Annotated in this window: 101 protein-coding genes, 4 tRNA genes and 1 other RNA gene (1 of these 106 cut by a window edge); 57 read left to right on the top strand and 49 right to left on the bottom strand. The window is 41.5% G+C overall.

Annotated features, from left to right (window positions below; translation table 11 throughout):
* Positions 1-357 precede the first annotated feature (357 nt).
* From DV872_RS10760 to DV872_RS10750, 4 genes are read left to right on the top strand one after another with little or no spacing between them, the layout of a single operon-like run.
* On the top strand, positions 358-1,497 hold the full coding sequence (locus tag DV872_RS10760; RefSeq protein ID WP_114629930.1) for an HD-GYP domain-containing protein: 1,140 nt from the start codon (positions 358-360) through the stop codon (positions 1,495-1,497).
* Positions 1,484-1,831 (top strand): YraN family protein, encoded by a 348-nt coding sequence (locus DV872_RS10755; RefSeq protein WP_114629929.1) that lies wholly within the window; start codon positions 1,484-1,486, stop codon positions 1,829-1,831. The genes DV872_RS10760 and DV872_RS10755 overlap by 14 nt, the downstream gene beginning before the upstream one ends.
* Before the next feature lie 16 nt (positions 1,832-1,847).
* On the top strand, positions 1,848-2,012 hold the full coding sequence (locus tag DV872_RS26555; protein ID WP_158546919.1) for a hypothetical protein: 165 nt from the start codon (positions 1,848-1,850) through the stop codon (positions 2,010-2,012).
* Positions 1,993-2,388, top strand: coding sequence for a hypothetical protein (locus DV872_RS10750; RefSeq protein ID WP_114629928.1), 396 nt, complete (start codon positions 1,993-1,995; stop codon positions 2,386-2,388). The genes DV872_RS26555 and DV872_RS10750 overlap by 20 nt, the downstream gene beginning before the upstream one ends.
* Before the next feature lie 99 nt (positions 2,389-2,487).
* On the opposite strand, the gene DV872_RS10745 is transcribed toward DV872_RS10750, so the two are convergent.
* The gene (locus DV872_RS10745) at positions 2,488-3,189 is read right to left on the bottom strand and encodes a HEAT repeat domain-containing protein (RefSeq protein ID WP_114629927.1); all 702 of its coding nucleotides are present in this window, start codon (positions 3,187-3,189) and stop codon (positions 2,488-2,490) included.
* Positions 3,190-3,230: 41 nt separating this feature from the next.
* On the bottom strand, positions 3,231-3,809 hold the full coding sequence (locus DV872_RS26820; RefSeq protein WP_196167397.1) for a hypothetical protein: 579 nt from the start codon (positions 3,807-3,809) through the stop codon (positions 3,231-3,233).
* Positions 3,810-3,925: 116 nt separating this feature from the next.
* On the opposite strand from DV872_RS26820, the gene coaD reads away from it, so the two are divergent.
* The 4 genes from coaD to rnc all read left to right on the top strand — a co-directional run bounded on the left by coaD (position 3,926) and on the right by rnc (position 5,719).
* A complete protein-coding gene (gene coaD / locus DV872_RS10735) occupies positions 3,926-4,414 on the top strand; it encodes a pantetheine-phosphate adenylyltransferase (protein ID WP_114629926.1) in 489 nt (162 codons plus the stop codon).
* A gap of 101 nt (positions 4,415-4,515) precedes the next feature.
* Positions 4,516-4,704: a 50S ribosomal protein L32 gene (gene rpmF / locus DV872_RS10730; RefSeq protein ID WP_114629925.1), complete on the top strand. Its 189-nt coding sequence runs from the start codon at positions 4,516-4,518 to the stop codon at positions 4,702-4,704.
* Positions 4,705-4,719: 15 nt separating this feature from the next.
* Positions 4,720-4,959 (top strand): acyl carrier protein, encoded by a 240-nt coding sequence (gene acpP, locus DV872_RS10725; RefSeq protein ID WP_114629924.1) that lies wholly within the window; start codon positions 4,720-4,722, stop codon positions 4,957-4,959.
* 46 nt (positions 4,960-5,005) lie between these two features.
* Positions 5,006-5,719, top strand: a complete 714-nt coding sequence (gene rnc / locus DV872_RS10720; RefSeq protein ID WP_114629923.1) for a ribonuclease III — start codon at positions 5,006-5,008, stop codon at positions 5,717-5,719.
* Here the strand turns inward: rnc and DV872_RS10715 are convergent.
* Together DV872_RS10715 and DV872_RS10710 are read right to left on the bottom strand one after the other, a co-directional pair.
* The gene (locus DV872_RS10715) at positions 5,716-7,071 is read right to left on the bottom strand and encodes a CCA tRNA nucleotidyltransferase (protein WP_114629922.1); all 1,356 of its coding nucleotides are present in this window, start codon (positions 7,069-7,071) and stop codon (positions 5,716-5,718) included. The genes rnc and DV872_RS10715 overlap by 4 nt on opposite strands.
* A 110-nt stretch (positions 7,072-7,181) precedes the next feature.
* The gene (locus DV872_RS10710; RefSeq protein ID WP_114629921.1) at positions 7,182-8,042 is read right to left on the bottom strand and encodes a flagellin; all 861 of its coding nucleotides are present in this window, start codon (positions 8,040-8,042) and stop codon (positions 7,182-7,184) included.
* Between the two features lie 127 nt (positions 8,043-8,169).
* Here DV872_RS10710 and DV872_RS10705 point away from each other — a divergent pair, with 127 nt between their 5' ends.
* Positions 8,170-8,820: a thiamine diphosphokinase gene (locus DV872_RS10705; protein WP_114629920.1), complete on the top strand. Its 651-nt coding sequence runs from the start codon at positions 8,170-8,172 to the stop codon at positions 8,818-8,820.
* Here DV872_RS10705 and DV872_RS10700 read toward each other — a convergent pair.
* Positions 8,795-9,679 carry a hypothetical protein gene (locus tag DV872_RS10700; protein WP_114629919.1) on the bottom strand — a complete coding sequence of 295 codons (885 nt, stop codon included), beginning with the start codon at positions 9,677-9,679 and terminating at the stop codon, positions 8,795-8,797. The two genes, DV872_RS10705 and DV872_RS10700, sit on opposite strands and share 26 nt — an antisense overlap.
* On the bottom strand, positions 9,672-10,598 hold the full coding sequence (locus tag DV872_RS10695; protein ID WP_158546918.1) for an HAD family hydrolase: 927 nt from the start codon (positions 10,596-10,598) through the stop codon (positions 9,672-9,674). The genes DV872_RS10700 and DV872_RS10695 overlap by 8 nt, the downstream gene beginning before the upstream one ends.
* Positions 10,599-10,693: 95 nt before the next feature.
* Between DV872_RS10695 and DV872_RS10690 the strand changes: the two genes are divergently transcribed.
* The 21 genes from DV872_RS10690 (at position 10,694) to DV872_RS10590 (ending at position 29,197) form a co-directional block, all read left to right on the top strand.
* On the top strand, positions 10,694-11,038 hold the full coding sequence (locus DV872_RS10690) for a hypothetical protein (protein ID WP_114629917.1): 345 nt from the start codon (positions 10,694-10,696) through the stop codon (positions 11,036-11,038).
* A gap of 20 nt (positions 11,039-11,058) precedes the next feature.
* Complete coding sequence (locus DV872_RS10685; RefSeq protein ID WP_114629916.1) at positions 11,059-11,427, top strand: chorismate mutase; 369 nt, start codon at positions 11,059-11,061, stop codon at positions 11,425-11,427.
* Entirely contained in the window at positions 11,424-12,179 is a 756-nt protein-coding gene (locus tag DV872_RS10680) for a M24 family metallopeptidase (protein WP_114629915.1), read from the top strand. Before DV872_RS10685 ends, DV872_RS10680 begins: the two co-directional genes overlap by 4 nt.
* 58 nt (positions 12,180-12,237) lie before the next feature.
* A tRNA-Tyr gene (locus DV872_RS10675) sits at positions 12,238-12,318 on the top strand.
* 8 nt (positions 12,319-12,326) lie between these two features.
* Positions 12,327-12,400 (top strand) — tRNA-Thr (locus DV872_RS10670).
* 22 nt (positions 12,401-12,422) lie between these two features.
* A tRNA-Tyr gene (locus DV872_RS10665) sits at positions 12,423-12,503 on the top strand.
* Between the two features lie 59 nt (positions 12,504-12,562).
* Positions 12,563-13,009, top strand: a complete 447-nt coding sequence (locus tag DV872_RS10660; RefSeq protein ID WP_114629914.1) for a YkgJ family cysteine cluster protein — start codon at positions 12,563-12,565, stop codon at positions 13,007-13,009.
* Between the two features lie 25 nt (positions 13,010-13,034).
* A complete protein-coding gene (locus tag DV872_RS10655; RefSeq protein WP_114629913.1) occupies positions 13,035-13,979 on the top strand; it encodes an MBL fold metallo-hydrolase in 945 nt (314 codons plus the stop codon).
* Between the two features lie 31 nt (positions 13,980-14,010).
* Positions 14,011-14,178 carry a hypothetical protein gene (locus DV872_RS26550; RefSeq protein ID WP_158546917.1) on the top strand — a complete coding sequence of 56 codons (168 nt, stop codon included), beginning with the start codon at positions 14,011-14,013 and terminating at the stop codon, positions 14,176-14,178.
* A complete protein-coding gene (mltG, locus tag DV872_RS10645) occupies positions 14,179-15,207 on the top strand; it encodes an endolytic transglycosylase MltG (protein ID WP_114629911.1) in 1,029 nt (342 codons plus the stop codon). It abuts the gene before it with no gap.
* Positions 15,208-15,210: 3 nt separating this feature from the next.
* Complete coding sequence (gene dnaG, locus DV872_RS10640) at positions 15,211-16,992, top strand: DNA primase (RefSeq protein WP_114629910.1); 1,782 nt, start codon at positions 15,211-15,213, stop codon at positions 16,990-16,992.
* Positions 16,992-18,920, top strand: coding sequence for an RNA polymerase sigma factor RpoD (gene rpoD / locus DV872_RS10635; RefSeq protein ID WP_114629909.1), 1,929 nt, complete (start codon positions 16,992-16,994; stop codon positions 18,918-18,920). The genes dnaG and rpoD overlap by 1 nt, the downstream gene beginning before the upstream one ends.
* Before the next feature lie 29 nt (positions 18,921-18,949).
* A complete protein-coding gene (locus tag DV872_RS10630) occupies positions 18,950-19,741 on the top strand; it encodes a zinc ribbon domain-containing protein (RefSeq protein ID WP_114629908.1) in 792 nt (263 codons plus the stop codon).
* A 10-nt stretch (positions 19,742-19,751) separates the two neighbouring features.
* Positions 19,752-20,102, top strand: an RNA gene (gene rnpB, locus DV872_RS10625) — RNase P RNA component class A.
* A 14-nt stretch (positions 20,103-20,116) separates the two neighbouring features.
* A complete protein-coding gene (locus DV872_RS26390; protein ID WP_147283151.1) occupies positions 20,117-21,037 on the top strand; it encodes a lipopolysaccharide assembly protein LapB in 921 nt (306 codons plus the stop codon).
* 51 nt (positions 21,038-21,088) lie between these two features.
* Positions 21,089-22,135, top strand: coding sequence for a rod shape-determining protein (locus DV872_RS10615; protein ID WP_114629907.1), 1,047 nt, complete (start codon positions 21,089-21,091; stop codon positions 22,133-22,135).
* A 10-nt stretch (positions 22,136-22,145) separates the two neighbouring features.
* Positions 22,146-23,000: a rod shape-determining protein MreC gene (gene mreC / locus DV872_RS10610; RefSeq protein WP_114629906.1), complete on the top strand. Its 855-nt coding sequence runs from the start codon at positions 22,146-22,148 to the stop codon at positions 22,998-23,000.
* A complete protein-coding gene (gene mreD, locus DV872_RS10605; RefSeq protein ID WP_114629905.1) occupies positions 22,997-23,500 on the top strand; it encodes a rod shape-determining protein MreD in 504 nt (167 codons plus the stop codon). Before mreC ends, mreD begins: the two co-directional genes overlap by 4 nt.
* Positions 23,501-23,503: 3 nt before the next feature.
* Positions 23,504-25,375, top strand: coding sequence for a penicillin-binding protein 2 (gene mrdA / locus DV872_RS10600; protein WP_114629904.1), 1,872 nt, complete (start codon positions 23,504-23,506; stop codon positions 25,373-25,375).
* Positions 25,365-26,693 (top strand): rod shape-determining protein RodA, encoded by a 1,329-nt coding sequence (gene rodA, locus DV872_RS10595; RefSeq protein WP_230391523.1) that lies wholly within the window; start codon positions 25,365-25,367, stop codon positions 26,691-26,693. The genes mrdA and rodA overlap by 11 nt, the downstream gene beginning before the upstream one ends.
* On the top strand, positions 26,693-29,197 hold the full coding sequence (locus DV872_RS10590; RefSeq protein ID WP_114629903.1) for a TIGR03960 family B12-binding radical SAM protein: 2,505 nt from the start codon (positions 26,693-26,695) through the stop codon (positions 29,195-29,197). Before rodA ends, DV872_RS10590 begins: the two co-directional genes overlap by 1 nt.
* Here DV872_RS10590 and mazG read toward each other — a convergent pair.
* The 17 genes from mazG to rpe form a co-directional block, all read right to left on the bottom strand.
* Entirely contained in the window at positions 29,167-29,952 is a 786-nt protein-coding gene (gene mazG, locus DV872_RS10585; RefSeq protein WP_114629902.1) for a nucleoside triphosphate pyrophosphohydrolase, read from the bottom strand. The two genes, DV872_RS10590 and mazG, sit on opposite strands and share 31 nt — an antisense overlap.
* An 86-nt stretch (positions 29,953-30,038) precedes the next feature.
* Positions 30,039-30,311: a hypothetical protein gene (locus DV872_RS10580; protein ID WP_114629901.1), complete on the bottom strand. Its 273-nt coding sequence runs from the start codon at positions 30,309-30,311 to the stop codon at positions 30,039-30,041.
* 19 nt (positions 30,312-30,330) lie between these two features.
* Positions 30,331-31,119 carry a hypothetical protein gene (locus tag DV872_RS10575; RefSeq protein WP_114629900.1) on the bottom strand — a complete coding sequence of 263 codons (789 nt, stop codon included), beginning with the start codon at positions 31,117-31,119 and terminating at the stop codon, positions 30,331-30,333.
* A complete protein-coding gene (locus DV872_RS10570; protein WP_114629899.1) occupies positions 31,106-33,508 on the bottom strand; it encodes an adenylate/guanylate cyclase domain-containing protein in 2,403 nt (800 codons plus the stop codon). The genes DV872_RS10575 and DV872_RS10570 overlap by 14 nt, the downstream gene beginning before the upstream one ends.
* 72 nt (positions 33,509-33,580) lie before the next feature.
* The gene (locus tag DV872_RS10565) at positions 33,581-34,261 is read right to left on the bottom strand and encodes a tol-pal system YbgF family protein (protein WP_114629898.1); all 681 of its coding nucleotides are present in this window, start codon (positions 34,259-34,261) and stop codon (positions 33,581-33,583) included.
* Positions 34,262-34,305: 44 nt separating this feature from the next.
* Positions 34,306-35,814, bottom strand: coding sequence for a sigma 54-interacting transcriptional regulator (locus tag DV872_RS10560; protein ID WP_114629897.1), 1,509 nt, complete (start codon positions 35,812-35,814; stop codon positions 34,306-34,308).
* A 12-nt stretch (positions 35,815-35,826) separates the two neighbouring features.
* Positions 35,827-37,527: a 30S ribosomal protein S1 gene (rpsA, locus tag DV872_RS10555; RefSeq protein WP_114629896.1), complete on the bottom strand. Its 1,701-nt coding sequence runs from the start codon at positions 37,525-37,527 to the stop codon at positions 35,827-35,829.
* 20 nt (positions 37,528-37,547) lie between these two features.
* The gene (gene cmk / locus DV872_RS10550) at positions 37,548-38,186 is read right to left on the bottom strand and encodes a (d)CMP kinase (protein WP_114629895.1); all 639 of its coding nucleotides are present in this window, start codon (positions 38,184-38,186) and stop codon (positions 37,548-37,550) included.
* Entirely contained in the window at positions 38,183-38,944 is a 762-nt protein-coding gene (locus DV872_RS10545) for a pseudouridine synthase (protein ID WP_114629894.1), read from the bottom strand. The genes cmk and DV872_RS10545 overlap by 4 nt, the downstream gene beginning before the upstream one ends.
* Complete coding sequence (gene scpB, locus DV872_RS10540; RefSeq protein WP_114629893.1) at positions 38,937-39,476, bottom strand: SMC-Scp complex subunit ScpB; 540 nt, start codon at positions 39,474-39,476, stop codon at positions 38,937-38,939. The genes DV872_RS10545 and scpB overlap by 8 nt, the downstream gene beginning before the upstream one ends.
* Entirely contained in the window at positions 39,445-40,209 is a 765-nt protein-coding gene (locus tag DV872_RS10535; RefSeq protein ID WP_114629892.1) for a ScpA family protein, read from the bottom strand. The genes scpB and DV872_RS10535 overlap by 32 nt, the downstream gene beginning before the upstream one ends.
* Positions 40,202-40,711 (bottom strand): 2-amino-4-hydroxy-6-hydroxymethyldihydropteridine diphosphokinase, encoded by a 510-nt coding sequence (gene folK, locus DV872_RS10530; protein WP_255566863.1) that lies wholly within the window; start codon positions 40,709-40,711, stop codon positions 40,202-40,204. Before folK ends, DV872_RS10535 begins: the two co-directional genes overlap by 8 nt.
* Before the next feature lie 35 nt (positions 40,712-40,746).
* The gene (recA, locus tag DV872_RS10525; RefSeq protein WP_114629890.1) at positions 40,747-41,838 is read right to left on the bottom strand and encodes a recombinase RecA; all 1,092 of its coding nucleotides are present in this window, start codon (positions 41,836-41,838) and stop codon (positions 40,747-40,749) included.
* Positions 41,839-41,996: 158 nt separating this feature from the next.
* On the bottom strand, positions 41,997-43,091 hold the full coding sequence (locus DV872_RS10520) for a lipopolysaccharide assembly protein LapB (protein ID WP_114629889.1): 1,095 nt from the start codon (positions 43,089-43,091) through the stop codon (positions 41,997-41,999).
* Positions 43,075-44,097 carry a hypothetical protein gene (locus tag DV872_RS10515; protein WP_114629888.1) on the bottom strand — a complete coding sequence of 341 codons (1,023 nt, stop codon included), beginning with the start codon at positions 44,095-44,097 and terminating at the stop codon, positions 43,075-43,077. Before DV872_RS10515 ends, DV872_RS10520 begins: the two co-directional genes overlap by 17 nt.
* Positions 44,090-44,905, bottom strand: a complete 816-nt coding sequence (locus DV872_RS10510) for a tetratricopeptide repeat protein (protein ID WP_114629887.1) — start codon at positions 44,903-44,905, stop codon at positions 44,090-44,092. Before DV872_RS10510 ends, DV872_RS10515 begins: the two co-directional genes overlap by 8 nt.
* Positions 44,906-44,971: 66 nt before the next feature.
* A complete protein-coding gene (rpe, locus tag DV872_RS10505) occupies positions 44,972-45,628 on the bottom strand; it encodes a ribulose-phosphate 3-epimerase (protein ID WP_114629886.1) in 657 nt (218 codons plus the stop codon).
* Positions 45,629-45,804: 176 nt separating this feature from the next.
* Between rpe and DV872_RS10500 the strand changes: the two genes are divergently transcribed.
* Together DV872_RS10500 and greA are read left to right on the top strand one after the other, a co-directional pair.
* Positions 45,805-46,746 carry a hypothetical protein gene (locus tag DV872_RS10500; RefSeq protein ID WP_114629885.1) on the top strand — a complete coding sequence of 314 codons (942 nt, stop codon included), beginning with the start codon at positions 45,805-45,807 and terminating at the stop codon, positions 46,744-46,746.
* Between the two features lie 21 nt (positions 46,747-46,767).
* A complete protein-coding gene (gene greA / locus DV872_RS10495) occupies positions 46,768-49,458 on the top strand; it encodes a transcription elongation factor GreA (RefSeq protein WP_114629884.1) in 2,691 nt (896 codons plus the stop codon).
* A 147-nt stretch (positions 49,459-49,605) separates the two neighbouring features.
* On the opposite strand, the gene DV872_RS10490 is transcribed toward greA, so the two are convergent.
* From DV872_RS10490 to DV872_RS10480, 3 genes are all read right to left on the bottom strand, one after another.
* Positions 49,606-50,379: a hypothetical protein gene (locus DV872_RS10490; RefSeq protein ID WP_114629883.1), complete on the bottom strand. Its 774-nt coding sequence runs from the start codon at positions 50,377-50,379 to the stop codon at positions 49,606-49,608.
* Between the two features lie 124 nt (positions 50,380-50,503).
* A complete protein-coding gene (locus DV872_RS10485; protein ID WP_114629882.1) occupies positions 50,504-52,636 on the bottom strand; it encodes a Tex family protein in 2,133 nt (710 codons plus the stop codon).
* A 55-nt stretch (positions 52,637-52,691) separates the two neighbouring features.
* Positions 52,692-53,120 (bottom strand): hypothetical protein, encoded by a 429-nt coding sequence (locus DV872_RS10480; RefSeq protein WP_114629881.1) that lies wholly within the window; start codon positions 53,118-53,120, stop codon positions 52,692-52,694.
* A 200-nt stretch (positions 53,121-53,320) separates the two neighbouring features.
* On the opposite strand from DV872_RS10480, the gene DV872_RS10475 reads away from it, so the two are divergent.
* From DV872_RS10475 to DV872_RS10460, 4 genes are all read left to right on the top strand, one after another.
* Entirely contained in the window at positions 53,321-54,370 is a 1,050-nt protein-coding gene (locus tag DV872_RS10475; protein ID WP_114629880.1) for a BMP family protein, read from the top strand.
* A 111-nt stretch (positions 54,371-54,481) separates the two neighbouring features.
* Positions 54,482-55,975 carry an ABC transporter ATP-binding protein gene (locus DV872_RS10470; protein ID WP_114629935.1) on the top strand — a complete coding sequence of 498 codons (1,494 nt, stop codon included), beginning with the start codon at positions 54,482-54,484 and terminating at the stop codon, positions 55,973-55,975.
* Complete coding sequence (locus DV872_RS10465) at positions 55,972-57,075, top strand: ABC transporter permease (RefSeq protein WP_114629879.1); 1,104 nt, start codon at positions 55,972-55,974, stop codon at positions 57,073-57,075. The genes DV872_RS10470 and DV872_RS10465 overlap by 4 nt, the downstream gene beginning before the upstream one ends.
* The gene (locus DV872_RS10460; RefSeq protein ID WP_114629878.1) at positions 57,075-58,004 is read left to right on the top strand and encodes an ABC transporter permease; all 930 of its coding nucleotides are present in this window, start codon (positions 57,075-57,077) and stop codon (positions 58,002-58,004) included. Before DV872_RS10465 ends, DV872_RS10460 begins: the two co-directional genes overlap by 1 nt.
* Positions 58,005-58,100: 96 nt before the next feature.
* Here DV872_RS10460 and DV872_RS10455 read toward each other — a convergent pair whose 3' ends face one another.
* The 6 genes from DV872_RS10455 to DV872_RS10430 all read right to left on the bottom strand — a co-directional run bounded on the left by DV872_RS10455 (position 58,101) and on the right by DV872_RS10430 (position 63,969).
* A complete protein-coding gene (locus tag DV872_RS10455; protein ID WP_114629877.1) occupies positions 58,101-58,487 on the bottom strand; it encodes a pyridoxamine 5'-phosphate oxidase family protein in 387 nt (128 codons plus the stop codon).
* Between the two features lie 94 nt (positions 58,488-58,581).
* Complete coding sequence (locus DV872_RS10450) at positions 58,582-59,733, bottom strand: uroporphyrinogen decarboxylase family protein (protein WP_114629876.1); 1,152 nt, start codon at positions 59,731-59,733, stop codon at positions 58,582-58,584.
* Positions 59,730-60,911, bottom strand: coding sequence for a phosphopentomutase (locus DV872_RS10445; RefSeq protein WP_114629875.1), 1,182 nt, complete (start codon positions 60,909-60,911; stop codon positions 59,730-59,732). The genes DV872_RS10450 and DV872_RS10445 overlap by 4 nt, the downstream gene beginning before the upstream one ends.
* A complete protein-coding gene (deoC, locus tag DV872_RS10440; protein WP_114629874.1) occupies positions 60,886-61,560 on the bottom strand; it encodes a deoxyribose-phosphate aldolase in 675 nt (224 codons plus the stop codon). Before deoC ends, DV872_RS10445 begins: the two co-directional genes overlap by 26 nt.
* Positions 61,561-61,631: 71 nt before the next feature.
* Complete coding sequence (locus DV872_RS10435; protein ID WP_114629873.1) at positions 61,632-62,843, bottom strand: L-serine ammonia-lyase, iron-sulfur-dependent, subunit alpha; 1,212 nt, start codon at positions 62,841-62,843, stop codon at positions 61,632-61,634.
* A 1-nt stretch (position 62,844) separates the two neighbouring features.
* A complete protein-coding gene (locus DV872_RS10430) occupies positions 62,845-63,969 on the bottom strand; it encodes a thymidine kinase (protein ID WP_114629872.1) in 1,125 nt (374 codons plus the stop codon).
* Positions 63,970-64,209: 240 nt separating this feature from the next.
* Between DV872_RS10430 and DV872_RS10425 the strand changes: the two genes are divergently transcribed.
* On the top strand, positions 64,210-66,720 hold the full coding sequence (locus DV872_RS10425) for an ankyrin repeat domain-containing protein (RefSeq protein WP_114629871.1): 2,511 nt from the start codon (positions 64,210-64,212) through the stop codon (positions 66,718-66,720).
* Positions 66,721-66,810: 90 nt separating this feature from the next.
* Here DV872_RS10425 and udk read toward each other — a convergent pair whose 3' ends face one another.
* Both udk and DV872_RS10415 read right to left on the bottom strand, forming a co-directional pair.
* Positions 66,811-67,428, bottom strand: coding sequence for a uridine kinase (gene udk, locus DV872_RS10420; RefSeq protein ID WP_114629870.1), 618 nt, complete (start codon positions 67,426-67,428; stop codon positions 66,811-66,813).
* A gap of 25 nt (positions 67,429-67,453) precedes the next feature.
* A complete protein-coding gene (locus DV872_RS10415) occupies positions 67,454-68,257 on the bottom strand; it encodes a hypothetical protein (protein WP_114629869.1) in 804 nt (267 codons plus the stop codon).
* A 112-nt stretch (positions 68,258-68,369) separates the two neighbouring features.
* Here DV872_RS10415 and DV872_RS10410 point away from each other — a divergent pair, with 112 nt between their 5' ends.
* The gene (locus DV872_RS10410) at positions 68,370-70,253 is read left to right on the top strand and encodes an ABC-F family ATP-binding cassette domain-containing protein (RefSeq protein WP_114629868.1); all 1,884 of its coding nucleotides are present in this window, start codon (positions 68,370-68,372) and stop codon (positions 70,251-70,253) included.
* Positions 70,254-70,298: 45 nt separating this feature from the next.
* Here the strand turns inward: DV872_RS10410 and DV872_RS10405 are convergent, their stop codons facing one another.
* From DV872_RS10405 to DV872_RS10395, 3 genes are read right to left on the bottom strand one after another with little or no spacing between them, the layout of a single operon-like run.
* Complete coding sequence (locus DV872_RS10405; RefSeq protein ID WP_114629867.1) at positions 70,299-71,522, bottom strand: D-alanyl-D-alanine carboxypeptidase family protein; 1,224 nt, start codon at positions 71,520-71,522, stop codon at positions 70,299-70,301.
* A 9-nt stretch (positions 71,523-71,531) separates the two neighbouring features.
* Positions 71,532-72,851 carry a M18 family aminopeptidase gene (locus DV872_RS10400; protein ID WP_158546915.1) on the bottom strand — a complete coding sequence of 440 codons (1,320 nt, stop codon included), beginning with the start codon at positions 72,849-72,851 and terminating at the stop codon, positions 71,532-71,534.
* Positions 72,852-72,853: 2 nt separating this feature from the next.
* The gene (locus DV872_RS10395) at positions 72,854-73,555 is read right to left on the bottom strand and encodes a Bax inhibitor-1/YccA family protein (protein ID WP_114629865.1); all 702 of its coding nucleotides are present in this window, start codon (positions 73,553-73,555) and stop codon (positions 72,854-72,856) included.
* A 188-nt stretch (positions 73,556-73,743) separates the two neighbouring features.
* Here DV872_RS10395 and DV872_RS10390 point away from each other — a divergent pair, with 188 nt between their 5' ends.
* The 3 genes from DV872_RS10390 to DV872_RS10380 all read left to right on the top strand — a co-directional run bounded on the left by DV872_RS10390 (position 73,744) and on the right by DV872_RS10380 (position 76,574).
* Complete coding sequence (locus DV872_RS10390) at positions 73,744-74,763, top strand: ABC transporter substrate-binding protein (protein WP_114629864.1); 1,020 nt, start codon at positions 73,744-73,746, stop codon at positions 74,761-74,763.
* Between the two features lie 120 nt (positions 74,764-74,883).
* Complete coding sequence (locus DV872_RS10385) at positions 74,884-75,786, top strand: ABC transporter permease (protein WP_114629863.1); 903 nt, start codon at positions 74,884-74,886, stop codon at positions 75,784-75,786.
* A complete protein-coding gene (locus DV872_RS10380; protein WP_114629862.1) occupies positions 75,783-76,574 on the top strand; it encodes an ABC transporter ATP-binding protein in 792 nt (263 codons plus the stop codon). Before DV872_RS10385 ends, DV872_RS10380 begins: the two co-directional genes overlap by 4 nt.
* Positions 76,575-76,731: 157 nt before the next feature.
* Here the strand turns inward: DV872_RS10380 and DV872_RS10375 are convergent, their stop codons facing one another.
* Positions 76,732-77,484 (bottom strand): hypothetical protein, encoded by a 753-nt coding sequence (locus tag DV872_RS10375; RefSeq protein ID WP_114629861.1) that lies wholly within the window; start codon positions 77,482-77,484, stop codon positions 76,732-76,734.
* Positions 77,485-77,582: 98 nt separating this feature from the next.
* On the opposite strand from DV872_RS10375, the gene rpiB reads away from it, so the two are divergent.
* Both rpiB and DV872_RS10365 read left to right on the top strand, forming a co-directional pair.
* A complete protein-coding gene (gene rpiB, locus DV872_RS10370; protein ID WP_114629860.1) occupies positions 77,583-78,023 on the top strand; it encodes a ribose 5-phosphate isomerase B in 441 nt (146 codons plus the stop codon).
* 524 nt (positions 78,024-78,547) lie between these two features.
* On the top strand, positions 78,548-78,880 hold the full coding sequence (locus DV872_RS10365; protein WP_114629859.1) for a hypothetical protein: 333 nt from the start codon (positions 78,548-78,550) through the stop codon (positions 78,878-78,880).
* Positions 78,881-79,036: 156 nt separating this feature from the next.
* Here DV872_RS10365 and DV872_RS10360 read toward each other — a convergent pair.
* Positions 79,037-79,110, bottom strand: a tRNA-Arg gene (locus tag DV872_RS10360).
* A 173-nt stretch (positions 79,111-79,283) separates the two neighbouring features.
* On the opposite strand from DV872_RS10360, the gene deoD reads away from it, so the two are divergent.
* Both deoD and DV872_RS10350 read left to right on the top strand, forming a co-directional pair.
* Positions 79,284-79,988, top strand: a complete 705-nt coding sequence (gene deoD, locus DV872_RS10355) for a purine-nucleoside phosphorylase (RefSeq protein ID WP_114629858.1) — start codon at positions 79,284-79,286, stop codon at positions 79,986-79,988.
* A gap of 81 nt (positions 79,989-80,069) precedes the next feature.
* On the top strand, positions 80,070-80,651 hold the full coding sequence (locus DV872_RS10350) for an ACP phosphodiesterase (protein ID WP_114629857.1): 582 nt from the start codon (positions 80,070-80,072) through the stop codon (positions 80,649-80,651).
* A 6-nt stretch (positions 80,652-80,657) separates the two neighbouring features.
* On the opposite strand, the gene DV872_RS10345 is transcribed toward DV872_RS10350, so the two are convergent.
* Together DV872_RS10345 and DV872_RS10340 are read right to left on the bottom strand one after the other, a co-directional pair.
* Positions 80,658-81,695, bottom strand: coding sequence for a hypothetical protein (locus DV872_RS10345; protein ID WP_147283150.1), 1,038 nt, complete (start codon positions 81,693-81,695; stop codon positions 80,658-80,660).
* A 36-nt stretch (positions 81,696-81,731) separates the two neighbouring features.
* A complete protein-coding gene (locus DV872_RS10340) occupies positions 81,732-82,667 on the bottom strand; it encodes a class I SAM-dependent methyltransferase (RefSeq protein WP_114629855.1) in 936 nt (311 codons plus the stop codon).
* 118 nt (positions 82,668-82,785) lie between these two features.
* Between DV872_RS10340 and DV872_RS10335 the strand changes: the two genes are divergently transcribed.
* The gene (locus tag DV872_RS10335) at positions 82,786-83,370 is read left to right on the top strand and encodes a class I SAM-dependent methyltransferase (RefSeq protein ID WP_114629854.1); all 585 of its coding nucleotides are present in this window, start codon (positions 82,786-82,788) and stop codon (positions 83,368-83,370) included.
* Positions 83,371-83,404: 34 nt separating this feature from the next.
* On the opposite strand, the gene DV872_RS10330 is transcribed toward DV872_RS10335, so the two are convergent.
* The gene (locus tag DV872_RS10330; RefSeq protein ID WP_114629853.1) at positions 83,405-83,860 is read right to left on the bottom strand and encodes a MarR family winged helix-turn-helix transcriptional regulator; all 456 of its coding nucleotides are present in this window, start codon (positions 83,858-83,860) and stop codon (positions 83,405-83,407) included.
* A 259-nt stretch (positions 83,861-84,119) separates the two neighbouring features.
* On the opposite strand from DV872_RS10330, the gene DV872_RS10325 reads away from it, so the two are divergent.
* The 3 genes from DV872_RS10325 (at position 84,120) to DV872_RS10315 (ending at position 88,905) form a co-directional block, all read left to right on the top strand.
* Positions 84,120-85,571, top strand: a complete 1,452-nt coding sequence (locus DV872_RS10325; RefSeq protein ID WP_199563461.1) for an ATP-dependent DNA helicase RecQ — start codon at positions 84,120-84,122, stop codon at positions 85,569-85,571.
* Positions 85,572-85,842: 271 nt separating this feature from the next.
* A complete protein-coding gene (locus DV872_RS10320) occupies positions 85,843-87,675 on the top strand; it encodes an adenine deaminase (RefSeq protein ID WP_114629852.1) in 1,833 nt (610 codons plus the stop codon).
* Positions 87,676-87,723: 48 nt separating this feature from the next.
* The gene (locus tag DV872_RS10315; RefSeq protein WP_158546914.1) at positions 87,724-88,905 is read left to right on the top strand and encodes an OmpA family protein; all 1,182 of its coding nucleotides are present in this window, start codon (positions 87,724-87,726) and stop codon (positions 88,903-88,905) included.
* A 32-nt stretch (positions 88,906-88,937) separates the two neighbouring features.
* Here DV872_RS10315 and DV872_RS10310 read toward each other — a convergent pair whose 3' ends face one another.
* Complete coding sequence (locus tag DV872_RS10310; protein ID WP_114629850.1) at positions 88,938-89,402, bottom strand: hypothetical protein; 465 nt, start codon at positions 89,400-89,402, stop codon at positions 88,938-88,940.
* Between the two features lie 27 nt (positions 89,403-89,429).
* Positions 89,430-89,732, bottom strand: coding sequence for a hypothetical protein (locus tag DV872_RS10305; protein WP_114629849.1), 303 nt, complete (start codon positions 89,730-89,732; stop codon positions 89,430-89,432).
* A gap of 119 nt (positions 89,733-89,851) precedes the next feature.
* Here DV872_RS10305 and DV872_RS10300 point away from each other — a divergent pair, with 119 nt between their 5' ends.
* The 7 genes from DV872_RS10300 to DV872_RS10270 all read left to right on the top strand — a co-directional run bounded on the left by DV872_RS10300 (position 89,852) and on the right by DV872_RS10270 (position 97,800).
* Positions 89,852-90,832, top strand: a complete 981-nt coding sequence (locus DV872_RS10300; protein WP_114629848.1) for a helix-turn-helix domain-containing protein — start codon at positions 89,852-89,854, stop codon at positions 90,830-90,832.
* Between the two features lie 4 nt (positions 90,833-90,836).
* On the top strand, positions 90,837-92,048 hold the full coding sequence (locus DV872_RS10295; protein ID WP_114629847.1) for an FAD-dependent oxidoreductase: 1,212 nt from the start codon (positions 90,837-90,839) through the stop codon (positions 92,046-92,048).
* A gap of 290 nt (positions 92,049-92,338) precedes the next feature.
* Entirely contained in the window at positions 92,339-93,016 is a 678-nt protein-coding gene (locus DV872_RS10290) for a sulfite exporter TauE/SafE family protein (RefSeq protein ID WP_114629846.1), read from the top strand.
* A gap of 25 nt (positions 93,017-93,041) precedes the next feature.
* Positions 93,042-93,713, top strand: a complete 672-nt coding sequence (gene hypB / locus DV872_RS10285) for a hydrogenase nickel incorporation protein HypB (RefSeq protein WP_114629845.1) — start codon at positions 93,042-93,044, stop codon at positions 93,711-93,713.
* Between the two features lie 41 nt (positions 93,714-93,754).
* Positions 93,755-96,445, top strand: coding sequence for an FAD-dependent oxidoreductase (locus DV872_RS10280; RefSeq protein WP_114629844.1), 2,691 nt, complete (start codon positions 93,755-93,757; stop codon positions 96,443-96,445).
* An 11-nt stretch (positions 96,446-96,456) separates the two neighbouring features.
* Positions 96,457-96,798 (top strand): hydrogenase maturation nickel metallochaperone HypA, encoded by a 342-nt coding sequence (locus DV872_RS10275; RefSeq protein WP_114629843.1) that lies wholly within the window; start codon positions 96,457-96,459, stop codon positions 96,796-96,798.
* Positions 96,799-96,867: 69 nt separating this feature from the next.
* Complete coding sequence (locus DV872_RS10270) at positions 96,868-97,800, top strand: DUF5692 family protein (protein WP_114629842.1); 933 nt, start codon at positions 96,868-96,870, stop codon at positions 97,798-97,800.
* A 199-nt stretch (positions 97,801-97,999) separates the two neighbouring features.
* On the opposite strand, the gene DV872_RS10265 is transcribed toward DV872_RS10270, so the two are convergent.
* Positions 98,000-100,684, bottom strand: coding sequence for a DEAD/DEAH box helicase family protein (locus tag DV872_RS10265; RefSeq protein WP_114629841.1), 2,685 nt, complete (start codon positions 100,682-100,684; stop codon positions 98,000-98,002).
* A 63-nt stretch (positions 100,685-100,747) separates the two neighbouring features.
* Positions 100,748-101,509 carry an N-acetyltransferase gene (locus tag DV872_RS10260; RefSeq protein WP_114629840.1) on the bottom strand — a complete coding sequence of 254 codons (762 nt, stop codon included), beginning with the start codon at positions 101,507-101,509 and terminating at the stop codon, positions 100,748-100,750.
* A gap of 228 nt (positions 101,510-101,737) precedes the next feature.
* Here DV872_RS10260 and DV872_RS10255 point away from each other — a divergent pair, with 228 nt between their 5' ends.
* Entirely contained in the window at positions 101,738-102,397 is a 660-nt protein-coding gene (locus tag DV872_RS10255) for a hypothetical protein (protein ID WP_114629839.1), read from the top strand.
* 14 nt (positions 102,398-102,411) lie between these two features.
* Here the strand turns inward: DV872_RS10255 and dbpA are convergent, their stop codons facing one another.
* From dbpA to DV872_RS10240, 3 genes are all read right to left on the bottom strand, one after another.
* The gene (gene dbpA / locus DV872_RS10250; protein WP_114629838.1) at positions 102,412-103,791 is read right to left on the bottom strand and encodes an ATP-dependent RNA helicase DbpA; all 1,380 of its coding nucleotides are present in this window, start codon (positions 103,789-103,791) and stop codon (positions 102,412-102,414) included.
* 63 nt (positions 103,792-103,854) lie between these two features.
* A complete protein-coding gene (mnmH, locus tag DV872_RS10245; RefSeq protein ID WP_114629837.1) occupies positions 103,855-104,880 on the bottom strand; it encodes a tRNA 2-selenouridine(34) synthase MnmH in 1,026 nt (341 codons plus the stop codon).
* Positions 104,881-104,884: 4 nt separating this feature from the next.
* Positions 104,885-106,023, bottom strand: the 3' portion of a protein-coding gene (locus DV872_RS10240) for a sensor domain-containing diguanylate cyclase (protein WP_114629836.1). 913 nt of this gene lie beyond the right edge of the window; only the last 1,139 of its 2,052 coding nucleotides appear in the window; its start codon lies off the right edge, out of view; it ends in the stop codon at positions 104,885-104,887.

Genomic DNA, 106,023 nt, shown 5'->3' with positions numbered 1-106,023 from the left:
GTATTAGTAGAGCTGCTTCGTGATCAGTGACTTCGAATGGAATTGAAATGTTTAGATCCAGGGATAATTGCTGATATTGTGAAAATGAGGTAAGATTCAATTCGTGCTCCTTTTAATTGTTTGTAGTAAAACAAATTGTAGCACGATGGGGTCGCTTTGCGGCCCCTTTTTACATTTAAAGACTTTCGAATAATTGTTTTGAAAAAGAAAAGGGCTGTCGCTTTAGTCTAATTAGACTTTTGCAACAGCCCCTTTTTTTTTGAAAATAGTACTACCTTGATTTGAATTGTGTTATAATATAGTCATAAAATGGTTCAGCCATAGCTAAGCTTCTCTTAAGACAAGTAGGTTTGATTAATGAATAATTATAAAGTCAGCGACTTAAAGCCCGGTTTATCCTGTAATAAACCGGTATATATTGATGAAGATACACTTTTCATACCCGCAGGTGTTCCCATTAGAGAGAAAGATCTGACCCGCCTTGATAAGTGGGGGGTGGTGGAAGTCCAGTCTGAAGGCATGTTTGCCGAATCAGAAAACGAGGATTTACTGAATAGCCGTCAGTTATGGGGTATCCCTTCTGATAAAGAGCTTTCAGCATTCTACAACAAGACTCTGGAAGATCTGGATAATCTGTTCAGCAGAATTAACCTGATGGAAGATATCGACGTTGCAGAACTTGATAAGATATCCGACAAACTCATTGATACAGTTGAAAACAAGAAAATGCAGACCATAAGAATGGTTCTTACTCATAACAGCAGTAGCCGTGCCATGGCCAAGAGCGCTCTTAATACAGCTATTCTGACACTTACTATTGGGTTTGCCATGAACAGGCCTCGTCCCAAGCTCCTGCAGCTTGTAAACGGTGCCATACTCCATGATATTGGAATGATGCGTATCCCGGAAGAGATCAAGATAAAAAAATCAGGCCTCAGCAGTACAGAAATGAACAAGCTGAAAAGCCACACCGTATATTCATACCAGATTATCTCCAAGGAGCTCGGCTACGATGACACAATTGCCCAGATAGCCCTGGAGCATCATGAACGCTGGGACGGCGACGGATACCCTCAGGGAAAGAAAGAGGATGATATCGTCATGGAAGCCCGTATAGTGTCCATTGCAGACTCTTTTGAGGCAATGGTCAGTGAAAGACCCTACAGGAACTCAATGATCGGCTACGAGGCCATGAAGCACATCATCAGTGACAATTCAAGGAAGTTTGATCCTGAGATTCTTAGATACTTCATCCACAGCATGGGGATCTATCCTCTAGGCAGTATTGTCATGCTAAATGACTCAACTGTGGCCAGAGTAATCAAGGGTAATCCCGAGGCGCCTTTAAGGCCGGAAGTAATAACCCTTATTGACAGTACGGGTAAGGAATATCCCGGAGATATGGGACCTGTTTTAAATCTTCTTGATATAAAGAATCTGTTCATTGTAAAAGCAGTAGATCTGAATTCTCTGTTATTAAAGAATGATACAACATGAAAAAGGTAAAACAGGCGAAAACAGGGCAGTAGATCATTTAATTTCATCCGGATATAAAATTCTAAAAAGAAACTTCAGGAAAGCTTTCGGAGAAGTCGATATTATAGCAGTAAAGGGTTATAAAATTATTTTTTGTGAAGTGAAAAATTGGGATTATATTGGATGGGAGGATTTACACTACAGTATAAATAAAAGTAAAATCCAGAAGATTCAGAAGCTTGCGTCTCTGTTTCTTCTTCAGAATCCATTGTATAATAATTATACAATAGGTTTTGATTTAATTCTTTTGTCAAGGAGGATGAAAGAGTTGGATCATATAGAGGATTTTATTTAGGGAGAAGGAGCTCCGTATGGTAAGAATCGCTAAAAACACGGATCCGAAAAAACTTAAAGAACTGAAATCCAAGATAAACGAAAACGATTATCTGGATATCGCCATTAAGCGGATTGCGTTAACACTAACTAATGAAATTGTTCATATGAACGAGGATAAAAGTGGCATCAAATTCCAATGACAGTCGACCCCCCCGAAAAAATAACCGTAACAGGAATAATCGGGGCCGGAAGAATTCCAGACAGACAATCACTTACACAGGCCCGGCAATAAGCTGTTCAATCTGCGGTAAGAACATCAGAGACCTGAGTTCTGCGATCAAAGAAAAGTCCAGTGGACAGCCGGCACACTTTGACTGCATCATTAAAAAGATAGCTGAAAATGAGCCTGTACAGGAACATGAAAAGATTGTATATCTTGGAAGTGGAAAATTTGCAGTCATTCAGTCTGATAATAATCAGAATAAGGATTTCAAGGTCCTCAGAGAAATTGAATATGAAGAAAGGGAAGAGGACGCACCCGAGTGGAGAGGAACTCTCCGGAAGGAAATTCTATAACCCGTCTTTTCTTTTCTTAACCTGAAGAGTTATCAGCAACAAAAAAACCACCGTAATTTTACGGTGGTTTTTTTTATCTAAAAGTTTGATAAGCTTTAATTAAAAATCCTGAAGATTCTTCAGCAGTTCAAAAGCTTTCTTTCTAACAACTGTAATATATCCGCTGCGGGGATCAGCAATCTTGGTAAGCTCTTCAAACACACGGATGTCATCTATACCGTCATTTGCTTCCGCAAGATTTGCAACAGCCAGAATAAAGGCATTAGCAAAGTTATTATCTTTCTTAAGAGCTGTCTGTGATCTCATGGAATCAGCCAGTACAGCCATTGCTACACCCTGCTCATCAGGACCGACCTTGGAAAGGGCCACAACTGCTTCTGCAAGTACCATTGGTTCATCATCCGTAAGAAGAACGTTTACCAGAGCATCTCTTGCCATATCTCCGCCGACTTCACCGAGAAGACGTACAGCTTCTTTTCTTACCATGGGGTAGTTATTGATAACAGCACCCTGTTCAATGACCTGGTTACTTATACCCTCTGTTCCAAGGGAGCTGAGTATACCGACCATCTCGCGGTCATCTTCGGCTATTTCACCGTCACCAACCATTTTTTCGATATCCTGAATTGCAATCATTTTCATATCGCGATCCACTGATTCGGCTTCCGCTCTTATTATTTTAACCTTGACCTGACTCTGCAGATAGAGTTCTTCAATTGTCTGCTCATCTTCCTGGGCAAACAAAGAGACAGTCATCAGCATCGATATAAAAAGTACAATAGCCAGTTTAAGTTTTTTCATTTTAGTTACTCCCGCTTATATTATATTCTCAAAATCATATTTTACCAAACACTTATTAACCAATTATCGTCGATCCTCTCCAATTGGTAAAGAATTGTTCTTTTTTCCTTTATCAGCATGTATACAGTCAAATGAGAATCATCTTTAAAGACAATATCATCTACAGAAGCCTTTGAACGGCTTGGAACAACAACCCATTCAAAATAATCTTTCAAACTGAGAAGTTCAATTTTATTTTCAGAAAGTATTTTCGATCCTTCAGTAATACCTTTGAGTGTGGTCTTGTCATTATAAGTCTGTATATATTCTTCTGAAAGATATTGTTTCCATTTTTCATAATTTCTATCTGAAATTATTCCATTCAGCTTCTTAATCAGCTCACGCATTTCATCAAGAGTCTGTTTATAGACTTCAACGCTTACTTCAAAACCGCTCTCATCACTGACCACAACTTCTTCAGCAGGCGCTTCTTCAACCACAGGCTCAGGTTCAACAATCAATTCGGGCTCAGCAACCGCCACCTCTTCAACTACAGGTTCCTTTTCAACTACAGGAGCTGTGCTGCATGAAAAGAATAAAGACAGTATTATCATTAATAGTAGGAATGTTCTATTTTTCATGAAATCAGTCTATCCATTTACGTGATAAATGTCAAAATAAATAATAATTTAATCTGCCTCAAAGCTTCTTTATAAAGCTTATTGAAAGTGCTGTTTAAAGCAGTTAATATAGAAGCATGGTAAAAGCAGTATTTCCCGGATCATTTGATCCTCCGACAAACGGTCATTTAAACCTTATTAAAAGGGGCGCCAAGCTCTTTGATTCTGTTGATGTCGTTATATCAGTTAATTATCAGAAAAAATATATCTTAACTCCCGAAGAGAGATTGTCCCTGATGAAAGAGATGGTTGAGGGTATTCCTAATGTGAAAGTAACTCTATGGGATAAACTGATTGTGAATTATGCACGTGATAATGATATAAGAGTCATTATGCGTGGTGTAAGGGCTGTTGATGATTTCGGTTATGAGTTTGAACTTTCAATGCTTAATAAACAGCTGAATCCACAGGTCGAGACAATATTTCTTCCCACAGAACAGAAATACTTTGTTCTCAGGTCTTCATCAATAAAAGAACTCGTCGTTCTGGGGGCGGATGTAACGGAAATGATCCCTGAAAATGTAGAAAATATGCTTCGGGAGAAAATAAAAACAAACAGTCTGTGAGAACTATAGTCTAATTTATTATTACATAAGTGAGTACCTTGACAAAAAAAAGAGGACGTACTATATTCTTCCAGTCAATAACAGCCAGGAGAGGATTATAAATGGCAGTACCAAAATATAAAACATCAAAGGCAAGAAGCCGGAGAAGAAGAACCATCAATATGAAGATGGGAACTCCCACAATGGTTTCCTGCAGTAACTGCGGAAATAAAGTTCTTAGACACAGAGTTTGTCCTAAGTGTGGTTTCTACAAGGGTAATCAGATTATTGAGCCCGAAGATATGGCTTAATACAAGGAGTCTTACATGGATGAATTATTCGAAAAACTGAAAAATCTTATTGCAGAAAAACTGGAAGTCGAAGAAGATAAAATCACTCTCGACGCCCGCTTCAGAGAAGATCTTGGAGCAGACAGTCTGGATACTTACGAACTTCTTTACGCAATTGATTCAGAAATGGGTGTATCTGTTCCTGATGAAAAAGCAACGGAATTTGAAAAAGTTTCTGACGCTCTTGATTTCATCAAAACAGAACTCGGTAAATAATCGAATCTAAGTGAAACTTTTTTCAAATTCACAGGGCATAGTCACTATGCCCTGTAATAATTTACGCAAAAAAGAACTTCAGAGCTTCGAACGTGAAGCTGGAATAAGGTTCAGAAGGCATGATCTTCTGAACCTTGCTTTTTGTCACAGGTCTTATACCAACGAACATCAGGAACAGAATGATAATAATGAGAAACTTGAGTTTCTCGGTGATTCCATTCTAGGACTGGTCGTATCAGATTATCTTTTCAACAGTCTGCCTGATAAGGTAGAAGGTGATCTTGCACGTATCAAATCATTTGTAGTCAGCGAAGAAAGTTTAGCCGAACTGGCAATCCCACTCAATATTGATAAATATCTTCTTATCGGGAAGGGTGAAGAAAATTCAGGTGGACGCCTGAAGAAAGCCATACTTGCTGATGCAATGGAAGCCATATTCGGAGCCTATTTTCTGGATGTCGGATTCAAGGAAGCAGGCCGATTTATCCTGACACTTCTGATTCCCCAGATTGATAAAGTACTCGAGAATAGACATAAGAGGGATTTTAAGACTCTTTTACAGGAGTACTGTCAGAAGAACTTCAAGACTTATCCAAAATATTCAGTCATTAAAAACTCAGGTCCCGACCATAATAAGACTTTCTGGATTGAAGTGTCTGTCAACACCGCCACTTACGGCCCGGGAATGGGTAAAAACAAGAAAGAAGCCGAGCAGAAAGCTGCCGAAGAGGCTTATCTAAGACTTAACCCCGAAGATTAGTCTATTTTTTCTGCCAGACTCACTGCAATATTAAGCAGATCCTCCCTGTTGTTCTGAGAAGGGTCATCCAGAACAGTTTCAAGCAACTCATTCAGTATAATACCAATTTTAGGTCCGCCTTTTACGGATGTGGACTCCATTATATCTCTTCCATTCACTGCCAGGTCCCTGATAGTAAATGCATTCGCCTCTCCCAGAATCTTTTCAACCCGCAATTTGAGATCCCGCAAGCCGTAATAGTCCTCGGGAACAGTCCCTTTTGTCATACCTTCTATATCAGCTTCCCTGAGGAAATACTGATCCTCAAGATATTCCAGACCTACACGCTGAATAAAACGTCTTACAGCGGCATCAGTCCAATCTTCTGTATAATGAAACATATGCTGTCTTATGAGATGCAGTATTCTGTTTGCCTTATTCTTGGGAAATCTATAACGATCCATGACTTCTGCTGCAATTTTCTCAGATTCAATTTCATGATTATAAAAAGTTGCAATTCCGTCGCTGTCTATACTTTTTACAGCAGGTTTTCCCAGATCATGAAATAAAGCTGTAAATCTTACAATTGGATTCTCCGGAGAGGCGGCATCACAGCTCATCAGAAGGTGTTCAAATACATCATAATCGTGATTTCCCTTCTGGGAGACACCCGCACAGAGACTCAGCTCAGGCAGGATGAGAGACAATATTCCGGTATCCTGAAAAAGATGAAACGACCTGGAAGGACTATCTGTCTTCATGATCTTTACAAGCTCTTCATAGATTCTCTCCCTGGAGAGATCTTTTATATTAAAAAGACATGTCCTGATACCCTTAACAGTCTCTTCTTCAATTGTAAAATTAAGCTGAGAAGCAAAGCGGCAGGCACGTATCGAACGCAGCCCGTCTTCCCTGAATCTCTCCTCCGGTACACCAATAGCACGAATAATCCCCTTTTTGAGATCGGATGCTCCGTTATTAGGATCATGCATAGAATGATCGAGAACATCGTAGGCTATGGAGTTTATGGTAAAATCCCTGCGTTTGAGATCTTCAGTCAGATCATCGGTAAATGAGATCTGATCCGGACGTCTGCCGTCACTGTATTTACCGTCAATTCTAAATGTAGTTATTTCATATGGATTCTTATTCATCAGCACAGTAACCGTACCGTGCTTAATACCAGTGGGAATCACCTTCCGGAACATTTTTATAATGTCCTCAGGCAATGCATCAGTACAGAGATCATAATCCTTGGCAGGAAGACCAAGAAGTTGATCACGCACAGCTCCTCCCACAAGATAACTTCTGAATCCTGCTTCTTTAATGGTTGAGGCAATTGTTATAACATCTCGGGGTACTTTTATTCTCATTAAAATGAACTTAACTTTCCTGACAGCTGTTGTCAATACAGACTCAAAAAAACCCGGCCTGTGAAGGACCGGGTTTTTGTAAGGGTTTAATTTTTTGTGAAAGCAGGGGATTACTGCAGAAGCTGAAGAACCTGCTGTGTTCTCTGGTTGGCCTGAGCAAGCATTGCGTTACTTGCCTGACCGAGAATCTGGTTCTTTGTAAATTCAACAGTTTCTTTAGCCATGTCGAGGTCTCTGATTCTTGATTCAGAAGCCTGCAGATTTTCAGCACCGATGTCGATACCCTGAACTGCCATTTCCAGTCTGTTCTGGTATGCACCAAGGTCTGCACGCTGTTTATTTACTTTCTTCAATGCCATGTCAATAACTCCGATATTACGGTTGGCCTGTTCAGGAGTAGAGATAGACATGATGTTTCCAGTTGCAACCTGACGTACACCTAATGCAGAGGAATTCATGGTTCCTATAAAAACCTGTTCTCTCTGATCCATGTTAGCACCGATATGCAGCCACATTGACGCGGTTACATTATTTTCACCGGTTTCCTGAGCAAAACGGCCTGTAAGCATGTTAAGTCCGTTGAACTGAGCGTGTGATGCAACTCTGTCGAGCTCATCAACAAGCTGAGAAACTTCAACCTGAATCTGCATTCTGTCTTCAGAAGTATAGATACCGTTTGAAGACTGTACAGCCAGCTCTCTCAGTCTCTGGAGCACGTCGCTGGTTTCCTGAAGAAAACCTTCTGCGGTCTGGATAAAAGAGATTCCGTCAGCTGCGTTCCTGGAAGCCTGATTCAGGCCTCTGATCTGGGAACGCATCTTTTCTGATACGGCTAGACCTGAAGCATCATCACCCGCTTTGTTGATTCTTAAACCGGACGACAGCTTAGAGATGCTTTTTGCTGCATTTGAGTTGTTGATTCCATTTGTACGTGAAGCATTGAGCGCACTTAGATTGTGATTAATTATCATCGTATATCCTCCATGATATAACTTGCATATAGCGAACATCCTTATTCGCTTCTTAAATTTTCGGAACTTGAAAAGTTTCCTTTAGAGAAATATACTAATTTTTTAAAAAAAGAATCTGGAGTAATCTATGAAGGGAATCCTCGTTACCGGAGGAGAGCAGCCTGATTTTGATCTGGTTAGCCAATATTTTCTCAATAAGACTGGTAAAGAAATCTATATTTGCGCAGCGGATTCCGGACTGGATTACTGCCTCAGACATTCAATCCGGCCTGATTATATTCTTGGGGACATGGATTCGCTCTCCGACAAAAAGCAGCTGAAGGATTTTCCTGCTGAAATGATAGAAGAACACTCTTCTGAAAAAGATTTCACAGACAGTGAACTGAGTCTTAACCATCTCAGAGAACAGGGCTGTGCCGAAATTATCATGATTGGAGGTGGGGGAGGAAGACTTGATCATCTTCTTGCGCTTCTGTCGATCTTTGAACGGCCAAATCCGCCTGATCTCTGGCTGACCGCCCGTGAGGAGATTCATCACATAGCCGATGAGTTCCACGGGAGGGGCTCTGTGAATGAAATGGTATCACTATTCCCGGTGGGCCTGAAAGACTGCACCATGAGCAGCAGCGGACTCAAATGGCCCCTGAATACCCTATGCTGGAGTAAGGGAGATGTGGGTATCAGTAATCGTCTTGAAACCGGGGACTATTCCATAAAGATGAAAACAGGCCGCCTGATTCTGATCAGGGGACTTAAGAATCCGCTTCAGTCTCTTTAAGCAGTGAAGGATCAAGCTTGTCTCTATCCAGATCAAAATATTGAAGCAGTACGGGATATTCACTGAACACCTCACCATATTGTCTGAGGAGGTCCATCTTTCTTATTGTCGAATTTTCTATCTGTGACGAGACCTGCTCGGCCTTGAATTCAAGTTCTCTCAGGGTATCAAGCTCCTCAAGAAAAAGTGTGCGGCTTTTTTCATAAAGAGCTGTATCAGGATATGAATACGATTTTATTCTTAAATCCGAAACTGTAAAGCTGCTGTCACTGTCGGTGAGTAAAGCCAGCAGATCTTTTTCCATATTTTCCAGCCGTTTCAGATCACCTTCACCCCCAAGGTATGTATCAATCAGAGAATTGGATGATGTCCTGTATTCACTGTATATTTTCTCGAGGCTGTCAGATTTAAAGCCCCCTGATTCAACAAGGCGGCTGAAGGCTGTCTCCTTCAGGGTAAAACGGTATTCCAATGCAATACTGTACTCAAAGGTCTCGGGATGTTTTATATATTCACCATACATCCGTCCCGAAGGAAGATAGCTTTTAAGGCTGTATTCTTCCTTCTGTGTATTTAATTCAAGAAAATGAAGAGTCATATTGGTGGGGAAAAGATTCTCCCAGCGCCATACAAACTGACCCGGAGCAATCAGAGCGTCATCATATCCCCTGGTTTTTGTGTAGATAAGTGCGTGTGAACCTTCAGGGATGCGGATCTGTATCCAGCCTGTGTAAAAAACAAATCCTGCAAAAACCAGAATAATTAAAAAGCTAAGGCTGTTTTTAAATCTTTTAAAGGATTTTTTAAAGGAATACTTATTCTCTTTGGGAGCTTTGGGAGTCTTTATTTTCTTAGTCATTTCCGCCGTCCTGAAGTATCTGTTTTAACTGCATCAGATCAGTTATTATATAATCCGCTGAGCCTTTGACCCGGGAATCATCTTCCCTGAGGCGCAATGATCTTTTATCCCCTGCAAAAAGAACAGTTTTAAGTCCAAGGGATGCTGCACAGCTGATATCATTAAGCATATCATTTCCAATATACAGTATTTCATGATTCTGTATACCTTCTTTATTTAATGCCTCCACGGGTGTCCTGAAAATCAGGGGATCCGGCTTTCCGCAGCCCATTTTGTAGGACCAGGAAGTAAATGTCTCTGTGATTCCCAATTTTTCCAGGGACATGGAACATAGATATTCCATAAGTAGAGGGGTATAGAACTGAGCATTTGAAACAATCCCCAGGATCAATCCGCTCTCTCTAAGATATTCAAAAAGTTCAGAAACTCCGGGCATAAGATCTACCTTATTGCTGAGTATCTCAAAATAAAGGGCCGCTCTGCTGATATGTCCGATGTCAAAATCCTGAAGATTTTTCTCCTGAAACAACTCCGACCAGACCGAGATGATATCCACTTCGGGATAAGTGATTTCATTACTGGCATTGAGAATATACTGCTGATGCCGTCTGATAATATCAGTGAGACAGCTCCTGATTTCATCAAAAGAAAGATCCATTGATTCAGTTTTCGACTCAAGAGAAAAATTGCGTTTTTCATTTTTCTGATCCAGGGCAGTCAGCCCAATATCACCTGCTTCGGAAATAAGAAGAGTACCATAGATATCAAAAAGAACAGCTTTTATATCTGCATTAAAACCGAGACAGGAACCAAGTTCTGTTGGGATGGGAGTCATGGAAGAAAAGAGCTCCTCCCTGGATTGGATAAAAGACAGTGCATCTGAAACTTTGACCTGAGAACTATTTAGAACATTATTCATAAACATGATTTTAAGATTAAATCTGTTATCTGGCAACATAGTTTAAAAGCAGCAGTATTCAAATCATCAGGGGCTATGTTATTATTCGTGTATCTATGAAAAGGCTCCACAGAGGCATCAGAATATGGTTTCCCCGTTTTCTGACACGTTTCAATCTTTATCTTTTTTACATGTCTCTAATCATTTTTTCATTATATCTGGTTGGAAATTTTCAGCGTTTTTCCGATGAAACGCTAAGATTCCTCTTCAGAGGAATGGATATCTATTTCTATACATATATCGTTTTTTCCCTGGGAAATGTTATTTTTCATTCCTTACTGGTCAAAGAGACCGCCGGTAAAAAAACGTTTTTTTATATAAAATCACTAGCTTATACAGCGCTGATTGCAGCACTTTATCTGCTTATCAACCTATTATCCGCCTTTTTCAGCGGAGCATAAAACATACAGGAAGAGTAAATATGGTAAAAGCCGTACGCGGGGCAGTGTCCCTGAACAAAAACACAGAAATAGAGCTGCAGGAAAAAATAGATATCCTTTTCAGGGAGCTGCTGATTAAAAATAATATACAAATTGACAGTATTGTCAGTATTATATTCTCCCAGACCCCGGATATCACATTTAATCCTGCCAAGGCCCTTAGAATATCCAGGAATCTGACCGAAACGCCCCTGTTCTGCACACAGGAGCCTGTATGTTTAGATTTCCCTCAGCAGCGAATGCTGCGGATACTGCTTACATTCAACAGCGATCTTCCGGGAACAGCTAAACCAATCTATATGGGTGATGCTGCAGTATTGCGCCGGGATATCAGCGGATCTGAAAAATGACAGACCTAGAGCTGGAGTCAATCAGGGAATTATCAATACTTCTTCATGAAGTTCTTCTTGAAACCTCCCGGACAATTAACCCCGGCTCGAATCTAATGACTCTCCGCAATGAAGCCCTCAGCATACTTGCACTTAAATGCCCCGAAGCTGAATTGTACTCCTTTGATATGAATATCAACGAAACAGTCTGTCATGGTAAATCCGCTAAAGACAGAGTCGCAGAAGGGGACATTATCACTCTGGATCTGGTGATCTGCAGAAATAATCTGTTTGCAGATGAAGCATGGAGCTCAATCTGCGGTGAAGGGAGCAGCGAATATAAGGCTCTGCTTCAAAAAGCATGGGAAATATCCAGAAAAGCTGTACTTTCTGTCAAATCCGGGGAAACAAGTTTTACAATGAAAAAAGAAATTCACAATGCTCTGGCCGGAAGCGGGTTTTCTTTAATAGAAGAAGCCTGCGGTCATGGAATAGGTTTGAAGATGCATTTGTCTCCTGATATAAATTTTTCATTACTCAACAAGGATGATGTATCCTGGACAGAAGGCATGGTGTTCACCATTGAACCGGTAATAAGCCTTGGAGGAGCCAAACTTCTACACAGTAAGGAAAAAGAGTGGATTACAGACAACAGAGAAGCCTCCGCCTATTTTGAACACATGGTTGCGATTAGCAGCACAGGAGTGGAATGTTTGAATATCCCGAAAATTAATAAGCTGAACTCTATTGACATTTTTCGGCAGATTATTTAAATTACCGATCGTCAGCGGGACAAAGTGTCTCACTAACATCAGTTGTATAGGGAAACCTGGGGAGGTTCCCGAGTGGTCAAAGGGGGCAGACTGTAAATCTGTTGCTTCGGCTTCGAAGGTTCAAATCCTTCTCTCCCCATCAAATATGCCTTCTTAGCTCAGCTGGCCAGAGCACGTGACTTGTAATCTCGGGGTCGTCAGTTCGAATCTGACAGAAGGCTATTTTTTTCTATATAACATCCTGGGGAGGTTCCCGAGTGGTCAAAGGGGGCAGACTGTAAATCTGTTGCTTCGGCTTCGAAGGTTCAAATCCTTCTCTCCCCACTAATTTAATAAAGAGCCTTCTCAAATAGAGAAGGCTTTTTTGTTTTTAAAGGTTTCATATGAACAAGAATTTTTATTCCGAAGGTCTTCACTTTGAATGTACTCAGTGCGGTCACTGCTGCCGTCATGAACCGGGCTACGTTTTTTTATCAGTAGAGGACCTGAATCAGCTTTTAAAATATTTATCTATTTCTCAGGATGAATTTGTCGAAAAATACTGTAGAATAGTAGATATAGGTTTTTTTAAAAGAATCAGTCTTATAGAAAAACCCAATAACGATTGCATATTCTGGCAGAATGGATTGGGGTGCAGTGTATACAACGCCAGACCTCTTCAATGCCGCAGTTACCCCTTCTGGCATGCTGTGGTAGACTCTGAAGAGTCCTGGAAGGAAGAATCTGATTCCTGTCCCGGTATGAATCGTGGTAAACTTCATTCAGAAGAAGAAATTATAGAATGGTTGAAAAAAAGGGAAGAGAACCCGCCTTTGGATATCGATTCCTGATTAGAAAATCTCCTCCGGAGGCGGAATGAATATACGGTTGAGAGGGGTGAGGGGATCTTCTCCGACACCTTTGACACCAGAAGCAGTCAAGTCAAAGATTGCGGCTGTGATACAGAGAGTAAAGCCGGCAGACCTTGTCAGTCCCGAAAGTAGAGAACTATTCCTCTCCCGGCTTCCCGATTATATTTTCGGCACAACCGGAGGAAATACCTCCTGTATAGAAGCAAGGCTCAGTGAAGAGAGTATAATTATTCTCGACTGCGGTACAGGTCTCAGAGAACTTGAAAAATCCCTACGAAAAAGAAAAGACAATGTGAAGGAATTTCATATTTTCTTCAGTCATTTTCATTATGACCATATTCTCGGTCTGCCTTACTTCGGAATGATGTATGACCCTTCAATAACAGTGAATTTCTACAGTCCGTATCCAAAAATGGAGCAGATACTCAGGAATTTCATGGTCAGACCCTATCATCCGGTGGATTTTGATTCATTCAATGCGAAGATTCATTTCCACGTTCTGAAAGGACATACAATGGAAATCCCCGGAGGCCGTATCTCATGGATAAAACGGAACCATCCCAATGGATCCTTTGCCTATAAACTGGAGCAGAACGGCAAATGCTTTATATATTCCACAGATACAGAACTCCGACAGGAAGATTTCAGCCGTTCTGAAAAAAATATTGAGTTTTTCGAAAATGTAGATTCCATGGTTCTTGATGCTCAGTACACGCTGGGAGAAGCCTTTGAAAAATATGACTGGGGTCACTCCTCCTACAGCATGGCAGTGGACTTTGCCATAGAGTTCGGAATATCCGATCTTTACCTTTTTCACCATGAACCCCTCTATGATGACAAAAAAATGTCTTCCATACAGAGGTCAGCACGCTGGTATACCCACAGATCCAAGGGGAAACCTGAGGTGAATGTCCGTCTGGCTGTTGAGGGACTCGAAATAATCCTGTAAAACTGTTGGTCTTATGGAAATGAATTTTAAAATGACAGAAGAAGAATCGGTAAGGCTGTATCAGTTTCTCTCTTCTGAGTATGCAGAACTGGACATCCCGATGAGAGAGCTGCTCCACAAACTGGAAAAAGAACTTTTCAGCTCTTTTACAATTTCACAGATAGAATCGATACAGCTGAAAACATCAGGAGAAAACTGATTGATTAAAAAAATTATTATTTTATTGACAGTCCTTCTGGTTCTTTTTATCGGGGGAAGCACTTATTACATAGTTAATTCGATGAAAGCCGTAAATCCCGGTGCAATAGACAATGATGTTGATTTCACTGTTAATGAGGGAGAATTTTTATACTCTGTACTTGCAAAACTTGAAGAAAAAGACCTTCTCAGAAATCCCTGGATTTATAAAATATATAACAGGACAGTCCGCGAGCTGAATGTTAAAAAAGGGTTTTACAGACTCAGTTCTGCATCTACGGGTCTGGAAATCCTTTCTGTACTGGAAGAGGGAAAACAGGAACTGTTAAGACTGACCATTCCGGAAGGAATGAGAGCTTCACAGATAGCACTTCTCCTTGAAGAAAAAGGAATCACATCCTCAGCCGCTTTTATGGCTGCAGTTAATGACAGTGAGCTAATGGAGTCTCTTCATATTCCTGCAGATTCTGCGGAGGGTTATCTATTCCCGGACACCTATTATTTTCAGAAGGATTTCCCACCGCAAAAGGTTCTGGAGTATATGGTGGCTACATATTTCAGGAATCTGGACAGTATATTCCCATTCTATGTGGATCTGTCAGATGAAAAACTGCAGGAGAAGCTGATCCTTGCATCCATTATAGAGAAAGAGTACAGGGTGGAAGAAGAAGCAGCTCTGATAGCCTCTGTCTTTAATAACAGGATGAAGATTGGAATGCCCCTTCAGTCCTGTGCCACCGTTATATACGTAATAACAGAAGAACAGGGAAAGGAGCATCCCGAAAGGATCTTTTTCAGAGACCTCGAGATTCCTTCAGCATTCAATACATACCTCAACAATGATCTTCCTCCGGCACCAATTTCAAATCCCGGAATAACTGCCCTGTCTGCTGCATTTAATCCTGCACAGACAGATTATCTTTTTTTTGTCGTTAAAGACTCCATGTTAGGCACACACACATTTACCAGCAACCTCGCAGACCACAACACAGCCAGGCACTCCTATATCCAGGGATTCAGGAGTAAATAGGGTATGTCCATGAGAATACCTGAGCTGTTGATCGAAGAGATCAAGGAAAAAACTGATATTCTCGGTATCGTAGGAGAATACTCAACTCTAAAACGCAAGGGTGACCGCTACTGGGGTTGTTGCCCCTTTCATAATGAAAAGACACCTTCCTTCTCAGTAAGACCGGAGCAGGGCATGTACTATTGCTTTGGCTGCCACAAAGGAGGCAGCCTCTTTAACTTCATCATGGAAGTGGAAGGTCTCAGCTTTATTGAGGCAGTACGCTTTGCAGCTGAAAAGGCAGGAGTTCCTCTTCCTGAAGATGCTGCAGAATCTCAGGAAGAAGTCATTCAGAGAAACTCTCTCAAGGATCTGTATAAAAGAGCTTCAGGCAGCTTTCATTATATCCTGATGAACAATGATCAGGCAGCTCCTGTCAGACAGTATCTTGCAGACCGTGGAATTCATAAGGACACTATCGAACGCTTCCAGCTTGGATATGCCCCGGATGATCCTAAATGGCTCTACAGCTTTCTTAAAAATAGAAACTATTCGGATGATTTTCTGGCAAGTTCAGGACTTTTCTCTAAAAAATATGCCTCCTGGTCACTATTCTCGGACAGACTCATGTTTCCAATATTCTCGAACAGAGGAGAAGTTGTCGCCTTCAGCGGCAGAACCATGAAGAAGAATGATCCCAAGGCACCCAAATACATCAACTCTCCGGAGACGGCTCTTTACAACAAAAGCAAACTCCTCTACGGACTTTGGCAGAGCCGTGATGAACTAAGAAAATCCAAGACCTTTTACCTCTGCGAAGGAAATGTAGATGTAGTTGCTCTTCATCAGGCCGGAATTGAGTCTGCCATGGCTCCCCTGGGAACTGCCTTTACGGATGATCAGTCCCGGCTTCTTAAAAGATACAGCGATCAGGGTTTCATTCTATTTGACAGCGATAGTGCGGGTCAGAAGGCAACATATAAGGCCGGTATAGTATTTGAGCGTCTGGAATTGCCGGTAAAGGTCATAAAATTACCTGAAAAAAGCGATCCTGCAGAAATTCTTGAAAAGGAAGGGGCAGAAACATTAAAAAAAATGTTAAAATCCCCTGTAAATCTATTCGAATATCTGTTAGATTTGGCAATGGTGTCTTATGACATCTCTACACCGGAGGGCAAGGAACAGGCAGTAAAAGAATTATTTCCATATATTGAATCAATTGCATCTGAAATTAAGAGGGATTTATGTCTTGGTACCTTGGCGGAAAAACTTGGAATAGAAAGCAAATCGCTTCTATTTGAGCTTAACCGACAGAGGAGCAATTTTTCCAGGAAAGTAGTGAATAAACCACAACCTCGAATTCAGGAGCAAAAGATGACAGATGAACTGCTACTGGTTATGACAGCGGCTCTTCATCGGGAATTTGCAGAAATTGTAAAGCAGTACACAGGTGAATTTGACTTTCAGGATGAGAGGGCCATACTTTTATACAACGTCCTTATTGATTGTGAAAAAAATAATGAGAGCAGCACCGAAAGTTTATTAGCCGGAATTTCTGATGATTCTGTTAAAAGAATAATCATGGAAAAGATTTCTACTGGAGAACTGGATGAAAATACGAGTGAGTTGATAGACAAAACGCTCCTTTTATTAAGAAGGAGAAATCTGCAGAATAGAAGCAGAGAAATCAACCGTATCATGAGTCAGGTATCAAAGGAAGACAGCTCCTGGGAATTGGTGAATGAATTGATAATAGAAAAACAGAATCTGGATAAAGAAATAGAAGAATTGAAGGTGAGGGAATAATGTCAGAGATTAAAACTGACCCCGCAATAAGTAAATTACTAGAGTATGTAAAAACTAAAAAAAGTCTCACTTACAGCGAGATGAATGAACTGCTTCCCGATGACATTGTGAATTCGGAAAAAATCGAAGCTGTTATTTCTCTTTTAGAAGAAATGAAAATAAATATACTTGAAGATGGACCCGTTCTTGAAAATCCTGAAGAAGATCTGGAAGAAGATCTGGAGGATGATTTAGTTGATTTGGATGATCTGGATGATACTCCAATCATAGTTGATGCGGGTGCATCGGTAATTGCTGATGATGCGGACACTGGAAAATCTGTCGAGCATGCGGATGGCGATGGAATTATAGACGAAGAAGAACTTGAACTCGATGAAGATCCCGATTTGGAAGCTGAAGTATTACCCAGCAAAAAAAAGGATTCAAGGAAACTTGTTTTCAATGAAAAGGATTCTTCCATAGATGATCCTATTCGCCTCTATTTAAGAGAGATAGGTAAGGAAAATCTTCTGACTGCCCTGCAGGAAGTAGAACTCTCCAAACAGATGGAAGAGGGTGAGGAAATAATTAAGAATATCCTCAAGACCTCAGGAATGATAATTCCGGAATTCTATAAACTGGCACAGAAGGCCTTCTCCAAGGCGGATCCCCGTGAAATGAATTTCTCCAAGAAAGAAATTTCCGATTATCTTGCCGAAAAGAGAAGACTTAATCAGTATTATAGAGAACCACTGAAATCGATCTTTCCCTCACTGAAAGCCTATATGGATCAGAAAGCTAAAATTGCAGCTACCGACGGTGATGTAATTTCGGATAAAAAGCTTGTTTCAAAACGTGCAGATCTCCTTGAGGCTATTATCAATATAGATATTCATCAGGAAGAGATTTTTTATCTTTCTGAGAAATATATCGATGCAGCAAAAAGGATTAAACAGAACCGCCGTAAACAGGATAAAATTGAAAGGACTCTCCGTGTAACAAACATGAAAGAGGTCCGACACCTGGGTAGAGGACTTGCAAGCAGAACCAAGAGAGTCGAAATTGAAGAATTATTAGGACTCAGCAGTGATGAGATAAAAGAACTTATCAGACAGGTACAGGTTGCTGAAAAAAATCTGCATGATCTGGAAGTTGAATTTGAGAATGTTGCAGATGATTTGATTGTCAAGGCACAGGATATCAATCACGGTCGGACTATGATGAAAAATGCCAAGGACCGTCTGATCAAGGCCAACCTGAGACTGGTTGTAAGTATTGCAAAAAAATATACCAACCGGGGGCTCCACTTTTTTGATCTTGTTCAGGAAGGAAATATCGGACTCATCAAAGCAGTTGAAAAGTTTGAATACCGTAAGGGATACAAATTCTCAACCTACGCTACATGGTGGATTCGTCAGGCAATTACCCGTTCAATTTCGGATCAGGCCAGAACCATTCGTGTTCCAGTACATATGATTGAGCAGATAAACAAGGTTGTCCGTGAATCCAGACAGCTTATGCAGATCAAGGGACGCGAACCCACCGATGAGGAAATTGCAGAAAGACTGGGATGGACCGTAGCCCGTGTTAAATCTGTAAAGAATGTTGCCAGAGAGCCGATCTCACTGGAAACACCTATCGGAGAAGAAGAGGATTCACTTCTGGGTGACTTCATTGAGGACAAGGATGTAGAAAATCCTGCAAACCAGACTGCTTTCAAGATTCTTCAGGAGCAGCTTCAGGAAGTTCTTGAGACTCTGCCTCCCAGGGAACAGGAAGTTCTTAAGATGAGATTCGGTCTGGAAGACGGCTACTCATTGACTCTCGAGGAAGTAGGGTTGTATTTTAATGTAACTAGAGAAAGAATTCGTCAGATTGAGGCTAAAGCCCTCCGAAGATTGAGGCATCCTAAACGAAGCCGCCGTCTGAAAGATTATCTGGAAAATTAATATCAGGGTTTTAAAAGGAATAGATAAGCATGCAGGGAACATTTGACAAGTTACAGAAATTGCAGGAAATTCTGTCGCAGAAATTTGAGATTGAACAGGAAATCGAAGGGATTCCAAAAAATCTCGCCACTAAAACTGAACTTCTCAACAGACTGAAAAAGTCTTACATTGAGAAGAACCAGGCTTATGAGAACACTAAAGAACGCATCAAGGTTCTTAAGCATGAGATGGGTGAAGCCGAAAGACTCCGTGAGGAATTCGAAAAACGTATGGATGTTATCTCTACACAGAGAGAGTACGAAGCCCTTGAGAAAGAGATCAAGGATGCTACCGAAAAAGAACAGAAATACAGAAGAGATATTCAGAGGGAAGAAAGAGCCCTTGAAGATATGCTCAACAGCCTGCAGCGGGAAGAGCAGATGATCTCCCAGCAGGAAGAAGAACTCAAGGTCGAACAGGCTAAAAATGACAATGAGAAACAAAGCAAAGAAGAAATTCTACAATCCCTTGAGTCAGAAGAAGCAAAAGTGACTCCCGGAATGAATGAAGAAATCCTCTTCAAGTTTGAAAGAATAATCAGAAACAAATCCGGTCTCGGTATTGTTCCTGTCTTAAACGGTATTTGTACCGGTTGTCATATGATCCTCCCGGGTCAGTTTGTAAATGATGTACGTAAGGGTGAAGAAATTCTTTTCTGCCCATACTGCAGCCGTATTCTCTTCCACAGTGATTCGGAAGAAGATATGAAATCCGAAGAGGTCTTTACTGCTCAGGAAGTGGGTGGATTATCAGACCTGGTTGATGATTTCGATCTGGATTAATTAAAAAAAACTAACAGGTCAGACTGCCGCTGCCGGGTTCTCCCGGCAGAGGAAAGTCCGGGCTCCATAGAGAGTGATGCCGGGTAATGCCCGGGCGTTCCTTCGGGAATGACAGAAAGTGTCGCAGAAAATATACCGCCTTCTGATTTATCAGCGGGTAAGGGTGAAATGGCGGGGTAAGAGCCCACCGCTCCTCCGGTAACGGAGGAGGCATGACAAACCTCATCAGGAGCAAGATCAAGCAGCAGGCCGGGTTTCTCGCCTAAAGCCTGCGGGTAGATTGCTGAAGATCCGAAGCAATTCGGAGATCAGATAGATGGCAGTCCGTCGACAGAACCCGGCTTACCGACCTGTTTTTTTATTTTTGGGGAATATGTGTTTAAAAAGAGTAGAAAATCCGGCAGGAACTTAATCGTTCCCCTGTTTCTCACAGTACTGCTGATTTCATTGGCAGCCTGGGGTATTATAAGAGGCTCCTTCTTTTTTAACAGCCAATTGAAGACTCAGCCTACCGACCTGAACCTTGTCCGTCTCTGGAATCTCCAGGATTACAAATCCATACTTGATCTGACAGAAGAGAATCTGACTGTTTATCCTATGGATGCATACAGCCTCATTTTTTCCGGTTTTGCCGGCTATCATATGGCAATTTCCCAGATTTCTGTCGATGAAATTGATTTTTACCTCAATGAAGCAATCCTTAACCTTAGAAAAGCACTTATCCTTGAGGATATCCCCAAAAAAGAGCTGGTATATTATATACTGGGGAAATCATATCTTTATAAGGGCAAATTTTATGCCGATCTGGCAATAAAATACCTGAATAAAGCAATAGATGAGGGATATGAGAACCAGGACAGTTACGAATTTCTAGGAGAAGCATACTCCTATCTGGGTGATTATGATCAGAGTATTATTTATTACGAAACTGCCCTTGAAAAGTTTCAGTCCGACAGGCTTTATCTTAAAATTGCCGAGGATTCATTCAAATTCAGGGAGTATGATAAAGCCGCAGAATACTATTCTATTCTGATTGATAGAACAAGAGATGAATCTTTACGAAAAAAGGGGCTTTTTCAACTGGGAAAACTCTATTATGATATAAAAAATCTGTCAAAGGCTGAGGAAACCCTCATCACCCTTACAGATCTGGACCCGAAAAATGCAGAAGCCTACTTCCTGCTTGGAGAAATCAGTTATTTCAACCAGGATAGAAAATCTGCACGGGACTATTGGCATCAGACATTGAGAATTGAACCGGAACACCGAGGTGCCCGGCTCAGATTATATAACTGATAGGGCATAAACCCTGAAATTAAAAAAATGACAGCAGCTTCTGGAGGAATTATGGCTCGTTCTAATAAATTATTTGGCGGATTCTCAACTGATATAGGTATCGATCTCGGTACATGTAATACATTAATCTATGTCAGAGGAAAGGGGATCGTCATCAGCGAACCTTCAGTAGTTGCCATTGAAAGGGGAACTAAAAAAGTAGTTGCCGTCGGTACTGAGGCTAAGAGGATGCTCTGGAAAACTCCAGGAGATATCGTCGCCATTCGCCCTCTGAGAGACGGAGTAATTGCAGATCTTGAAACTACAGAAAAGATGCTCCGCTACTTTATTTCCAAGGTTCTCCCCAAACGCTGGCTTATAAAACCCAGAATGGTTATCGGTGTTCCTTCCTGTATTACAGAAGTTGAACGGAGAGCCGTTGAAGAGAGCGCATTCAAGGCCGGTGCCAGAGAAGTTAAGATTATTGAAGAATCTCTTGCTGCTGCCATCGGAGCCGATATTCCCATTTTCGAACCTGCAGGACATATGGTCTGCGATATCGGTGGCGGAACTACAGAAATATCTGTGATATCACTGGGTGGTATGGTTGTTTCCAACGCCATCAGACTCGCGGGAGACGCCTTTGATATCGCAATAATCAAACATGTACGCTCTGTTCACAACCTTATTATTGGAGAACAGACTGCTGAACGATTAAAAATCAATATTGGAAACGCTGCACCTGATAATAAAATTGAAAAAATGGAAATAAAGGGAACCGATGCCATCACTGGACTTCCCCGTAGACTTGAAATAGACTCAGTAGAGGTCAGAGAGGCTCTTCAGGAGCCTATCAATGCTATCGTTGAAGAAGTTAAGAGGACTCTGGGTCAGACACCTCCTGAGCTTGCTGCTGACATTGTGGAAAGAGGAATTGTTATGACTGGAGGCGGATCTGCTCTCAAGGGATTACCTAAACTGCTTTCAAAAGAGACGGGAGTACCCGTAATTCTTGCGGAAAATCCTCTTCTCTGTGTGGCTCTTGGTGCTGGGATGTACTTTGATTACGCCAAGGGTGCAAGCAACAGTCGCAGCATCTACGACACTCTGAACTCTTAAGCGGTGGTAAATGGCTCATAATCAGCAAAGCAGCAGATTCTGGGGAATACCATCATTTCTGGTTCTCATCATAATCAACGTAGTCATACTCATCTTTTCAACAAACTCAATGCTCGTATCCCCAAAATCACTGGGGATGAGCTTTCTCTCTATTTTTCAGGAAGGGATAAATAATACAGTTACCTGGTTTTCAGGTACTGTTAACTCTATTAATGAACTGAAAAACCTGAAAGAGGAGTATGATTCAACTCTTAACAAACTTACTGCTTATGAACAGATGGATCGGAATTTTGAAGAAGTAAACAGAGAAAATGAACTTCTCAGGGAACATCTGGGGTTTTCCAGAGCACTTGAAATTGATCATATAAATGCCCGCATCATTGCCAAGGACCCCGTAAGCCTTTTTTCCTCGTTTATCATAAATAAGGGATCTAAAGACGGCATAGTGAAAGGTATGCCTGTCACGTCTTATCAGAACGGTGTTATAGGTCTTGTAGGTAAAATTATTGAAACCGGTATTAATTCATCCCAGGTTATCCCTATCTACAATAGTACAAGTTTTGTAGCAGCCCGTTTTCAGTACTCCCGTTTTGAAGGACTGATTGCCGGATTGGGTGATTCTGAGAATCATCTCATAATGAATTATGTAAAGAAAACAGCATTAACCCAGATCAATATCGATGACAGGGTAATTACATCAGGAATGCAGTCTCTTTATCCTGGAGGAATATCTATCGGGAAAGTAAAAAGTATCACTTCAAGAGAATATAACACCTCCCTTGAAATCGAAGTTTTCCCGACAATTGATTTTGGTAAGCTGGAATATGTATTTGTTCTGACCGAGGACAAGGAGCAAATCAGATGAAAAAAAATATGATAATTTTCACACTTATGCTTATCTCTGTTCTTCTGAAGACAACATTGTCCCGATATTTCAGCCTGAGCTTCGGAATGCCGGATACCACACTGATCATTCTTGTATATGTCTCAATACGATACGGTTCTTTATCAGGACAGATGAGCGGATTTACAACAGGACTGATGGAAGATTTTCTAAGTTTATCCCCTTTGGGATTTAATAGCCTTATCCGTATGATCTTGGGGCAGTTTGCCGGCCTGTTCCATGAAAGACTGAATATAGACCCCATCCTTTTTCCTGTACTCTCTGTTTCTCTGGCTACAATAGTCAAGGGAGCTTTATCCTATCTGATTCTTTCTGTTTTCAATATTCAGTATTCCGGAAGTATCTTTATCAGCAGTTCCTTCGGTTTTGAACTCCTGATGAATGCTCTTCTGGCTCCTTTTCTCTTTCTGCTTCTCCGTTTTCTATTTGACAGAGTTCTCAAGGAAAGGAAGACCCTTTAATTTATGAAATCCAGAAAACATATCAGCAATGGCAGAGTCTATCTGCTCAGTGCGATTTTTCTTATTATTATAATTATCTATATTTATAAACTCTTTAATCTGCAGATTGTGGATAATCTAATCTATGAAAAAAAGGCTCAGGAAGTATCACAGAGATCAAATATAATTCCTGCCCAGAGAGGCCGTATATTCGACCGATATTCTGATGTCCCTCTGGCAATGAACGTTGACTCCTTTGCTGTTAACTACACACCCGCCTATGGAGATGAGGAATATTTACCTGAAATGCTGGCTAAGCTTTCTGAGATTCTGGATGTTTCAGAAGAAGATCTGAAAAGGAAATTTCCCGGTTCCAGATTTTCTTCCTATGTGGCTTCTGAGATCGCAGAAGGTGTTTCATTTGAGAAAATAACTATCATTGCAGAAAATATTGAAGAATTCCCGGGTATCAGCTGGAGCAGTAAACCGAAACGCTACTATAACATTACAGGTTCAATCGCTCATGTTCTCGGATATGTGGGAAACATAACAAATGAAGAGCTGCAGGTCCTCTATAACCGCGGTTACTCCCTGCGAGATGTGTTGGGTAAAAACGGAATTGAAAAACAGTATGACCACATTCTCAGGGGAAAAAACGGTCGTATTTATAATACTGTGGATGTCCGTGGAAGACAGATGACTAAAGAGGGGAATATACAGCTCCCTGAAAATGGTTATGACCTGGTTTTAACCATAGACAGGCATATTCAAGACCTTGCAGAAAAAGCTCTTGGCCCCAGAAAAGGATCTGTTGTGGTTCTTAAACCCGATACCGGTGAGGTTCTGGCACTTGTATCCTATCCGGGATTCAATCCCAATCTCTTTAATCAGAAAGGTCCAAACAGTTTTGGTTCTCTCTCTCTGAACCCTGATTTCCCCTTTCTGAACAGAGCCATACAGTCCTCTTATGCACCTGCGTCAACATTTAAGATTCTACTTACCGCAGCCGCTCTGGAGGATAAAGACTTCAATCCCAATCGGCTTATTGACTGTAAAGGTCATATGGAGCTGGGCAACAGGACATTTCTCTGTCATAAAAAGACGGGTCATGGGAAACTGAACCTCAAGGAAGCCCTGGCTGAATCATGCAATATATACTTCGGTACTATCGGTGTGGAAAATCTGGGGATTGCAAAGATATCTGAATATGCACATGCCTTCGGATTAGGAGTAATAACAGGTATTGACCTGCAGGGAGAGGTACAGGGAAATATCCCGACTCCCGCATGGAAAGAAAAAACCTACAACAGCTACTGGACGCCGGGAGATACACTAAATGCCTCTATTGGACAGGGATTTGTCTCTCTGACAGCTCTTCAGCTGGCCAATGTAATAGCAGGCATTGTTAATGAAGAGGGAGAAATATACAAACCTCATATTCTTAAAAAAATTGTGAATAATACAAACAGAACCGTGGTTGAAGAGATTGCTCCTGAAGTTCTGAGAAATACAACCGTAAGTCCCCAGATTCTGCATACTCTCAGAGACTATTTAAGGGGAGTCATTGCAGATGGAACATCAGAAGTTGTTATTCTCAATGATCAGGTTAAAATAGCTGGTAAGACGGGTACCGGAGAGGTTGGAAGCAAGTCAAACTGGCACTCCTGGTTTGCATCTTACGGCCCCTGGACCGAAAATAATGACGCAGATAAAATTGTAGTGGTAACCATGATCGAAGCATCAAATGAATGGGAATGGTGGGCACCCAAGGCTGCCGATATCATCTACCAGGGTATTTTTGGAAATACTAATTATGAAGAAACCATTAAAGCACTGAGAAAACGGGGAGTCTGGTACACAAGAGATATCGTCCTGGAGGGTGAACTTGAAGATTAAATTGAACATGTCCTCCATATTCGGTTTTGATTTTATCCTTTTTGCCTCTATTCAGGTCCTTATGGTAATAGGCGTTTTCTTTATATACTCCAGCGGTGTAAATTCAAATGGTACCGTTGTCAGTGATGAATACATAAAACAGATAGTATGGGTTATAAGTGGAAACATTATCCTCCTGACGGTATCTTTTATGGATTACCGGATACTTAAGAATATTGCTTTCTGGCTCTATCTGTTTATGCTGCTTATACTTTTATTGACTGCTGGTTTCGGCCAGGTCGTAAACGGATCTAAATCCTGGTTGGGCATAGGTTCTCTCGGAATTCAACCCTCTGAGCTTTCAAAGCTGGTTACAATTCTTTTTTTGAGTCTATATCTGGAGAATAACAGGAAATCAATCGATACTCTGCAGGTTTTCATCATCGGTTTTATCATTGTATGTCTCCCCATGGGACTCATTCTAATGCAGCCGGACCTCGGAACAGCCATGGTATTTATACCTGTATTTCTCATTATGATGTTTATCGCAGGGGGCAGGGCAAGATATATAATAATGCTTACTGCCACCGGACTTTTAACAATTTTCTTCTCAATGCTCCCGTTTTACCTGATGTATATGGCAAAGACAACGGGTAATTCAGTAATTCTTTTTACTGAGCAGAATATTATGACTGTTATAAGTCTCACTCTTGCTGCTGTGGCCATTATATCAGTGCTGGGTTATCTGTTTACAAGAAGATCGTATTTCTATTATCTCTCTGCAATTTTTTCGATTACAGGTCTATCCTATTTTTTCTCTTTTTTTGCAAGAAAAATATTAAAAGAGTATCAGGTGATGCGTCTGATTGTGTTCCTGGACCCACAGGTTGACCCCAGAGGCTCCGGATGGAATATAATTCAGTCGGTTACCGCCGTAGGATCGGGCGGGGCTTTCGGCAAGGGATACCTCCAGGGAACTCAGTCACACTACCGTTATCTTCCCGAACAGAGTACTGACTTCATATTCTCAATAATATCCGAAGAGATCGGTTTTATGGGTAATCTGCTTATCATAGTTCTATTTGTGCTCATATTCTGGCGCTGTATAAATATAATACTTAAATCACAGGATTTATTCGGTTCACTCATTGCGGCCGGCATTGTAGGAATGATATTCTTTCACTTCATGATTAACATAGGAATGGCCATCGGTATAATGCCGATTACAGGTATTCCTCTGGTATTTCTATCTTATGGAGGATCATCGCTCTGGACGACAATGCTGGGAATAGGAATATTACTCAGCGTATATCACAGGCGATATAAAAACGTAAACTAATGTCAAACATCATCGCATATAAGGACTTGGGCAGAGAACTGCTTCAGGTCAGCAAACCGGCCCGTTATACGGGTGGAGAACTGGGCAGTATTCAGTACAGGACTCCCGAGCCCCTTAAAATGGCCATATCTTTTCCCGATATGTATGAAATCGGGATGTCAAATCAGGCTATCAGAATACTCTATAACCGCTACAATGCAGTAAATGGAATTCAGTGTGAGAGGGTTTTTGCACCCGCACAGGATTTTGAAGAAGTTCTTCGCAATAAAAATATCCCTCTTTTTACCCTGGAAACAGGGATTCCTTTGTCAGAACTTCATATCCTGGCCTTTTCAATAGGATATGAACTGACCCTGACAAATCTTCTCAATATTCTTGATCTGGGACAGATTCCTCTTCATAGAAAGGATAGAGGCCCTGAACATCCAATTATTGTTGCAGGAGGACCTGCGGCTACAAACCCTGCAGCCTTCAGCGACTTTGTAGATTATGTCTATATAGGAGAAGGGGAGCACTTCATCAATAACTATGCTGAAGAACTTGCCGAAACTGCTGTAAAAGGTGGCAGCAAAGAGGATCTGGAAGCTGTAATCAGAAAAGATTCGGCCTATTGGTGGCCCGATAAAAAGGAAAAAACTGTAAGAGCTTTATATAATGAATTCGGACAGGGGAGTGAGCCTCGTTCAAATCTTCCTATTGCCTCACTTGCTACGGTTCAGGAACATGGTGTCATAGAAATAATGAGGGGTTGCCCCAACGGCTGCCGCTTCTGCCATGCAGGTTATTTCTACAGACCCTTCAGACAGAAGGATGTAAACCATATTCTGAAAGAAGCAGAACATCTTGTGTCCAACTGCGGATTCAGAAATATTACTCTTTCTTCTCTCTCTTCAGGGGATTATGTAGGCCTTCTTCCCCTTGTGGAACACCTGAATACACTCTACCAATCCAGAAATATATCATTTCAGCTTCCTTCACTGCGTGTTAATTCACTTAACCTGGGATTGCTGTCAGAACTGTCTACTGTACGTAAAAGCAGTCTTACCTTTGCTGTGGAGACCCCGGAATCAGCCGGTCAGAAGGGACTGAATAAAGACGTATCCCGGGATCGTATACTTTCACTCCTGAAAGAAGCTAAAAGCAAAGGTTGGAAACTGGCAAAGTTTTACTTTATGCTTGGACTCCCCGTAGATACCGGCGGAGTCAGTGAGAGTCAGGCAATCGTAGACTTTATGCTGGAACTGCAGAAAGAATCAGGCATGAAATTTAATATTAATGCCGGTATTTTCATTCCTAAACCTCATACACCCTACGAAAGGGTCAAGCAGTTTAATGATCAGGAAGGAATGAACGAAATCATAAATTTACGCGACGGCTTGAGAGGTAAAAACATCAAAGTCGGATTTCATTCTCCTTATTCATCTTTTATCGAAGGCATTCTCTGCAGAGGTGACAGCCGGGCAGGTGCAATCCTGGAGAGTGCATTTAAAAAAGGTGCCCGTTTTGATGCCTGGGATGAATACCATGACAGATCACTATGGCAGGAAGTCATTTCAGAGTGTGACTGGGATGTAGAAAAGGAGATATGCCGTGAGAAAGGGGAGGGTGAACCCCTACCCTGGGATTCGGTCTCTCTGAGAGTATCAACAGGTTTTCTTTCAAAAGAAAACAGTAAATCACAAGCATGTGAGATGACAGAGCCCTGTAAGGATGACTGTGAAAATCCCTGCGGTGTATGTAATAAGAACTTAACTGTACGTACTCCTGAGCCCTTTGAATTCCCGGAGATTGCTCCTGTTGTTGAAACAGAAAAACTTGAGAGTCATGATCTGGGCGAACACTCAGTAAAAGCTGTTTTCGGATTTTCTAAAAAAGATCAGGCCATATTCCTTGGACATTTAGATACTCTTCGTGTTTTTGAGAGAGCTTTTCAGTGCAGTGGAATTGAAATCAATTTTACTCATGGCTATAACCCAAAACCCAGGATGGAATTTGCCCATCCTCTCAGCCTCGGGGTTTATGGAACTGAAGAAATCATGGGTGTAGAGATGCCGAAGAAACCGGAGATGGTGATTGAAGATCTCATTAAATTGCTGAATTCAAATCTTCCTGAAGGCTTTTCTTTTGAGACAGTTAAATACTATCCACTGCAGCAGGATAAAAATAGAAAAAAGAGAACTCTTATGGGTCTCTATGCTGGTTCGGAATATACTCTTCAACCAGCTGACAAATCACTTCTTGCAGAGTCTACGATAGAGCTGTTTAAAGAAAAAGCTGAAGAATTGGGAGTAGGTGGTGATTATATTTTTACCCTTGAGGAAGATCATATTCATGTAAAGGCTGTTTTTGCCAATAAGAAAATGAATAATATTATTAAATTTCTGAAAGAGTTCAGAGAAGAAGAACCTTTGAATGAATGGATTATCACCAGAAAGAAACTTCTTGCCCTCAATATTAAAAATAAAATCTCTGATTATTTCAGCTTTGATTCATCCCAGAGCTGATCCATAGTTTCAAAATTATCAAAATTCATCTCCAGCTGTTTCTCTTTCATGTTTTCTTCAACATAGGAGAAACGGCTGATGAATTTTTTATTGCAGCGGTGCATAGCTTCAGCAGGATCAATATCCATATAGCGCGCAATATTCACTACAGAAAAAAGCAAGTCACCGATCTCTTCCATAAGATGTTCTCTGTCACCTTCTTTTACCTCTCTGACTTCTTCAATTTCCTCATGAACCTTATCCCAGACACCGGAAATATCCGGCCAGTCGAATCCTGCCTTGGCAGCTTTCTTCTGAATTTTATAGGCTCTTTCCAGAGGAGGGAGTCCTTTGCTGATTTTATCCAGAATTGATTTTTTAGCAGCACGGCCTTCAACATTTACTTTTATATCTTCCCACAGTACTTTCACTTCTTCAGGATTATCAGCCTGAGCATCTGAGAAGACATGTGGATGACGCCTGATCAGTTTTTCACTTATTCCATCCAGTACATCTGATATCTGAAAAGCACCTTCCTGCTGTTTAATATAGGAGATCATTGTAACCAGAAGATATACATCTCCCAGTTCCTCTTTAAGATGTTCATCATCATTTTCTCTGATTGCATCAACAGCTTCATAGACTTCTTCAATCATATCACCCGATAGAGTATGAGCAGTCTGTTTTCTGTCCCAGGGGCAACCCCCGGGCGCACGTAGATTCTCTATAATATTACAAAGCTCTTCAAAGCTGTTTTTTATTTTATCATTATCCATATTATTATTTCCTTATAGTATAAAGAATTGGTATATTCTTAAGTAGACAGAATATATATTATCAGAAGTTAATACCTTTTTTGAAATCAGTCGTGGTGGTACTTACTTGCCTTACCAAACACGTAAAGTGAAAGTGTTCCCATTATTAAAGCGGATGTAATATTAAAGATACTCATGCTGCTGTTTAAAAATACTGAACTCAGAAGAGCTCCCAGAAATGAGCCGATCACAGAAATAATTATGGCTCCCCAGATTCTTCCAAGGTAATGTCGCTTCATTATATAGACACCGAAATATGCCACAGCAAATCCGCAGATAATATATAAAAGGATAAAGTTCAGTTTAAATGATCCAAGCATGGAATCTCCTGTTTTTTAATTAACCATTATCCGGAGTGTTCGGATTATTATCAGACATTGAAGTCTGGCGTACAGTTCCCAGATATACCGGAATACTCGACAAAGGCTCAAGTGTTGTATTGCTTATTCCATAACTGTAGGCAACAAATGCAATATCAATCGTTGCAATATCGGAACCGCCCCTGGATAGAGCCTGACTTATATCAGCATCCTTATAGCTGCTGCCGTATTCATAATTTCTTACAAAGCGCTTAAAGGTATGATCATTCACATAGTTTGGAAACGCTGAACCCGCATCGCTGTAAACAACACTTCTTGCAGGGATTCCAAAATCTGGGTTCATATCAGTATTATCTACATATATAGTAGGATCGCTTCCAAAAATTTGAGGCGATGAATTTGTGAAATCAATAATCACCGTACTCCCGCCGACTGAAACAGGAATCTGTGGATCAGTTCTGTTTGTCCTGGATCTGAATCCAATCTTATAAAAACCAAGCTTCTCCGGAAGTGTTTTGCCTGAAGGTATTTCATCAAGATCATTATTCTCATAAGTTGTAGGATCAAATTGCTTCTCTTCAGTACGAATAAGAGTATCATCCGCATAATATACTTTATAATAGATTACATAACCGTCAATCAGCTCATCATCATCAGAGGTAAAGGCTACAGAATTCACACCTGAACTTAAAAAAGCAACAGTCGGCGGATCAAGAGCCTCATAAACCGGCAGCCCGCATCCGCTTAATATCAGAGTGAGAAAAGCATAAAAAAAGAATTTAGTCAGATATTTATTATTCGACTTCAAGCCCACCCTCAAATCCGACAAGCTCATAAATTCTGACAGGTTTTTTCTTTCCTTTTACCCTGATATCATCAAGCTCACGGCAAACGGCACCCTTGTCTTTAACTTTGAGATAGGTGGACTCGCTGATAACAATACTTGTGTAATACTGCTTATTGATACCTTCCAGACGGGATGCCAGGTTTACATTGTCACCCATGACTGTGTAGTTCATCCGCCCTTCACTACCCATATTACCGACTGTTGAGATCCCGGAGTTAAGGCCGGTTCCGATATGAATCTGCTTTTCGGGAGGCCAGTTTTTATTAAGCTCCTCCAGAATTTCCATCTGTCTCAGTGCGCATTTACAGGCCAGAAGAGCATGATCCTCCTGAGGAATCGGAGCTCCCCAGAAACACATGATGGCATCGCCGATATACTTGTCCAGAGTACCTCTGTAATCTATCAGACAGTCCGTCATTGCCGTTAAATACTCATTCAGTAATGCAACCAGCTCCTGAGGACTCATAGTCTCGGAGAGAGTCGTAAAACTCCTGATATCTGAAAAGAAAATAGTCGTATCATTGTCTATACCACCCAGTTCAGGTGGTTTTTCCATCATTTGCTCTACAACCAGAGGACTAACATACTTACCGAACATGACTTTAATACGCTTTTTGTCGGACTCTTCCATAATAACTCGGTACAGAACCACAACAATATAGATAAAGAAACTTGCGATACCCGGTGTTGAAAAGTGAATCATCAGGTTTTTGAACTCGAAAAGTATTGAAATGGCAATAAACTGAGCAAAGATCAGAAAGATTGTAAGAAGCAGTGACCATCCGGGACCCATGCGGGAAGTGATCAAGGCAATGAGCATCACCGAGAAGAAAAGAATCAGTACATTCCCCCACTCCGGCAGTTCATGAAGAAAATTATCCATCAGGATTGTATTCAGAGCATTGGCATGGATCTCCACACCGTACATCAGCCCGTAGGGAGTTGTTTTCTCGTCATCTGCAATACCCTGAGCAAAGGCACCTACCATCAGGATTTTATTACCCACAGCCTTTGTCCTGGGCCAGCCGGATGGGTCCATTCCCGGCACACGTGATGCATACCCTGAATAAGAGCGTACAGGATATGTCTGATATCCGCCACGTGAAGAATTAGACCTCATGCCCATAAAGTTAATAAGCATCTGTCCACGCTCATCTATGGGAATCTTTATATCTGTCACATATCGGGTTGTACCGTTTTTAACGACATTTCCGTCTTCATCAAGCTCTGGATACTCTTCAACTATACTGTAAGGTCCCCACTGAGCCTCCTCAGTATCAAAATACTGAATATTGGGAATAGTTATATGATCACCCAGAACAACTTCCAGGTCATCAAGAGATTTGTTGAAATAATTCACAGCCAGGGCAAGAGTAATTGAAGGTACAAAATGATCTTTATAGTGATTGATCACATAAAATGAATCATCCGGTTCTCCATCTTTATCGGTATCAACGATTCTGGGAGCCGATTTTTCCTCAAGCTCTTTTTTAAGCTGCGTAAGGTTTTTATCTGTGAGAGGATACACAACATCGTGAGGCAGGCCCTCTTTATCGGTCCACACAAGACGCTCATAGTTGTCAAGATTTACTTCAAAGCTGCTGTCCAGATCATCAACTCTGTATGAATCCAGTAAAACACTGGATTTGGCAATAAGCTGCTGCCGTCTGTATCTTTTGTCATAGTCATCGTAAAAGTTTGCATGGCCATATCCGAAAGTTGAACGGCCATAAGGTTTCAGAGGTGATTGTAACCCGTAATACTCTACAACTGCTGTAGTGTCACCCTCTACTTTTTTTATCTCACCATAACGATCATAGAGCTCCTGCTGTCTGGCAAAAAATTCTTCTGATTCATCCGCTGCCATGGGAGCTCTGTTGAGTACCGTCTCGATAAAGACTTTTCCATTATTCTGCATAGCTTCGGTGAGGATAACATCATTGGCGGCATTGTCTGCCGGTTCTATAAAGAAGATATCAAGGAAGATAGCGGATTCACGCTGTGACTGATCTTTTATTCTGGAAAAAGCATCAATAAGGTTGGCATGTCGGTATCGGGGGAAAGGAAAACGCCCAAAGGCATTTAATGTATTGAAATCGATTCCCAGAATAAGAATATCCGGGGAGATATCGGGGTTTCTTTTTTCAATGGTAACCCCTTCCTGGATTCTAGTCTGCTCAAAAACAGTCTTAAGATTAAAGTGAAGATCCAGGAGTTTGAACTCCATATGGGAAAATATGGTGGTATAAGAGGAAATACCCCAGAAAACAAAGAAAAAAACCATACCTAATATAAGACTGAAATATTTAACATTCAGTATCTTCATTCGGTTTTTTCCATCCTGCGCCATAGAGTGCTCCTATTGCTACCGGGATTGATTTAAAAAATCCCGGTATTATATCAGCCTATGCAGTCTTAAAAATCAACTACCGGCTTTTAAAGCAATTATACGGCTTTTGGCAAGGTTAGTCCAACTGGAACTGGAATAATCATTGCTGATCTGACCATAAAAATCCAAGGCCTTCTGTGTTTCAGACATGGATTCACTGAGACGACCCAGATTGAAAAGAACCTCGGGTATATCAGCAGATACATCCTTGTATTCAGCAAGTACTCTTTCAAGCAGAGCTGAGGCTGCTGCATTGTCACCCTCTTCTTCTTTCATTGCAGAAGCATTGATCAGGGCAACAGGAGCCAGATAGCTTTCAGAAAAAGAATCGGCAACAGCTGTAAAACCAGCTGCAGCATCTGACCATTTTTCTTCATCTGCTAAAATCAATGACTCAGTATTAAGAGCTCTCATTTCTGCATAGAGACCGGGGTAATCAGCTTTTGCTTTTTCAACAAGAACCATAATCTCTTCTTTAGCAGCAGCCTTGTCATCTTCTGCGGCTGCCAGATAATCCTGAAGTTCGGATTCAATATCCTCTGCCGCAAGAACAGACTTTTCTTCTTTCTGTGAACTAAAAAACTCAGCTGCACCGATCGCAACCAGGATAAGCACAAGTGCAATACCTGCCATTACAAAATATTTTTTATTTACCTTCAACATTGTTGCTGCTTTTTCAGCACCTGTCATTTCAGTTTCTTTTTCAACGCTCAAAACTTTATTCTCCTTCTGTTTCCTCTGGTCCCAGAGCTGATATTCTATACTTTAATATCCAAATCTTTTATTAATCTGGATAGATAAGTTCTCTGAATACCCAATTTTGCTGCTGCTTCAGTCTGATTGTTTTCACAGCTGGCGAGTACTCTTTTTATATAACTTTTCTTGAAAATATTAACAGACTCTTTAAGAGATTTCCCCTTATATCCGCTAAGAGTTTTTTCCTTATCCCTACCAAGGAGAAGATCATCTATTTCAATGGAGGAACCCTTTGAAACAATGACAGCTCTTTCAATAACATTTTCAAGCTCCCGGACATTGCCGGGCCAGCTATAGCTCAAGAGTATTTCCTGAGCCTCTGCTGTCAGTCCTTTAGCATCTTTTCTATTCCTTGCAAAATATTTACTCAAAAAATAGTCACAAAGAACAGGAATATCATCAACCCGGTCCCGGAGGGCGGGTATTCTTACAGGAAGTACATTGAGTCTGTAATACAGATCCTCTCTGAAACTTCCCTTTTCAACCATACTTTCCAGATTCCTGTTTGTAGCTGCAATAATTCTTACATCCACGGTTATGGTATCTGAAGATCCCAGAGCTTCAAACTGTCTGTTCTGAAGAACTCTGAGCAGCTTAGCCTGAACAGCCAGACTTATCTCTCCGATTTCATCAAGAAAGATTGTTCCGCCGTCAGCTAGAGAGAATCGTCCGATCCTCTCATTTGAAGCATCCGTAAAAGCACCTTTTACATGCCCGAAGAGTTCACTCTCAAGGAGTTCTTCTGGAATAGCCGCACAGTTAAGCCTGACAAAAGTATCAGAACTGCGCGGGCTTCTCAGATGAACCTGTTCTGCAAAAAGTTCCTTTCCTACACCGCTTTCGCCTGTAATAAGTACGGGCGAGTCGGACTGGGATATTTTATCGGTGATTTTAAGCAAAGCATCTATTTCACTGCTCTGAAAAATCATCTTATGAAAACCCGAATTAGACTCAACTCTATCCTGCAGTCTGAACAGCTCATCCTTTACTTTCTTAAAAGACTGGGCGTTCTGATAGGCCAGGGAAGCCTGGTTGGTAAAAACCTCAAGCCACTCAAGGTCCTCTTCGGTAAATTTTCTCTCATTCTTCTTATTGATGACTTCTATAACACCCACACAATGATCTTTCATTCGGAGAGGAACAGCCAGTATTGAAGTGGTTTTATATCCAACATCCTTATCTATTTCAGAGAAAAACCGGGGGTCATCTTCAACATCATTTACTATAAGGGAGGTATTGTTCTGGGCAACCCAGCCGGCGATACCCTCACCCATTTTAACGGTAAATTTCTTTACATCTTCACTCTTGGTTCCCAGAGCAATTTCAAAATAAAGCAGATCTGTTTCGGAATCCAGGAGAAGAAGAGAAGAAGACTCGCCTCCGGTGAGGCGAGTCGATGATTCAAGAATATGGGTCATCAGAGTCCGTATATCTGTATAATTGGAATTAATTAAATTATTGATTTCAATGAGAGTATCCAGTCTCTTTCGATCAACTTTGTCAGCAAACATAAGGCTGAATGATCAGCTTTCTTTATCCTTAAGCATATCCGCAAGGGTGAAAGTGGAATCGCCACCGTCATCTTCGTGGATATACTTGGATATTTCCTTCTTCTGTTCACGGATTTTCATTTCCTTGACAGAAAGAGAAAGTTTCTGTTTACCGGGCTGCAGCTCGATAACAGAAGCAGAAATCTTTTCACCTACTTTGTATTTACCAAGCAGCTCATCAGCATCAGCTTCTCTGTCTTCACTCAGATTGTTCTTGTGAATAAGACCTTCGATTTCACCCGGAACCTTAACGAACAGCCCAAAATCAGTAATATTAGAAATTTCTCCCTCAATAATGCTTCCCTTGGGGTGAAGTTTCAGCAGCTCTGCCCAGGGATCATTAGAGAGTTGTTTAACTCCCAGTCTGATTCTGTGTGCTTCTGTATCTACATTGGTAATTATTACCTCAATTTCTTCACCTTCCTTCAGCATTGAAGAAGGATTCTTAATTTTTTTAGTCCAGGACAGATCATCAACGTGGAGGAAACCGTCGATTCCCTCTTCCAGTTCAACAAAAGCACCGGCATTGGTAACTTTCTTGATCTCTCTGGTCATTTTCATACCTACAGGGTATTTAGCTTCCATCTCATTCCAGGGATTGGGGAGAGTCTGCTTCATTCCGAGGGAAATTCTTCCTTCGTGGATATCATATCCAAGGATCATGGCTTCAACTTCGTCGCCGATATTCATGATTTCCTTGGGGTGTTTAATTCGTTTCACCCATGACAGCTCAGAAATATGAGCAAGACCTTCGATTCCTTCCTCAATTTCAATGAAGGCTCCGAAATCGGTCAATTTGGTAACTTTACCCTTAACAACATCCTCTACCTGGTAACGATCTTCAAATGTGGACCAGGGGTCCTGAGTGAAGTGCTTGAGGGAGAGATTGATTTTTTCATCTTCAGCTTCCAGTCGGATGACCTTAAGTTTGATCTCCTGACCCTTCTTTACATAATCCTTGGGTCTGTTTACATGACCCCAGCTCATATCGTTGATATGAAGCAGACCGTCAAATCCACCCAGATCGATAAAAGCACCGAATGATGTAAAGCTTTTAACTGTTCCGGTAACTTCGTCATTGATGGAAGTTTTGGCAAAAAAATCTTTTTTTGCGGCACTGAGTGTTTCTTCCAGAAGTTCTCTTCTGGATAAAACGATATTGACCTTTTTATCGTTATAGAGTCTTTCAATATAGAATTCTGATTCAAGTCCGACATATTCTTCGGGCTCTTCGATTCTATGAAGATCCATTTTTGAAATAGGAATAAAAGCCCTAACTTCAATACCGAGGTCTACTTCAAATCCACCCTTGATGGATTTAGCTACTTTACCTTTAACTGTTTTATGATCCTGAAAGGCATCGCGGAGTTCTTTCCACATGACTTTAGCATCGGCTTTTTTCTTTGAGACTACTATTTCTCCGTTTTTGCCTTCTCTCTTAACGAGTACGACAGAAACGATATCACCTATAACAGGAGCTACTTTGAACTCGGCAAGTGGTATTTTTCCTTCAGATTTGTAGCCAATATCTATAAACACAAACTCACTGTCTACCTGTATGACATGACCATCGACCAGCTGTCCTTCCTCAAGCTGATCCATAGCTTTCAGGTATTGTTCCTGAAGTTGTGTCTGGCTGTTGTTCTCTGCTGCAGCAGCATCCGTCTTTCCCATAACCGTTCCGTTCTCCTGAATTATTTTAATTCTTTAATTTTATCTGTTACTTTCTCACATACTTGCTCTAACGTCAAGCTAGATGTGTCAATATATAAGGCGTCATCTGAGATGATTAAACTTCCCTCTTTTTTGTTTCTGTCGATCACATCCCGCTTGCGAATTCCCTCAAGAATTTCCTCATAAGACAGGGTGCTTACACCCTGCTTGAAGCGCCTTTCAGCACGTATTTCCGGGGAGGCATCAAGGAAAACTTTTACCTCGCCATGAGGAAAAACAACAGTTGTCATATCACGGCCTTCGGCCACAAGATCCAGAGACTTGCTGAGAATTCTCAGATGCTCGTTTACAATGTGCCTCACGGGCACTATAGCCGACACCTCAGCCACGATGGCATCCACTTCATCATTGTGGAGAAGATCTTCAACATCCTCATCATTCATATACAGATGATTGTCACTGATATCGAACTTCAGTCCCTTTGCTATCGCAGAGACGGTTTTTTCATCATCAATTTTTATATTATTCCTCATAAGTGACAGAGAGACTGCACGATAGAAATTACCTGAGTTAAGATTAAAATAGCCCATCTCCCGGGCTATTGTTGATGCTATTGTACTTTTACCGACACCCGCCGGACCATCTATTGCTACTATCATTTTTTATTTCTGGCTTTTGAGGATTTCAGCTTATTTTCTTCTGCCTGATTCTTCAGCTGATCAATCTCTTTTTTTGTCAGCTTTCTAAAATGCCCGGAGGCAAGGCCTGTCAGCTTGATATTGCCGATTCTGATCCTGTGAATACTCTTGATTGTAATATTTTTAGAAAGAAAGACCTTACGAAGCTCTTTGTTTTTTCCCTCTTCAAGAGTAATGGAAACAGACCTGCTGCCCTTTAAGGTATAACGCTTGAGACGGAAATACTCACCCTGCACAGACATTCCCTTCTTAAACTGTTCCATAAGCTCTTTGGGTATCTCTTTTTTCGTGGTGACCATATATTCCTTTTCCAGATGGGAGGAAGGATGTGTCATAAGTTTGGAAAACTCACCGTCATTTGTAAAGAAAATAAGACCCGAGGTCATATAATCCAGGCGGCCTACATTATAGAGTCTTTTGTTTGTTACATCAGAGAGAAGAGAGATAGCCAAAGGCCGCCCCTGATCGTCCTGATTGGAGCAAATAAAGCCGGAGGGCTTATGTAAAGCGATGTAGACATTTTCCCTTTCAGGACGCACCGGTCTTCCGTTATAGCACACGCGGTCTTCGGGACCGACTTTCTGTCCGGGAACAAGAACTGCCTTATCATTGACGGTTACCCTTCCATCAGAGATATATTCTTCACATTTCCTTCTGCTTCCTACACCGCAGCGGGCCAGATAGACCTGCAGTCTCAGTGATTCAAAATCTTTATCCATTCAATTCAAACCTTTTCTGTTCAACTTCATCCAGTTTTGGTAAATCCGATATACTCTTCAATCTGAAAAGTTTCAGAAATTCCTTGGATGTTCCGTACTGAAGAGGTTTTCCGGGTACATCTTTTTTACCGACTTCACGGATAAGACCTCTTTTAACCAGGAGACGGATCATTCCGTCGGAGCTGACACCGCGGATATTTTCTATCTCAGCTTTAGTCAGCGGTTGAGAATAAGCGATAATAGATAATGTTTCCATAGCGGCACGGGACAATTTGTCTTCATTTTTTTTACCATAGTACTCTTTCAGATTATCCCAAAGAGCCTCTTTAGCAGCCAGTACATATCCACCCTGCACTTCGTTAATCACTATTCCATGCTCTTCGCCTGCATAGTGATCTTTCAATTCATCCATCACCTCTTTAAGAACATCCCTGGATAAACCTGTGACTTTGATCAGATGCTCAATTGTAACGGGATCACTTTCAAGAAATAAGGCTGCTTCAACTATCGATCGTTCCTGAATCAGATTCATGTTTCTCACTCTCTTGTTCCGAATGTCTTGATTTTATCATAATATCGCCAAAAAGCTTGTTCTGATAGACCATTATGAGCCTGGTTTTAACAGATTCTAGGACTGCCAGAAAAGCACAGACAATTTCCATTATAGAATTGGGATTGATCAGGATGTCGGTAAAGCCGAATTCACCCCTCTCTTCAAGGAGTTCCTGAATAAGAGTAATCTTCTCATTTACAGTCACTTCCTCATAGAGATTTACAATAGCTTCCTTTGTAAGTGACCCCATAACAGTAGAGAAACTCTGCAGAAGCTCCCACACATCAACTTCTTCCCAGAGCTCCTCTTCATTATCAAAGGGGAGCATACGCTGTTTCTTTTTACGCTCAATTACCCACTCTGTGGATTTTTCCTGCTCTGTCATAAGCTCTGAGAGTTTTTTATATTTCTGATAATCGATCAGTTTAGCAACAAGCTCTTCCCGAGGGTCTTCAATTTCATCTGAAAAATCGACCTCCACAGGTAGAAGCATTCTGGATTTGATGTAAAGAAGAGTAGCGGCAAGGAGATAGAATTCTGTAATATTCTCTAAATTGACCGCTGTTGAGTATTGAAGAAAAGAAAGATACTGCTCCGTTATGGAAGAAATGGGAATGTCATATATATTCACTTCATTTTTCTTTATAAGGAACAGCAGCAGGTCTAGAGGACCCTCAAACTGATCCAGCTGAAATGTAACATGTTCACTCAATGCGCTTTTCCTCCAAGGCTTTGAAGATACTTTTTCCCTTCATAATTTTTATAAAACACTCTACACCCTGATCATCCATTTGTTCCAGTGCTTCCTTATATTGAATATAGGCCGGTGAATCTTTGGGATAAACTTCCAGAAGAGGATAGAGAACAAAGGCCCTCAGCCGAATTCCCGGATGGGGAATTGTAAGTGTCTCTGTTTCAATTTTTTTATCTGAAAAGAACAATATATCAAGATCCATTGTTCTTGGACCTTTAGGGATCTCCCTGCTGCGGTCACGCCCCAGGGAGGCTTCAATGCGTTGGAGATCTTCAAGAAGACTGTTCTCGCCTCCCTGATAGTCACCACAGACTGCCATATTAAGAAAATTAGGCTGATCTTCAACAATCATAGCTCTGGTTTCCCAGACAGAGGATGCTGAGAAATCATCCAATATATCATTCAGGGATCTGCATGCGCCAAGGAGATTGGCAATACGATCGCCCACATTTGTGCCGATACCGATATAGACCTTGTTTAAGGAGTGTTCTTCTTTCAGAACAACTCCTCTTTTATTTTCTTGGGTTCTTTATCTTTAGTAGCTTTCTTAACTTTCTTATCATCCTTGGGAGCTTCAACTTTCTTGGAAGGGAACATTATTCCTCTTAATTGTAAAAGAAGATTCTCTGCAATAACTTCATTATCTTCCAGATATTTTTTGACATTATCACGTCCCTGTCCGATTCTCTCCTCATCCATGGAGTACCAGCTTCCGCTTTTCTGAATCAGTTCATACTTCAGAGCTGCATCCATAAGACTTGCAATAGAAGAAATACCCTTACCGAATATAATTTCAAGTTCCACCTTACGAAAAGGAGGGGCTACCTTATTTTTTACAACTTTTACACGAACCCTGTTACCGATTGCATCTTCCTGTCCCTTGGCCATTGTTTCAATCTTTCGAACCTCAAGACGGACTGAAGAATAGAATTTCAGAGCATTACCACCAGTTGTGGTTTCAGGATTTCCAAACATAACACCTATTTTCATACGAATCTGATTGATAAAAATAAGACAAGCGTTGGACTTGGAAATGATACCTGTCAATTTACGAAGAGCCTGACTCATCAGTCTTGCCTGTAATCCCATATGGGAATCACCCATATCCCCTTCGATCTCGGCACGTGGCGTCAAAGCGGCAACTGAGTCAACGACAATGATATCTACAGCACCGGAACGGATTAAAGACTCTGTTATTTCCAGTGACTGTTCACCTGTGTCAGGCTGAGAAACCCACAATTCATCAACATTGACACCAAGTCCCCTGGCATATGAAGGATCAAGGGCATGCTCTGCATCGATAAAAGCAGCAATACCACCCTGTTTCTGAGACTCAGCAATTGCATGAAGAGCCAGTGTTGTTTTTCCTGAGGATTCAGGACCATAAATTTCAACAATACGGCCCTTGGGATATCCACCTACACCTAATGCTTCATCCAGAAGAATTGAACCTGAAGGGATAGCCTCAACTTCCATATGAGGCTGATCGCCCATTTTCATGATGGAACCCTTACCGAACTGCTTTTCTATCTGTAGACGGGCGGCTTCTATAGCCTTTTTTTTGTCATCTGAGCTTTTATCTGCCATGATTTTCCTCCGCTGATTCAACTGAACTGAGCCTTACTGTTAATTATTGATAATAATCATACAGTAAAAACTGCTCTCATACTTCATACATAATTAACATAATTTTGAGATTCAGCAAAACACTATACATTTGTATTGTTAATATACCAGCAAAGAGATTATGGATCAACTATATTTCGAAGTGAAACAACTCTGATCCTGAGGCTGTCTCTGTCGAGTGTCTCTATCTGTCCCAGAACTTCCAGGGGAAGGCTGCTGTCCAGACGTACCTGGAAATCGGTATACGCCGGTTCAATACCTTCAAGTACCTCTGCGGTATCATAACCCACCAGAAAATCAAAGAACATTCCCGGATCGGACATATTCAGATTGGAAAAGCGCCCTTTCCACCTGATAAAGCATTTATTATATAGATAGGGATCTTCAATCACATCTTTATAGTCAAAAATGTTTTCAAAGGATGTAAGATCTGGCTCTTTCAGATAGCCCTCAAGTATACGTGCCCGCTGTTTGGCAGATTCTGAAGCATTTGAATAGAGAACTCTGTTTATTTCTTTCCGGGTTCGGTTATCATCATATGCATCAAAGTAAGTCTGAGCACTTTTCAACGAAGTAAGAATCTGGTCTTCAGTTAAATTGAAAATAAAGCCCTGAGGATTCTCATCCGTCAGCTTCTCTTTTTTCAAATCACTGAACATATAGGAAAGATTTTCTCTGGAAGGAAGATCATTGGAATCAAACCATCCGGAAATCAGATCGCGCTTCATATACCCGGAAAAAAAGATAACTGCCATTAGGGGTATAAGCAGAAACAGTGGGGACAGTCTCTTTCTAATCCTCGGGAGGAGCTTACGAAAGCTGTTTCTGTTGAGGTACAGATCCAGAGCCTCTGAATCTGATATTTTTCTAATCCTGTCAAGGCCCTTCTTGGCTTCTTTACAGGATGAATCAATATCAAGAATACCGAGCCATAATCTGACGGCCTCGGTTGTATCTTTACGTCTGAGTGCAAGAGAAGCCAGAAACAGACGAGGTTCAACGGCATTCCTGTTTACCTGAACGGCTCTTTTCAGATATGTATCGGCCCCGCCGTTATCACCGTTCCGGAGGCAGGCGATTCCCAGAATATAGTAAAACTGATAATTTTCAAGAAATAGAGGAACCTTAGGTTCCAGCAGGGCAACAACTTTACCATATTGCCCGGATCTGAGAAGTTTATATGCTTTTTTAAGTGTCTTATTGTAAATTTTCATAGTGAGATAATTTTTGCTTAAGCTTCTCCAGTTCATTTTCATAGTACTCAATTTGAGAATTATATACCGGATCAGCAGTCTTTAGAAGCGAATTGATCTCATCAATAATTTTATCAATCAGGTCCAGGTCATATCCCAGGGCATAATTGAGAATAATCTGTTTCCCGTCCAGAGTATCTGAACTGCCAGCAACAGCTGCCGTAGAAGCACTGCTCCTCTTTCCAAGAACAGGCCCTCCGGCTGTCAGAGCATACTGTATTGATATTTCAGTCCCCGGGGGGATGGAGACAGCGTTGTAAAAAATACCTGCAGCCGAATCATTTATTGAATAAGGCAGCAGAGAAAAATCCCGGCCTTCTCTAAGATTAAAATCCCAGTCACTGTCATTCAAACGCTTCCAGTTGGCAAAAATTATTCTATCAGGCTTTCTGTCTCCCAGAGTTGTGTAGGTCATCTGACTTCCAGATTCACTATTTGGAAATGTAGCCCAGTAGTCAGGAACTTCCGCCGCAGTCCACTCTCTTTCAGAGTTGACAGGAAGATTTCCGTTAACAGTAAAATCGGGACCATCCGAGTTATTATGAGTATCAACAAGGTTTTTCAAACCCACTGAGAGGTAATTCTTTGAAAGGTTTCTGACAGTAACCGTCACGCTGAACCCTTTAATCTGATGATCCACCTTAACGGTCTGAGTCACATGAAGAATATTATTGCTCCAGTGAGCTACGACATAACCGTTGTTTGATTCAGTATGCTGGTTAAAAAAGGAGTTCTTCTGAAGTCTGTATGTTCTGTTGTCTATTACTATATTCATATATGAGGTTCTGCTGTCCCTGTCTTCAAACAAAGGGAGCATTTTTCCATCATAATTGTAATAAAGACTCCATACAGCATCTTTCTCATCAAAAAGAACCTTTGAGGAATTATCCTTGAGCTCTAATGCCGAGATTCCGTAGAGACCGGTTATAAGAAGCAGTACTGCTGCTGTATATTTAATTTTATTCACCTGATTCGCCTCCGGAAACAGCTCTAAGGAGTCTTTCTTTCAAATCCAGAGCTTCTTGCTTAAAGGAAAGCAGCTTCAACCTGTTATCATAGATTTCCCGCGTTTTTGTCAGTTCAATCAGTTTTTCCTGATAAACAGCAAGAGCCTGATTAAATTCTTTTTCTTTCTGCTCGTAATCTCCAGAGCTCTTTAAAAACTCCTCGTGACTCCATTGAAGCAGCTTGAGCAGTTCCTCTTCCCTGTATCTATATTCAATAAGGGAGAGACGGTAGCGTGATGCTTCAGTTTTAACACTGCGGGGATATTTCTCAAGGAGGCTGCTGTATATTTCACCTGCTTCATCGAATCTTCCAAGGAAATACAGCGACTCACCTATCCAGAAAAGGCTGTTGGCATAATAGGGGCTGTCAGGATATGAAGTCAGGAAAGAGGAGAAATAATGAATTGATTTATCATACTCCTCCTGCATGAAGAGTATTCTTCCCTTATAGTACCGTCCAGGGATATTGAGTCCATGAGAGGCATAATTCATCAGAAAATCATCCAGGTACTGGGATGAACTGACAAGATCTCCACTTTCCAGATAGCTTCTGGACAGCCAATAACTTGCATCTCCGTGCAGATCATCAGATTTCGGATCATCTAACACAGCCTGAAACAGACGTATTGACTGTTCATAACGGGCTTCCTTGAACAAATCAAGCCCGAAGAGAAATTCATCATTTAGAGCATTGCCGGCAAATACAGGCTGCACAATCAATATCAGACAAACAATCAAGAGTTTGCTTTGCAGAAATTTCCATTTCATCAGACAGTACCTCACAGTTCAAACATCGGCGGTCCATCCTTTAAAGTAAAATACCTTTCACCCAGATCAGCAATTTTTTAGATACTCAACCTCTGCTGCAGGATCGTCGGCACCGAAGAAAGCGGACCCGGCGACAAAAACATCTATTCCTGCCTCCTTACTCTGCTTTATTGTGGACCTGTTTACCCCGCCGTCAATTGAGATCTCATACTTATAGCCCTTTTCTTCTCTTATTTCATTGAGTATTCTGACCTTATCGAGACATTCAGGGATCAGAGACTGTCCACCGTATCCCGGGTTTACTGTCATAATAAGCACCAGATCTACAAAAGGGAGCAACTCAGACAATACTGAAACAGGAGTTGAAGGTACTATAGAGATCCCTGCTCCTGCACCGCCGTCCTTAATCATCTGTATAACCCTGTGGCCATGAACAACAGCTTCCGCATGAAAGGTGATAAAATCGGAACCGGCCTTTAAAAAGGACTGAACATGATTTTCAGGTTTCTCAATCATCAGATGAACATCAAGAGGAAGATCTGTTTTTGACTTCACGGCTTTTACCATCTGAGATCCAAAAGTTATTTCGGGGACAAATGATCCATCCATAACGTCAAGATGGACCCAATCTGCTCCGGCAGATTCAATCAGATTAATACCCTGGGAGATATTCGCAAAATCAGACGCTAAAATCGAAGGAGCGCATTTTATTATTTTCTTCATTTATCAATTATACTTAAAAGTTTTTTTTTGTAAAACTGCAGCTTCAAAAGAAAAAACAGTGAATTATGAATTTTCATTGCTTCACAAAGTTTGCATTTGTTGACTAAAGTAGCGGGACAGGTATAATTAGAAAGATGCAGTAGTGCATTTACCTGAATGTTCAGGCTAAAACAAGAATGAGTGATATAGAGCTGAAAAAAGACATAGATGAATATCTCGAAGATGTCTATCGCTCTACCGCGAGACGGGAACTCGATAGAGCCCTGTCTATGCTGGATGAAGCTTATTCTGTAGACTTTGACCGTGAAGAACTGGCGGGACTTCTCAGAATGCTGAAATTCTGGAAAGAGCGCTGGAACAGAATGATCGATTTTACCGGTCCATATGAAAAGGGAGACTATCTTTTGAAGCAGTGGGATCAGTTTACTGACTGGTCAGACAAAATCAAAAGTGTGGCTCCTGAGAGGGGAATTCAATCCCTGAAATACATGGTTCATTCAGAAGCGTTGTGCTGCTATGAACAGTTACATCTGGATGATAACAATGATTTGGAACTGTACCTTGGAATCGGAAGATGCAATAAGGTGCTGGGGAATTATGAAAAAGCAGTCAGTATCCTTGAAAAAGGTGCCAAGATGAACAGAGATAACTCTGAGATTCTGGCTGAATTGGCTGATACTTATGCCCTTGTAGATGAAATGCAGGGAGCTAAAATATTTTTTCGGGAAGCTTTCTATCTGAATCCTGAGCAAGTTGATTTATCAAGACTTGAATCAGGACTCATACTGAAGCTCATTGAGAAAGTTATTGAGACCGGTATAGAAAAAGAATACCTGAGTGAATGGCTTCCTGTGTACGGAGTCATCTATGGAGTATTCAATATCAAAAGAGAAATGCGGCCTATTGAGTATGGAAAACTCAAGCAGTCCATTTTTTCTCTTCAGAATGAAATCCGGCAGAATAGTGAGAACGGGACGCTGGTGCCCCGTTTAATAAATAGGTATTTCTGGCTTATTGATCATTATATAAGCACGAAGGAAGATAGAAAAACGATTGATGAGGTCCTTATGAATATAAAATTGCTTAACCCGTCAATTTACCGGCAGTACATCAACTAAAGCAGGAGTATGTTAAAAACTATGTCAGAAGAAATGATCAACAAAATTAATGATTTATTGAATGAGGAAAAATGGACCCGTGCTACTCTCAGCAATTATACAATCAAGAATTTTGAAGAGCTGGATGAAACAGTAGAAGAGATTCTTAATTCCAATATACAGGATGAAATCAAGGAACTTTGTGAAGAGCATCTTGATCACTCAAAAAACAGTATTATCGGTTTGTATATATCAGGAATCATCTCTCTCGATAAACAGCAGATTGACGATTCTCACCTTGTTGAGCTAATCAACATCTTTTCCGGTAATCACAAATGGAATATAGTTGAATTTCTTTGTGAACGGATTCTCAGATTCGGTGAAAACAAAATGGCTCTCCGTGTTCTTTCTGAGTGTTACAGCAATGAAGATCGTCATGATGAGATTTTCACTGTCTGGGAAAGACTAATCAAAATTGATTACAACGAAGCCGAGATCGTCAAGAAACTAGCTGAAAAATATGAAGCTGATGGAAAGACTGAAGCAGCTATCAGCTATTATAAAAAAGCAATACACCGATATATCAATAAAAACCTCTTTACAAATGTTAAAGATGTTTGGTCAAAACTGATCGAACTGAGTCTTGATGATCTTGAATTCTTTCTTATGGTTGAAAAGAAAATCGCCAAAACCATGTCCATTGAAAAAGCTACAGTTCTTCTTGAAGACATTTACCCTGCAATTCAGGAAAAAGGTGATTGGGAAACTGCAATCAATATATTGAAATTGATTCTTCAGTACGATGCAAAAAGCCCCTGGGCAAGAAAAGAGATCGTCAACTGCTACAGAAGCCGTTTTGAAGGTCACAGTCAGCTGGAAGAATATATTAAACTTTCAAACCTCAATCAGAGCTGGAGAAATATCACCGAAGCGATTTCTGACTTTGAAAAGCATATCTCTTTCGATGCAGGAAATTTTGTACACCATAAAACATGGGGTGTCGGTGTTATTCGTGGAATCAAGGGTGATGAAATCACAATCGATTTTGCAACAAAGCGTGGACACACCATGTCTCTCAAAATGGCTGTAAATGCTTTGTTGAGTCTTACAAAGAATCATATATGGGTATTGAAAAGCATTCTTCCTAAAGAGAAGCTTCATGCCAAAGTTAAAAAAGATATTCCCTGGACTCTGAAAACAGTTATCAGAAGTTTTAACAATGCTGCTGATATGAAAAGAATGAAAGCTGAGCTTGTTCCTGCTGTTCTAACACAGGGTGAATGGTCCAGCTGGAGTACCGAAGCAAGAAGAGTTCTTAAAACAGATGCCGATTTTGGTAATATGCCCGAGAAGCTTGATCTGTTTATGGTAAGAGATAAGCCCATTTCCTTTGAAGAGAAAACCTTCAACAGATTTAAGGCTGAGACTAATTTCTTTGACAGATACCAGACAATTCTTGAGTTTATGAAAGAAGCAGATCCTGATTCAGACTACTTTTCTGAAATGTTTAATTACTTCACAGCTTTTCTGAAAGCCGCCAATGTAAATGAGCAGGTAGTTTGTTCCTTTCTTTTTGTTTCTAAAATCATCAAGGATTTCCCCTTCCTCAACCCTGGAATAAATTATAGTTTCACTGATGTATTTAATGATGTTGAAGACCTGGAATTGATGTTCGGTTCCATTCAATATGCAGATCTGAAAAGAGAGTTTCTCCTGGAGATCAAAGCCAATATTGATGAGTGGCAGAACTATTATATTATGCTTTTCCCCTACTACCTGAATAAATCAGTTGTTGAGGATCTTATCGGCAATGGATTTGATAATCTTGTAAAAGATAAGCTGCAGGATATCATGACTCATTTCAGAGAATTCCGGGAAGCCTTCCTGTGGATAGCAAAATCTGCTGTTGACGAACCCTGGTTCCCCTCCATTGGAATCCCCTATGAAAAGATTCTAATCAACATGATTCACCTTCTGGATATCACATTCAGAGACATAAGCAACAAGAGAAATGTTACTGAGAATAAGAAGCTCAACAGAGCAATTCAGACATTTCTTTTTAAGGATAACAGACTTGAAGACTTTATCCTCAGCGGAGACGAAGACACAGTAAGCCGTCTTTTCACCCTTCTGCAGGATGTTAAAGAGATGGATGTTACCATCAAGCTGGGTATCCGGCAGAAAATCAAGGATAAATATCCCAAGATTAAATTCCTTGGAGAGAAAGAAGAAACTCCTGTTACAGCAGTTTCACATACTCTTTTTGTTCTTGAAGAGAGTCTCCGGAGTAAACAGAAAGAACTTAAGCATATCCTTGATGTGGAAGTTCCCCAAAACTCCAAAGAGATCGGTATTGCCATTGAAATGGGAGACCTGAAGGAGAATGCCGAATACAAGGCCGGTAAGGAAAAGCAGGAATCTCTTAACATTCAGGTCGGTAAGCTGAAAGAAGGTATTGAAAAGGCTAAAGTCTTTGATCCTTCAACTCTGGATATTAAGAAAGTATCCTTCGGAACCAAGGTTACTCTCGTTGATGAAAACAATGAGAAGGAAGAGGTTTTCACAATCTTAGGTCCATGGGAATCAGACCCCTCCAACAATGTTATTTCCTATGTATCACCCTTCGGTGCCGCAATTATGGGAATTAAACTGAATAAATCAACCAAGTTCACTATCAATGAAAAGGATTACTCCTATAAGATAACCCTCATTGAGAAAGCTGATTTACTCTAATAAATATGTAAATGCTGCCTGATGAAAAAGGCAGCAGAACAAAATGCCTGTCGGGTTATCCGGCAGGACAAAAAAATAGGCTGCAGGTTCATTTGAACTTCTGCAGCCTTTCTTTTTATAATCAGTATTTAAAACTAATCTTTAATATCAATCTTTCCAGGGGAAAATTGTACCTTTCAATGTTCTTACACCGACTTTCTCTCTTTCCTCTCTAAGGAGAGCGCCCCAGGGGATCTTTTTCCTATCAGCATCAGGAGTCTCTTCAAGATAATCATACTTCATGAGAATGAGTTTCATTGCACTCTCCTGCAGAATCAGGATTCCACCGATACCAGGCAGAATGAAGGCAAGAGCCAAAGAAACACCGGCATTGAAAAGCATACCGATAGCAAGAGCCACAGCTACACCGGTATTATCAAAAAAGAGGATAAAACTCTTTTTAACAATTTTCCTCAGATCCTTATCAAGGTTATTCATTACGGGAAAGAAAAACACCAGTGTGATTGATACAATTACAAAGATCCAGAATAGAAAGGCCAGACCGATAAGACCCATGGTACTACCCAATGCGGAATAAAACTGAAATCCTGTAAAACAGATGAAATAGAAGAATATTGATGCTGCTCCGAGGATCAGGCTTTTTTTCCAGTTATCCTTCAGATGTGTCAGAATATCTTTCAGATCGGGAGATTTATATTGAACAATATCTCGTACATAAGCTGAAACGGCACCCACATAGACAAAAATCAGAAGAATACTCAGTATAAGCATGGCAAGACTTAAAGCAGGTATATCAACAAGAGCCTTCGGAAGAAATACCGGGATTGCCACAAGAAGAATCATAACAAAATTGATAAGCAGCATGCGGCCCATATTATCCCAGGCATCCCAGAATGCTTTCTTAAACATAAACAGTATCATCAAAACTCCTAACACCCTTGCGGGTTTTTTATTTTATATTTTTTTGAGCTGAGGTTGTAGTATTCTAATTTACTAAAATTACTCGGCTCCAGGCAAATTATTTTTTTTCAGCGCGGCTGACTGATCAGCCCTGATCAATTCCTTTCATAGAACAGGAAATTCTTTTTCTGCTTAGATCTACTTCAAGGATTTTTACCTGTACCTTCTGAGCAACTTTAACAACATCAGAAGGGGAAGATACAAAATGATCTGACAGCTGACTGATATGTACCAGGCCGTCCTGATGAACACCGATATCAACAAAGGCACCGAAAGCGGTAACATTTGTAATTAAACCGGGAAGAATCATCTCCTCCTGCAGGTCTTCCATGGTGTTAATATCTTTATTAAACTCGAAAAGAGTAAACTCTTCCCTCGGGTCTCTTCCAGGCTGTTTAAGCTCATCAATTATATCCTGGATCGTCTCCATTCCCCTGTTTTCCTGTACAAACTCTTTTAAGGATAAACCGGTCAGTGATTCAGGATTTTTAATCAGATTTTCCACTGTGGTGCTGAGTTTCTTACATAACTCATCGATAAATGAATACTGCTCGGGGTGAATTCCTGTATTATCCAGTAAATTTTTACCATCCCTGATTCTTAGGAATCCCGAGGCCTGTTCAAAACACTTATCCCCTACACCTTTTACCTTCTTCAATTCCTTTCGGGAACTGAAAGGCCCTTGGGCATCTCGGTGAGCCACAATTGAAGCTGCTGTTTTGGCATTGAGGCCTGAAACATAGGATAAAAGCTGTTCACTGGCGGTGTTGAGCTCTACACCCACTGAGTTTACACAAAACATAACCACCTCATCCAGCGCCTGTTTAAGGGCTTTCTGATTGACATCATGCTGATACTGTCCAACTCCTATGGAGGAAGGATCAAGTTTAACCAGTTCGGCCAGCGGATCCATAAGTCTTCGTCCGATGGAAACAGCCCCCCTGACAGTCAAATCATAATCAGGAAATTCCTTCCTGGCTGTTTCAGAAGCGGAATATATAGAAGCACCGCTCTCGTTCACCATAACAACAGGAATATCCTTCAGACAGTCCAGGGAGAGACAGAACTGTTGTGTCTCACGACCACCGGTTCCGTTTCCCACTGCAATGGATTCTATTTTATATTTGTGAATATAAGATTTTATTTTTCTCTCTGCATCATCAGTTTTACTATGAGGAGGCAGAGGATAGATCACATCATTTGCCAGTAGCTTTCCCTGTGGACTGAGGCAGACAATTTTACATCCTGTCCGTAGTCCGGGATCCAGTGCCAGTGTTGCTTTCTGTCCTAAAGGAGCCTCCATCAGTAGAACCCGTAGATTCTCAGAAAAGACACGGATAGCTTCTTCGTCAGCAATTTCTTTCAGACCTTTTTTCTGCTCTGTCTCCAGAGAAGGTGCCAGTAGCCGTTTATAACAGTCTTTTTCCATATCCTCTACCAGACTGTTCCATCGGCTGCTTTTAACAGGAGCCGATCTTTGGAGAGTACTGAGAGCCTTATCACTGTCCGGTCTGATCTTCAGACGGAGAAATCCCTCATCTGAACCGCGGAACATGGCCAGGATTCTATGAGAAGGTGTTCTGGCAGATAATTCCTCTCTGTCAAAATAATCCCTGTATTTCTGACCCTCCTCCTCCTTTCCCTTTACGGGCTTACTATGGAGATAGGAGCGTTCCTTATAAAGTTGTCTGAGGGTCTGCCGGACTCTGCTGTCTTCATTAATAGTATCTGCCAGAATATCCGAAGCCCCCTGAAGAGCATCATCCCAGCTGTCCGCCTGTCCCTGAGAACCATAATAATCGGATTTATTAACGCTGGATGGGTCGGCATTTTTCAGAATAAGATCTGCCAGAGGTTTCAGCCCTTTTTCGGCAGCAGCCATACCCCTGGTTTTTCTTTTCTGTTTATATGGAAGATATAGATCCTCAAGAATCACAGAATCTTTACAGCCTTCGATGGCGTTTCGCAGGGAATCGGTCAACTTACCCTGGGATTCTATTATTTTAAGAATACTTTTACGACGTTTGTCCAGCTCCTGAAGCTGATCATATGTTTTAATAATTGAAGAGATAACGACCTCATCAAGATTTCCGGTTTTCTCTTTTCTATAGCGTGCCATAAAGGGCACTGTAGCCCCGTCTGCAAACATTTCAAGTACGCTGGACACAGTCTGCTCACGTAGAGAGAGTAGACCTGCTGTTTCTTTAATATTAGTCATGAAGACAGTATAGATGGTTATTGAAAAATATCAATATAAACAGAGTCCAGGTATATCAGTTACGGACTCTGTTTATCTTCAGTTCCTCTCCGCTAAGATTCAATTCAAGAATCTCGCTCCAGCGGCTGCTTTCATCTGCGAAATGGGAACGGATACGTACATATACTATATCTGACTTAATCTCCTTCAGGAGGAGAAAGGGTTCTTTTGTGGTCCAGTGCTGTCTCGAATCGGTAAATTTCTGGTCAAAAGCCACCTGGATTTCATAGGATCTGACCATTCGGTTTTCTTCCCATTTCAAAGTATAAGGAAGACGTGAGATTGGACTGTCTACGATAAATTTAGGACGGCTTAAGTAGAATTCATCTTCCACTGCTGTATTGTCATCTGGTACATCGTTGCTTTTGCAGGAAAAAACTATAGAGAACAGAGCTGCTATAAGCAGAATCCCTGCAGTTTTATTATATACATTATTTATGTTCATTTAAATGGTTTCCGGGTTTCAGTTTTGCATCAATATATAAAATGCGTTACGCCGTGTAAAGTCAAAGAACTACAATACGGTCATGAATGGGTATCGAAACAGAATAAAAGGTCTTACTTTATCTAATTCAACTTGACACTTAGACGTTTGAAACTTAACCTAGAATTTAGAATTCTATGAATCATCTTTAAGGAGAAAGTATGAAAAAACTGTCTATTCTTTTAGCAGTAGTTTTTGCTCTGACACTTGTTGGTTGCAACAAGCAGAAAGCAGAAGTAGCTGCCCCCGCAGAAGAAAAAGCTGTGGAAGTTGTTAAAACGTCAGTTACCATGGTAACTGACGTGGGTGGTGTTAATGACCAATCCTTCAACCAGTCAGCATGGGAAGGTCTGCAGAGAGCTAAAAAAGACCTTGGAATCGATGTATCTTACAAAGAATCCAAACAGAATGCCGACTATATGCCTAATATGGAAAGTGCTCTTGATGAAGACATTGACCTAATCTGGGGAATCGGTTTCATGATGGCAGATGCTATCCTCGAAGCTGCTCAGAACAATCCTGATCAGAAGTATGCCATTATTGACAGCGCTTTCGAAGATACTCCCTCAAACCTTGTAGGTGTTGTATTCGAAGCTGAGCAGGCTTCATACCTCGTTGGTTACATCGCAGGTAGAATGTCTGAGACTGGAAAAGTCGGATTTATCGGTGGAATTAAATTCTTCCTGATTGAAGAGTTTGAGTACGGTTTTAAAGCCGGCGTAAAACAGGCCGGTGCTGATATTGAAGTATTAACCCAGTATGCTGAGTCTTTTACAGATGCAGCCAAGGGTAAATCAATTGCCAACTCCATGTACCAGCAGGGTGCAGACGTTATTTTTCATGCCGCAGGTGGTGTTGGAAATGGTCTGATCGAAGCTGCTAAAGAGCAGGGAAAGTGGGCAATCGGTGTTGACCGAGACCAGAACGACCTGGCTCCCGACAACGTACTTACATCTGCTATGAAGAGAGTAGACAACGGTATCTACAACCTTTCAAAAGATCTTAATGATGGGAACTTCCCCGGAGGTTCCACTGTATCTTACGGTCTTGCTGAAGACGGAGTAGGAATTGCACCTACCAGCTCCAAGCATGTTCCTGCCGATATTCTGGCAGAAGTTGCTTCACTTGAAAAAATGATTATTGCAGCTGACTTTGTTGTTCCTAATACAGCAGACAGTCTTGCAGCTTATAAAGTTGTAGAATTAAAATAATCAGATTACAATTTAAGTAATTAAAAAATTGACCCTGCCTCCCGGTGGGGTCAATTATTTTCTGGAGGGAAGTCTTTGAATAATTATGATTTCGACCAGATCGCTGTAGAGATGAAAGGGATTACTCAGAAATTCGGTTCCCTTGTAGCCAATGACAATATTGACCTGACTGTACATAAAGGAGAGGTTCATGCCCTCCTGGGTGAAAACGGTGCGGGGAAAACGACTCTGGTAAACTCTCTGTACGGTCTTTATCACCCCACTTCCGGGGATATTTTCATCAATGGTGAAAAAGTAGTCATGGATACGCCTAATGTGGCTATTCAGCATGGAATAGGCATGGTTCACCAGCATTTTATGCTTATTAAACCTTTCACAGTTGTTGAAAATATAATTCTGGGTATGGAAACACACAAATACGGTGTTCTGGATATGGCAAAGGCTACCAGAGACGTTATGGAGTTATCCGAACGTTATGGGCTTGCCATCAATCCCACATCCTGTATTCAGGATATCACTGTAGGTATGCAGCAGAGAGTTGAAATATTGAAAGCTCTCTATAGAGGAGCGGATATTCTTATCCTGGATGAACCCACTGCGGTTCTGACTCCTCAGGAAATCCTCGACCTTATCAATATCATTAACAGCCTCACAGAACAGGGTAAAACCATTATTATCATTACCCACAAACTAAAAGAAATCAAAGATGTTTCTGATTTCTGTACCATAATCCGTCGTGGAAAAAAGATTGATACTGTTAAGGTTTCTGATGTTACTGAATCAGACCTTGCATCAATGATGGTGGGACGGGAAGTATCCTTTAAAGTAGATAAGGTAGAAGCAACTCCCAGTGAAATAGTTCTTGAAATAAAAGACCTGCATGTTAAAGATAACAGAAAGATACCAGCTGTTCGCGGTCTGAACCTGAAAGTTCGTCGAGGTGAAATCCTCGGAATTGCAGGAGTTGACGGTAATGGTCAGAATGAATTAATTGATGCACTTACAGGAATCTGTAAAGCTGAATCCGGAGAAATATTAGTCAACGGAGCTAATATATTGGGACTCAGTCCACGAGGTATTCTGGATCATAAAGTGTCTACAATCCCTCAGGACAGACAGAAAAGAGGCCTGGTACTTGAGTATTCAATAGCTGAAAATATTATTATTGAAAACTATAAAAAGGCACCATTTTCTAAAAATGGGTGGCTTAATTTCCCGGCAATAAAAGATTATGCAAAAAAGCTTGTGAAAGATTATGATATTCGTCCGGATGACGAAAATTATATTTCCGGTTCCCTTTCAGGTGGTAATCAGCAGAAAGTTATAATTGCTCGTGAAATCTCCAACGATCCTGATCTTCTGATTGCTGTACAGCCTACCAGAGGTCTTGATGTGGGAGCTATTGAATATGTTCATAAGGCTCTGGTTGCTCAGCGAGACAAAGGCAAAGCAGTCCTTCTCATATCCCTTGAACTGGATGAGGTAATAAATGTTTCAGACAGACTAGGTGTCATTTATGAAGGTGTGATTGTAGGAGAAATAGAGTCTGAAGGTGCAAATGAAAATGATATTGGACTTATGATGGCAGGAGGTACTCACGAATGAAAAAACGTACAAGCAATTCTGCCCTGGGTCTAACTTTGATATCCATAATTCTTGGATTATTAGTAGGTGCAGTGATACTTATACTAATTGGATATAACCCGATAAAAGCCTATATTGTAATGTTTGAAGGAATCTTTGGATCTGCCAAAAATTTCTCATGGACTATTATCTATGCTACACCACTTATTTTAACGGGTCTTTCTGTAGCATTCGCCTTCAAAACGGGACTCTTCAACATAGGAGCCGAAGGACAGTTTATCGTAGGTTCTCTGACTGCTGCGCTTGTGGGATACTATGTTCATATGCCTGCTCTGCTTCATGTCCCGTTTGTTCTGATCTGCAGTATTACTGCGGGATCTTTATGGGGGAGTATTGCAGGATATCTTAAGGCAAAATACGGTGTTAATGAGGTTATCTCAACCATTATGCTAAACTGGATAGCCCTGTATCTGAATAACTTCTTGGTACTTAATGAAAAAATTAAAAGACCAGGCTCAGAGGCAACCAATAAAGTCCTGGATTCAGCGAAAATTATTTTCTTTGATACATGGAAAAGAAGTCCTGAAGGTCAGGTATTCAAAAAAGCACATCCATTTTTCAATGATATTTTAAGAACACCTGCAAATGCGGGATTTCTGATTGCTATTGTCGCTGCTGTTGTGATTCTTCTTATTCTAAATAAGACAACATTAGGCTACAGTCTTAAAGCCGTAGGTTTTAATCGGGATGCTGCTGAATTCGGCGGTATAAATATAAAGTCCAACACCATAAGCGCCATGGCGATTGCCGGTGGACTTTCCGGCCTGGCCGGTGCTGTTCAAATATTGGGATTTACAAGAGAAGCATCAGCACTTGCTGCTATGGAAGGTTATGGTTTTGAGGGTATCTCGGTTGCCCTGATCGGAGCCAATAATCCTATTGGATGTATTCTGGCTGGACTTTTTTACGGATCATTGAAATATGGCGGATCAAAAATCCAATCGAAGATTGGTGCCCCCTATGAGATCATAAGCATTATCATGGGAACAATTGTTCTGTTTATTGCCATGCCTAAACTGATAAAAATGATGAAACTGACAAAGAAAAAGGAGGCTGAATAATGTTTTTTGAAAGCATTGCCTTTCTTCTGGGTACTACTTTGATGTATGCCACCCCACTTATTTATACATCTCTCGGCGGTACAATCTCTGAAAACTCGGGTGTTGTAAATATCGGCCTTGAGGGAATAATGTTTATGGGAGCCTTCATCGGTGCAGCCATAGGTTATTATACACATAACGGATGGATAGGTTTTCTTGCTGCGGGTGTGGTGGGCGGTCTTTTCGGACTGCTTCATGCGGTAGCCTGTATCAGCTTTACAGCTAACCAGGTTGTTTCGGGCATCGCCATTAACTTTCTGGGTCCTGGATTTGCCCTGCTTCTCAGCCGTCTGATGTTTGATGGTGCAGCAATGACACTACCCCTGCCTCTTGATGAGAAAATCAGCCGTCCTCTGAATGGAGTATTCGAACAGAATTCCTTCTTTGACATGATTTTCAACCGCTATTCAACTGTATACCTGGCTTTTTTCTTAGTACTGCTTGTATGGTTTGTGCTTTATAAGACAAAACTGGGTCTGAGAATCCGTTCTGTAGGAGAACATCCTGAAGCAGCAGCAACACTGGGTATAAGTGTTTATAAAATCAGATATATGTCAGTAATTGCATCGGGTGTTTTGGCCGGATTCGGCGGTGCCGCCGTAAGTATTGCCATTGTTTCACAGTTCAGGGTGACCCTCATATCGGGTCAGGGATTTATTGCTCTGGCAGCCATGATCTTCGGAAAGTGGAAACCTCAGGGTGCTATGTGGGCCTGTCTCCTTTTCGGTCTGGCTCAAGCCATTGTTGTATTCATGCCCAGAACAGGTATTGAAGTGTCATCACAGCTGTTGAGCATGCTGCCCTATGTAATGACACTTGTTCTTCTTGTTATATTTGTTGGAAAATCTGTTGCACCTTCTGCCGATGGAAAGATCTACGAAAAGAACTGAAACTGATCCGGTGAATGGAAATAGTATATAAATGAAAAAGCTGTCCTGTGATTATCACGGACAGCTTTTTTTATTGGTGATTAAAAAAGGGTAATATCAGGCCAGACGCTCGGGTCCGTTATATACTTCTTCCACATTCATGTAAAATCCGGCCTTGGGAGTAAGCTGAGGACGTTCCTCATGAACCCAGTCAACGGCAGCCTGATATTTGGCTCCCTCGCTGTGACATTCCATTGCACCCTTTATCTGATAGGCAATTTTTGTATCAGGATCCAATACAACAAGACTGGCCTGTGGATTAGCATCCAGATTTGCTCTTGTCTTCTCGAATTTATTATCAGCAATAAGTATTGTATTCTCATCAATGACCTTTAGACATGCGATATACACAAGATTGCTTTTTCCATCTGCTGAGGCTGTTGCGATGCAGTAAGGCATTGTTTTTTCTATTGCTGTAATTACTTCCGGTGATAATTTTGCCATATTTCTCTCCTGATAAATCTTAATAATTTAAATCTATCAGGAGCTTGAGTTATTTGCAATAGCCGTGCATATGCACATTTGTTTTTTTAACCTTTTATCTGCACTTTCTCTCAGTAGAATAAAAGGCAAGAATATTTTCCAGGGGTACATCAGCCTGAATATAATGGGCTGAAGTACAGATATAGCCGCCATCGGGACCCAGTGTTCTGCATAGAGAATCAACTTCGTTCTGAACATCATCCACAGAACCAAAAGGAAGTGTTCTTTGAAGATCGCCTCCACCGTGAAATGCCAGAGCAGCGCCCCAGCGGTTTTTTATAGTCTTCATGTTCATATCTTTCGCGGCTGGCTGAAGCGGATTAAGAACATCAATATGCATGTCATCCTTAAACGCATCTACAAGAGGGAGAACAGACCCGCAGGAGTGATATATAAGCTTAACATCGTATTCTTTTATTACTTTATTCAATTTCTGATGAAAAGGGAGAATAAAACGTCTCCACATATCAGGAGACATAAGAAGTCCATCCTGCACGGCCACATCATCATAAGTATATACCATGTCGATTGAATCACCGGCTTCGGCCATAGCAGCCCTGAAATTGGAAATAAAAATCTCTGTATAACAGTTCATGATAGCTTCTGGAATTTCCGGTTTTTCATAAAGAGCCACCAGAAAACTATCAAGACCGTAAAGAGCCCAGGCAGATTCGAAAATTCCACCTATGTCGTATCTGATATGTCTTTTCTCTTTTCTGTTTGCCTGTTCTACGGCTTTATGAAGGCTTTTCCAGTCCCAGAAGGATGAATCGGGCCATTTGTCCCATGTTTCCACCGCTGAAACTGTTTGGGCATCTGCCAAAGGAAATGCCGCATACTCTTCATACACTGAATATTCATTTTGAACAATTTTCCGTACACTGCCCCAGGCATTATAGAACGATCCATCTCCATTCTTTTCGAGTTCCGGACCGATATAGTCTGGGGAAATTATTCTACAGTCGATACCAAGGAGATCCAGGAGATCATCCTTTCTATGGACAGAAAAATAATTCATCAACTTAACCCAGTTCTCGGGAACAACCCAGAAATCAAAAGGAACCCTGTCGGGCTCCTTATGATTCAGTGCGTCACTTACCCTTTCATGGGAATTCATATCTGAAGAGGACTCTAACCAGGTTTTACGAAACCACTCTTTAATCTGAGCAGAATCAGCCCCGGTGGAAAGCATCTCTTTCATATTCATAGAAAAGATTCACCGTGCTCCATAGACCCAACCTGAAAATAATCACATAGGGAAGCGGTTATATCTGAAAAACTCTCTCTGATCCCCACTGAGCCTCCCTCAGCACCTTTCTGATACCAGAGTAGTGGAATATGTTCACGTGTATGATCGGTTCCTTTAAAGGAAGGATCACAACCATGGTCACCTGTAATAATCATTACATCACCATCTGCCATCATATCCAGAAACCGGGGCAGTTTGGTATCAATTTCCGATACAGCAAACCCGTAACCTTTCACATCACGACGATGTCCAAAAATCATATCCGTATCAACAAGGTTTACAAAAAGAAACTCTTTAGCTTCAGAAGGTTTTGAAAGAATCTCTTCGGTTCTGTCAATACAGGCAGGATTCCCTGAATCATGATGACTTTCTGTTATGCCGGATTCGTTGAATATGGAACCTATTTTGCCGACAGCCACTGTCTTAACACCATTTTTCTGCAGATGATCCAGAAGTGAATCATCAGGCAGAGCGATGGAATAGTCATGGCGCTCTTTAGTACGGAAAAAGGCATCAGATGGACCATCAAAGGGTCTTGCGATAACACGTCCCACAGCCAGAGGATCACAAAGTTCCCTGGCAATCTCACACATCTTATATAGCTCTTCGATTGAGTATTTAGACATATGGCAGGCTATCTGAAAAACTGAGTCTGCCGAGGTATAACAGATGGGATACCCTGTTTTCAGATGCTCAGCACCCAGTTCTTCAATTATTGCAGTACCGCTTGCAGCCTTGTTGCCGAGAATCCCGCCGCATCCGGTCTTTTCAATGAAAGCCTGAACCAGATCTTCGGGAAAGGAAGGATACTCTTTAGGAAATTGAGTAAATGCCTGTTCCAGTACAAGTCCCGCCATCTCCCAATGACCTGTTGTTGTATCCTTGCCGGGAGATTTTTCTTTCATAACTCCGAATTTTGCCGATGGAGCTGCAATTGCTTCACATCCGGGGAGTGGATTTCCTAAAAGTTCAGAAGCATTCCCAAGACCCAGGTTCTTCAATGCAGGCCATAGACTTTCCTGCTCCATAGCCTGAGCGATGTGAAGTGCTGTATTTGAACCCTTATCACCGTAATCACCGGCATCCGGGAGTTCACCTATTCCAAAACTGTCAATAACCAGTATTGTTGCCCGCATCGGCATCCCCCTCGACAATAGCAATACCGGCACTGGCGCCCAGACGGTCTGCTCCGGCTTCAATCATGGCCAGGGCTGTTTCACGGTCACGTATTCCACCGGCAGCCTTTACCTGAAGTTTGGGAACAGTCTTTTTCATAAGAGCCACATCTTCAAGAGTAGCTCCTCCGGGACCAAAACCTGTGGATGTTTTTACAAAGTCAGCACCAGCTTCTTCACAGAGAAGACAGGCCTGACGAATCTCTTCTTTACTGAGATAGCAGTTTTCAAGAATAACTTTTACAACTGCAGAACCCGAGGCATCTACAACTGCCTTGATATCTTTTCCTACATATTCTGTATTTCCGGCCTTCATCTGACCAACGTTGATAACCATATCAACCTCACCAGCACCCTCTTTCACTGCCTGCGCTGTCTCGGCAGCCTTTATTTCACTGGGGCTGGCTCCTAATGGAAATCCTACAACCACACAGGGAAGGACAGTACTGCCTTTCAGTTTTTCTGCCACCAGAGAGGTATAGCATGCATTTACACATACTGACGCAAAATCATATTTTAAAGCTTCCTCACATACTTTTTCGATTTCAGACGGCATTGCGCCGGCCTTCAGCAATGTATGATCAATGTATTTCGATAATTTTTTTTCCATTATTTATCCTTTGTTTGAATATAAAGTTAATTTTAGTTTAAAACCCCGGGAAGATTCCATTTTATTCCATTTTATTCCATGTTATTTTCATCATAAAAACTGGCTAATCCACCTAGAGAAGTTTCTCTGTAAGTACTCATAAGATCCCGTCCTGTCTGAGTCATGGTAGCAATGGCATCATCCAGACCGACTTTATGGGATCCGTCGCTGAGGATGGCATATTCAGCACTGGCAATAGCCCGGCTGGCACCCATAACATTCCTCTCGATACAAGGGATCTGCACCAGTCCCATGACAGGGTCACATGTGAGTCCCAGATGATGTTCCAGTCCCATCTCCGCAGCATACTCCACCTGTCTTGGAGTTCCGCCCATAAGCTGTGCGGCAGCACCGGCAGCCATAGCACATGCTACACCCACTTCTCCCTGACATCCCACTTCCGCGCCCGAAATAGAACCGTTTGTTCTGACAATATTACCGATCAGACCGGCTGATGCCAAAGCCCTCAGGAGATCAGTCTCACTCAAATCAAAAGACTCTTTCATTGACCTTAAAACAGCAGGAAGCACACCGCTGGCTCCGCATGTGGGTGCTGTAACCACAACACCGCCGCCTGCATTTGTTTCTGACACAGCAAGAGCATAGGAAAAAAGTCTGGCTGAGGTTGAAAGAGGTTCTGCCAGCATGGCGGCTCTTTTTCTATATGTGCTTGATTTTCGGCTGAGAAAGAGACCGCCGGGGAGTACACCCTCATCTGAGAGTCCCTCATCAATGGAGTGCTGCATATCAGATAGAACAGAGCGGAGAAAATCACGGATGCCCTCCCCCTCGTTCATATATACATACTCCCAGAGACAGAGCCCTTTCTTACTGCAGTGTTTCAGGATTTTTTTCATACTGGAGTGGGGATAAACACTTTCACTGCTGTCTTGATCTCCTGCACCGGATGTCCTGATGATTCCTCCACCGATGCTGTAGCCTTCCCAGTTCCCGATGTTTATTCCGTCTTTCAGGGCTTCCATCTTCATCCCATTGGGATGTTCGGGCATCTCATCCTCGGGAAACCACAGAATCTCCACTGTGCGGGGGGCAAAGGTCTCATTTATTATATGATCTGTCAGATGCCCTTTTCCTGTTAAAGCCAGGCTGCCGTAAAGGCAGACCTTAAACAGGTCAGCCTCGGGGAAATTAATAAAAAATGATGCTGCTGCCTTCTGGGGTCCCATGGTGTGACTGCTGGAAGGTCCGTTACCGGTTTTATATAAAGTTCTTAAAGAGTCCATACTACCACCTGATTGTGCGACCGTTGTCAGCCAGACGGCTGATTAAATACTCCCTGTCAAGTTTCAATTCATCAGCAAGCTGAGTAAAAAGATCCGTTGATACAAGGTTCTGTTCTACATACAAGTATAGAAGAGCTTTTTCAGCAATACAGGGAACTTTTAAAGAATTCATTATAACCTGCGAATGACTGAGACCATCCTCCTGCTCATCAAGAACACTGGCATATAGCAAAGATTCTTTTATATTTTCACTGAGAAGGATCAACTCCTTTTTCAATGGTTCCGAATTTCCACCAGCTGCGGTTTCTCCCAGAGGTTTAAGGGTAAAATATGTATATACCTTCCCCGGAAGAAAGTGATGATTATCACAGCGTGTACAGTAGTTAGGTTCTCTGGGATCTTCCTTCTTCAGGTCTCCCCCGATTATGATAAGAGGATCAAAATAGAGTGCGGGACACTCTTTTCCTCCCACTGAGTAATAACGGTAGGTATAAAAGCTGTCCAGAATACAGTCTGAATGCTCACAGTAGGCAGTCAGAGGATACACATCCGTTGCGGTCTCAATAAGAAGACGAGCTGTAGAATTAAAAATATCCCGTCTGAAATTCAGAATAAGTGTGGGGTAAACAAAAACAAGATCTTTCTTTTCTGATGCATTTTTAATGACATAGGCCATTCTTTCATCAAAAAAGGAGGCCTCATCAATAATCCAGGTACCCATTTCAGGAAAATCATCAATCAGTTTTTCAAGATCAAAGGAGTTTCTTATTTTGGCTATATTATTTCCAAGGCGTTCATAGCCGCCACGATAGGCCAGAGCATCATCCGGATAATCCTCAAAACGTTTTTCATCCAGGGCGGAACGTACGAAAAAGACATTACGTCTGTCTGCATCTCCTGCTCTGGTCAAGTCGCCAACCCTGTCCGATTTTTCGAGGGTAACCCTGGCATCACGCCAGATTTTTGCAGAATACTCGGTTTTACCAGAGCCCATGGGACCAATTACAAGGATTCTTCTACACGGCTTTGTAAAATCAAAATGGCCGTATGACTGATGTACTCGTATTTCCGGGAATCCCAGGCTCTTTAAAAAATCTCCAGATTCACGTTCCATTTTCTGACCCATAAAAGCTTTCCTTCCAGTAGATATAAGAAATAAACAAGCAACAAAAAATATACTGTTATTTACATAAGAACAGCATTCACTGCCCGTGGGGAGATGAATAATAACATTGCCAAACCCTTCAAAGCAATCATTTCAGAAAGATTCTAAAAGAAATTTTCAAAAAGAAAGCATGTTATCTTAAATTCAATTTAACATTAACCGATTATACAATAAGGACAATTATGTATAAGAAGGAAAACAATGAATAAGAGAATAGAACTATTCGGATTATCCCTGACACTGATCCTGCTTCTTACAGCATGTGCATCAACAACCGAACCGGCAGTAGAACCGGAAGCAGCTCTTGTAGAAGAAAGTACGAATGACAGCTTACATTCTCTGGTTCAGAGTAAAGATACAGCAGGACTGGAAGAGTTATTTAAGATAAATGTTGATGTCAATGAACGAAACAGCGATGGCCAGACCGCACTGCATCTGGCAGCACAGGCCGGGAACCGCGACATCGTTATGCTGCTCCTGCTTCAGAAAGCAGACCCGAATGCCCTTGATAATACAGGGAAAACACCCCTCCACCTTGCGGTTAAGGCAGGTCATTCTGATACGGCATCCGTACTGGTTGATGGTAAAGCAGACATATTCATAAAAGATCAGAGCTCCATGACTCCCGTAGAACTGGGATTCAGCTCAATGCCCATGCTCAAAGCCCTGATCCGCAAACAGAATGTTAATAGCGGGTTTGTAGCAGAAGGGACAGTTCTTCATAAAGCTGCAGCCTCAGGCAATGTTGCGGCAAGTGAATATATTCTGGGCCTCGGTGGAAACCCTAATATTAAAAATCAGGAAGGCAAACTGCCTCTGGACATCGCCCATGAAGACAGAATAAGTAAAGACAGAGCAGAAATAGCTTCTCTGCTGATCAAATCAGGTTCTTTCAGGGCTCAGGAAGATATATACAAGTATTTTCATACCCTCTATAACCAGAGCGATATAAATTACCGTTTTGACTTTGGACAGACAGCCCTTCACATAGCTGCCGAACAGGGACATGAGGGAATAGTACGTCTTCTTATGGATAAAGGTGCAGACCTCAACAGCCGGGACAAACCGGGAAACACTGCACTCCACAGCGCAGTGAGAGGCGGATACAGGAGTATTGTCACTCTGCTCCTTAATGCAGGGGCCGATGTGAATGCCACTGATTACAACAGCAATGTACCCCTCCATATGGCCATGACCCTGGATCGTGATATTGAAATACTGCAGCTCCTTCTTTCTGCGGGTGCTGATGTGAATGCAAAAAACAGTTTTGGTAATACGGCTCTCCATCTGAGTGTGACACTCAACAGAGAAAGAACTGCCGCAGAATACCTTCTGGACTACGGTGCTGTTCTGGAAAGCCGGAATAAACACGGAAATACAGCCCTCATGGAAGCCGTAGACAGAGGAAACTCTGAAATTGCGATCCTCCTCCTTCAGAAGGGTGCAGATATATTTGCCAGAAACAATAAGAGTGAAACTCCCATCAGCATGAGCCTGATGCGCGGTGTAACTACTCTTAGCTGGTTTATAGACAGCAGCAATATCAATGCACAGGACAATGAAGGCAATACCTCTCTTCATATGGCTGTTCTGATGGAAGTGAATGCAGATGTCTACCGTTACCTGCTGGAAAATGGGGCAGGAATAGACAACAGAAACTTCGCAGGAGACACTCCTCTTCACATTGCAGTCAGACAGGAGATTCTGGAACTGACAACACAGTTTCTGAAACTTGGTGGAAATCTCTATATTGAAAATAACAGCGGAGAGACTCCCCTATCACTGGCCTTTGACAAGGGACCTGATTATGTTTCAAATTTTCTGATCGACACGGTTCTTGAAAAGACTGACAACATGAACTACACCCCCCTGTTTCATGCCGTACTTTGGGAAAAATCCGATATTGTGAGGGTAATAATCGACAGAGGTGCAGATATAAACAGAAAGAGTCTGATCGGCTCCACTCCCCTGCATGAAGCAGTTAAAACCGGTTCTGTACAGATATCAGGCATACTCCTGAGAGCAGGGGCAGATGTAAACAGTACTGACTATCAGGGCAATACACCTCTACATGAGATAGTCTACTGGAATTCCCTGAATCTGGCAGAACTGCTGATCTCTTCGGGTGCAGATATCAACAAAAAAAACCTTGTGGGTCGCAGTCCATTCTACGAAGCTGTGGTTAACGGTGATTTTGAAATGTGCAGCTACCTGATAAAACAGGGTGCAGATCTTGAAGTGAGAGATAACAGCGGTAAGACTCCCCTCTTTGAAACCATAATAGGTAATAATACAGCACTTATGGAGCTTCTGGTCAGTCAGGGCAGCTCCATACAGAAAAGAGATAATAGCGGAAATACCCCTCTCCACGCAGCTGTTATTGTTGATAACCATAAGGCTGTTGAATACCTGTTCAATCTCAATGCGGATATTTTTGCCACAAACATAAACAACGCCTCCCCTCTGACTCTTGTTATTAATAAGGGAAGTGAATATGTAAATACCTTTATGAGCTATGAAAATATAAATGCAAGGGATAACAACGGAAATACACCCCTCCATATTGCAGCAGCCATGAAAGCCTCAGTCAGCACTCTTCAGACGATGATAGATAAGGGTGCCGACAAGGAAGCACGTAACAATCTGGGACAGCGGCCCTATGACAAGGCCGTTAACAGCAAGTATGAAGCTGGTCTTGATATTCTGAAATGATTTAATATAAGTACTCAATCGAGTTAAAAATAAAAAAGCTGATCCGAAAGGATCAGCTTTTTTGTTTATATTAGAAAAACTTAATGTAAATTAATCCCGTTCTACTGTTTCCTTGATAAATGCCGCAAGCACCTGCAGAGCATTCATATTCATTCCGCCTTCGGGAATAATTATATCCGCATAGCTTTTGGTGGGTTCAATAAACTCAAAATGTCCCGGACGTACAACATCCATATACTGCTTGATAACAGAGTCCTGAGTTCTGCCTCTCTCGTTTACATCCCGCTGTAAACGTCTGATAAAACGGATATCATCGGGAGTGTCTACATAGATTTTAAGATCCATAAGATCACGGATCATTTTTTCATAAAAAACCATGATCCCTTCAAATATGATGACCTTCTTGGGCTTAACCTCAATGGTCTCTTCCATCCGTCTGTGATGAACAAAATCATATTGAGGCATCTGAATTGCCTTTCCATCTTTAAGATCCGCAAGATGCTGCATGATCAGGTCCTTGTCAAAGGCATTGGGATGGTCAAAGTTGAATTCTGTAATATTACTGTTAGTGATGTATTCAGCCGAACGATAATAGTTATCCTGAGGGATAAAAACAAAATCCTCTATTGATTCTGATATCTTTCTGACAATTGTTGTCTTACCGGATCCAGAACCGCCTGAAATACCGATTATTTTTGGTGCATCCATTTCTATCCCTCCCAGATTAAGACTCTTACTCTTGTTCTACCTTGGCTTCTTCAATCTGCATTTCCAGATCAGCAAGTTTAACCTGCATGGACTGAATACTCTTCTCAATCCTTGTTTTCTGAGATTCAAGGCGTTTTACAGTCATTACCGGCTCGGGTTTATCCTGACGGATTGCCTGTTTTACCATATCCTGGCTCTGTCCTTCTTTGAAGGCACTCTCCATCTCTTTACGTTTCTGAGGCTCTTTTACTCCGGAAATAATCTTCATATTCTCATAGCCGATCTCAGGATCTACATCCATGGCATAGACTTTCATGATTGATTTGGCAGAATTCCGATTCATTCCCAGGGCACGATCTACGTAGTCTTCAAAAATAGCATGGTTCTGCTGACAGAGATCCAGAGCCTGAATAAGAAGCTTACCGAAATCTTTCATTACCTTTCCATTTACAGAAAGATATTTAGCCTTAATCTCAGAAGTCAGTTCTTTAAAACGGTTATCCTCTTCAAATACATTGATGTAGATTCCCATCTCTTCAGCCTTGCTTAAAAGTCTGTGAAAAATATCCCAGAAAAGAACTGTGTGAGATCTCATGGTCACCTGACCTTCATGCTGGGTGAACTGAACATGATGAGCAAACTCATGAATTGCCGTATATACAAGAGCATTATCATCTTCAAAGTTTTTATTATGGATTATGATTTCCTGTTTCTCGGGATGGTAGAGACCATCCACTTTCTTGCTGGTTTTACCGGAAAATACAAGCTCAAAATCAGCGACGGTGCCGTCGATCTGAAGTAATTTTTCCTTAACCTGTTCCTGATTCATTAATTATTTCCTGTCTGTATGGGGTTGTGAATCATACTCTAATGCCTGGCAGAAGATTTGTCTATATCTCTAGGACTATTCACTCTCTCTGTGATAGAATCCATCATTAATTATGAATCTAATTTCAATTGACAATATAACTATTAACAGAGGCGGCAATAATCTTGTAGTCGGTAGCTCTTTCGGTATCGACTCGGATGACAAGATCGCCCTGATAGGCAGCAACGGCTGCGGTAAATCCTCACTGATTTCTGTGCTTACAGGTGAATCTGCACCCGATGAGGGCCAGGTCTCCCGTAATAAGACCATTTATATAAGCAGAGTAGATCAGCAACCCCTCTTTTCTGATGATGAAAAAGTCCTGGACTTTATCTTCAGAGATCCCAGTACACAGATGAAACTGGTTAAAGACTATGAAATCTGCAGTAAAAAGATGGAAGAGAATGCTCAGGATGAAACAGTTCTGAATGATTTTCACACGCTGACAGAGCAAATGGAAAAATGGAACTGCTGGGAACTTGAAAGCCGCATTAAATCTCTTCTATCCGAACTCAATATCATCGATTTCAATGCAGCCATGAGTTCACTCTCAGGAGGTATGGTTAAAAAAGCAGCCCTGGTACGGGCACTCTGCCAGGATTACAACCTGCTTATACTCGATGAGCCTACGAACCACCTTGATATTCCTACAATTGAATGGCTCCAGGAATATCTTAAAAAATCGGATAAAGCCTTTATCCTTGTAACCCATGACCGCTACTTTATGGAAAATATCTGTAACAGGATCCTTGAAATAGATGATCAGAGTGTTTTTCAGTACAAAGGTAACTATTCACGTTATCTCGATCAGAAAGCACTACGTCAGAATATAGAGAACAGTAAGCAGGCAAGAATAGAATCCATCCTCAGAAATGAACTCAAATGGATCAGCCGAGGCCCGAGAGCACGCGCAGGTAAAGACAAGAAACGTACGGCGAATTTCTACAACCTCATGGATGAGAAGAACCGGGAGGAAGCTTCGAGTGCGGAGTTCAGTTCAAGCTTCAGACGCCTTGGTAAAAAAATACTTCATCTCAAGAATATTGAGTTTTCCTACGGTGACAAAAATGTTATTAAACCATTCAGCTATCAGTTTCGCAGGGGTGAAAGGATCGGTCTTATCGGACCAAACGGTTCTGGAAAAACGACCCTGCTCAATCTGATCAGCGGAGCTCTCAATCCCGACACCGGCAGCATCGATATGGGAATCAATACCCATATCGGTTATTTTGATCAGACCGGCTCTGTTTTAAAAAGTGATATGAAGGTTATGGACTACCTCAATGAACATGCCGAGAAGATCACTTTAGCCGACGGCAGCACACTGACACCGACTCAACTGCTGGACCGTTTCCTTTTTCCAAAATCACTGTACTATACGGCCCTGGGTGACGTATCCGGTGGAGAACGAAGACGTCTGTATCTGATCAGGATACTCCTGAGCAATCCGAACTTTCTTCTCTTTGATGAGCCCACAAACGATCTTGATCTGCAGACCCTGAGCATGTTGGAAGACTATCTCATGGATTTCCCCGGCTGTCTGATGCTGGTATCCCATGACAGATATTTCCTGGACAGGGTAACTGACTTTCAGTTTGTATTTGATCATGTCGGCAATATACACGGTTATGCCGGAAACTATAGTGAATATAAATCTCTTCTCACTGAAAAGAATATAGCCGAAGAGGCAGCTGCGCCGGCAGCTAAAAAAGAGACAAGCCAGGTTGTAAAGAGAGAGAGAAAGCTCAGCTATAAGGAAAAACAGGAATATGAGGGAATTGAGGAAGACATCCTGGATATAGAAGGAAAAATTGAGGAAAAGGAAGCAGCCTTCTCCGCCCCTGACTTCAGCCCGGAATCTGCTGCTTCTCTGACTGTTGAGTATGAAGCATTAAAGAAGAAACTTGAGTTGAAATATGTACGCTGGGAAGAACTCTCGGCACTTGCAGGTGAATAAACCGGCCGGCCGAGGCTCTCGGCTGCCGGTTTCAACTACAGAAAATCAACTGAATCGAGCTCTCATATCCTGCCAGCTCAGAATAAGAAAATCTCGAATCCTTTTGTACCATGCACCTTTTTCAAGCCCCTGGGGTAGAATCACATCTGCTGATGTCAGCAGTACTGAACCCAGATAATAGTCCACTGACCCGATAACTGCATTCACAGCCAGAGGTGCATGAATCTCATCCTGCAGTGTCACATTTGATGTGACCTGAAGCAGCTCATCATCCCCCAGAACAATCTCATCAACTTCAGAAAGAACCGGCTGCACAAACTGACTGTTTCCATACCAGACCCTGATCTCATCAAAATCAATCCCGGGCAAAGAACGGTAATGATAATTATAAAATCCGTAATTAATAAGCTTTTCAGACTCTTCGGCCCTCAGTCTTATCCCCTGATAATAGCTATCCGTAAAAACACCCATAATAATTGAGATAATCCTCTGACCGTCCCGGAGAGCCGTTCCTGTAAAGTTAAAGCCCGACTCATCAATATATCCGGTCTTCAGACCGTCTACACCCCCAACACGGCCTAAAAGTAAATTGGTATTTTTCTTTTTTCTGGGAACCTGTATTCTGAATTCTCTGCCTTCAGGCATATTTTCAGGGAGTGGATAGACCATAAAGAGCTGAGAATGAAGTTCATTCAGAGCCTCGGGATACAGACTGATATATTCTCTGGCCAGTAGAGCATAATCCTCTGCTGTTACAAGATTGTATTCACTCCATCCGTCTGGATCCACAAATACAGTTGATTTCATGCCTATGGATCTGGCTCGGGCATTCATCTTATCCACAAAGGCCCGCTTTCCCGGTCCCAGTATATGGGCAATGGCATAGGCCGCATCATTTCCGGATGATATGGCAAGACCCTTCATTATACCCAGAACAGAGACTTCCTGCCCCTCCTCCAGCAGCATAAGGGAGGAGAAAGGTGGTCTTGAAAAAGAGGAACCAGCCTCATCAATGGTTATTATGTCTTCCCTCTTGAGTTCTCCGGCAGCAAGGGCATCGTAGCAGAGAAGAAGAGTCATTACCTTTGTCATGGAGGCAGGTGAAATTCGAACTTGGCTGTTTTTCTCATAAAGAATACGACCGGAGTCAAAATCCATCAGCAGGGCTGATGAAGCTGTCAGTTCCGGCGCAACCTCAGTCTGCGCAGTTAATCCTGCAGTTAAAAAACTGATTATTAAAATAAGGAGAATGGTTTTTTGTTTAGTCATAGGTCCCCGTCAGGATTCTCTGTAATGTGCGGTAAAGCTGCGAATCATAGCGTCGTGATCCTTCACTGCCACTGTTTCTCGTATGCTGTGCATACTCCATAAAGGATTCCCCACATCTACAGCGGGAATCCCCAGACGTGATGCCGCAAGAGGGCCAAGTGTCTTCCCTGTGGGTCTGTCAGAGCGGTTTATATAGGTCTGACTCATAATACCCGCCTTCTCACAGAGAAGTCTGTAACGGGCTGCTGTATCACCGGTTGAAGCATAATTCCATCCGGCATTCTTCTTCACCGCAGGTCCCTTATTCATCTCTGGTGTAAAATCTTCGTCATAGAGATCTGAAAAATTGGGATGAATGGCATGAGCCGCATCGGCCGAGATAATAAAAGAAGAGGCACAACTCTGCATAAAGCTCTCCCTGCTTCCTCCCGCAGAAAGAATAATCCTTTCAAGAGTCTGTTCAAGGAAGGATGAATCTGCTCCGTGAGGTGTCAAACTGCCTGTCTCCTCATTATCAAAAAGGGCTGCTACCGTAAGTGAATCCTGTTCGCGTACTTGAGTTATAGCTTCAAGGGCAGCATGGCACATGGCCAGATTATCAATTCTTCCGGAACTCAGAAACTCATCACTCCAGCCGCTCAGTGAAGCCTTCTGTGTATCGTAAAGAATCAGATCGGCATCGATAATATCGTCGGTTTTGATCTTCAGATCCTTTGCAATTAAAGCATAAAGATTTTTAATTTCATCTACATTTTCAACTTCAGGAGCCTTATCTTCCTCAGCAGCAGGACAGCTCTGAATAATACAGCTCAGATGATTTTGAGGATTGTACTCGAATCCCTTGTTCACTTCCCTGTTCAGATGGATAGGAGGATTGGGAATAAGAACCTTTCGGAGGGGATTCATGTATAGACGGGTATCAAACCCGCCTGTACTGTTCTTAACAAGAATCCTTCCGGCCACAGCCAGATCACGGTCCAGCCAGGTAGCCAGGATAGGACCTCCGAGAACCTCGACCCCCACTGTGAGCATGCCATTTTTATTATTGATCACCCCCTCCTTCAGACGGAAGGAAGGACTGTCGGTATGGGCTGTTACAATACGAAAAGGATTTCTCACCTTGGCCACAACTGCGGTCCTGAAGGCGATAAGAGAACTGTCATTTCGAATGAGGTAGTAGCCGCTATCTGCCTCTAGATCCCATGACCTAGTCTCATCAAGGCGGTTAAACCCTGCCTTAAGGAGTCTCTTCTCCGCTTCAGCAACTGCATGAAAAGCCGTAGGTGATGCATCAAGATAATCTATTAATGACTTTACTACCTGACTCACAATCAGTCCCTTCTTCCCAGTATTCTCAGTATGAAAAGAAACATATTGATAAAATCCAGATAAAGAGTCAGAGCACCCAGAATGGAGAGTTTCATAAATCCCTCTTCATTGACTGTATGGCTCATGCTGCGGCTCATACGTTTAATTTTCTGAGTATCATAGGCAGTGAGACCTGTAAAAAGGGCAACTCCCGCATAGGAAATCAGATAATCCAGACCACTGCTGCGTAGAAACATATTAACCAGGGATGCGACAATCAGCCCGATCAATCCCATCATCAGATAGTGTCCCAGGCCGCTCAGATCTTTTTTAGTCGTCACTGCCCAGAGGCTCATGACTCCAAAAAGAGCTGCTGTTGAAAAAAAGGCATTTGTAATAGTACCCAGCTTATATACATAAAAAATGGTGGAGAGGTTAATTCCGTTTAAGGCTGCATAGGCTCCGAAAGTGACAACCGCAGCACCCACAGACATCTGCCCGATATTCCTGGAAAGTCTGAATACAAGAACCAGCTCGGCAATTATTACACCGAACATCAGTATGGGATTCTGGATATAAGAGATAAAAAAGCGGCTGCCCGCAAAGCCCCAGGCCACGACGGCCGTCATAAACAGACCTGCTGTCATCCAGAGATAAACGTTTTTTAATATAGTTCGGTCCTGAACAGCCTGCTGACTGCCTGCACCTGTAAATGTCTGATTCATAGTTAAACTCCTGTAAGTATCAGAATATGATTAAATATACTTATATTCCGTAAAAATGCAAAACATATAAAGGTTACATGAAGCTAATATGAATTTCGAAGTTTCTCTTGTATCTATTGACAGAAACAAGTAAAAAAAAGAATAATAACATCAGGTGTTTCTATTAGTAAGAACACCAGGAGAAAAAAATGAAAAAAACTACTGTCCTTCTTTTAAGCCTTCTGATTCTTGCATCTTCTCTGTTTGCAACCGGTCAAAGCGAAGCTGCTCCTTCAGCCGATGATACAGCTGCAGTCAGACCCATAAGAATAGGTATTACCAAAATTGTTTCCCATCCTGCACTGGATGCCCTGGAACAGGGAGCCATGGAAGTGATTCTTGAAACTTTTCCTGATGCCAGGTTTGATAATCAGAATGCTAACGGTGATATGAATACAGCATCATCCATAGCTCAGAAATTTAAAGCTGATAAAGTGGATCTGGCAATCGGAATTGCAACTCCCACAGCTCAGGCTTTAGCAAACACAATGAAAACAATCCCTGTACTTTACTCCGCAGTAACCGATCCCGTTGATGCCGGTCTTGTAGACAGTTTTGAGCAGGGCGGCAGCAATATTACAGGTATCTCAGATATGACCCCTGTAAAAGATCAGATCAAACTTCTGATGACCCTGACAGAAATTAAGACTCTTGGACACATCTATACCAGCAGTGAAGCCAATGCGGTAACTCTTGCCAATAAGGCAAGAGAAGCATGTGAAGAACTTGGTATCGAATTTATTGAGACTACAGTAACTAACTCTTCGGAAGTTAAACAGGCAACTCAGACCATTATAGACAAAGTTGATGCTATCTATATTAGTACAGATAATACAGTGGTATCTGCACTCTCCGGTGTTTCGGATGTTGCAACCCGTAAAGGAATTCCCATCATGTCTGCCGATCCCAGTTCTGCGGAAGAGAATGAAATACTTATATCCTGGGGATTTGATTATTACAAAATGGGAAAAGCATGTGGCCGTCTTGCAGTTGAAGTACTGCAGGGAAAGAAAACTTCTGAAATACCCACAGTATTTATGACCAGTGTAGATGATATTGATCTGCTGATTAATCTGGATCTTGCCGCCAAGCTTGGAATCACCATTCCTGACGATCTGAAAGCCAAGGCTGCGACACTGATCAAAGATGGAAATATCATCAAACAGTAAATTGAAATTTAATGATCAAAGTATCATTATGAAAGGGGCTGGCCGCTAATACTCGGTCAGTCCCTTATTTTGTATTAAAGATTCTCTTATATAGAGAGAAATCTGATAAAAGAGGTAAAAATGATTGAAGGGATTTTAGTAGAAGGTCTCATATTCGGTATATTGGCACTGGCTGTCTTTATTACTTTCAGGATTCTGGATTTTCCGGATCTTACAGTAGATGGAAGTTTCCCCCTTGGTGCAGTAACAGCAGGCAGCTGCCTGCTTGCCGGAATGCATCCCATACCTGCACTGCTGATAGCCTTTCTGGCAGGAGCAATGGCGGGAACAGTCACAGCTGTTATTCATAATAAACTGAAGGTTCCCAATCTGCTGGCCGGAATACTCACCATGACCATGCTCTACTCTATCAATATCAGAATTCTTGGAAATAGAGCTAACCTTCCCCTTCTAAAAGTAAGAACCATCGTGGATGTGATTACAGACCTTACAGGTTCTTATCTCTCCTATACAGGATCTCTTCTGCTGTTATTTCTTCTTGTTTTTATCATTATCAAGGTTCTGCTGGACCAGTTTTTTCTTACCGATATGGGTCTCTCTCTTGGAGCCATGGGTAATAACGAGCAGATGATCATAACCCTGGGTGTAAATCCTGAGACCATGAAAATAATAGGTCTGAGCCTCTCCAATGGTCTTGTCGCCCTCTCGGGTGCATTTTTTGCCCAGTATCAGGGTTTTGCTGATGTAAATATGGGACAGGGTGTTGTTGTCTCAGGTCTGGCAATGGTTATGCTGGGTGAATTTCTGATTCGCTCCAACAATATTCAAATCCTCACATTCCGTGCTCTCCTGGGTGCCATTCTCTATAAAGCCATCATGTTTTACGGACGTTATTACGGCTACTACATCCATCTGACTCCCAATGATTTAAAGCTCCTCACCGGACTGCTGATCATACTCTCCCTCATCATTTCCAAGAGTAAGAACCCCAACATACTAAAGACACTTCGAGGTAAAAAATGATTAATATTGAAAATCTGAACATGATATTCGGTGAAGGAACCCCCAACAGAAACCACGTCCTCAGGGATCTTAACCTCAGTGTAAACAAGGGAGACTTTATCACCATAGTTGGTTCAAACGGTGCCGGCAAGACAACCCTTTACAATGCCCTCTCCGGTCATGACCCGGCCAGTTCAGGAACCGTCCTTTTCAATAACAAAGATGTTACAAATATGGCCGAATATAAAAGAGCAGCCTTTATCGGAAGAATCTTTCAAGACCCTCTACTCGGAACTGCCGGGAATATGTCTATCGAAGACAATATGATCATTGCTTCCTATAAAGGAATTAAAAAAATACGCAGGACTCTGAATAGGAAAAAAAGGGAAGAGTTTAAAACACTTCTCACCCGCCTCGAAATGGATCTTGAAAGCCGGCTCAAGAATAATGTTGCCCTTCTGTCGGGAGGTCAACGGCAGGCTCTCACACTCCTGATGATGGTTATGTCCCGTCCCGAACTTATACTTCTGGATGAACATACAGCCGCACTGGACCCGCGTAATGCAGTAAAAGTCATGGAACTGACGGTTCAGTTTATTGAGGAATATGAACTGACCGCCATGATGATCACTCACAATATGCAGCATGCCATCGACTATGGTAACAGACTTATCATGATGGACAAGGGTGAGATAATCATGGACATCCAGGGTGATGAGAAGAAACAACTTACCGTTTCAGGACTAGTTGAGAAGTTCCATGCCATACGGAAAGAGCAGTTCCTCAATGATGAGGCTCTGTTGAGTTAATTAATCTGGTTTGAAGTATGCTGGGAAATCCCTGCCCTTGGCAGGGAACAGGCTTTTCAGGGCTCCGCTTTCGCTCCGGCCGTTGCCTGGCAACGGCCCCCGGAGGGCCCTTACAATCCTTTTTAGAACAACCCTTCTTATAAGCCCAGATTGTAAATCAGATTTCCGCCATCATCCGCTGGATATAAATATTCTCTGGATAAATAGTAAGAGCCTTATTCATCCAGAACCGGGCCAGATCCTTATTCTTCAGCTTCTGCCAGGCTACACCGATTCCAGAATATATGTTGAAAAGATCATCCTTTTCGGCATTCGGCATGTTTTCAGCCTGTTCGAACAAAGCTATTCCGTCACGTGGTTTTCCACCGAAAATTTTCGGAGTATAGACTCTGTCATTGCCTGCAAGAACCAATGCTTTTGCATTCTCAGGATTCAGCTCCAGAGCACGATCTGTCATCTTACGTATATTAAGACCGTTAGCCATTGTAAAAGAAGTACCCTTCAGCAGGCAGAGCTGCCCCAGGATATCAGCACGCAGAGTCAGAACATCACTGTCTTCCTTTATTTCAAGAAAGGCCCCAAGAGCATCATAGGCTCTTTCAAAGCGTACCTCTGCATCCTTACTTCTGAACTTCTCAAAATCCTTCTTATCAGCCATATCGGCTTCCATATAGACCCGGGCACTTATGTAATCTAATTTGGCTTTCCACTGGAGGGTATCAGCTTCATCAAATCCGGCAGCATCTACCTTATCCAGGGCTCTATCTATCTGCTTTTGAATATCAGGAGAAGTGGTTGCCTGATTATACATATCATCACGTAGCTCTTTATATAATTCTGTCAGACTCTGTGCCTGAAGTGAAAAGATCATAGACAACAGCATCGTGCAAAGGATAAATCCTTTTTTCATATTCAATCTCCTGCTTTTCCATAAAACGCCTTGCCCTATGGAAATTTAAAACATACTACCATAATATATACCTAACCATAAACAGGAGAACTAATTTGATGAAAAAAGTGGTTATTGCAAACGATCATGGGGCCGTGGAGATCAAGAAAGAGATCTGTGAGTTCCTTAAAAGTAAAGGATATGAAGTCAACGATATGGGTCTTGCAGAAGACGAATCCGCTGACTATCCGGATATGGCAGAGCTTGCCTGTAAGGAATATTTGAAGGGCGGATATGAATTCGGTGTTGTGTGCTGCGGTACAGGTATCGGAATCTCAATATCAGCCAATAAAATTAAAGGGATCAGATGTGCTCTGGTTCAGAACAGTTTTGCTTCAGAAATGACAAAAAAGCATAACAATGCCAACTTCCTGGCCTTCGGAGGCCGTATTGACTACCCTGAAAAGATCACTGATATGGTAAATGCCTTTATCAGCTGTGATTTTGAAGGCGGCAGACATGAGAGACGAGTTGAAAAAATAATGGATTTGGAAGCATAGTTTATAGGGCACCGGTGAAAGCCGGGGCTCAATCAATTATTTTAATTTCACCATGAAAAGCATAACGAAGCTTTTGGACTTAACTCAAAACCAATATAACCATTTACCCAATAAGAGGCTGTGCGTGAAGAATACCCTTCAGTGTATGCCTCTGTATATAAACCATCTGATATAACAACAATGCTTGGCAGTCGGAAAGATGCCGAAGTATACCTACCGATGCTCCTGTTATCCCTAAATGTAAATCCAGTGATATCAATACCTATGTTTACAAAAGTTTGACTGCCCGGAGCCAATTCATCGAAAGAATAACCATAGACGGACTCTTCAATACCGATTGCAATCCATAAATTAGCAGTAAACTACTTTTTAAATATATGGATGGAGACAAAATGATCTCTCCGCTATGTCTGAATTGTCAGTATGCGGTGTCATATTTTATAATATTTAAATTATAGACCTTTTATCAAAATGTGATACTATATAAAAAGTATAATTAGATTTTTGTTGAAGGAAGGAATAATATGTATACTTATTGTCATTATTGTTTTACAAGTAAAACGATTCCGGAAGGAGCTGAATTTGTTGAGTCCCTGGGATGTTATGTTACCGATTTTGAAAAACACCCATTAAAATTTGAGTTTATTTATATCGATGAAAGCAGCGTTCTGCCGAATGAACTTAGAGATAATCCTCATATTGCTTACTATGTCGACAACTTCGATGAAATGATAGAAAAAGAGAAAGTACTATATCAGTTCATTGCACCAGATGGTTCAGATGTCCGAGTGGCATTTTTAATGATTGATGGTGTTGTTGTTGAAATAAAAGAAAAAGATTTTTCGAAAACATCATAATAGTGAGCTGCGGCGATATATTTTAATATATAAAATATATCGCCGATTTTTTGGTGCTGAAACTTTTTGCCTGAAACGGCTCTTTTTCGGATATTAGTGTTCAAAATAAAAGCCTATCCAGTAACAAATTTTCATTCATTACCAGATAAGCCCAAGTGATCGACGCGGGATTCGAACCCACCACCTCTTCCTCCGGAGGGAAGCGCTCTATCCAAATGAGCTAGTCGACCTTATGAAAAGAACAATAATGAAAAAGCATTCCACTGTCAACAAGAGTACACCGGCAGATGCAATGCACTCTTGTTGAACAAGTAGTTGTAGATCTTTTCATAATCAGCACTTTCTTTTAAATTCACTACTTATCTATTATAGTTATTATAACAAAAAGAATAAGGAGTTCTGAATGAGTGTACATATTGGAGCCAAAAAGGGTGATATTGCTGATACAGTTCTAATGCCTGGAGATCCTCTCCGTGCTAAATATATAGCTGAAAACTTTCTTGAAGATGCTGAATGTTACACCGAAGTAAGGGGTATGTACGGTTATACCGGAACATACAAGGGACAGAAAGTGTCTGTTCAGGGAAGCGGCATGGGTATTCCCTCAATCGGAATCTATGTAAATGAACTGATAGATCAGTATGATGTTAAGAAAATCATGAGAATCGGTTCCTGTGGTGCTCTGCGGGAAGAAGTGAAGATCAGGGAAGTTATTCTGGCAATGAGTGCTTCTACCAACAGCAGCATCAATGACATAACCTTCAGGGGTATGACATATGCTCCCACAGCCAGCTATTCTCTGTTTTCAAAGGCAGTAAAAGCAGCTGAAGCTCTGGATATCAAGTTCCATGCGGGAAACATCCTTTCCACTGACATCTTCTACAATAATGATCCTGATGAATGGAAAATCTGGGCCGATCATAATGTACTGGCCGTAGAGATGGAAGCTGCTGCTCTTTATACTCTGGCAGCAAAAAAAGGGATTGATGCTTTAACTATTCTTACTGTAAGTGACTCCTTCATAACCAATGAAGTAACTACCTCAGAAGAGAGAGAAAAGACCTTTACCCAGATGATGGAAATTGCACTGGAAACAGCAATCGCCTGATAAAATTTAAAGTATGAATGATAAGGACTGCCCATTCATTACAGGGCAGTCCTTTTTTATACACTGAGGATAGGATAAACAATGAATTACCTGGCTCATGCTTTTTTATCACCAAGGGACTCACTGATTCTTCTGGGCAATATGGCATGTGATATGATCCGTCCCTATGATACTGAATCCCTTCCTGAAAGAGTAAAAGATGGTTTGGCACTACATCAGGATATAGACAGGTATACCGACAGGCATAATGGTTTTAAAGCAGTAAGGGATCATCTAAACAGCCGGAAGCTGCCCTATGCCGGTGTCTTTACGGATATCATTTTTGATCACTGTCTGGCCCGTGACTGGGAGAGTTATTCAACACAACCTTTACGTGATTTTTCCATGTCAGTCTACAAGATACTGAACAGAAGTATTGCTGACAAAACAATACCAGGTCATTTTTCCCGTCTTGCCAAAGCCCTTGTTTCTGATGACTGGTTTGGATCCTACACTACCAATGAAGGTCTTGAGAAGGCTCTGACAAGGTTGAATTACCGGAGCAGCAGAGAGATTCCTGTCAGTCAGATTATGGATACAGTTAAAAGAAATTCGGAAATTATCGATATTGGTTTCAGTGCACTGATGCAGGATCTCTTAAAGACCTTTCCACACGCTCAGTGATATAATTTAAAACAGGTTTACAACAAGTATTTCAGACTTGTTTTCATCCTCTCCATTGAACAGTTGTGTTAAACATCTTGTTTTTAAAGGGGACAGACTTAATCCGTTCATAGCAAAAGTCCCATTCTCAGCACTGTAATACTCATGTCTCTCAGCAGTGTTATCACCGGAGATAATCTTCCAGATCCCCTCTTCCTCCACGGTCATCAATACACTATTCTCATCCATCCAGCGTAAACCGCCTATATTTTCAAACTGATAATCAGCACTGCCGTCGTATTGAGCAGAGCCGTCAGCACCGAACATTTTAACTGTATAGACTGGTTCTGTCCCTGAATCTGTTTCCAATCGCACGCAAAACATAATCATATTAATGCTGTCCGGATCATCGGGATCGGCATACACATCGGGGTTATAATAATAATCTCCCCTAAGTACATTGCCATCATTATCAAATTCATAAATCCCCAGAAGGAAACTCTGAGTGTTTCCAGTTATGAAATCATAAATATAATAACTTTGAGCAGCTGTCATGGTATTGTAATCCAGCTGAGTACCGAGATATCCCATCTTATCTGTCCATGGATATACAGGAGATGTATTATGAAGATCACTCAGGTTCGGCAGTCGTCTATTCTCCACTCCGTCAAATGTAAACATACTGTGATCGACAGTTCCGATCTTGATTCTAAATACATCACTGGATGCTGAACTATCTGCCTCTGCGGCAAATACTATTGTAGATCCGTCTGATGAAACATAGGGATCAATAATTTCACTGGGAGCATCTGGATAGATATAAAGGGTAATTTCATCCAGGACATTGCCTTCCAGATCCATTCGGGTCAGAATCTGATTTTTATATTTATAGGCTGTCCAGAAACTGTTTTCACTGTCCCAGGAAGGAACAGACATTGAATCGTTTAATGGAATTGAAAGCCAGCCGGTATGCTCGAGGAGAAAATCACTTGAAAATGAATCATCCGACTGATTACCGCATGAGAAAATAATAACTGTAAGAATCAGCAGAAAAATCCGTTTCATCACATTACCTTTATATATATTGTACTCCGCCATTGCTCATGCTTCAAGTTGACTATAATTTTCCGCCAGATATGTTTTAAGACCACGCTCTTTAAACCGGCCCAGATATGAAGGAGGACAGGGTACTTCCCTTATATCCTGAAACTGCCCTGAAAGGTTATTTTCTATCATATCAAGAAACTCCCGGGGGCTGCAGTCAGGAGCATTCAGACAGAATAGAACCGCACCTCCCTTTTCAAGGATCTGAGGTATACGCCCGATCAATCTGGGGTAATCCTTTTTATAGGAAAAACTTTTCCCCTGCATAGGTGGTGGATCCATAATTATCAGACCATAGGGACCGCGCTTTTTTATCTTGCTGAATGACTTGAAAATATCATATCCGAAGTATGAACTCTTTCTTTCATCCATTTTATTCAACCTTATATTTTCCCGCCCTATGCTTAAGGAGTTTTTATTCATATCCCAGTTGTCTACGCTGTCAGCTCCGGCCTTCAGTGAAGCAACAGCAAAAGAACAGGTATAGGCAAAGAGGTTTAATACCTTTACTTCTCCCCTGGACTCAATATAGTCGATTACTGCTTTCCGGCCATTAATCATATCTGCAAAAAAGCCGGCATTCTGTCCCCGTCCTGTATGAAGGATATAATTAAGACCGTGTTCTTCAACTTCAACCGTATGCGGCGTATCTTCACTCAGATAAAGCTCATAAGAGCTGCCTGAATGTCGGAACTGGACCCTGATGGAACATAATGGAAACAATTCTTTAAGAATTGAAATCAGATTTGAAAGCTCGTCATCACTCAGTTCCATATAGGTCAGGACAAACAGGTGCATAGCAAAACGGTCAATCAGCAGCTGCTCCAGTCCGGGTATTACGGCAGCAGGTCCGTTAAATATTTTTTCACAGAGTTTATTGTCCTCAATTTCCAATGATCTCAGATTATCTTCCAGCTGTTCCCATTTATCCATATATTATTCTCGGCTCCCTGTTTCAATAAGAATGATGATATTAACAGAAAAGGATTCTTTTTCCGACATTTTTTTGATTTATTGATATCAGAAAACTACTGGCTTAAGATTATACAATATGGATCTTCAACGACATAAAAATATATTCAATACTATTGCACCCATCTACAATCTGTTTTACAAGAGGCAGTACAGAGGCTACGGTGAACTTCTGAATAGATTCGAAGCTAAACTTTGTATACCGGAAAAAGGGGCTGTACTTGATATAGGCTGCGGTACGGGAGCACTGCTTCAGGCATTCCGGAAAAAGGGCTATATCGTACAGGGTGTGGATCTTGCCGGCGGTATGCTTCATCATGCCAGACGCAGAGGGCTGGACTGCAGGATAGCCGATGTAATCAGAGGACTTGATTTTGGAGAAAATTCTTTTGATCTTGTAACTGCATCTTTTGTTGTCCATGGACTGGATAAAGAGAAGCGAATGATCCTCTTCAAAGAGGCAAAGCGTCTCTCAAAAAGTAAGGTACTGATCCATGACTACAACAGCCGCAGGAGTTTCTTTATCAGTTTCATAGAGTATATGGAAGGAGGTGATTACTTCAATTTTATTAAAAGCGGACTTGATGAAATGGAGGACGTTTTCAGCCATGTAGAGCTGATTCCGGTACGAAAATTCAACAACTGGTACATCTGTACAGTATGATCAATTAAGAAGCTTAACTGTTGGTACTGTAAAATCAGCTCAGTTTTGCCTTCAGTGTCTTTTCCATCTTGTAAAGAAAGCCTCTTGCTATGCGCATGTCTTCTTCATCTATTTGGGAAAATGTCTGGAAAAACTCATCCATTGAAGCTGATTCGGCTTCGTGGAATCTCGTTACTACAGCTGCACCTTCGGGTGTCAGAGAAAGATTTACAATCCTTTCATTCATCAGGTTTCTTTTCTTTATAATCAATTCTTTCACTGCCAGCTTCTTGATAATCTGTGAGGCTGCTGATCTGCTGATAAATAATGATGAGGCCGCATCGGAAACAGTTATCCAGGGCTTTTCAGACAGGAGAGTTAAAACATTCATCTCAGCGGGATGGTATGTTTCTCCTGCCTGAGAATATGACTGGGTACGCCTTACAGCAGTAAATTGATTATTGATTCTTATAAGCTGATTCATAAGATCATTAAACTCTTTTTTATTCATAACTACATAATATACTTAAGCTGCTTTATTGTCAAATTACTAATCTATAGAGTCTTGTTATGACCAATCAGCATTAAGTGACATCTTCTTATACTGTTACTCTTTATCAATATTTTGGGTTCTCTCAATAGTAAGCAGAGAGACTGCCGAAAAATAAATTGCTCTACACATCATTCTCTGTTCTTGAATCTGCTTCTTATTTGGGTTATGTTCATTGGACTCTAAAACCTTAAACTCCACCTAATCAGGATCAGAATATATGAAAGACAACTACCCCCTGAATCCATTTGAGATTCTTAAAGATTCATTTGGATACGATACATTTCAGGGAGATCAGGAAAAAATAATCACCCGTCTTCTCGGCGGTACCAATAAACACAGTCTTGTTCTTATGCCTACGGGTGCGGGAAAGTCACTATGCTATCAGGTTCCTGCACTCTGCTTTAAAGGCGGCACAATTGTTGTCAGCCCCCTTATCTCACTGATGAAAGATCAGGTGGACTCTCTAAAGGCTCAAAACATTAAGGCATCCTATATCAACTCAACAGTAGACAGAAAGGAGAGAGATAAAAGACTTGAAAACTTTATATATGGAGATACAAAGCTCCTCTATATAACTCCTGAACGTTTCAAAAATCCCGACTTTATGGCAAGGATTAAACGGGCTGACATATCTCTTCTGGCTGTTGATGAGGCACACTGTATCTCTGCATGGGGGAATGACTTCAGACCGGATTACAGTCTTATAGGTGACTACAGAAAGGCTCTGGGAAATCCCCTTACGGTTGCACTGACGGCTACTGCTACACCGAAAGTACAGAAAGATATATTGAACTGTCTGAACCTTGAAGATTCAGAAGTAGAGATCTTTAATCAGGGTTTACGCAGACCCAATCTAATTCTTGAAGTCGAAGAGATGCCTGATGATGACAGCAAGCTTGAAAAAATCATCAGAATTATTGCAAAGAATCCCGGAAGCGGTATTGTCTACTTCTCCCTTATCAAGACTCTGGAAACCTTTTCAGCGGCACTGGACGGCCTTGGGGTCTCACACCTTGTCTATCATGGGAAGTTGGACCAGAAAGAGAGGAAGGGCATTCAGAACGCTTTTATGAGGAGTAATGAACTTGTTCTTGCCACTAATGCATTCGGAATGGGAATCGATAAAAAGGATATCCGCTATATCATTCATGCCGAGATCCCCGGAAGCATTGAATCCTATTACCAGGAGATCGGCAGAGCGGGACGTGACGGTAAAAACGCACTGTGCTCCATGATGTATAATCAGGACGATCTGACAATCCATATGGACTTCATCAAATGGTCAAATCCTGAACCCTCTTTTTACAAGAAACTCTATATGTTTCTCAATAAAGAGATGGAAAAAGTTAATATATTCGGTCTGGATTATCTCAAAGAACAGCTGGTTTATAAGAATCGTTTTGATTTCAGACTGGAAACAGCTCTAGGGATTTTAGAACGTTATGGAGTTACATCAGGCAGTATTCAGTCAAAGAACTTCAAACTGATCTCTGAACTTCCAGAATATCTTGTGGATGAAGAGCTCCATGAAAAACAGATAAATCATGCACGCCGTCAACTTTTAGGCATTGTAAATTATTACAAAAACGAAGAGTGCCGCTTCTCATTTATTGAAGATTATTTTGGAATGAGCGCTGAAGCTGCCTGTGGAATCTGTGATAACTGTTAATCCAGAGCTCCAATAAAATCAGAATACTTCCTGCAAGTTTCTGGTGTTGCCTCAGTATCTCTACACAATCTCATTGAATAAAAATATTTTATCACTTCTTCATATTCAGAGGAGTCGGTAGTCCCCTTCTCCTCACAAATCCTCTGCAATATGCATTTCCATATCTGCTTTTTAAAAAATGCATAATCAATAATATCAATATTTTATTTATTCAGTTATCATTCTAATTACATTTTCAATACCAACATCAACCCTGAGGAGATAAACCCGAATGGACTTTAAAACTGCTGTGATCAAACATTCAGAAATAAGCAGAGAACTGGCTGCCGTTGCAATGGGACAATTACCTGGAGAAATAATCATACGTAACGGAAAACTTGTTAATGTACTGACAGCTCTGATTGAGGATAAAACGGATGTCATATTATTTGGTGGTTTCATTGCCTTCGTAGGTGATGCATCAGAGCATCCTGTCGGAGATACGACTCAAATTATCGATGCGGAAGGGAAATATATAATACCCGGTCTTATAGACAGTCACATGCATGTTGAGAGTTCCATGATTGATTTAAGGTTTTTCGCTGCCGGAATTCTCCCACACGGTACAACAACAATATGTCCCGATAACCATGAAATGACCAATGTATTCGGACTGAAGGCTGTTGAACTGTTTCATAATACCGCAGAAAATCTTCCACTGAATGTACTCACTGCCATGCCGGTATGTGTACCTTCAATTCCGGGGATGGAGAATGCAGGATCACAGATTGGAGCCGAAGAGGTAAAAACAGCCTATAAAGAGGGCTGGGCTGAGCTTCAGGGAGAACAGATGAATTTCCCCGGTGTTATATTCGGAGATCCGCATGTACACAGCATAACCGCTGAAGGTGTGAAAGCTGACAAGGTTCTCACAGGACATTATGCTTCAGCAGATTTAAACCGCGGTCTAAATGCGTTTATTGCTTCAGGAATGACTGCATGCCATGAAAGTACAACTGCCGATGAAGCACTTATGAAAGTTTCCAGAGGGATGTACGTACAACAGCGCTTCGGAACTGCCTGGCTTGATCTTCCCAATCTGATCCCGGCTTTTCTCGATAATCCGGAAATGGACACAAGAATGTTCACCATGGTAACTGATGATGTCACCCCAGTCACAATAACCGAAGAAGGTCATCTGGTCCGTGTCTTGAGAGAAGCCGTCAAACTCGGTGTTCCATCTCTGAAAGCACTGCAGATGGTGACTGTAAATGCGGCTCAGCTGCTGGATAAGTCCAGGTGGATCGGTTCGGTATCTCCTGGAAAATCTGCTGATATTCTTCTGGTTGATGATATGAAAGACTTCAATATCTCAGTCGTAATTTCCAACGGTACCATTGCTGCAAGAGATGGAAAACTTTGTATTGAGATACCCCCTTATGAGTATCCCGACTGGGCTTTGAATTCTATTCATATTGATAAACAGAGTGCTGATGATTTTATTATTGCGACTCCTTCTGATGAATCAGTTGAAGCCAGAGTCATCCGTCTGATCCCCGGAATGGTTTATACCAAAGAAGAATCAATGGTTCTGAATCCTGTAAACGGCAGCATTCAGGTGAATGGAATAGATGACCTGGCGAAGATGGCCATGATATACCGCCATAAACCAACGATCAGTGATGCTGACCGTAAAGCCTTTGGACTGTTAAGGGGCTTAACTTTAAAGCCTCATACAGCCATTGCAACCACAGTTTCCCATGATTGTCATAATCTGCTTGTCATAGGCACCGATAATGCTGCAATGGCTCTGGCGGCGAATTCTCTTATAGAATCAGGAGGCGGTATCACTGTAGTACAGGATGGAAAAATATCGGCTCTGCTGGCCCTGCCCTTTGCCGGCCTCATGAGTCTGAAACCCATAGCGGAAGTTTCAGAAGAGCTGAAGTCTGTCGAAGAAGCAATCCGTCTGGCCGGTTGTCCCCACGACTCGGTCGAAATGACTATCAGCCTGCTTGGTCTGATTGTGTTGGGAGAGCTGCATCTCTCTAACAAAGGACTGGTGAGACTGGTGGACGGTGAGCCTCCCTGCTTTGTCGATTTATTCAAAGAAGATGAAAAATAAGAGTTCTCACCACTCTTACAGGCCGATTAAAAAGATATGGACAGTAAAATGAAAGTTATCAGGTTTTCAGTATTTTCAATTATGATTCTTGTCAGCGGAATATTAACAGCCGATGAGCAGGAAATTGCCTTTAGCCATACAGAGGGACAGGTTCTGCATGCGGATTCCCTTGTAGATGAAACAGTTTATATAGATGGATACCTCAGTCATCAGGCTGAGATTGATGAATTTTCTGTATCCACTGTCAGATCCGTCAGTGATGAAGGAATAGCTGTCCTGGATTCAAGTTTCCGTACTGTTGAGCGTGTTGATGGTATACCCGGTACACTGGAATGGATAAGCTCAGAAACTGTCCGTATAGAGAGAGACAGCAGTGGATTGATGTCCGTACCCGAAGATGCATCCCGTCCTGTTTTACGTAATGTGCCCCGCTTTCCGGACTATCCTGTCAAACCTGGAGATTACTGGAGCCTTCCTGCGGAAGAAGTTCATATTTTCCGTATAAGGAAATCTCTATATGGTCCCTACAGAGGTCAGGTTCAGGTTCTCTATAACTATTTGGAAAATCTCGAAATTGAGGGCCAGACATATGCCCGGATATCCATTCAGTATAATATCTATCTTCCTGTGAGAAGCGCAAATGAACCCATCAAGCTGATTACCGGTCAATCCTTTCAGGAACTGTTATGGGATATTGAGAACGGGAAGCCGGAACTTAAAACTGAAGATTTCGAGTTTATGATGGTCATGGAGGATGGAAGAACTCAGGAATTTGTAGGAAAAAGCAGAACAACTTACCGTCTGAACGAAACACTGAACAGCACGGGTGCAGCTGAATCCCTGAAATCTGAACTTAAAACAGTTCCGGGAATATTTATTGAGCAGATTGACGATGGAGTAATGCTCTCAGTAATAGAGACAGACCATATCCTCTTTGAAGCGGAATCTGCAATTGTATCGGAGGATCAGCGATACAGACTTGAAAAACTGGCCCGCAGTCTGGAAGCCTATACTGACAGGGACATTCTGATCAGCGGTCATACAGCTGATTACGGAACATTTGAAGGTCGTAAATATTTATCCAGAAACAGAGCTGCAGCAGTTGCAGATTTACTTTTTCCCGGAGGGAGAGAGGGAACTGGAAAATTATTTCTCAGAGGAGCAGGTAATACAGAACCCCTGGGATCTGATAAAGAGGACCGCCGGGTTGAGATTCTGATACTGGACTGAGAGATTCAGAAATCTACCAGTAACACCCTCAATTACTGCAGAGCCTCTTTGAGCAATACCATGACTTCCCGTGCCATTTCACTGATATCCGATGTATTTTTTAGTGAGGCTGTTGTTATACCGTCCACATCACTGTATTCACCATAGTTATCTTTGGATGTTTTTGGATTGGCATAGCTGGTTACTATTACCATGGGAGGGTAATTACTCTCTTCAAGTACTTTGATCAGGGGTCTGTTCATGTGTCCTGCTGTTCCTCTGTTAATTATAATCAAAGCATCATACTTATCCAGGGACCAATCTTTTATTTTTTTCACAGATTCTTTCTGAGTGACCATAAAAGATTCGGCTTCAGCCAGTTTTAATACTTCTTCTGCTAGCTGAGTCTTGAAATCAGATGAATCTACCGCCAGCAGCAGCTGGATCTTCTCTTCCGCATTAATTGAAAATATTGACAGAATAATTAATACTGCAATACACAAAGCCCTTCGTTTCATTCAATTCTCCTCTCTTTTCATTTAGAATCACCGGCACTTCCGGCTGGAGGCACCGCTACCGCTGCCTCCGAATATAATACTCGCACCTAATATGAATCCAAAATTATACCAGAGACCGTTGTTGTGAATTTCATATACAGAAATTGAATCCTTAAAAAGTGAGATAATAAATATGACAGGAGATGCAACACCGTGCCAGAGACCCATCCAGAATCCTGCGACCTCCCCTTCTTTATCCGGGACTCCTTTCATGTCATTTATACCTGGAGCACATGAACTCAGAATCAGTGTAATAACAAGCATTAAAAGAATAATTTTATTTCTTTTCATATCTCTACTCCTGCAAATTGCATAAGATGTTTTAATTTTAAACCATTTCAACTTGTATTTCTGTCATATTTATTGCAAACAGGAGTCAATTAACCTATCATGTGCACAGAATTTGAAAAATGAACCAAATATTGACAAAAGAACAGAGAGAAGAAATCCTCAGTTATGGCAGTGAATATGGCATCAGTTCTGCCTGCCGAAAATACTCAATTTCCAGAACCATATATTATAGATGGCAAAGACGATTTGAAGAGTCAGGAATTGAGGGACTTAAAGACAGAACACGTCATTTTGTTCCAGTAAACAAACTGACTCCTCAGGTGGAAGAAACTCTATTCAGAAAGGTAGCAGAACATCCTGATTACGGGCCTCTCAGCCTTAAATGGCTCATGGAAGAAGAAAAAATCTATATCAGTTCCAGCGGAGTGTATAACATTCTGAAGCGATATAATCTCTCCAGAAGAACTGAGAGAGAGGTCTTCAGCAGCAGAAACCGGAAGAAGAGACCTCTGCCTACCGATTTCAAGGCTTCTCACGGGCAGCTCTGGCTCTGTTGGACCGATGAAAGAACTGATCTGCTTCCGGATAAAACAGTATATCAATATTCAATTATTGATGTATCAAGTGGTATATCCTGCTCCCGTATCTACAATGAAAACAGCTGTACATTCGCTTTGGACCTTTTACTCGGACTTGCTATTCCTATGGGAAAAGAACTGCTTATGAATCCTGAGCGAATCATAACCCCCAGAGATAAAATCTACACAGCCCTTAAACCCAGAGGAGAACATCCATACTCTAAGACTCTCAAATCCATGGGCATCAGACAGATTCAATGGGATATAGATTTTAAGGATTTTAAAGGTCTTGCAGATGAATTCAGCAGACAAAGTCATATCTTTTTAAATACCAGAGCAGAAAGCTGTAGGGATATGGAAGAGCTCAGGTCAAATCTTCAGAACTTCTTGAGACAGTATAATCTGGAGGATCCCCTTACTTCCGGCCCGAACAAGGGATACTCTCCTTTAGAGAATGTCCGCAGAAGTGTAAATCAGAAAATAAATCTCCCTCTCTGGGCATATCTGGACAGGCAGTATTAATAGTATGGAAACAACAGCAGTAATTGGTGCCGGATACTCCGGTTTGATAACAGCCTATCAACTTCAGAAGGCTGGATATGATGTAACTGTTTTTGAAAAGGCTGACATACCCGGAGGCCAATGCCATAGCCTGCCGGCAGGTGGAGGAATAGTTGAACTCGGATGTGTTTTCGGAACATCCCCTGCTCTGGAAGAGTTATGTCATGACCTTGAGGTCAAAGTTGAACGTAACTATTTCTATCGTCAGTACCTTGATAATCATGGACAGAAGATTCCGCAGCTTGATGAAACTGCCATTCAAAAATTCAAAGATGAATATAAAATGCTGCCATCCTTACTCTCAAAGTATGACATATGTCTGAATACACCCGGCTTTTATAATATTCCGGAAGAACTGAAGATGAATTTTCAAAAATGGTGCAGTTTACATGATATTGAAGTGTTAACTGAGATCTTCTCTGCCTATTTTTCCTGCTACGGATATGGAGAACTGGATACGATCCCGGCTGTGTATGTACTAAAGCATCTGGACCTGAGTTCACTATCTTCTCTGGTAGAATCAAGAAAAATAATAACATTTCCCCAGGGCAGTTCCAGCATCTGCAATGCTCTGGCACAAAAACTGTCCGATATCAGGTACAACTCCGAAGTTCTGGAAATATCAAATGCTGATGATGAGTCCATATTAATAAAAACTGAACTTTCCAGTGAACAATTCTCAAGGGTAATAATCACAACACCCTTAAAGTCCGGCATAGTCAGCCATCCTTTCTTCAGCCGGGCACTGGATACTTTTATTACAAATCCCTCAAATACACTTGTTTACAGGATTCCCTCAGCTGGTCTGGTAGACTCGTTTGTTGTAAATAATACCCACAAAGACGGGAAGCTTCGCCTTATTCATGTAAACAGCAGTAACTCGGAATATCAGATGATCTCGGTGTACTCAAACGGATACCTGGAGATGAAAGAGCTGGATTTATCCATGAGAGAATCATTATCTTCTATGGGTATCGATTCCGCCGTTCTCACAGCATCAAAAAAATGGAATTTCTTTCCACATGTAGAATCTGCAATGCTTTACAAGGGCTTTTATGAGGAACTGCAATCAAGACAGGGCGAAAAAGGGATCTATCTTGGAGGAGCATTAAGCTGCTGTTCCAGCCTTGATAAAATAACGGAGTTTACATCTGCTTTTATTCATAGATATTTCTGATATTTTATTTTTTTTGATTTAGCTTAATGTTTACACATATTCCTATCAAAGCAGGCTCAAGAATATAAAAATAACAACTTAGAAACAGTTGTACTTAATATTAAATGATTTCCAATATTTCTCCGCGTTGTAAATACGAAGGTAAATCATTAGATTCTACACTATTCGGTATTTTTTTACCTATTGCCCGTTTCTTATTACATCCATTAAAGTCCAATTATCAGATAATTATTTTACAAATTAAATCTACTTTTTTATCTGAGTAAATGATTCTAAGGACTAATTAAAAAATGGAACAGAATTTTCTAATACTGCTATTTTCAACCTTTATGGTCGGATGTGTACATACTCTGCTGGGCCCGGATCATTACCTCCCCTTTATTGCCTTGAGTAAATCAAAAGACTGGTCTCTAAAAAAAACAGTCATTATAACAGCTCTATGCGGGATGGGTCATATATTATCCGGTCTGATTCTGGGTATAGCCGCTGTATCAGTTGGCAGTATCCTCACGCAGCTGGAATTCATAGAAACCGTGCGTGGTGAAATTGCCGCATGGTCATTAACTGCCTTTGGATTTATCTATTGCATCTGGGGTATCAGAAAAGCTGTAAGCAACCAGACGCACAGTCATTCGGGACTGCTCTCTCACAACCATGACCATAGTCAAAAGAGTTCCAGGAAAGAAACAACACCCTGGATTCTGTTTCTAATCTTTGTCTTTGGCCCCTGTGAACCTCTTATACCTCTGATTATCTATCCAGCTGTCAACGATACGGTATTCCATACAGTGCTGGTCGTTCTGGTATTTGGGCTGAGCACTCTGCTTGTCATGCTCACAGTGGTCATCTCATCATCCTACGGTCTTAAAAAACTTATACGTTTTCCGTTTTTTGAACGATATGGCAATGCAATGGCTGGAGGAATCATCGGTTCATGCGGACTGGCAATGTCCTTTCTGGGACTCTAATTCAAATATTTAAACAGGAGAAATTATGGACAAGTTCAAGGTTCTGGAAATAAAAAAAAGCGTTTATGAAAGTAATGATAAAGAGGCTGAAAGACTCAGAGCGGAGCTTAAGGAAAAAGGTGTTTTCCTTCTGAATCTCATGTCTTCTCCCGGTTCAGGTAAGACCACAACCGTACTCAGAACTATCGAAGCTCTGAGAAATGAGATGTCAATCGGTGTAATGGAAGCCGACCTGGACTCCTCTGTGGATGCTGACACTGTATCAGAAACCGGTACAAGGGTTATTCAGCTCCATTCAGGAGGCATGTGTCACCTTGATGCTTTAATGACAAGACAGGGTATTGAAGGCCTGGGTACTGACGGCCTTGATTTTGCAATACTCGAAAATATCGGCAATCTGATCTGTACAGCAGAGTATGACACCGGAGCATCTAAAAATGCCATGATTCTGAGTGTACCCGAAGGACATGATAAACCTCTTAAGTATCCAATCATGTTCTCCATGGTTGATGTCCTTCTGGTAAATAAAATAGATGCTATGGATTTTTTTAATTTTGATATGAATGCACTCACTGAATATGTCACCAGACTGAATAAGAATATCAGGATCATCCCCATTTCTGCGAAGACAGGAGAGGGAGTTGATGAATGGACAGACTGGCTTCGAACTGAAGTGAAAGCCTGGAAACTGAACTGATGAATTCTGAATTAAAAATACTTTTATATAAGGGGAATTAAATGGCCAGCGAATTATTACTGGATCTTGCAAATAAAATCAGCAGAACAAAAAGAGGATCAAAACTGGAGATCAAAGCAGATCATCCGGAATATCTGATTATGGAGCCTGTAATCACTGATGAGATGGCCGAAGTTGCCCTCCACCTTGAATTAAGACAGCCCATGACCGCCGAAGAAGTTGCACCACTTTGTGGTAAATCTGTTGAAAAAACAGCAGAACTCCTCTGGGAAATTGCTGACGCCGGTATGGCATTTGTCAATGAGATTGATGGTGTTGATAAATACTGGATTGAAATATGGGTTCCCGGACACATGGAAATGATGGTCAATCATAAGGAGAATGTAAAAAAATATCCTCAGATTGCGAGAGCCTTTGATGCCTATGGACTGAAGAAAGGCCCTATGGGAGTCGGTAAATTCCCTGTTGGACTAGGCCCCATGCGGGTTATTCCTATTGAAAAAGCTATTGATGGCAACACCAAAACTGCCTCATTTGAAGAAGTATCAAAATATCTGGAAGAGAATACCATCTTTTCACTATCAGACTGTGCATGCCGAACATCCAGGGAAGCCATGGGAGAGGGATGCGGACACTTGAAAGAAGACATCTGTATTCAGATGGGTCATGCTGCGGAGTACTATATTCGTACAGGAAGAGCAAAGGAAATAACCAGAGAAGAAGCTGTCGAAGTTATTAAGAAAGCTGAAGATAACGGTCTGATGCACTCCATCCCCAACCTGGACGGTCCGGGTAAAACACATGCTATATGTAACTGCTGTGGCTGCGGCTGTTTTAATATGAGGCTGGCCAGCCATTGGTCCAATCCTGATATGACCCGCTCCAATTATGTATCTGAAGTTGATACTGAGAAATGTGTAGCCTGCGGGGAATGTGTTGAAAACTGTCCCACCAATGCTTTGACCCTCGGACAGAAAATCTGTTCCGAAGTTGTTCCGGCTCCTAAAAAACAGGAAAAGATTCACAACAGTGAATGGGGTGCTGATAAATGGAATCCCGATTACCGGACCAATAGAAAAGTAGTCAGTGATGAAGGCAGCAGCCCCTGTAAGGCTGAGTGTCCTGCACATATTGGTATCCAGGGTTACATCAAACTGGCCTCACAGGGGCACTATAAAGAAGCTCTGGAACTTATCAAAGAGGAAAATCCCTTCCCCGCAGTATGTGGAAGAATCTGTCCCCGTAAATGTGAATCTGCCTGCACCCGTGGTGATATTGATGATCCCATCGCCATCGATGACATCAAGAAGTTCATCGCAGAGAAAGAACTCAACAGCGACAGCCGATTTTTGCCCCGTATAAAACATGACTATGGTAAAAAGATTGCTGTGGTCGGTGCCGGTCCTGCAGGACTCTCCTGTGCCTTCTACCTGGCGATTGACGGCTATAAAGTAACAGTTTTTGAAAAACAGAAAGCCCTCGGTGGAATGATGACTCTGGGCATTCCCTCTTTCAGACTGGAAAAAGAGGTTGTCAATGCTGAAATTGATGTACTCAAAGAATTGGGTGTCGAATTTAAAACCGGTATTGAAGTTGGATCTGAGATCAGCCTGAAAGAACTTCGCTCTCAGGGCTATGAAGCTTTCTTCCTGGCTATCGGAGCCCAGGCCGGCCGCAAACTGGGAATCGAAGGTGAAAATGCCGAAGGCGTTATCAGCGGAGTAGACTTCCTTTGCAGCGTTAACCTTGGAGAATCAACAGAGCTGAAGGGAAAAACTATTGTAATCGGCGGTGGCAATGTTGCTATCGATGTGGCCAGAACGGCTGTCAGAGTCGGTTCTGAAAAGGTCGATATGTTCTGTCTTGAAAACAGGAAACAGATGCCTGCCCTGGATGAAGAGATTGAAGAAGCACTTGCCGAAGAAATTGAAATAAATAACTCCTGGGGTCCTGTTCGAGTACTGACAGAAAAAGGAAAAGTTAAAGCGGTAGAGTTTAGAAAATGCCTCTCTGTATTTGATGAGAACGGTCGATTCAGTCCTTCTTATGATGAAAATGACATCATGACAGTGGAAACAGATAATGTTCTTATCTCTGTAGGTCAGTCTATCGAGTGGGGAGAAATCCTTACAGACAGCAAGGTTGAATTAAATCCTAACAATACGATCAAAGCCGATCCTAAAACTCTTCAGACTGCAGAAGAAGATATTTTTACCGGTGGTGATGCCCTCACGGGTCCCCGTTTCGCTATAGATGCCATTGCCATAGGAAAAGAAGCAGCTATATCCATCCACCGCTATGTTCAGCCCGGTCAGGATCTTCTTATAGGTAGAACCATTCGTGATTACCGCTCATTCGATAAGGACAGTCTTGATCTCGGCGGATATGACAAAATCCCCAGAGAAACAACTGCTCATGTATCTGCCAAGGATTCAAAAGAGACATTCAAAGATCTGAGAGGAACGTTTACTGAAGATCAGATCAAAAAAGAGACCGAGCGCTGTCTTGGATGCGGAGCTACAGTTGTTGATGAATACATGTGTATCGGCTGCGGAGTCTGTACAACAAAATGTAAGTTTGATGCCATCTCCCTTGTTAAGAAATATGACAAACAAGGAGTTGATCTTGATGATCTGAAGCCTGAAGTTGTCAAATATGTGATTAAACGACAGATAAAAATTGCTGTGAATAAGCCGCTGAAAGCAATCAGTAAAGCATTTTCAAGGGTCTAGGGAGATATAAAGTGCACGAATTAGGTGTCGTTATAGACATAGTGAAAAAAGTTGAAGAAATCGTAAGAATCAATTCATTGACTACTGTCGACACACTTGTGCTGCAGATCGGTGAACTCTCTTCTATGATACCGAGATATGTTGAATCCTGTTATCCTGCGGCCGTAGACGGAACATTGCTGGAAGCAACGAATCTGCGAATTGAAATTCTCCCGGGCCTTGCCCGATGTAATGACTGCCATAATGATTTCAATCCAATTGAACATCAGGAAAGCTGTCCTCACTGTTCCGGTAATAATTGTATAATTACTGCCGGCAGAGAATTTATGATAAAAGAAATTATTGCCTGCTGAAACATATTTCAATTGATTTCAGCAGGACAATAATAAAATGAAATAAGATAATTTAGAGGAAGAAAATCGATGGGTCTTTATGATGTTCCCGGTATTGAAAACTGGGCAATTATGCTTTTTGTACTGTTTGCCTTGATGGCATTTAATGAATTGGGAAGAACAACAAAATGGGGTGGAATTGCTCTGTTCTTTGTTGTTCCTGTAGTACTGACAATATTTGTCTGGCCTACAACTGCTGCTCCCGGCAATGAATACGGTACAGGAACATGGTTTAACTGGGTAAAGACTTATTCTGCTTTGGCAGGATGTCTGGGATTTATGGCTATTCGTTTTATTCCGGGTCTTTCCAAAAAGAAATGGGCTCTGGCCTTCCCTCCTTTTATTCTGGCACTGAATATTTTTGAAGCCTGTCTGAGAGACTTTCAGTGTTATGGATTCGCAGCATGGAATGGTGCCTATATCGATAATTTATTTGTTATGTCCGGTCCCTGGAATATTATAAATGGTATTGCAGGGATTCTGAATATTCTAACCATCTGCGGATGGGCGGGTATTATAATATCAAAAGATAAGACAAAAGACATGATCTGGCCAGATATGATCTGGGCCTGGATTATTGCCTATGACCTGTGGAACTTTTCCTATACATACAACTGTATAGCCGATCACTCTTTCTACTGCGGACTGACACTGCTTCTAGCCTGTACAATACCCGCATTCTGGATTAAAAAGGGTGCCTGGCTGCAGCACAGAGCCTCAACACTTGCCTTCTGGATTATGTTTGTAATGACCGTCCCCAGCTTTGCAGACCGCATTGCTCCTGTACGAACGACACATAACCCCAGAGCATTTCTTATTGTAAGTATTGTTTCACTGGCAGCTAATGCCGCTCTTTTTATATATCAGATCTATAGAATCAGACAAAAAAAACTCCATCCTTTGCGTGATGAAGTCTATTTCGATACTGAGACATATAAGAAAACTATAGAATTTTACGCCTGATTAACTCGTAATTATATAAAGAAATATCAATTGCAGGGACAAAGGATCTTCCTTTAGAGGGAGATTCAATCACAGGGTACAATATTATTGAGGCTGACAGCATGGATGAAGCTGTGAAACTTGCCGAGACAAATCCCTATATAGACAGCATCAGAATTTACGAAATGATGACTGAAGAGTAGCTTTGCAGCACAATTACTTATGCTTTCCAGCTATCAGTAATTTCTGTTCTCCCTATAAAGTATGATGATAAAGAACTGGATCTGGCTTTAACAAGAATACTTCGACCCTCTTGATTCCTTGTATAATAGAGTTTTGATTTTCCCATTACTCTCTGCCAATGTTTATGAAATAATACTGCTTTATCCTTATTCACAGCAAACAGAGATGGAACAGCATGATAATCCAGGGTTTTAACAGGAAATCTATTTTCTCTGCTCAGAATGTAGCGTGGTTTATCGACCTGCTCCACAATTTCTTCCATGGCTTTTAGAAATTGAGATTGTTCATAAGATGTGCAATGTCTCAGACTGCAATAGACAGTTCCATCTGATGCTGTGTCTGTATTTATTGTAAGAGCCTTCGGATTTTCAATCATTCCAAGATCCACCATTGTATTGATAACAGCATGTGCAATCTGCTTGAAGCTGCGCTCCACCGATCCATGGCGGAAAAAAAGGATCACAGCTTTAATTGATGACTTCATTATACTCAGAATAAAAACGATACTTAAGAGTACGGCAATACTGGAAAGATTTTTCAATGATAGAAAGGAACCCCGCAGCAGGGATTTTATGGCAGATGAATACAGCTCCATTACAAATAGGAAACTGGCTGCAATCCCCTGGAGACAAAGATATTTCAATGTATTCCGAAAGATATAAGTTCTGTTGATATTCTCTTTTGAGGTCTTTAACTCTTTAACAATTCTACCGTCCGATGATGCATCAATAGCCTTAAACCAGCTATTGTAAAGATTTCCTCTCTCGGCTGCCTGATCCTTCATCTGATCGTTTAATCTCTTAACATCCAGTTTTCTGAATTCAAAGTCTTTTAGATGAAGACGTTCGGTACCATTACAGATAAGTTCATTTTCATTATCCAGACCCGTAAAACATTTGAATCTCTGCTCAAGAAGATCCTTATCATAATTATTGAATCTATTCTTTGTATCCAGACACATAAGATGCCAGATATTGGATGTTTTGTGACTGTCAGCCCTATCAGTCCTGATAGCCCTCCCCCTGATCTGATTGGACAGCATATAGGAACCCACAAATGTGGCCATAACCAGTGAGTTTATTGCGGGACAGTCCCAGCCCTCTCCCAGAAGAGACTTTGTCCCAACAATAACATTGATATACCCCTGTGTCAGAAGATCGGTAATTATGCTGACAGTTGCATTCTTCCTGGAAGAAGAGAGGCTCAGCTCTGAAAATCCTTTCTGAAGCTGAAGGCTGTTCAATTTAATATCATTTTCCGAAAGACCATAAACGGCAGCAATCTCATAGACTGCAGCCTGTATATTGTCCGGTATGATGCAGATAGAGCCACTGAGTACTGCAATTTTACTGCGATACTCACTGCTTTTAGCTGTTTCTGAATCAACAAGATATTTGAAAATAGGGATGACCCCGAATTTATCAAGCTGCTGATTACTTTTCAGGGCCTCTTTCCTGACATAATCAGAAAGGACCACCAGACGCAGTTTTTCACCCAGTGTTTCATACTCGTAATCAGCTATATCCCGGATACTTCTAAACTTTGAAATACTGCTGCTCATAAGACGATTGAAATCCTGCTTAATCCTGAGAACCACTCTTTTATTCTCAATTGCTGAGTTTTCTCTGAGTTTTATTCTGATCTCTTTTATCAAGGGCTGATTTTTAAGTTCTGCATCTTTATATATGGCATTGCTTAAAAGGATCTCCATCCACTCACCGCTTAATCCTGGAATTTTCTTCCTGGAGAGTCCCAGAACTTTCACCAGTTCAGTAAAAGAGTTGTTCTCTCTGCTGTTAAGGAAAATAACAAGGGAAGCATAGTATTCAATATTTTCATAAATGACAGTTTGATATTTTTCCGGTTCACACACCACGTTGTGGGAGGCCAGCAGAGCCTCCAAATCGGGGTCATTTACAATTTCATTCATCACTTCGTCAATCTTTGTATAAAACTGATCAATAGACTGATGCTCTTGATCACTGGCTTCGGAAAAATATATCAGATCCTGATGAGGACAGAGATTCTTCTCTTTTACAAGTTCGGGAACTGAGATTTCAGCATCTACCGGACCGCATAGCTGCATATATCGATCCCACTCTACTGCAGTGCTGTCATAGGGAGGTGTGGCTGTAAGGGATATTATTTTAATATCTCCCAGCACAGAAACAAGTTTGATAATACTTTTCCACCACTCAGTTTTTAAATGATGTGCTTCATCCAGAACTACGACCTGAATATTATTCTCTTTCAAGGTCTTCATCAAATCAAAATCCGGTGTTACTTCAGCTTCCAGCTGCATATCATCACTTTCTTCAAGAGGAATATTCTTGCCTGATATAGCACTGTGCAGGCCCTGGTAGGTGGCTGAAGTCAGACCTGCAGGATCCTTCAGGGAGTAGGAATAATCTGTAAATTTATTATTACTGAAAAGCTCCACGAAGCGCTGTATCCATTGATTTCTGACGGTGATTGTGGGTGAAAGGATCAGGGTCCTTTTGTTCAGCTGCCGGACAACCTCCAGTCCAAGTACTGTTTTTCCGGAACCGGGAGGAGCAATGATATGCAGTTTATTATCCGAGAGGTGAGTTTCAATCTCCTGGAGCACACGCTCCTGATACCCTCTCCAATTATATTTAAAACATATTTCTTCATCGAACATAAGCAGGCCTCATTCTTTGATAAACTTCAAATAATAACTCGGGCCTATAATAAACTAAAAGGATTATTTATTCACGATCTTATCAAAGCGGCTGTCCATACAGACACTGAGGTCAGTTGTTACAAACTTCCCCTGAGAAAAGAGGGAAAAGATCGTTGCCGGTGTGGGAGAGTTCTGAGCCTGCTTTAAAGTCTCCAACTTTATCACTTTGAACTTAATGTTCCTTTTCTGTCCAGTATCTGTCAATGACTCTTTTATATGAAACTCAGTAAAGGGACAACGATTGGAATAGTAGACAACATAGCCCTCTTTATCAGGACACTCCCCTGTTTTTGCAGATTCATTAAAACGGGGAGGAACAGCTTCATCTCTGAAGGGTAAATATAATAGACTGAACCCTGCTTCATTTGAATCACACTCTATGAATCCCTGTTTCAGGAGCCATTTAGTATCACTCATAAAATGATATTTTTTTTTACCAACCACAGTTACCAGGCCTGCCTTCCCCTGGTCAGTTCCTTCTTCTACAGCCTGCCTTAATAAAGCTTTTCCATGACCCTGACCTTTATACTTTCCCGATACCCAGAAGCAGCCTATCATGATGTAGTCAGGAGCAGCTACGGGAACCCAGGCAGTCTCAGCAGGACTGTATTCCATAAAGACTTTAGCCCGCTCATCAAGACGTTTAAAGCTGTGACCATTTGAGAATTCTCTGCCCAGCCACTGCTTCTTCAATTCATACCCTTCCCGGCATTTTTTATCCGAGATAGCACAGCAGATATGTTCATTTTCAATATTCTCAGTATTTAATTTTATATAACTCATACAGCTCTCCTAAAACTTCTTTACAGGTATGCAGATATCTACCCTGGTCAGCTCAGATCATACTGCAGATATTCTTCCATATAATCGATAACTCGATTGATACTGTTTAAATAATGAAGATTACATTCCATAATGTCCTGATTGTATTTCGAAAAGTTCAATCTATAATATATTCTATATTTAGAATTTATTAATGCGGAATACTATTATTTTTCTAAGGAGTAAAAAATGAAAAGATATTTGACCTTTATAGTATTGGTGATGCTGAGTTCAACTCTCTGGGCACAGTCAGAGTTCTTTAATACCATTGAATTTATAAATAATACCAGAGAAGATATTATTTACCTTTTCTTCTCACCTGCTGACAGTGAATACTGGGGACCTGATGTTCTTGGAGATTCCAGAACTCTCTCTTCCAAAGGAAGTATCGAGTTTTTCATCTCCTATCCCAATGAAACAGATAGTTTTGATTTCATGGCCATCGATACATCAGGAAATGTTTATGAGATTTATGAAGAATCAATAACTGACGAATATGCCGCCCAAATTGTAATTAATAAAACATCAAAATCAGATGAGATTGATCTGGATTCTCTTGAAGAAGAACTTATCGGACTTGAAATTATTAATGAGACAGGTCTGGAGCTCTACTATCTTTTTATGTCTCCATCAGATTCTGAGATGTACGGAATTGATTTTATGGACAGTGAAACAACTCTGCAGCCGGGAGCATCTGTTTCAGTGCTCCTGTTCAACAGCAATGCAGAGGTGGATTATGATATTCAGGGGATGGATGCCGAAGATGATACATTTTCATTCTCTCTGACACTTGATCCGGAACTTGAGTATCAGTTTGTCGAGATCACAATGGATGATCTCGATTTTTGACATACTATGTTCTTTCAGACTTCATGATTCATGGCTCTGAAAGAACGACCCTTAATTGTTCCGTTGTCCAGAATTTTAAAAGCCCGTTCCGCACTGTCCCGTCTTACGGCTACAAATGTAATGTAATCCAGGCGGTCGATCTTACCAACTTCAGTTCCTGGAATACCGTCTTTCACGGTGAGTGCTCCCAGAATATCACCGGGGCTTATTTTATTTCTCCTCCCGCCGTTTATGGAGAGAGTAACCATTTCGGCAGCCAGAGCTGAAGGATCTTTCAGTTCTGTGAAATCCAGTCTTTCCGGCTGGTAATGACTCTTAGTAAATTCATTGATAAGCTCCAGTCTGTACATCTCTTTGGATCTCATGAGGGAGAATGCCAATCCTTCGGAACCGGCCCGCCCTGTCCTTCCGATACGGTGGACATAGGTTTCGGTTTCAAAGGGGAGATCATAGTTGATAACGGCACCAAGTTCTGAAATATCAAGTCCACGGGCGGCCACATCGGTCGCTACAAGGATTCTACTGCTGCCGTTGGAAAAGCGGATAAGAACTTCGGTACGTTCTTTCTGTTCCAAATCACCATGAATGGCCAGACAGTGAAGACCGGCATTTTTCAGCTCCTCTTCAACTCGTCGGCAGGCATCCTTTGTATTACAGAAAATCAGACATGATTCCGGACGGTGTTTATCCAGAATAGAAATAATGCCTTCTCCTCTGACCTGAGGAGTCATTTCATAAAAATGCTGCTCGATAACAGTGTCTTTATGCTGGGATTCCACTGTGACTTCAACGGGATTATTCATTACAGACAAACTGAGGGCTCTTATATCATCAGGAAAGGTAGCTGAGAAGCATAGAGTCTGTCTTTCGGGAGGAGCAAAGCCTATTATATCGTTAATCTGATCTATAAAACCCATATCAAGCATACGGTCAGCTTCATCGAGAACCAGAGTTTTCAGCTCATCAAGAATCAGAGAGCCTCTGTGAAGGAGTTTCTGCACACGCCCTGGTGTTCCTACAACAATATGAGCCTGATGGCTGAGAGAATGTTCCTGCTTGTGCATAGGAAATCCACCGGTAATTTTTACAAGTTTGATATTGTGCTGAAAGCGTGCCAGCCGCCTGAGTTCATCAGACACCTGTTCTGCCAGCTCTCTTGTGGGGCAAAGAATCAGGGACTGAACCCTGTAGCGTCGGGTATCCATATTTTCAAGTAGACCTATTCCGAATGCTGCAGTTTTACCGCTGCCTGTTTTGGCCTGTGCCAGAACATCTTTTCCTTCCAGGATGGGTGGAATACTCTGTTCCTGAATGGGAGTCATAACCTCATAGTTAAGATCTTTAATTGTATCAAGAAGAGCTCTTGAGAGTGGTAATGTGTTAAATGCGTTCATTGGCTGAAAACTATCACAGAAAGAAGACTCTGCTCAACAGCTCTTAATTGCCTCAGCCGGTTTTTAATTATTTATTAATTTCATAATTATATCAGCAGCTTTTGCGGTATCTCCGTTATCAAAGTGAACCTGCCCCAGGGTATCCCGGGTTTTCTTTGAAAGACTGTAATCGTAGCATTTATCATAATAGCAGAGAACTATGGACGCTGTTTCCTGAAGATCAGACCTTTCCAGGGCTTTCAGTGCTTTTCTGTAATTCTCATCGCCAAGTCTCATATGTATCTTTTCAATTGCCTCTACCAGAGGATTGATTCCCAACTGCCCATATTCACTGCATAGTCTCTCTATTCTACTGTCACGATCCATTTCAACATGGACCTGAGGAGAATGGCTCATCTGTTCATATAGAATAGCAGGGAGGAGAACCTTACCTATATTCATACTTTCGTCTTCAACCCAAATTCTCTGTTCCGGATTAAAGGCTCTGATTTCTTCGGAAAGGCAGTTTTGAAAATACTCTGTTGAAGGTTGAGACTCCATACCGATAGAGCCGAAAGCAGACCCCCTATGATTAGCTAGAGCTTCCAGATCCAGCACCTGTTCACCCAACTCCACCAGTTTTTCAAGAATTTCAGTTTTTCCACAGCCAGTCCTTCCTCCTAAAATGACAAGGGAAAGTTTCTTTTCAAATGAACTGAGAACTGATCTTCTGTAACTTTTATAACCGCCCTTCAGTCTGAATACTATAAAACCGGCATCTTCCAGCAGCGATGCAAAACGGAGGCTTCTCAAACCGCCTCTGGCACATAATACCAGTATTTGTCTATCTACACCGGTGATTGATTCAGCCTGTTGGAGATAGTTTGGAATATTAGGTTCTGCAAAGCTCTCTCCAAGTTCGGTGGCAGCCTCCTTCCCCTCATGTTTATAGCTCCAGCCGATTCTGGCCCTCTCTTCATCTGTAAAAAGGGGAATATTTACACAACCGGGGATATGGGCATGGTCAAATTCTATGGGGGAACGAACATCTATATGAGGCACTTTATCCTTGAGTTCCATGAATCTATCTATATCAACTAATTCCATCATATATTTATCTTAACCCTTTTAAAATCACAGATCGGACAAGATTTCTGCCTTCTTCTTTGGCCCGGTACATACAGTTGTCTGCAGCCTTGATTATATCATTTAAAACGCTCTTGTCTTCAAATCCGGGAATGATGCTGCAGACACCGATACTTACACTTAGCCGAATGGTTTTACTGCCTATTGTGACTGAGAAATTTTCAATTGTATCTCTAATTCTTTCGGCCTGAGCCAGTGCCTCATCGACTGTCAGGTCCTGTAGTGATAACAGGAATTCCTCGCCGCCGTATCGACCATATGAGTCAGAACTGCGCTGCAGATTATCCCTCAGTACTGTTCCTATCATTTTTAAACATTCATCTCCAGCATCATGACCCCATGTATCATTGATTTTTTTAAAATGATCTGCGTCAAGAAGCATAATATGGATAAAGGAAGCTGTTCTCCTGCATTGCTTCCAGCCCTGCTCCATTACTGAGAGGATGTGGTTTCTATTGTATATACCCGTAAGGGTGTCATATCTGTTGAGCATGGTGAGTTCTCTGTTTTTTGTTCTGATTGTCTCCGCCTGAAAGGCATTGTTCAATGCTATAGCTGCAAAGGAGCAGAGCATTTCCATAAAGTCACGGTCCTCATCATTAAATTTATTTTTCTGACTGCTGTAAATTCCAATGGCTCCGCGCCCATATCCTGTTTCAAATGGAAGGCATAGAACAGAAGAAACTGAGAGGGCCAGCAGATTCTTATCATAAGAAGAAATATATCTCCCGATCTCTTTTTCGATATCATTTATCAGCAATCCTGAGTTATTCCCGGCAACCCATGATATGACCTCCCGTGGATTTTTGATTTCAAGTGAATCCAGGGTACTCATCTCTTCAGGGGATGTATATAAATCGACATGGAGACAATCATCGCCATCAGGTATTTCACCTATGACACAGACATCAATTGAGAATAGATTGAAAAAAGACCTGGAAAGAGTGTTAAGAATTTCTCTCCTTTCAAGAAAGGCTGTGAGTTCCTGCCCCATTTTGCTGATAGCGGCAACTCTTGTATTTGTTTTCCGGAGCTGTTCTGTTTCGAGGAGCCAGAGATTCTCTTCCAGATCCTCAGATTTCATTAAATCAGTCAATTGCTGATATC

Origin of the sequence: Oceanispirochaeta sp. M1, assembly GCF_003346715.1 — a bacterium.
GTDB lineage: Bacteria > Spirochaetota > Spirochaetia > DSM-2461 > DSM-2461 > Oceanispirochaeta.
This window is presented reverse-complemented; position numbering and strand designations above follow the sequence as displayed.

What these genes read in the sequence shown, in the direction of transcription:
- DV872_RS10760 (WP_114629930.1), top strand. Translation starts at nt 358, where the DNA reads ATGAATAATTATAAAGTCAGCGACTTAAAGCCCGGTTTATCCTGTAAT.
- DV872_RS10755 (WP_114629929.1), top strand. Translation starts at nt 1,484, where the DNA reads ATGATACAACATGAAAAAGGTAAAACAGGCGAAAACAGGGCAGTAGAT.
- DV872_RS26555 (WP_158546919.1), top strand. Translation starts at nt 1,848, where the DNA reads ATGGTAAGAATCGCTAAAAACACGGATCCGAAAAAACTTAAAGAACTG.
- DV872_RS10745 (WP_114629927.1), bottom strand. Translation starts at nt 3,189, where the DNA reads ATGAAAAAACTTAAACTGGCTATTGTACTTTTTATATCGATGCTGATG.
- DV872_RS26820 (WP_196167397.1), bottom strand. Translation starts at nt 3,809, where the DNA reads ATGAAAAATAGAACATTCCTACTATTAATGATAATACTGTCTTTATTC.
- coaD (WP_114629926.1), top strand. Translation starts at nt 3,926, where the DNA reads ATGGTAAAAGCAGTATTTCCCGGATCATTTGATCCTCCGACAAACGGT.
- rpmF (WP_114629925.1), top strand. Translation starts at nt 4,516, where the DNA reads ATGGCAGTACCAAAATATAAAACATCAAAGGCAAGAAGCCGGAGAAGA.
- acpP (WP_114629924.1), top strand. Translation starts at nt 4,720, where the DNA reads ATGGATGAATTATTCGAAAAACTGAAAAATCTTATTGCAGAAAAACTG.
- rnc (WP_114629923.1), top strand. Translation starts at nt 5,006, where the DNA reads ATGCCCTGTAATAATTTACGCAAAAAAGAACTTCAGAGCTTCGAACGT.
- DV872_RS10715 (WP_114629922.1), bottom strand. Translation starts at nt 7,071, where the DNA reads ATGAGAATAAAAGTACCCCGAGATGTTATAACAATTGCCTCAACCATT.
- DV872_RS10710 (WP_114629921.1), bottom strand. Translation starts at nt 8,042, where the DNA reads ATGATAATTAATCACAATCTAAGTGCGCTCAATGCTTCACGTACAAAT.
- DV872_RS10705 (WP_114629920.1), top strand. Translation starts at nt 8,170, where the DNA reads ATGAAGGGAATCCTCGTTACCGGAGGAGAGCAGCCTGATTTTGATCTG.
- DV872_RS10700 (WP_114629919.1), bottom strand. Translation starts at nt 9,679, where the DNA reads ATGACTAAGAAAATAAAGACTCCCAAAGCTCCCAAAGAGAATAAGTAT.
- DV872_RS10695 (WP_158546918.1), bottom strand. Translation starts at nt 10,598, where the DNA reads ATGAATAATGTTCTAAATAGTTCTCAGGTCAAAGTTTCAGATGCACTG.
- DV872_RS10690 (WP_114629917.1), top strand. Translation starts at nt 10,694, where the DNA reads ATGAAAAGGCTCCACAGAGGCATCAGAATATGGTTTCCCCGTTTTCTG.
- DV872_RS10685 (WP_114629916.1), top strand. Translation starts at nt 11,059, where the DNA reads ATGGTAAAAGCCGTACGCGGGGCAGTGTCCCTGAACAAAAACACAGAA.
- DV872_RS10680 (WP_114629915.1), top strand. Translation starts at nt 11,424, where the DNA reads ATGACAGACCTAGAGCTGGAGTCAATCAGGGAATTATCAATACTTCTT.
- DV872_RS10660 (WP_114629914.1), top strand. Translation starts at nt 12,563, where the DNA reads ATGAACAAGAATTTTTATTCCGAAGGTCTTCACTTTGAATGTACTCAG.
- DV872_RS10655 (WP_114629913.1), top strand. Translation starts at nt 13,035, where the DNA reads ATGAATATACGGTTGAGAGGGGTGAGGGGATCTTCTCCGACACCTTTG.
- DV872_RS26550 (WP_158546917.1), top strand. Translation starts at nt 14,011, where the DNA reads ATGACAGAAGAAGAATCGGTAAGGCTGTATCAGTTTCTCTCTTCTGAG.
- dnaG (WP_114629910.1), top strand. Translation starts at nt 15,211, where the DNA reads ATGTCCATGAGAATACCTGAGCTGTTGATCGAAGAGATCAAGGAAAAA.
- rpoD (WP_114629909.1), top strand. Translation starts at nt 16,992, where the DNA reads ATGTCAGAGATTAAAACTGACCCCGCAATAAGTAAATTACTAGAGTAT.
- DV872_RS10630 (WP_114629908.1), top strand. Translation starts at nt 18,950, where the DNA reads ATGCAGGGAACATTTGACAAGTTACAGAAATTGCAGGAAATTCTGTCG.
- DV872_RS10615 (WP_114629907.1), top strand. Translation starts at nt 21,089, where the DNA reads ATGGCTCGTTCTAATAAATTATTTGGCGGATTCTCAACTGATATAGGT.
- mreC (WP_114629906.1), top strand. Translation starts at nt 22,146, where the DNA reads ATGGCTCATAATCAGCAAAGCAGCAGATTCTGGGGAATACCATCATTT.
- mreD (WP_114629905.1), top strand. Translation starts at nt 22,997, where the DNA reads ATGAAAAAAAATATGATAATTTTCACACTTATGCTTATCTCTGTTCTT.
- mrdA (WP_114629904.1), top strand. Translation starts at nt 23,504, where the DNA reads ATGAAATCCAGAAAACATATCAGCAATGGCAGAGTCTATCTGCTCAGT.
- DV872_RS10590 (WP_114629903.1), top strand. Translation starts at nt 26,693, where the DNA reads ATGTCAAACATCATCGCATATAAGGACTTGGGCAGAGAACTGCTTCAG.
- mazG (WP_114629902.1), bottom strand. Translation starts at nt 29,952, where the DNA reads ATGGATAATGATAAAATAAAAAACAGCTTTGAAGAGCTTTGTAATATT.
- DV872_RS10580 (WP_114629901.1), bottom strand. Translation starts at nt 30,311, where the DNA reads ATGCTTGGATCATTTAAACTGAACTTTATCCTTTTATATATTATCTGC.
- DV872_RS10570 (WP_114629899.1), bottom strand. Translation starts at nt 33,508, where the DNA reads ATGGCGCAGGATGGAAAAAACCGAATGAAGATACTGAATGTTAAATAT.
- DV872_RS10560 (WP_114629897.1), bottom strand. Translation starts at nt 35,814, where the DNA reads ATGTTTGCTGACAAAGTTGATCGAAAGAGACTGGATACTCTCATTGAA.
- rpsA (WP_114629896.1), bottom strand. Translation starts at nt 37,527, where the DNA reads ATGGGAAAGACGGATGCTGCTGCAGCAGAGAACAACAGCCAGACACAA.
- cmk (WP_114629895.1), bottom strand. Translation starts at nt 38,186, where the DNA reads ATGATAGTAGCAATAGATGGTCCGGCGGGTGTCGGTAAAAGTACAATA.
- DV872_RS10545 (WP_114629894.1), bottom strand. Translation starts at nt 38,944, where the DNA reads ATGGATAAAGATTTTGAATCACTGAGACTGCAGGTCTATCTGGCCCGC.
- scpB (WP_114629893.1), bottom strand. Translation starts at nt 39,476, where the DNA reads ATGAATCTGATTCAGGAACGATCGATAGTTGAAGCAGCCTTATTTCTT.
- recA (WP_114629890.1), bottom strand. Translation starts at nt 41,838, where the DNA reads ATGGCAGATAAAAGCTCAGATGACAAAAAAAAGGCTATAGAAGCCGCC.
- DV872_RS10520 (WP_114629889.1), bottom strand. Translation starts at nt 43,091, where the DNA reads ATGAAAATTTACAATAAGACACTTAAAAAAGCATATAAACTTCTCAGA.
- DV872_RS10510 (WP_114629887.1), bottom strand. Translation starts at nt 44,905, where the DNA reads ATGAAATGGAAATTTCTGCAAAGCAAACTCTTGATTGTTTGTCTGATA.
- rpe (WP_114629886.1), bottom strand. Translation starts at nt 45,628, where the DNA reads ATGAAGAAAATAATAAAATGCGCTCCTTCGATTTTAGCGTCTGATTTT.
- DV872_RS10500 (WP_114629885.1), top strand. Translation starts at nt 45,805, where the DNA reads ATGAGTGATATAGAGCTGAAAAAAGACATAGATGAATATCTCGAAGAT.
- greA (WP_114629884.1), top strand. Translation starts at nt 46,768, where the DNA reads ATGTCAGAAGAAATGATCAACAAAATTAATGATTTATTGAATGAGGAA.
- DV872_RS10490 (WP_114629883.1), bottom strand. Translation starts at nt 50,379, where the DNA reads ATGATACTGTTTATGTTTAAGAAAGCATTCTGGGATGCCTGGGATAAT.
- DV872_RS10485 (WP_114629882.1), bottom strand. Translation starts at nt 52,636, where the DNA reads ATGACTAATATTAAAGAAACAGCAGGTCTACTCTCTCTACGTGAGCAG.
- DV872_RS10480 (WP_114629881.1), bottom strand. Translation starts at nt 53,120, where the DNA reads ATGAACATAAATAATGTATATAATAAAACTGCAGGGATTCTGCTTATA.
- DV872_RS10475 (WP_114629880.1), top strand. Translation starts at nt 53,321, where the DNA reads ATGAAAAAACTGTCTATTCTTTTAGCAGTAGTTTTTGCTCTGACACTT.
- DV872_RS10470 (WP_114629935.1), top strand. Translation starts at nt 54,482, where the DNA reads ATGAAAGGGATTACTCAGAAATTCGGTTCCCTTGTAGCCAATGACAAT.
- DV872_RS10465 (WP_114629879.1), top strand. Translation starts at nt 55,972, where the DNA reads ATGAAAAAACGTACAAGCAATTCTGCCCTGGGTCTAACTTTGATATCC.
- DV872_RS10460 (WP_114629878.1), top strand. Translation starts at nt 57,075, where the DNA reads ATGTTTTTTGAAAGCATTGCCTTTCTTCTGGGTACTACTTTGATGTAT.
- DV872_RS10455 (WP_114629877.1), bottom strand. Translation starts at nt 58,487, where the DNA reads ATGGCAAAATTATCACCGGAAGTAATTACAGCAATAGAAAAAACAATG.
- DV872_RS10450 (WP_114629876.1), bottom strand. Translation starts at nt 59,733, where the DNA reads ATGAATATGAAAGAGATGCTTTCCACCGGGGCTGATTCTGCTCAGATT.
- DV872_RS10445 (WP_114629875.1), bottom strand. Translation starts at nt 60,911, where the DNA reads ATGCGGGCAACAATACTGGTTATTGACAGTTTTGGAATAGGTGAACTC.
- deoC (WP_114629874.1), bottom strand. Translation starts at nt 61,560, where the DNA reads ATGGAAAAAAAATTATCGAAATACATTGATCATACATTGCTGAAGGCC.
- DV872_RS10435 (WP_114629873.1), bottom strand. Translation starts at nt 62,843, where the DNA reads ATGGACTCTTTAAGAACTTTATATAAAACCGGTAACGGACCTTCCAGC.
- DV872_RS10430 (WP_114629872.1), bottom strand. Translation starts at nt 63,969, where the DNA reads ATGGGTCAGAAAATGGAACGTGAATCTGGAGATTTTTTAAAGAGCCTG.
- DV872_RS10425 (WP_114629871.1), top strand. Translation starts at nt 64,210, where the DNA reads ATGAATAAGAGAATAGAACTATTCGGATTATCCCTGACACTGATCCTG.
- udk (WP_114629870.1), bottom strand. Translation starts at nt 67,428, where the DNA reads ATGGATGCACCAAAAATAATCGGTATTTCAGGCGGTTCTGGATCCGGT.
- DV872_RS10415 (WP_114629869.1), bottom strand. Translation starts at nt 68,257, where the DNA reads ATGAATCAGGAACAGGTTAAGGAAAAATTACTTCAGATCGACGGCACC.
- DV872_RS10410 (WP_114629868.1), top strand. Translation starts at nt 68,370, where the DNA reads ATGAATCTAATTTCAATTGACAATATAACTATTAACAGAGGCGGCAAT.
- DV872_RS10405 (WP_114629867.1), bottom strand. Translation starts at nt 71,522, where the DNA reads ATGACTAAACAAAAAACCATTCTCCTTATTTTAATAATCAGTTTTTTA.
- DV872_RS10395 (WP_114629865.1), bottom strand. Translation starts at nt 73,555, where the DNA reads ATGAATCAGACATTTACAGGTGCAGGCAGTCAGCAGGCTGTTCAGGAC.
- DV872_RS10390 (WP_114629864.1), top strand. Translation starts at nt 73,744, where the DNA reads ATGAAAAAAACTACTGTCCTTCTTTTAAGCCTTCTGATTCTTGCATCT.
- DV872_RS10385 (WP_114629863.1), top strand. Translation starts at nt 74,884, where the DNA reads ATGATTGAAGGGATTTTAGTAGAAGGTCTCATATTCGGTATATTGGCA.
- DV872_RS10380 (WP_114629862.1), top strand. Translation starts at nt 75,783, where the DNA reads ATGATTAATATTGAAAATCTGAACATGATATTCGGTGAAGGAACCCCC.
- DV872_RS10375 (WP_114629861.1), bottom strand. Translation starts at nt 77,484, where the DNA reads ATGAAAAAAGGATTTATCCTTTGCACGATGCTGTTGTCTATGATCTTT.
- rpiB (WP_114629860.1), top strand. Translation starts at nt 77,583, where the DNA reads ATGAAAAAAGTGGTTATTGCAAACGATCATGGGGCCGTGGAGATCAAG.
- DV872_RS10365 (WP_114629859.1), top strand. Translation starts at nt 78,548, where the DNA reads ATGTATACTTATTGTCATTATTGTTTTACAAGTAAAACGATTCCGGAA.
- deoD (WP_114629858.1), top strand. Translation starts at nt 79,284, where the DNA reads ATGAGTGTACATATTGGAGCCAAAAAGGGTGATATTGCTGATACAGTT.
- DV872_RS10350 (WP_114629857.1), top strand. Translation starts at nt 80,070, where the DNA reads ATGAATTACCTGGCTCATGCTTTTTTATCACCAAGGGACTCACTGATT.
- DV872_RS10345 (WP_147283150.1), bottom strand. Translation starts at nt 81,695, where the DNA reads ATGAAACGGATTTTTCTGCTGATTCTTACAGTTATTATTTTCTCATGC.
- DV872_RS10340 (WP_114629855.1), bottom strand. Translation starts at nt 82,667, where the DNA reads ATGGATAAATGGGAACAGCTGGAAGATAATCTGAGATCATTGGAAATT.
- DV872_RS10335 (WP_114629854.1), top strand. Translation starts at nt 82,786, where the DNA reads ATGGATCTTCAACGACATAAAAATATATTCAATACTATTGCACCCATC.
- DV872_RS10330 (WP_114629853.1), bottom strand. Translation starts at nt 83,860, where the DNA reads ATGAATAAAAAAGAGTTTAATGATCTTATGAATCAGCTTATAAGAATC.
- DV872_RS10325 (WP_199563461.1), top strand. Translation starts at nt 84,120, where the DNA reads ATGAAAGACAACTACCCCCTGAATCCATTTGAGATTCTTAAAGATTCA.
- DV872_RS10320 (WP_114629852.1), top strand. Translation starts at nt 85,843, where the DNA reads ATGGACTTTAAAACTGCTGTGATCAAACATTCAGAAATAAGCAGAGAA.
- DV872_RS10315 (WP_158546914.1), top strand. Translation starts at nt 87,724, where the DNA reads ATGAAAGTTATCAGGTTTTCAGTATTTTCAATTATGATTCTTGTCAGC.
- DV872_RS10310 (WP_114629850.1), bottom strand. Translation starts at nt 89,402, where the DNA reads ATGAAACGAAGGGCTTTGTGTATTGCAGTATTAATTATTCTGTCAATA.
- DV872_RS10305 (WP_114629849.1), bottom strand. Translation starts at nt 89,732, where the DNA reads ATGAAAAGAAATAAAATTATTCTTTTAATGCTTGTTATTACACTGATT.
- DV872_RS10300 (WP_114629848.1), top strand. Translation starts at nt 89,852, where the DNA reads ATGAACCAAATATTGACAAAAGAACAGAGAGAAGAAATCCTCAGTTAT.
- DV872_RS10295 (WP_114629847.1), top strand. Translation starts at nt 90,837, where the DNA reads ATGGAAACAACAGCAGTAATTGGTGCCGGATACTCCGGTTTGATAACA.
- DV872_RS10290 (WP_114629846.1), top strand. Translation starts at nt 92,339, where the DNA reads ATGGAACAGAATTTTCTAATACTGCTATTTTCAACCTTTATGGTCGGA.
- hypB (WP_114629845.1), top strand. Translation starts at nt 93,042, where the DNA reads ATGGACAAGTTCAAGGTTCTGGAAATAAAAAAAAGCGTTTATGAAAGT.
- DV872_RS10280 (WP_114629844.1), top strand. Translation starts at nt 93,755, where the DNA reads ATGGCCAGCGAATTATTACTGGATCTTGCAAATAAAATCAGCAGAACA.
- DV872_RS10270 (WP_114629842.1), top strand. Translation starts at nt 96,868, where the DNA reads ATGGGTCTTTATGATGTTCCCGGTATTGAAAACTGGGCAATTATGCTT.
- DV872_RS10265 (WP_114629841.1), bottom strand. Translation starts at nt 100,684, where the DNA reads ATGTTCGATGAAGAAATATGTTTTAAATATAATTGGAGAGGGTATCAG.
- DV872_RS10260 (WP_114629840.1), bottom strand. Translation starts at nt 101,509, where the DNA reads ATGAGTTATATAAAATTAAATACTGAGAATATTGAAAATGAACATATC.
- DV872_RS10255 (WP_114629839.1), top strand. Translation starts at nt 101,738, where the DNA reads ATGAAAAGATATTTGACCTTTATAGTATTGGTGATGCTGAGTTCAACT.
- dbpA (WP_114629838.1), bottom strand. Translation starts at nt 103,791, where the DNA reads ATGAACGCATTTAACACATTACCACTCTCAAGAGCTCTTCTTGATACA.
- mnmH (WP_114629837.1), bottom strand. Translation starts at nt 104,880, where the DNA reads ATGATGGAATTAGTTGATATAGATAGATTCATGGAACTCAAGGATAAA.